We start from the raw sequence: 95,636 nt of genomic DNA on the forward strand, positions 1-95,636 counted from the left end.
ATCGGGCCACCGCAGTGGTCACAGCGCAGCAGGCCGCTCAGCAGGTGCTTCGGCGGCCGGCCGGCGCCGGCGCCCGGCGTGACCGTACGCGCCGGCGAGGCGCCGCGGATCCGGGCCTGTGCAGCCTCCCACGTCGAACGGTCGATGATCGCCAGCTCCAGCTTCTCGGTGGTGATCCATTCCGACTCCGGCCGTTCCTTGCGCACGCGACGCCCGGTCTCCGGGTGCTTCACCCAGTGACTTCGGTTCCAGACCTGGCGGCCGATATAGATGGGGTTGGCCAAGATGCCGATGCCGCGCCGCACGTCGCCGTAGATCACGGACATGGCCCACTGGCCACCGCGTGGCGAGCGCACGCGCTCGGAGTTCAACGCCGCCGCGATCTCCCGCGGGCTGCGGCCGTCGATGTATTCGGCGTAGATCCTGCGCACCACGGCCGCCTGCGCCTCGTCGATCTCGCGCTGCCCGTCGCCCAGCGCCCGGTATCCATAGGGCAGGCCGCCGGCGCTGGCGCCCGCGAGCGCGCGCCCAGTGAGGCCGCGGTGGGTCTTCTCGGCCAGGTCATCCAGGTACAGCTCCGACATCAGGCCGCGCAGGCCGGTGTCGAGCTTGTGGTTCTTGCGTGCGGTGTCGACGCCATCACTCACGCCGATCAGGCGCACGCCGCGGAAGCGCAGGCGCTTGATCACCATGCCCAGCTCTTCCTTGTCGCGCCCGAAGCGCGACAGGTCATCGACCAGGATCACGTCGAACAGGTCCGCGTCGCGCAGCAGCTGCTGGTATCCGGGGCGATCCAGCCGCGCGCCGCTCACGGCGGCATCCTGGTACACCTCCGGCGCGGCCCAGCCCTGCCGGGCGCAGAAGGCTCGGCAGTTCCGGAGCTGGTCCTCGAGGCTGGCTTCCCGCTGGCTGTCGGAGCTGAAACGGGCGTATGCGGCTGTTTTCATCGGGGCGCAGGCTAGGCCGCTTCGTTCAGCGACGGCAAGGTGGGGTGATTCGGTCGCTGCTCGCCCTGGCCGTTGTGCTGCGCGGCCTCGCCGGTGAGATATTCCTGCACCGCATGCTGCGCCAGGGAATCGATCAGGCGGCAGAGAGCAGGGGAAAGGTCAGGCATGGGAGTCCTCCGCGCGGCGCGCCGCCTCACGCTTCGCATGCCGGCGCTCGATCTTCTCCCGGTTGGCCAGCATGATCTGCTCCAACGTCATCCCGAACTGCGCCGCGATGCGCGTCAGGTAGTGCAGGACATCGCCGAGCTCCAGGAGCAGGTCGTCATGGATCTCGCGGCCGTCCCGCACATGCTTCTTCAGCAGTTCCTGCACCTCGCCGGCCTCGCCGCCCAGGCCGACGGACATGATGAACAGCTCGCGCAGCTCGTTGGTCTCGCGCTCGTAACCGAGACGGTTCCAGTTCTGCTCGACCCATTGCTGGTAGGACGCGGGCATCATGTCGAACAGCCGCAGCACGCGCTCGGGCGAACACATGCCGATGAAGGTCGCGTCCTTCAACAGCGCAGGCATGCCGACATGGTGCTCCAGAATGCCCACGGCCTGGATCGTCGAATACCAGTCGCCGCCATTCGCCAAGCAGCTCTCGGCCGCCTGCTTCAGCAGATCGAGGCCACCTTCATCTGCCGATTCGGAGGCCACCAGTTCGATACTCATTGAGCTACTCCCGTAGTTGTTCGTCCCGGCGCGCCGACCAACGCGCGCAGCCGGTTGCGGGCTTTGCGAAGCTGATCGGCGACAGCCATGTTCACCAGCTCGCACTGGTGGTTGATCGGGTACCGGACGATGGCGCAGAGGGTCCGGAGCCGGCAGTCGCTCTGGTAGAGGCGCCAGGTGATCGTTCCGCTGGCCGATACGGCGCGCGCCCACGAGAAGCAGCCACGGCCGGTGGGGCGCTTGTGGGTGGTAGGGCGGGTCATGCTCGATCGCGCTGAATCTTTCGTAGATCCCTCTCGCGCTCCTCGGGTGAACGTGGACCGTTGGTCTGGTCAGCCGCAGGAAGGAAACCCGTACCAACCTTGGCACCGGTCACCTTCATTGCCTCGACCTCTACGCGGGCGGAATTGATGACCACCTGCGCGACATCGGCAACGGCCTTGGCCCGGGCGATGTCCATAGGGTTCTTCTCGTCGCGCAGAGACTTCAACGTCTCGAACAGGTGATCGCGCAGCTCGTCAATCTTGGCCATTTTCTCGACGCTCCTGTTTTCGGATACGGCGCACCAGAGCGCCGCGCAGTTGGATTGCCTCGGCCAGCGGCTTCGGCAGGTTGTGGACGGTGTTACGCCGCATCATTTCGGCATCGCTGACCAGCTCGAGGCGATCTAGCGTGATCTCGGCGGATACGGCGGTCTTCTGGCCGGGACGGAAGGCGACCTTGTGCCCGTCCGGGATGGGCCCATGAGCGGCTTCCCACACCAGTCGGTGCACGGCGACCCAGCGGCGGGCCGGCACCGGGTGTTCATCGGTGACCTTGCGCTCCAGATAACCGTCCTTGCTGATGCGCTCGGTCCCGATAGGTACGTAGTTGTGCTGGGCCTGGCCGGACATCTGGCCCTTCTTGAACTGAGTCTCGGCCATGCGGCCCGGTGACCATCCGGGCGGACGCTTCACACCTTTGTTGGCCGGCACCAGTCCCTTCCGGAACTGGCTTGCCCGCATGCCTGGGTTCGTGCGCGCCCGGATAGCCTGCCGCTGGCGCTCGCGCTCATAGAACGCCGAGCTCTTGGTCAGACCGAGTAGGTGAGCGCGGTTGTAGATCTGGCATTTCGTGCGCCCAAGATCGCGTGCGATGTCGGCCGTCAGCTCCTCGGGAAAGCGATCGCGCAGGACGGCATCCTCGACTTCCGTCCACTGGCTGCGATCACGAAATTTCAGGCCTAGCGCGGTGGCTCTGGCATGGACCGTCTGCTGGCCGCAGCACATGAACACGGCGATGAAAGTCACGCCGTGGCCGGCGGCGTGCAGCTTTCGCAGCACGTCGTCATCCAGCGCAGACCAGTGGCGCACCTGTCCTTTCACGCCGGACTGCCCTCCGTCTGGCGCTTCTTGCCGACCTTCTTCGCCGCCGGCTTCGGCCGCACTGGTGCCTTCGGCCGGAGCACCTTCGGGATCCAGCCGGCAGGGAAGAACTGCATCGCCTTCGCCGGCATCGTGGCTTTCGGCTCCTTTGCCAGCATGCCCAGGGCGATCTCGCCGCCGCCTGCGTCCTTGGCCATAGCCAGCACGGTCGCCTTCGGCATCGTTGCCAACCACTCCTCGGTGGCCTTCCAATGCTTGCCCAGGTCGACCTTGGCTGCGGTGGCCAACTCGACGACGCCACCCTTCATGCCCGGGGACACGTCGACCACGTCGATCTCGCGCGCCACCAGGTAGGCCAGCAGCTTGCTGATGAACTCGAACTCCTGCTGCAGCAGGAACGGCCGCAGCTCGTCCAGCTTCTTCGGCAGCCGGTCACGCCAGGCCTTCGCCTGCTCCTCCATGCGAGAGGCCGCCGGCGCGCGGCCGCTGATCTGCGCGATGTTGCCCGGCATGCGGCCGGAGGCCTCGCGATGGATATGCACCCACGTCCGCGGGCCGTTCCAGGTGTGGTCGTAAAGCGCGCGGCCAGCCAGCTCAGCAGCCAGCAGCGCAAGCGCCGTGCGCGGCATCGTAGCCACCTCGGCGGCGATGATGTCTCCGGCTTCCGCCTGCAGGCGCTGAATCGCTGCGAAGGACAGGTCGCCGGGCTTACGCGCTGCCTTCGCTTCCTTGCCTCCTGTTACGGCGCCACCGGCTTTCGCTGCGGCCTTCCGGTCCTGCGGCCGCACCAGGCCACGCTCGATCTCCGTCTGGCCGTTATGCGCGATCGACACGACGACGCCCGCATGCGATTTGGCATCGTCGGTCCAGGTCTGCTTTGAGCCCTTCCAGGTCGACTGGGCGGTGCCGAAGGTATACCGGTCGCTATACGGGAACTCGATCCGCGTCTCGACCCACGCCCAGCCCTCCTTGCGGATCTTCTCGGCGGTGCGCTCGAGCTTCTCCTCGGCGAGCTTGTTGGCCAGCTTCACGTCGACCAGAAAAGCATCCGCGTCGCTGCCGAAGATGTCGCGGCGCACCTCTCCGCCAGCCTTCTCGTAAGCATCAATGCCGATGAACTTCGCCAGCTTGGACGTCGCGGCGAGTTCCTTCTGGGTGATCGCGCTGCGCAACAGGTCCGGCCGGCGCTGCCATTCCTGCTTCGCGCCCTTCCAGACGTGCTGCTGCTGCAGCTGGTCGTCGGTGAGGGCCAGCGCCATCATCTGCTCGAGGGTGGCCTTGCCCGCGCGGTACTCGTCCAGGATCGCCGGCGCCACGTTGGCCAGCTTCAGGCGCTGTCGCACGTACAGCTCCGACTTGCCGAAGCGTTCGGCGATCTCTGCCGTGCTGCATCCAGAGCCATCGTTGGCCAGCGAATGAAACGCGTCGAACTCGTCGGCGGGGTGCATCGCCTCACGGATCACGTTCTCAGCCAGGCTGGCCTCGTGTCCTTCGTCACGATCGACGATCCGGCACGGGATGCCATCGACCAGGGTGGCGGGAAGCGCGCCGGCTGCCTGCAGCTTGGTCAGCGCCTTGAGGCGTCGGCTGCCGGCGACTACCAGGTAACCGCCGGTGCCTCCGTTGCCCACGGCCTCGCCCTTGATGACCGTCAGGTTGTGGATCAGGCCATGGTGCGCGATCGAGGCGGCGAGGTCGTCGATCGATCCGCTGCCGGTACGGCGCACATTGAGGCGCGTGGCGCGCAGCTGATCGAGCGGGATGGTGGTGACGGCGTCGGCTTCCATCACGCCACCTCCAGGCAGTTCGCGTTTGGTGCTGCAGCGACCATTGCCCTGTAGGCGGGGAACATGGTCGCGATGGCGATCGCGATATCGTCCAGGGAGGACGCACCCACGGCGTCGAAGTGCTTTGTCAGCAGAATCCTTGCCGCGGCTTTTGCCGACGTCATGTCTTCCTGCGAAGGAACCGGCCATGCAGCTGCTGCTGCAGCGGCAATCTGCTCGTGGCTTGGCTCCCGAGGGACCAGTGCCATGCCTTCGGGAACATTCAGTCGCTCAGCGGACGGCACTGCAAGGTCAGCGCGCACATACTGGATCTCCAAGCCGCCAATGGGCTCGTCGTGCCACGTCACGTCGAACGCGCCAGGCCACCGCTCACCTCGGTCGCTGTTGTCGCCATCGGTATCTATCTGGAGCCAGATGCGCGCCGGGGCCGATCGGTCGAGTTCGCCGGGCACGTAGCCGCAGCTGCTGGCCAACCTCCCGTTCAGAACAGAAGTCATCCGCTCGATCTCCGCCCGCATGGCCTTGAGCGCCTGCGAGGCGATCCACGGCGCCGGCGAAGCATGGTCGGCGAGCTCCAGGGCGCGCTCTAACGTGATGTCTTGCGGTTGCATGCAGTGATCCTCACGGTGATGCGACGCCCGCTCAGTCGATGGCTGAAGCGGCGGCGCGAATTGATCATGGAGGCCAGCCACGGGCGCTGTTGCATCAGGCGATGGCACAGCCGGCGGGCGTTGGCATGGCGGAAGTGGCCGTCGTAACTGGCCCAGATGGCGTCGAGCCTCTGGATGGCCTCTGGCGTGGCACGCACGCCGGCCCGCACCTGGTGCTCGCGGTGCCACGCATCCAGCCGCTCGGCGGCATGGCTGACGACGCGCCGGCGCACCCGGGTATGGGTGGGGAAGACGACATAGCCGAGGAAGTCAATGCCGGCGGACAGCGGGCGCAGCCGGATGTCGTCCTTCAGGCGCAACCGCAGGCGCTGGCCGAGGAACTGCTCGATCTGCGCCTGCCAGCGCTCCAGCACGGCGCGGTCGCGGTGCACCAGCACGAAGTCGTCGACGTAGCGCAGGTAGCGCCTGGCCTTGAGCACGTGCTTGACGAACTGGTCCAGCGCGTCGAGGTAGACGTTGGCGAAGAACTGGGACGACAGGTTGCCGATCGGCAGGCCGAAGCCCGGCGGCGCGTTCTCCAGCCGCTTATGTGCCGGCACCTGCGCGCGCTGCTCTGGCGTGGCGCGGTGGATGACGCCCTGGCGCTGCACAGGATGGCGCAGGAGTGCGTGCACGGCCCGCATGGCGGTGACGGGTAGGCCGGCGCGCGCGAGGCGCGCCTTGAGCATGGCGTACAGCGTGGGCCGATGTATGGCGTTGAAGAAGTTGTGCACGTCCAGCTGCAGGTACCAGCCGCCGCCCTGTCCGCTGTGCACCTGGCGCACGAACTGCTGCAGGCGCTTCACTGCCGCATGCGTGCCTTTGCCCTTGCGGTTGGCGTAGCTGTCGTGGATGAAGGTGGGCTCATAGACCGCCTCCAGCTGCGGCACCAGCCAGTGGTGCACCACGCGGTCGCCGAAGTCGGGCGCATGGATCTCGCGCGCCTTGGGCCGCGTGGCGATGAAACAGGTGGTGGGCGCCGGCGACCAGGTGCCCGCGGCGAGGCGCTCCTGCAGGTCAAGCAGCCGATCGATGGATCGCAGATCGAATGCCAGCTGGTTGGCGCTCGGCTGCTTGTTGCGGCGCGCGGCATGCCACGCCTGGTACAAAGCCCGCAGGCTCACCTCACCCTGACACTCACTGGCCGGCGCCACGCGACGCACCGCCCGCACGAACGCGGTGTTGTTCCGGTGGTTGTTGTTCACGTTGCCGTTGTTGAAGTTGACGATCCACGCGTAGTCCGAGGACCACGCCTCCCCGCGCTCTTGCGATCCGGCCATGCATCCTTGCTGTGGGTAGCGGGGCGTCGTCATCGGTTGGCCTCATCCGTCGAGGCGGCGCGGGTACTCAGTGTCTTGGCACGCTGCCCCTGCGCTCGCGCCGGGGCACTCTGGCCTTGAGGGTGATGCTGCTTGTGCCAGCCACCGATCTGGCGACCCAGTGCGGCGGCGCCACGCGCCAGCGCTTCGAACTGACCGAAGCTGGCGAACACGCGGAGTTGCTTGCCCAGCTGCAGGGCGAGCTTCAGCTCGTCGACCTCCCACACCAGCTGCTCCAGCCAGCTCGCCTGGCGCGCCCGATCACGGGCCGCCCGGTTGGCGGTGAGCAGCACGGCCCAGCTGCAGGCGCGCAGCTTCTCGCCGAACGTGTACCGATATCGGCGCGGGAACCTGGCCGAGGCCTGCTCGATGTCGCGAGCGAGGCCTTCGGCAAGGCGCACGGCGGGTGGGAGGATGAAGGTCATGGTGTGGTTAGGCCAAGAAGCCGATTACTGACTGGCCGGCGCCACGCGACGCACCGCCCGCACGAACGCGGTGAGGCCCCGGTGGCTGAGGTGCACGCTGCCGTCGTGGAAGTGGACGAACCACGCGTAGAACGAGGACCACGCGTAGAACGAGGACCACGCACTATCGGTGCCAGTCCAGTACCAGTCCGCCTTCGCATCCGGGAACAGATCCGTATCGCAGGACGGGCTCTTGCGGCTGTAGTCGACGATCGACACCAGCTCCTGGACGGTGGGCAGGCGCCAGTCATCGAAGCCGGCGTTGTTGAGCTCGGACGTTGCCTTTTCGGCCTCGGCGTGCGGCATGGGATCCGGCAGCGCGCCCACGGCAAACATCAGCCCGAGGTCCAGCAAGAGAATGGCCGCATGGCCTGTGGCGTCAGCGGCGAGATGCTCGCCGGTGTTGCTGATCTTGATCGCATTCATGGCGGTTCCTTGAAGTGGGTGGGGGAGGGCCGAAAGGCCGATTACTGACTGGCCGGCGCCACGCGACGCACCGCCCGCACGAACGCGGAGCTGTCCCGGTGGTTGCCGAGCACGTGGCCGTGGCCGAAGCTGACGAACCACGCGTAGACCGAGGACCACGCCGTCGGCGTGCACGTCCAATACCAGTCGCTCTGGGTGTCGCGGAAGTAGGTCGGGTCGATCGCCGGGGAATGGCGGGTGAGGTCGAGAATCGCCTCCAGCTCCAGCCGCTCCGGAAGGCGCCAGTCGGTGAAGCCGGCCAGGTTGAGCGAAGCGCAGGCCGCCTCGGCATCGGCGAAGTTGAGTTCCTTTTCGCTGATGTCGTCGGCACTGAACATCAGGCCGAGGCCCGGCAGCAGCACGGCATCCCAGGCGATGGCGTCGGCGGGGAGCTGATCGCCGTTGGCGGCGATCTTGATCATGGTTTCCATGGGGTTTCCTCAGAGTGGAAAGGGATGGCCGAAAGGCCGATTACTGACTGGCCGGCGCCACGCGACGCACCGCCCGCACGAACGCGGTGTAGTTCCGGTGGAGGTAGTACACGTGGCCGTAGTCGAAGTCGACGAGCCACGCGTAGCCCGAGGACCACGCCGTCGGCGTGCGCGACCACACCCAAGTGCTGTTGCTCTTGAACACGCTGGTGTCGATGCAGGGCTCGTGACGGGTGAGGTCGCGGATGCCTTCCAGCTCCGGCAGATCCGGCAGGCGCCAGTCGTCGAAGCCGCCCAGGCGCAGCTCGCTGCAGTAGGTTTCGGCGCTCGCGAAATCCATGCGCGCGCCGCTCTCTTCCGCCGCCCACATCAGTCCGGTGCGGTGATCGATGACAGTGGTGCCGTCGTTGCTGAGCTGAAAGCGGTGCGCAGGCTCGTCGACAGGCTCGGGAGCGGAACCAGGCGTCGGCCACGGCATGGCGATCGACATCGGCGGAAGATGGATGTGCAGGTGTTTAGCGCTGATCAGGGACGGTTTCATGGGTTCCTCGCTGGTGATGGGAATCGCGGACGCGATTACTCCTGAACCTCGTGCTCGCGACAGCAGAGGTCGAAGGCGCGATTGAGGTCGTTGATCTGGTGCGACTCAGTGGTGTCGTCGGCCAGGAGCGCGGCGTGCTGCTCGCGGTAGGCCGCTCGTGCTTCGGTGGTGCTGCAGTCGCGCGGCACACCGAGGATCTCGCTCCAGTGGCGCTCGAGCGGCGCCGGCGCTGCGGTGACCTTCACGTCGACACCCAGGCGCTCGCTCAGGGTGCGGCTGAGGTTGTCGGCCACGTTAGCGGTGATCTTCTCGCTGAGCTTCTGCTCCGGCGGCAGGGTGACGGTCGCCTGCAGGGTGGGGCGCTCGAACAGCGCGCGCGGCACCTGCACGGTGATCAGCATCGGGATTTCGCCGGCGGCGCACTTCGGCGGCCGGGCGGTGAGTCGTGCCGCGAGCTTCGGGAAGTGCCGGCCCTTGCTGGACAGCACCAGGTGGAATTCGCCTTCGATGGTGGACATAGCGTGGCCCTGGAAGAGTCGCCGGGATTCCGCCCGGCCGGTGCCCTGCGGGGCAGACGTCACGCGGCGGCGGCCGCCGCGTTGGATGGGTGATCGGGGTAGCTGCCCCACGGCGCGTCCAGCACCGACCAGGCCGTGTCTCCGGTGCCACAGCAGTTCCGGCGCGCATAGCGGCACAGCCGACCGTCCTGCCAGACCTCCCGGCGCTGGGTGCGCTGGTTGTCGAAGACGCCGTCGAACAGGTCGGGGGTACGGTTCGCCATGGTCAGTGCACCGGCGGCAGGCCATCGGGCAGAATCACGCCGGCCTGATCCCAGGCGAGCTGGGAGAGCAAGTCGGCCATGCGGCGCTCGTCGCGCTGGCGCATGGCCAGGCGCACCTCGTGCCAGACATTGGTGCCGCGCATGGCGCCAGGCGTGTCACCCGATCGCGCGCCGATGCGGCAGTAGCCAAGCTCCTGCAGCTCCTGGTCCGACATGTCATCGAGGCAGTCCAGGATGTCGTCGTCGTCGATGTGTACCTCGACCGTCATGTAAGGCATGACGTTTCCTCCTCAGGGCTTGAGCAGTGACGCCGGCTTCGGCACGAACGGCTGGGCGGTGCTGGTCGCCTCCAGCTCGCGCTGCCTCTCGGGCGTGTTGTCGACCTCGGCCAGCACCCGGCAGGCGAGCGCGCCGCGGTCGAATGCCGCCGGCGACTTCTTCCAGTGCTTCTTCGGGGCGCCTTTCGGGTGCGTGGCGCGGCGGCGCCAGTTCTCCTCGGTGGCGTACCAGAGCAGGGCCTGGCGCATGGCGGCGTTCTCGGTACGCAGGCCGCGCAGCTCGCGGATCCAGCGGAGCATCAGGCCTTCCCCATCCGAGCCTTGCGCCGGCGGTTGCGCGCCTTCTTCTGGTGATGGCATGCCTTGAGCTGGCGCTTCTGGGGTACGCCCTTGCGAGCCGGGAGATACCCGAACGGCCTGAAGAACCGGCGCCGCGCCGACCGCGACCGGCGCGCGGCTCCGGGCATGACCGAGGGCGCCACAGCTGGCATCGGTGGCAGGAACCCGCTGGCGCCGAGCGTGGCGAGACCGACAAGAAGCGCGAGAGATCGACGGCGAAACGTCATGGATGGCTCCAGGTAGTGGATCAGGAGGACGATTTGGCGTCGTCGGCGGGAAGGCGTCCGGCCCAGCGCAGGACGTCGATCGATTGCTCAAGCGTCAACGGCGGGCAGACGCCAAGATCAGGACCGGTCAGAACGGATTGCGCGAGATACATCAGCCGAGTGTCCTCGGGATTGATAGGCGCGGAAAGTTCGCCCCACGGAATGAAAGGACGTGCCTGGTCGGTGATCACGGAGCTCATGGACTGATCTCCAGGTGGTCCCCCTTCCCGGCAGTCGCAGCGCTCTCGAGGGGGAGGGAACGAGCCTCACCGCGCTCTGCCGGGTCGGGGGGTAACGGGGGAACGATGCGCAGCGGGTAGCCTTCGAGAGCCAGCAGCTCGAGCAGGTCACCAGCTGCAAAGTCATAGATGTCGGAGACGCCGCTCACGGGGTCCACCCCATCCAGCGGCCGAACAGCACACCCAGCGCGACACCCGCGCTCACCGCCAGCACCAGCCGCTGGATCGACGGCGCGACGGTCACCGGATCCGGTGACATGCCTTCGTCGCACTCGCCGGTGCCGGCATGCATGATCCGGTCGAGCAGCGCCTCAGCCTGGAGGTCCGCATGGGTCTTCTCGAACCGGTCCTGCTCCATGCGCAGCGATTCGACGTGCCCCTCGATCCGCTGGCGCTGGTTGCGCTGGTATTCGCGCACGCTGCCGTGCTGCTGGACCAGGTGCAGGTGCCGGCGCTGCGAGATCGTGCGGCCGATGTGGGGAACTGCGTTCATGGCATCCACCTCAGAAGCGGTAGGTGACGGTCAGCACGTTCGCGCCATTCCAGATGGGCGGCGTGCGGCCGTAGTGCTGGGGGAGGGACATCGCGTAATGGTCGAAGGCGACCGTGTAGTGCCCACGGCTCAGCGACAGGCCGACCATGCCGGCCAGCGCCCACTTGCGATCGGTCTGGACAGTGACCGTGTGCGGATCCATCTGCAGGCTCGGCGTCCAGTTGTAGACGGTCTCGTGCCAGGTCTGGCGGTAAGGGCCAAGGCCAGCCTCGACGCCGAAGCGCATGCCGCGCCACTCACGCCAGGCGTTGACCTTGAACAGCAGTCCGCGCACATGGCCATGGCCGACGAACGTGGCATTCGGCACCGGCACTGCATCAGCGCGCATCCGGTGCGCCCTGGTGTCGTAGTTCGAATCGAGCGGCGTGCAGACGCAGTGCGATGACGCCGGGCCGAAGTCCACGAAATCAGCGTGCCAGTCCAGGCCACGGTCGCCGCGGTCAATCCACGAACCGGTCAGGCCCACCGTGAAGACCTTCGCGGTCAGGCCCAGGTGATGCGGCTGGCCGATCTGGTACCAGGTGCCGTCGCTGTAGGGCGTGTACTGGTTGATGCCGGCGCCGATCTCCGGGCGCACATCGCTGGCGCGGGCGGTCTCGGACAGCGCCAGGCCGACGAGGGCGGCGATGATCAGGGCGTTCATGCTGCCACCCCGTTCACCGCATCCCACACCTGATCGCCAAGGGATGCCGCAAACTCACGCGAGGCAGTAGCGAAACGCGAATCCTCGTTGCACAGACCATCCCCGACGCGATAGAGGAGCGTCAGCCAGTTCTGGCGAACCTTGTCGCAAGCCTGTTCCAGCGTGAGTCCGCGCTGCACATACGGCCGCACCGCGTCGAGGAAATCCATCGCACCAGGCTGGGCGAGAAACTGGTCGAGGCTGAGTTCGTTGCTGTCCATGGTGTCCTCCGTGGGCCGGTGGCCTGTTGGAGAGAGTAAATCACCATTTACCGCAGCAAGTCAACAACAATTTACTGGCCCACTGAAAAGCGGGGCACCGCCGTCCTGAGGGCAAAAAAAAGCCCGCGCGAGCGGGCTTGGTGCTGCTTTTTATCGGCCCTAGTTGCCTAGAAGGAGCGGCATCAGTGCGCTGGTATCCATTTGGTACATCACCTGCTTGCCGTCAGCGGTGACGTCAACCGGAACATCATACGGGTGCCCATTCGCAATCACGGTCGCGATGCCCTTGTATCGGTTTCCTTCGACATGGATCAGGGTCACCTTGTTTACATAGAGGTGATAGCTCGCGATTTGCGGCGTCGAATCGAACTTCTCCTGCATGAGTTGCACCACGGAAGTCTCGAGGTCGGCTTTCGTAGAGAACATCGCTGGTAGCCATCCATCAAGAAATCCCCACGCGCCAATAGCCATCGCGATGAGCAACAGCAGCAGCCGGAGCGACGAACCGCGCTTCTTCTGCTCGTTGCGCGCTCTCGGCCTTGAGGCCAGGGTCATCGGGCTTCCGCAATTGGGACAGCTGGCTGCCTCGGTGCTCACCTTGTGCCCGCATTCCGGGCAGTCCACTAATGCCATGACGTTCCCCTGTGACGAATCAATCGACCCAGCCAGCCACCCATCGGATGCGTCCGGCGATATCGATCCCCTTGGAAGGGTCGAGCCGGCGCGGCTTGCGCCACTTCGGGTCGGTATCATTGTCGCTGACCGCGTACCAGGCGCCGTCGAGCTCCATCAGCCGCTTCGCCAGCAGCTCGCCGTCATAGGTGATGACGTAGAGCCGGCCATCCTTCGGCGTGCGGTCGCTGGTATCGATCAGGATGGCATCGCCATCCTTGATCGTGGGGTGCATCGAGTCGCCCTTGCCATAGATCACGGCCAGCTTGTCGGCGCGCAAACGCTTGCGACGCAGGCTCTCGGCCCGGAACTTGAGCTTATGGGTCTCGGCATATTCATCAGCCATCTGCCCATCCCCCAGGGCCGCCGCCTGGCGGACACCCATGATGTCCGACCAGTCCGAGGCGTCATCCGAAGGCACGGGCGCATTCTTGGGCCCGGCGCCAGAGACAAGCCATCTCAGGTTTACCCGGAAATGACGTGCCCAGCCTTCTAGAAGTTCGGCGTTCGGCTTCTGGTTCTTCCCGCTCTCCAGCTGCGACACGAACTGCTTTGTGGTTCCAACGATCGCGGCGAACTCCGGCTGGTTCATGCCGGCATCGGTTCTTAGTTGCTTGAGGCGGTTTCCAATCATGTCAACCAGCATTGACCGGAAAGCGTAAATAGCGGTTGACGCTGCGGGGTAAACAATGATTTACTGCCGCCATGAACATCACCAAGCGCCTCATCAAGGATCGTCTCGGCTTTACGACCGATGTGCAGGTGGCCGACTGGTTCGGCGTCACGAAACAGGCTGTGGGGCGGTGGGAAGAGGACGAGCCTATCCCCCAGCTTCAGCGCTACCGCGCAGTCGAGAAGCGCCCGGACCTGTTCAGCGACGAAGTGCAGGCGGCCTGAGATGACCGTCTCAGTGCCCCTGCTGATCAAGCAACTGCCGAGCGGCGAACTCGTTTGCATACGCGAGCAAAGCCTGGGTGTCGATGTCACGGCCCGAGAGCCGGCACCACTCACCAAAGGCTTTCGAATCCACGTGAGCTTTGAAGACGCGGACCCCGTGCTTGGCCTCGAGGTTGTCGAGCGTTTGCTGCGCGGCGATCTCCCAATGGTCGTGGGCGGGTGAAGTTCCAAGCCATGAATGAGCTGTGTGTCCATGGCAAAAAAATTTGCCCGAACGGGCTGATAAGCGCTGATAACGATTCGTATCAGGGGTTCCCATGCAGCAGCTTTCACTGACCTTCGAACCCGGCCTGGCCCAGCGGTATGCCAATGTCCGCGAGTGCTTCGCGGCGTGCGTCTACCAGCGTGGGCTGGGCCGGGTGGCGGCCGCTTGCGACGTCGCTCCGTCCAACCTGTCGGCCATGCTCAGCGGTGACCGGAACCTGCCCACGGATGTGGTCGAGCGCTACCAGCAGGAGTTCAAGGACAACACCCCGTCGCTCTACATGGCGGCCAGGTACTGCCAGGACGCGCAGACGATCCAGCAGCAGGCGATGGCCCAGCTCCCCGGCGTGCTGGCCCAGCTGCAGGCACTAATGGCTGCAGCTGGGACGGTCAAGGCATGAACGGCACCCTGATCGACTTCCGCCACTTGGACGCGCCCAAGCCGAAGCCCAAGTGCGATCCCGAGTTCCTGCCGCCCGATCCCGAGGACGTAGAGAAGGCGCGCAAGTTTAAGGAACGGCTTTGGGTGGAGCGAGAGAGCGCGAAGTACAAGAAGACCGAGGGTACACGCTGATGGCATCCCCGAAATCTGATGTTCGATCGTCCGAGCTCGCCATGCGGTCTCTTCTCGTAGTGCAGCAGTTCGCCGAGAAGGATGCGCGTTTCGCGATGTGCGAGGTGGTCGACGAATTGGTCGCTCGGTTCGGTATTTCGCGCGCGAATGCCTACCGGAAGGTGGGTCAGGCCATCGATGTTCTCGCCATTCACTACGACCCGGACAAGACCCGGTTCGGTGACAGGATTTCTGCCGGGTTTTTCCAACGCCGCCTTGAGGATCCCAGCTTCCATCCAGGACGGCAGCGCGCATGAAGTACCTGCTGCTCGCATGGTCACAGGGAAACCTGTCCGCGCAGGCGGGACAGACCATTGCGGCGTGCCCCTACCTGCTCGGCCGCATGCGCGAGGCGTGGCTCTCCGGGTTCTCCGCCTACGTCGCGCCTCGGTGCTGCCGGAGGCGTGGATGAAGCCCTGGCCGCTGGACAAGGAGCTGCCGCGCTGGGTGGTGCGCACCGCGCACCTGGTGGACGGCCTGTGGCTGCATTTCTTTGCGACGCGGGCCAAGCAGCGCGCATTCGCGCAGAAGCATCACGGCGTCCGCTACGACCTCACCCGGAGCAAGCACGGATGATCACGCTGGGAAGCACCGACCGGGGCGCCGTTCGCCTGGCCATGGCTGCCCGGGACGCAGTTGTCGTAAAGGGGCAGTGCGCCGTCTTCGTCTCGCGCAAGACCGGCGAGGCTGTCGCGGTGCCCTACATCGACCCGAGCTACGACTGGCTGCTGCGCAAGCATGCCGAGCACCTTGTCGGCGTCTACACGGACCCGGGCTACAAGACCTCCACGCTGCGCCAGCAGCTGCTCGAGGACATCAACCACCATCTGAAGCCGGCGCGGCAGGGAAGGGCGGCATGAGCAACGCGATGCTCAACGCCTGCAAGCCGCTGCGGATGGCTCCTGCACAGAAGGGCGTTCTGATCGCCCTGGCGGACGCCGCCAATGCCGACGGCCGCACGTGGATCTCGATCCCGACGATCTGCGAGTTCACCTGTTACGGCCGCACCGCTGTGATCGATGCGCTGAAACAGCTGGAAGCCAGCGGAGCGATCGAGGTCAGGAAGGAAATCGGTAAGGCGACCCAGTACCTGCTAACCCCTCAAAAGCATATCGACCAGTCCGCCAGCCGGACGGGTTCGCGAGGCGGACGGGTTCGCGAGGCGAACTGCACCCGTCCGGGAGGCGGACTGGACCCGTCCGGGAGGCGGACCCGTCCGCCAGCCGGACCCGTCCGGGAGGCGGATTCGACCCGTCCGCCAGCCGGACTGGACCCGTCCGCCAGCCGGACTGGACCCGTCCGCCAGCCGGACCCGAACCCTAAAGAACCTCATAACAACAAAAGCACCCCTGTCTCTGGCGCAGACGAGCGCGAAGCAGGCGAGGCGGGTGCACCGTCGGCGCCCGAGCCGCACGTCACCGCTTGCCAGGCGATGGTCAAGGCAGGCATCCCCGCTTCGTTCGTTCACCCGTCGAACTCGACGTTGCACGAGCTGATCGCTGCCGGCCATCCGCCGGAGGAGTTTGCCCGAGCCGCGGCGCTGGCGCTGGCGACCAAATCACCGCGAGACGCCTTCGGCTACGCCATCGGCATCGTCCGCAACGGCGGGGGAAAGGCGCGAGCATCGCCGGGCACAAACGGCACCAGCAGGCCATCCGCAACGGACAGTTTCAAGGACACGACCTATGTCGGAACCCCAGTCGAAAACCTCTCCCCCGAGCTCCGGCGACACCTCGAGCAATCCGCCACAGGGTGAGCCGGACATCCAGGTCCTGCACCTGGAGTGCCCGCGGCATGGTGTCTTCGAAGCGTACGGCCGCACCGCCGGCGCCGGCATGCCGATCGCCCAGGCCTGTCCACGATGCTGCGACGAGCGCTACCACGACGACGAGACCAGGCGCCGGGAAGCAAGACGGCAGCATGCCGAACAGCAGATGCGGTCCCGGCGCATGCGGGAGATCGTCGCTGCGGCAGAGATCCCGGCTCGCTTCCGCGACGACTCGCTGGAGAACTTCAACGCAACCAATGCCGGACAGCGGCTAGTGCACGGCGTCTGCTGCGCTTACGCCAAGACCTGGCCGGAGCAACTGCAGAAGGGCGGCGGCCTGCTGATGACCGGACAGCCCGGCACCGGCAAGACGCACCTCGCCTGCGCGATCGCCCATGCCGTGATGGCCAATCACATGTCGACGGTGAAGTACGGCACGGTCTCAAGCCTCAGCCGGGGGATCAGGGCCACCTATGGTGCGCGGTCGGAGAAGTCCGAGTCCGAGGCCATGGCTGATCTGGTGCGCCCTGATCTGTTGATCATCGACGAGGTCGGTGCTCAGTCGGGCTCGTCGCACGAAATGCAGCTGCTGTTCGAGGTGATCGATAGCCGATACCGGGAGCTGAAACCCACGATCCTGATTTCGAACCTTAACGCCAAGCAGCTCGAGGAGTTCATCGGCCAGCGCGCGATGGACCGATTCAGCGAGTGCGGACCTGTGCTTGCCTTCGACTGGGCAAGCCACCGTAGCAGCCAGGAGGGCATGGCGTGATGGACCTTCCCGAACTCAGCCGCCACGCTCAGGAGCGCTGGGAAGAGCGCTGCGCCGGCCTTAATGTGCCCACCGAATGGGCCACTGTGCGCCGGTGCGGCCGCAAGACGAAGCGCAAGGTGATGCAGCGCTGCCCAGCCCATGCGCACTTGATGCGCGATTTCCATGGGTTCTGGTACGGCATCAGCCGGCACCGCGTGGTGTTTGTGGTCGATCAGAACCAACGCGTGATTACGGTGTTCCGCCTGGAAGCTCAACAGGGGCATCCGGCATGAAAGCACCTGACCTGATGGACCGGGTACTCGGTGCCCTTCGCCTGGAGCCCATGAGCCCGCGCGAGCTTTCGCTGGTGCTCACCACCACTGAGCGCAAGGTCCGCGAAGCACTCCAAAAGCTGCATTCACGCGGGCTGGTACAGCTTCTTTCCAGCCGAAAAGCATGGATCCGTGCACCGAATCATCGGAGGGCAGCCTGATGCGCCGCACCCCGGTTCGCGAGGACGTGAAAGGCATGCTGAAGACGACGGATTACTGCGGGAGGCACAACCGGCGGTATCGGGTCTGGGCGCTCCTGGGCGGCAAGCTGGTCGCACGGCGATGCCCAGAATGCGAGCAGGCTGATGCCGATGCCATCGCCCGGGCCCGGGACGAGGCGGCGCGCCGTGGGTAAGGCCGGCGCCCTCAGGTTCTCGAGCGAGGCGGCCCTCCCGTCCCGCATGCGCGACATGCTGAGCGCGCAGGGGAAGAGCGGCGCGGCCCAGCTCGTGCCAGCGAAAGAGGGGGCGCCGAAGAAATACCGCAACCAGGTGACGGTGGTCGACGGCATCCGCTTCGATTCCAAGCGCGAGGCGCGCTACTACGAGCAGCTGAAGCTACGGAAGCAGGCCGGCGAGGTGAGTTACTGGCTGCGCCAGGTCCCGGTGCATCTGCCCGGAGGCACGAGGTACGTGCTCGACTTCCTGGTGTTCTTCACCGAACCGGGCCGCGATCCCGAATACGTGGATGTGAAGGGCCGCGAGACGCCGGTGTTCCGCCTGAAGAAGCGCGAGGTGGAGCACCACTACCCCTTCCGGATCGTCCTCGCATGAATTCCCGCATCTTCTGCTGCCTCGGGCTTCACTCATGGAAAACGGTAATGCGTGCGACGTATTGGCCACCTGGCAGCTTCGGTGGATTGGTCAGGGCATGGACGCATGGGAAGCCGGTGCAGATTGGCCGCAAGTGCCGACGCTGCGGCAAGCGGGTGGTGCAGTGACGACAAAACCCGCTGCAAAAAATAACCCGTTCCATAACCGCCGGCCGCGCCGGCATCACAGGAGAGAGCTTATGCGTAATCGATCGCTACTACTCGCCATCGCGCTTCTTGCGCTGACCGCATGCACTGACAATGAAACCGCCGCCCGCGCGCTGCATGGCGCCGGGTACTCGGACGTTCAATTGACCGGATACCGGTGGATCGGCTGCGGGAAAGACGATGACTTCTCGACCGGATTTAAGGCCAAGGGTCCGACCGGAGTTCCCGTTACTGGAGTCGTTTGCTCCAGCTGGTTTGGCAAGGGCGCCACAGTCCGCCAGGACTGATGATGGCGACGCCGGACACCTACACCAAGCCGGAACGGGCGACCGAGCGCGGCATCGCCCGGCGCGAGTTGGCCAAGATCCTGCGCGAGGGGCGCGTCTGCGAGTTCTGCACCCACCGCGATTCCCAGACCATCTTCGGCCGCACCGTGTGCCAGAAGTTCGGCCGGAGCTATCCGCTCTGCGCACACACGCCCGGCCTGCAGTTCGAACCCGACCACCAACGCCTGAAGGGGAAATCCACATGCACGTCGGAAAGCTGATGGCGCGCCTGAACGCCAAGACCGTGCGGTTTGATACCGGAAGCGGTGGAACGATCGAGCTGACCCCGCAGGACATCGCCGGCGCCCTGGCGTTTGTCCCCGATGGGCTGGGCCGAGAGCTGCTATGCCGCACCTGGTGGCCGGACGGGGCAGCCTTGACCGAGCGCCAGCTGCGTGACCGCCTGCTGTCGATGATCCGGGAGGAATGGGCTCGGCGCGAGTCGGCGATGCTGGACGGCATGCTGGCCGTGGCCATGGGCGGATCCCGTGGGCGCGAAAAGTACGCCACGGCGCATGCGAACCGCTGGCCGGCGATGATGCGGATCGAGTCAGGACTGCCGATGGCGGATGATCGCTACTTCCGCCTGCGCGACGCGGTGATCGACGAAGCCTGCGGCCGTCATCTGTGCCCGGGCTGCTCTGGCCGCGGCAGCGTGATCGGCGGGGACGGGGTGCACCGGCACTGCACCACCTGCAACGGCGACGCCAGCGCGAAGGTCAGCGAGCGTCAGCGGGCGGAAGCCTGTGGGATCAGCCAGGCCACCTTCAGGCAATGTGGGTGGGATCGGGTTTACACATGGGCTATCGACCGGTGCGCGGCCGCCTACCAAGAGGCATACGACGCCATGCGCGAGGCCGTTCGATAGTGAGTTGAGACAACCACTCACTTTCCATGCGATTTTGTCACCATCGCAGAACCCAACCCCAAAGCCTCGCCGTCGCCGGCGGGGCTTTTTCGTTTTCGGAGAACGCCATGCACTACCGCAACGGCCGCGAGGCCAAGAACGGCGACAAGATCGTTTCCCTGGCTGGCTATGGCAGTGGCCCGGTGAATATCAATGCGATCGGCATCCTGTTCGATGCCACGCCGGGAAGCGATTATTGCAACGGAAGCATCGCTTCGATCATCGGCGGCCCGGTGGTTGGCGCTTGCCTGTGCGACTGCCTCCATGTCGATGACTTGGCCGCGCTGCTGGTCGAGAAGGGCCTGCATCAGCGGCCGGAAGGCAAGTAACCGTTTCAGCGGGCTAGATCAGTGGCAGATCGCTGGGCTCATAACCCGGAGGTCGCTGGTTCGAGTCCAGCGCCCGCTACCACTTTGCCGTACCGCTTCACCGGGACAACGCCCACAAAGGCCCTTGTGGCGGCGATGGGCTGCGGCAAACCAGACCCAGCCACTGCGCACTGACCCCGCCAGAGAGGCGCCGTCGCGCTGCGGATTTACCCGGATCCGGTTGATACACCCGTCCGCTCGCTGGCTGGGCTGGACCCTATTTTCGCGAGGATTGAACCATGGCCTTCCAAGATTCCGTCGCAGTGCAGAACGCGATGCTCAACGCGTTCGCCAGCACCGTCGGGGCAAGCCCGAAGCTTGACCTGTGGAACGATGGCGGTTCTGGTCGGCCGGCGAATGACGCAGCCGCAGCCACTGGCACCAAGATTGCCGAGGGCACGCTGCCGGCCACGCCGTTCACCACCTCGACCGCGAACGCCATCGCCAACAATGGCACCTGGACGGTGACCGGTCTGCCGGCGGCTGGCACCGGAACGAACGCCACCTACTACCGCCTGATGGACAGCGCCGGTACGACCTGCCATCAGCAGGGCGCGGTGCATCCGCTGGGTTCGAACTGGGCTGCGTCCACGGCCTATGCCCTGAACGCCATCGCCTACGCCAACGACAACGTCTACAAGTGCACGACCGCAGGCACGTCGGCATCGTCTGGCGCCGGCCCGAGTGGCACCGGCACCGGTATCACGGATGGCACCGCAGTCTGGGCCTACGTGTCGGACATCGGCATTGGCCTGAGCAACATCAGCGTCACCAATGGCGAGAGCATCAGCCCGGTCACGTATTCCCGTTCCCGCGGCAACTCGTAAGGCGCTAGACCGTGGCTATCGCAGTCGGCGCGTCGGCGTCGTGCAATGGCCCTGGCGTCACTACCAGCGCGGTCACCACGGCCGCGACGGGCTCAAGCTTCGCGGTCGTCACCGGCGAGTACCGGGCGGCTGGATTCAGCGGCGTCGCCGATATCACGGCGCCGAGCGACAGCAAGGGCAACACCTACACCAAGGTCTCCCAGGTCGTCTCGGGGAGCTACCGGCTGACGGTCTGGGTCGCCACGAACGGCACCGGCGGCGCTAGCCACACCTGGACGAACCACGACACCAAGAGCTACGGCACGCTGACGGCGGCCGAGATCACGGGCGCGGCGACCAGCTCCATCACGGATGGCAGCAACACCGGATCGGGCAGTGGCACCGGGCCATGGTCTACCGCCAGCTTCACGACGGCGAACGCGAACGACCTGCTGCTCGGCTTCTGCGTCTACGACTACGCGAGTTCGAATAGCGGCATTACGGCGGTCGCCAGCGGTTACACGCTGAAACACGACACGCCGACGTCGGATGACATCTGCTCGGCGATCAGCAGCAAGGTCGTCAGCGCCACCGGGGCGCAGACCACCAGTTTCACGTCGAGCACGGCCAGTATTGGCCTCGTCTCGCTGGTGGCGTTCAAGCAGGCAGCGGCAACGGGAGCCACCGGATCCGCGGCGCTCACGGACAGCGCCGACACGCTGGCTTCATCGGGCACCGTTTCGGTTTCCGGGTCTGCCGGACTGACCGACTCGTCCGACGTCTTGATCGCAGCTGGATCAGTCGCGGTGACGGGTTCGGCCGCGCTGGGTGATAGCGCAGATGCCCTGGTTTCGTCTGGAAACGTCGCAGTCACAGCCGCCGCCAGCCTCACGGATGCGGGCGACACGCTCGCTGGCGCGAGCACAGTATCGATCACCGGCGCGGGGGCGCTGACGGACGCGCTGGACAGTCTCACCGCTGCCGGTGCGGTCGCCGTCTCGGGCGCCGTTGCGCTGGTCGACGGCTCGGACGACTTGACGGCATCCGGCTCGGTCAGCGTGATGGGTTCGGCCAGCCTGCAGGACAGTGGAGATTCGCTGACCGCTTCGGCGGGTGGTGGAAACTTCGCCGCGGCTGCTCTGACCGATAGCTCGGACAGCCTGGCGGCTGCGGGCGCGGTGATCATCGCCGCTGCGATGGCCGTCACGGATTCGCCCGATTCGCTGTCTGCGTCCGGCCTGGTGGCGATCACCGGGCAGGCGGTCCTGACCGATGCCGGCGACACGCTCGCAGCCGCGGGTGGAACGCCATCGGCAACGATCACCGGCAGTGCGGTGTTGGTTGATGCGGCAGATTCACTGGTTGCCTCCGGCATTCTCAGCACCACTGGGCCGAGCGTCATCGTGAGCGCCGAGTTCCCGGCGGAATTGCGGGCCGTGGATTTTGCGGGCGAGGTTCGCTCCCTGCAGTTTCTGCCTGAGGTGCGAACCGTGGAGTTCGAAGCATGATCACGTCGCCGCCTTATCCGCCCACCTTCGGGCCGAAGAATCCGGCGGATGTCGGGCTCATCCTCGAAGTCGATTGCACGAAGCTGCTGGCCACGCTGGCGGAGCCCAACGCGAAGATCGCCACGGTGCAAGGCGTTTCCGCATCGCCCAGCGACGTGCAGCTCGGCACTCCCTCCCCGACTTCGGATGCCCTCAAGATCCGGGTGCCGAGTACGGGAGGGACGCTTGGTCAGGTCTATCTGCTTGCGTTCACATTCACGACCACAGGCGGCCAGACGCTCACGCGCTCCGCTTATCTGCCAGTTCGCACGATCTGACATTCAACAACCACCCCGCTGCGCGCGGGATACAGCACGCGGAGGCGAGATGGACCACAACACCGGAACCGAGATTGTGAAGGCTACGCCCGCCGCGGCAGCCCTCACGGCAAAGGTGCTTGGGATCCATCTTCCCGACGTGGTGCAGCTTCTCACAGCGATCTATCTGTTCTGCCTGTGCGTGCAGTTCGGATATCGGTTCGTGAAGTGGGTGCGCAACCGTAGGGCCGTCCCATGAGCCGAATCACGCCTGAGCAAGCGGGCGGACAGAATGTCTGCGCCTTCCTGGACATGCTGGCGTGGTCAGAGATCGGACCGGATCTCTTGGCACATAGCGATGACGGCTATGACGTGCTGGTCGGGTCGACGGGTCGAGATCCGCTTCTGTTCGACAGCTACGCGACGCATCCGAACATCTACAACCGCCGCTTCAAATCGACCGCGGCGGGCCGGTATCAGCTGCTAGGTCGGTACTGGGAGTCCTACAAGGCCCAGCTTCGGCTGCCGGATTTCGGCCCAGTGAGCCAGGACCGCATCGCCATCCAGCAGATCCGCGAGCAGCACGCGCTGCCCGACGTGATTGCTGGGCGCCTGGTTGATGCCATCGGCAATGTATCGAACATCTGGGCGAGCCTGCCGGGCGCTGGCTATGGCCAGCACGAGCAACACATCAATGATCTGCGCCAGGCCTTCCTGGCTGCGGGAGGAACGCTCGCATGACCCTGCAAACCGATATCGCCGCAGTCAAGCGCTGGTGGCGCAGCCGCACGATCTGGCTGGGCGCTCACCTGATGGCTGCCGCGCCGGTGCTCGAGTACGTGCGCGACCACTCGCAGATGCTGCACCACTACATCGGGGAGGCGGACAGCGCCGTTTCGTTCGCGCTCGGTGCGCTGATCGTCTACCTGCGCAACAAGACGACCACGCCGATCGGCAAGCGGTCTGATCCAACTAACCAAGCGGGAGCCTGACATGAACACCTTCGACTGGATCGTGCTCGGTGTTGTGGTAGTCATCGCGCTGGGGTATGGCGTGCTCTGGCTTCTGGCCAAGGGCATGAGCGACAAGGTCGACTGACCATGCCACGGGCAAAATCTGCCAGTCCAGGCAGGTTGCAGATCGACTGTCCTGGGTGCAACGAGGTCCATGTGGTCAACATCGCGGGCGGCCATCCGGCCTGGTCGTTCAACGGCAATTTTGAGCGGCCAACGCTGTCCCCGTCGTTGCTCGTGCGCACTGGCCACTACTGCAATACCCCTCCCGTTCCTGGCAATTGCGCATGCGACTTCCAGCAGAGGTTTCCTGACGAGGAGCCGTGGGACTGGCCGTGCAGCATCTGCCACAGCTTCATTCGTGATGGACGTATCGAGTTCTTGGCTGACTGCACTCATGTTCTCGCTGGCCAAACGGTCGACCTCCCGGAGATCGAGTGATGTTCGGCTCTCTGCAGCTTAAGCTGATCGTCGCGCTGGTGCTGGCACTTGGCCTGTCCGGTGCCGGCTTCTGGCTGCATCACTCCGGCGTTGTGTCAGGCCGCGCAGAGGTTCAAGCACGATGGGACGAGGCGAAGGACCAGCAGGCGGCCGTGGTGGCCAAGGCCGACGCCTCAAATGCCGAGCAGACGCTCACCTGGACCAAGCAGTTCGCCGCAGCCGCATCCGTCTATGAAGGGGTGAACCATGAAAAGCCGCCGTCTGTTGCTGATTCCGTTGCTGCTGGCGTTGCCCGCGGCGATCTCCGGCTGCGCGACGAACCCGCCGCAGGCTGTCCCGGTTCCGTGCCCGCAGCTACCGCCCGTTCCCGCGCCGCTGATGCAGCCGCCGCTGCCGCCGCTACACAGCGCCTCGCAGATTCGGTCGCTGCTGTTCGAGTCGGCGACGCCTGCGACATCCGGGACCGACAGCAAAGCGCACAGATAGTCGGCCTGCAGGAAATCCTGCGCGCCGAGCGTGCTGGCCCGTGAACGGCATCGAGCTTTCCGTTCGCACGAACGTGAAGGACATCAGCAAGAAGCTGTCCAACCTGGCCAACAAACAGCTCGACTTCGCGACTGCGCAAGCGCTCACGACGCTCGCGAAGCAGGTGCAGCAGGGCGAGAAGGACAACATCCGAAAGACGTTCAAGCACCCGAAGCCTTTCACGGTGAACGCTGTGGGAGTGCGAGGTGCGACCAAGCGGACCCTGACCGCGACAGTGTTCGTGCGTCCAATTGCTGCCAAATACCTCAAGCCCTACGAGGAAGGCGGTCGGCACGTGCTGCCCGGCCGCGCGCTGTTGAACCCCAAGGACATCCGGTTAGACCAATACGGTCAGCTGACGCGTGCGACGCTAAAGCGTCTCAAGGCGCGGCGCGACGTTTTCATCGGACCCATGCAGACGAAGCACGGAACGATCAACGGTGTGTGGCAGCGCGTGAAGGCATCGAAGGGTCAGCCGGGAAAGCTGAAGCTGCTGATCCGGTTCGGCGACGCGCTGCCCGTCACCAAGCGGCTGGGGTACGCCCAGCGAGCACGGACGATCATCGACCGCGGCTTCAACCGGGCGTTCGGCGCGGCGATGGGCCGGGCCCTCGCCACGGCCCGGTGACCATCGAAGCTGAACGAGATGTTAAGATAGCCGGTCGGTCACATACATGAACGGAATGTTAAGCGGGTCCTTCCTGGCCGATCGACGATCGTGGGCATTGCGCGCCGCATTGGGGCACCAGCTACGGGTGCTGAAAGGTGTTCGCACCCCTCTGAGGTGATCGTTCTATTCCATGAACAACGGCATTTCGATCCGCGAGTTCGCTCGGCGCGAAGGCGTGTCCGACACACTGGTGCGTCGTGCCGTAAAGCAAGGCAGGCTAACGCTTTTCGCGGACAAGACGATCGATCAGGGTCTGGTCGGTTCGGCTTGGCGCGAGGGAAATGTTGGTCGCGCTGCGGCGCCACCGGCAGGTGCGAACACCGGTGCGAACACCTGCGAACAGGTGCGAACACCCCCAGCCGATGCTGGCCTCTGTTCGCAGCCAGATGAAGAGGCGGCCGACGAAGGCCTGGAGGCCGAGGCGCAGAGGCTGCTGGAGACCGGCGCCGTCGGGCTGCTTCCCTACGAGGCGGCCCTCACCAAGAAGGAAAACTACCTCGCGCTCCTGCGTCAGCTCGAGTACTCGCAGAAGTCGAGATTCCTGATCGAGCTTGCGAAAGCGGAGAGGGCGCTGTTTGAGGGTGCGCGTGCGGCGCGGGATGCCTGGCTCAACTGGCCGGCGCGCGTCGGCCCCCTGATTGCCGCTGACCTCGGGCTGGAGGCCGACAAGGTGACCGAGGTCATAACCGAGCATGTCCACAAGCACATCGCCCAGCTCGGCGAGCCCGACGTCCACTTCACCGAGGAGTAAGGAATCCCGCCTGGCACTGGCGTGGAGCCGCGGATGGACGCCGCCGCCGCGGATCAGTGTTCCCGCCTGGGCGGACCAGTACCGGAAGCTGGCCAAGGAAGCGGGCAGCACATCGGGGCAATGGTCGACCTCTACGGTCGAGGTGGCGCGCGGGCCCATGCTGGCGGTGACGGAACCAGGGGTTCACGTCATCACGGTCATGGTGAGCACCCAGCTACTCAAGACCGCGCTGCTGGAGAACATCTTCGGCTACTTCGCGCATCTGGACCCCTGTCCGATGTTGCTGCTGCAGCCGAAGGAAGACGCCGCCGAGCAGTTCAGCAAGGAACGCATCACGCCGCTGATTCGCGTGACGCCTGTCCTGCGGGAGCTTATCGGCACGAGGAAGACCCGGTCGTCCGACGAGACGCTGCTCTACAAGTCCTTCCCGGGCGGCTTTATCGCACTGGCCGGCGCTGGCAGTCCTGACAACCTGGCGCGCCGCCCGATCCGTGTCGTGCTGGCGGACGAGGTCGACAAATACCCGATCACCCGCGAGGGCGACCCGATCGCCCTGGCGGAGGAGCGGACGGCCAGCTTCGGAGCCAACTGGCTGTCGGTGCGTGCCTGCTCCCCCACGGTGGAGGACGAGAGCCGGATCGCCGACAGCTATGCCGAGTCGGATCAGCGTCGGGCCTCGGTAGCGTGTCCGCACTGCGGGCACCGCCAGTTCCTGGACTTCTTCAAGCACGTCGAGTGGGACAAGGAAGGCGGCCAGCACCAGGCCAAGGGCGCGCGGATCTTCTGCGAGCAGTGCGGATCCATGTGGTCCGAGGGCGAGCGGCTGCGGGCGCTTTCCACCGTGCGGTGGCACCAGACGCGCCCGTTCACCTGCTGTGGTCAGCGCCACGTGCCGATGGACGCGTACGACGAGGCCTGGAAGGCACAGGAGGCGGGGTCGATCGACAAGGTCTGGCAGTGGTGGGCCAGCGAGCGCTTCGCCGTGTTCCGGGCCATCTGCCCCGACTGCGGGAAGTTCGGGGTAGAGAACGAGCATGCCGGCTTCCAGGCCAGCAAGCTCTTCAGCCCATGGTCCAAGGACAAGCCGGCCGACATCGCCAGGAAGTGGCTCGCGGCCAAGGACGACGAGGACAAGAAGCAAACCTTCTGGAACACCCAGCTCGGCCAGCCGTATCGCCGCCACTCCGGCAAGGAAATCCAGATCGAGGCGCTCGCCGCGCGCTGCGAAGTGTGGCCGGCCTCGGTGCCGGACCAGGGCGCAGTGATCACGGCGGGCGTCGACGTCCAGGACTACCGCGTCGAGGTCGAGCATGTGGTGTGGGGCCGGAACGAGGAATCCTGGTCGATCGCGTACCACGTCATCGATGGCGAATTTTCGGACCCGAAGGTGCAGGTCCAGCTGGACATGTACCTGAAGCGGGTGTGGCAGCGGGCTGACGGCCGCGGCTTCGAGGTGATGGCGGCATGCATCGACTCGGGTGGTCACCACACCCAGGCGGTGTATGACTTCTGCAAGGCCAGGATCGGCCGGCGCATCTGGGCGGTGAAGGGTGAGTCCGCACGCAACGGCAAGCGGTCGCCGGTCTGGCCGACGGCGCGGCCGACGTCCAAGACGAAGAAGTCGTACCGGCCGGTGATCATCGGCGTCAACGCCGCCAAGGACACGATCGCCAGCCGACTCCGGAAGGAGACGCCGGGACCCGGCTACATGCACTTCCCGACGGATCGGGACATCAACTACTTCGCCCAGCTGACGGCCGAGCGTTCCGTGCTCAAGACCACGGCAGGGCAGCGGTACCGGGTGTGGGAGCTGAGGCCAGGGCGGGCGAATGAGGCGCTGGACTGCCGGGTCTATGCCTATGCAGCGCTCTGCAGCCTGTTGCACATGGGGCTGAAGCTGAACCGCCGCGCCGATGAGCTGGAGGCCTCGCTGGGGCCGCCCATCGAGCACAAGCCAGATGGCGAGGAAGCCGCAACCGACCAGGCGCCGGCGCGGAAGCCCGGGCCGACGGTGACGAAGGTCGAGACCACCAAAAAATCATTCTCGTCGCGGCTTGCGTAGCCGGGACATCCACTGCCGGCGCGCCGGCTCGGGAAAGTCATGCGATACGCCAACCCCTACAACCCGGCAACCAGCTTGCTGGCGGGGATGCCGACCGCGCAGCTGCAGCAGGCGCTGGCCGCTGCGCAGCAGGCATACATCGACCTGTCGACCGGCGCGAAGGGCGAGTCCTACAGCTACACCCAGGGTGACGGCTCCAAGTCGGTGACCTATACCCGAGCCAACCTGCCGGCGCTGCAGAACCTGATCCAGACCCTGCAAGCCCAGCTCGGCATCGTCTGCCGGCCGCGCCAGCCGGTCCGTCCGGTGTTCTGGTGATGGAGAGCCCAGTGCGCATCATCGGCCTCGACGGGCAGCCGCTGCGGCCCAACAAGGCCAAAGCCCTGGCGCCCGGCGGCAATGCGCCTTATGACGCCGCGGACATCTATGGGGAAAGCGTCGCCGCATGGCGGCCCTATCTCTATTCGCCGGACGGCGAGATCAACCAGTACCGGGACCGGATCGTCGCGCGTGTGCGCGACCTGGTGCGCAATGATGGATGGGCATCCGGTGTCGTCACCAGGATCCTCGACAACGCGATCGGTGGACACTACCGACCGCTCTTCCGGCCGGATTACAAGGCCCTGGCGGCATACACGGGAAACAAGGCGTTCGACGCCACCTGGGCGCACGAGTTCGCTCGCGTGGCCGAGGCGCACTACCGTTCGTGGGCCTACGACTCCAACCACTACTGCGATGCGGCCCGCAAGCTGAATTTCCCGCAGCTGATGCGGCTGGCGTTCCGGCACAACCTGGTCGATGGCGACGGCCTGGCCCAGATGGCATGGATTCCCGAGCGCATCGGCCGCGGGCGGGCGCGCTACGCGACCGCGATCCAGCTGATCGACCCGGACCGCCTGTCCAACCCTCAGCAGCGATTCGACCAGGAGTCGTCGCGCGGCGGCGTGCAGGTCGACAAGTTCGGTGCGGCCTATGCCTACTGGATCCGGCGTGCGCACCAGGGCGACTGGTGGGCGGCGGCTGACAGCGTGCGCTGGGATTCGATTCCACGCGAGACCGACTGGGGTCGGCCCATCATCGTGCACTACTTCGACCACGACCGCGCCGCGCAGCATCGCGGCGGCACTGGCATCTTCGCGCCGATCCTGCAGCGCATGAAGATGCTGGCGAAGATGGACACCGTCGAGCTCAATTCGGCGGTAATCAATTCGATCTTCGGCGCCTACCTCGAAAGCCCGTTCGACCACCAGTTGGTCGAGCAGGCCATCGGCGACAGCACGGATCTCGGCGCCTACCAGGACGCGCGCGCCTCGTTCCACCAGGACCGCAAGACGATGATCGGCGAGTCCCGCGTGCCGATCCTCTTCCCGGGCGAGAAGATCAACACGGTCAAGGCTGAGCGGCCCAACGCCAACTTCGCCAGTTTCGAGAAGGTCTTTCTGCGCAACGTGTCGGCGCAGACCGGCCTGTCGGCCCAGCAGGTCAGCCAGGACTGGTCCGACACCAACTACAGCTCCGCCCGCGGCGCGCTGCTCGAGGCGTTCAAGACGCTCAAGCGCCGCCAGACCGATTTCAGTCACGGATTCGCACAGCCCGTCGTCGGGTGCTGGCTGGAAGAGTCGATGGATGCGGACGACTACCCGCTCCCGGCCGGCGCGCCTCCCTTCGAGGAATGCCGCGCCATGTATGCCCGGGCGGAGTGGATGGGCCCGGCCCGCGGCTGGATCGATCCGGTCGCCGAGAAGCAGGGCTCCGTGCTCGGCATGGATGCGGGTCTGTCCACGCTCCAGCTGGAGTGCATGGAGCAGGGCCTGGACTGGGAAGAGGTGCTCGACCAGCGCAAGCGCGAGATCGAGAAATTCAACGAGCTGGGCATTCCGGTACCGACCTGGGCCGGCATGCAGGTGCCCGGCTACACGCCGGCCAGCGAAGTGACCAAGAAGCCGGAGGCCACCTGATGCAGTTCGCCCATCTCGCCCAGCGCATGTTCAATCGGCCGCTGGCGATTCACCCGGACAAGGCCGAAGTCATCATGGCGGCGCTCGGCGAGCGCTTCGGCATCACCCGCATGGTGCGGGTCGACGGCCAAGCGATTGATGTAAGCGCATCGATGTTCGACGACGAGCCCTACGAATACCGCGATCGCGACAACGGCTACGACATGGCGGGCCCGGTGGCCGTCATCCCCGTGCACGGCACCCTGGTGCAGAAGCTGGGCACCCTGCGCCCGTTCAGCGGCATGACCGGGTATGACGGCATCCGCCAGGCCTTCCTGACGGCGCTGAACGATCAGGCGGTCGAGGCGATTGTGCTGGACGTGGACTCGCCCGGCGGCGAGGTGTCGGGCTGTTTCGACCTGGTCGACACCATCTACGCAGGCCGCGGAACGAAGCCGATTCAGGCCATCCTGACCGAATCGGCCTATTCAGGCGCCTACGCCATCGCCAGCGCGGCGGATCGGATCTATGTGCCGCGCACCGGCGGCGTCGGGTCGATCGGCGTGATCTGCATGCATGTCGACTTCTCCAAGGCGCTCACGAGCGCCGGCGTGCAGGTGACCTTCATCACCTACGGCGACCGGAAGGCCGACGGACACCCGGAGATCCCGCTCTCCGCCGAGGCGCTCGAGCGCTTCCAGGCGGACATCGACACCATGGGCGAGCTGTTCGTCGAGACAGTCGCCCGCAACCGGAATATCGCGGCCAGCAAGGTTCGCGATACCCAAGCCGTGACGTACCTCGGAGCCGCCGGTGTGGCCCAGGGTCTCGCGGATGCAGTGGCGGCGCCTGATGCCGCATTTCGGGCGCTCGTTGCCGAGCTGGCCTAATCCCACACCTGGAGACACAACGATGAGCATGCGCAGCAAGCTGGTCGCGCCTTTCGCGCACCTTCTCGGCTTCCGGGCCTCCGAGGACGACGACGACACCCGGATGGCCGAAGACGACAAGCAGTGCGACGGCGAGTCCGACGAGGACTATGCCAAGCGCATGGAAGAGAAGGACAAGGCCAAGAAGGCCAAGAAAGCCGAGGATGGCCAGGATGGCGACGACGAGTCCGACGACAGCGACGAGGAGATGCGCGGCAGCAGCGCGGCGGCCCAGGCGCGTCAGCGTGAGCGGGCCCGCTGCAAGGCGATCTTCTCCTGCGCCGGCGCCGGCGTGCGTCCCGATGTGGCCGCCACGCTCGCCTTCAACACCTCCATGTCCCGAAAGGAGGCGATCGCCGTGCTCAACTCCACGGCCGCGGTCCATACGGGCGTGCTCGCCACTACCACCACCGAGGCAGCCGGCGCGACGAGTCGCGGGAATCTCGATCGCCGCATGGCCAGCCTGAAGGTCCCGCAGGCCGGCGCCGATGCCGGACCAGAAGCCCCGGCCGGGATGAGCGAGGTGGCCCAGGCCATCGTCGCCGCCGGCGAAAAGGCGCGCGGCAAGTAATCGCCGCCGCCATCCCACCACCCAGTCAGGAGTACCACGATGTCGCTCACTCCCAGTTCCATCGGGGACAACCCCCAGCAGCCCGGCGTGCAGGCCCAGGTGTACATCCCCGATCAGCTGATCGCCGATGCACGCAACCTGGTCTCCCAGCCGATCATCCTCGGCGCCGGCACGCTCAAGCGCGGCACGGTGCTGGGCCAGCAGACCGCCAACCCGATCGAGGCGACGGCCACGGCCGGCAATACCGGCAACGGCACCATCGGCTCGCTGAGCACCGGCGCCGCTCCCAAGATCGGCAACTACACCCTGACCGCCACGGACGCGACGCACTTCGATGTCGTCGACCCCGAGGGCGTCGCGGTGGGCGCCGCCACGGTCGGCACACCCTTCACCAGCACCGGCATCAACTTCACCCTCACCGCGGGCGGCACCGCCTTCGCAGCGGGCGATTCGTTCACCGTGCAGGTGTCCGATGCCGTCGGCGTCTACATCGAGAGCGTCAAGACGGCCAGCGATGGCAGCCAGAACCCGGTGGCGATCCTCGCCGATGACGCCGATGCGTCCGCCGGCCCGGTGAGTGCCGGCGCCTATCTGGCCGGCGAGTTCAACCTGGCCGCGCTGACCTACGACGCGTCCTGGACGCCCGCCACCCTGACCTCGGCGCTCCGTCCCTACGGGATCTTCGCCAAGGCCTCGATCTCCGCCGCGCCGCCGTCCAACAACAGCGCCCCGTAACCACCCGCCGTCCTTCGGCCCAGAGAAGCCCCGCGAATGCGGGGCTTTTTTTGTGCCGGTTTTCGACCATTCCCTTGGAGAGGCCCGATGACTGCCGCCAGCTCTTTTCCGTTCAGCACCACCGACCTCATCCAGGTCGTTCCCACCCTGAAGCGCGCCCAGAAGTTCCTGCTGGACACCTTCTTCACCAACATCAAGATGAGCGACACCGAGTACGTCGCCATCGACATCGACGTCGGCCTGCGCCGCATGTCGCCGTTCGTCAGCCCCCTGGTGCAGGGCAAGCTGGTCGAGCAGCGCCGCTACCAGACCAACATCTACAAGCCGCCCTACATCAAGGACAAGCGCGCTCCGGATCTGCGCAAGCCGGTGATGCGCCAGATCGGCGAGCGCATCGGCGGCGGCGAGCTGTCCGGTGCCGAGCGCGAGATGGCCAACATCAACTTCGAGATGGCGGACCAGATCGACATGCTCGATCGTCGCCTCGAGTGGATGGCCGCGCAGGCCCTCTCCACCGGCAAGGTCACCGTGTCGGGCGAGGGCTTCCCGACCGAGATCATCGACTTCGGTCGTGACTCGTCCCTCACGGTCGCGCTCACCGGCAACAACCGGTGGGGTGTGGCGGCCAATTTCGACGCGGATGGCCGTGACCCGGTGCCCGCCGCGAACATCGAGGTCTGGCAGCACCAGATCCTGAAGCTCTCGGGCGCCCAGGTGACCGACATCGTCTTCACTACCACCCCGTGGCAGTACTTCCTGAACGCCAAGGGCGTGCAGGGCGCCATCTACTACCCGAAGCTGGGGCAAGGTGGCAACGCGATCGATCCGGGCGCGCAGATCGCCCCGGGCGCGGTCTACAAGGGCCGCTGGGGCCAGTACAACCTGTGGGTCTACAACGACTGGTACATCGACGAGAACGGCGTCGAGCAGCCGATGCTGGTGGACGGCACCGTGCTGATGTCCGGCCCGCAGCTTCTGGGCACCCGGGCGTTCGGCCAGATCCTGGATCCGAACTTCAACTACGCCGCGCTTCCGTATGCGCCGAAGACCTGGGTGGAGAATGACCCGGCCCAGCGCATCCTGCTGATGCAGAGCTCGCCGCTGGTCATCCCCAGCCGCGTCAACGCGTCGTTCTCGGCCAACGTCTGCGCGCCGCAGGTGGCGTGATGAGCGCCGATCCGTCGACCACCTCCAAGACCGTGGAGGTGGTCGTTGCGGCCGGTCGGTCCGTCGTCGATGCCGACGGCGCGTTGTGCAGGGCGGGCGAGACGGCGAAGGTCGTCCACTCCGAGCTGAAGCGGTTGCGGGCACTCGGGTTCATCGCTGAAAAGGGCGAGAAGGTCGATGCCGGCGCGTCGGGTCCGAAGCTTTCGGCATCCGAAGGCCCCACCGTCAGGCTGGCCTGATGGCGATCGACTGGGACAAGGCGGTGCTCGCCCCCACGGAGGGCGTCTTCGGCGAGGCCGCCACCTACCTCCCAGCCGCCGGCGGCACGCTACCGATCGTTGGCGTGTTCGACGAGGCCTACCGGGAGGTGGATCTCGTCGATACGGGCGTCGGCGCCACGAGCGTTACACCGGTAATCGGTGTGCGCCTGGCGCAGTTCGTCGCCACGCCGGTTCAGGGTGACCAGGTGCGCGTTCCTTCCGTCGGAAAGCTCTACGTGGTCCGCGAGGTCAGGCCCGATGGTCACGGCTGGGCCAAGCTCATGCTCGGGTATACGGGGCAGGCATGACCACGTCGTCCGATCTGCGCCTGCTCGCTGCCGCCATCCTGAAGAACGCCACCGATGCGGGCACCAACGTCTTCGCCGCCCGCGACTGGCCGACATGGAAGGGCGGCTATCCGGTGCTCTACCTGCACACGCCGGTCGAGGAAAAGGAATCCCTCGGTCCCAACGGCGCGCCTCAATTCACCGTCACGTCAACCCTGCGCATCAGTGCACGCGTGCAGAAGCCGACGGCGGCTGATGGCTCCGGCGCTGCCGCCGCCGTGGTCGCCCTGGAGGTCATCCAGAGGCAGATCGAGGTTGCGCTGATCAACAACCCCGAGCTGATGAACCAGCTGCAGCAGTTCCCCTTCATCCGCACTGAGATGAAGGTCGACGACGATGGCGACCAGAACATCGCCGAGCTGGTGGTGGACGTCGGGATGGAGTTCTACCAGGGACCGGAGGACTTCTATCCCGTGGACGCGGTGCAGCTCGAGCAGATCACTGTCGACGCCGACCTCACGAACGTCGCCGACCCCCAGGGCACTTACGCCAACCCGCCATTCCCGCAGTCCGTGAACCCGGCCCCGCGCACCTCAGGGCCTGACGGGCGCGCCGAGGGCGGCCTCGACATCACCCTCCCGCAGTAGGAGCGGAACCATGCACATCTACCCCGCGCCGGGCCTCTCCGTGAGGGATCCGGTGAAGAAGGACCTGTTGCCGGACAAAGGCCGCACGGTCGACGAAAAGGATCCGTACTGGCTCCGCCGGCTCGCCGATGGCGACGTCGTGAAGGAGCTCCCCAAGCCCCCGCGTGCTGCCGCCAGCTCGCGCACTCGGAGTGACGCCGAATGAGCACCGTCCCCTTCAACACCATTCCCGCGAACCTCCGCGTCCCGCTGTTCCATGCCGAGGTCGACAACTCGCAGGCGAACAGCGGGCAGCAGAACCAGCGCACCCTGGTCATCGGCCAGATCACCTCCAGTGGCACTGCCGCGGCCGGCGTGCCGGTGATCAGCCAGGGCGTGTCCGATGCCATCGCGCTCGGCGGCCCCGGCTCCATGCTGGCCCTGATGACGGCGGCCTATCGCGCTTCCGACAACTTCGGCGAGGTCTGGTATCTGCCGCTGGCCGACGATGGTGCTGCGACGGCCGCCGCCGGCTCGGTTGCCTTTGCCGGCGCGCCGACCGAGGCCGGCACGCTATCGGTCTATATCGGCGCCTCCAAGCTGCTGCCGCCGGTGCGTGTTCCGGTGGCGACCACCGATACCCCGGACACGATCGCCACCGCCCTGGCTGCGGCCATCAATGCCGCCACCAACCTCCCGGTGACGGCGGCGGTGGATGGCACGACCCTCAGCAAGGTCAACGTCACCGCCAAGAACAAGGGCGAGGCCGGCAACGACATTGACCTCCGGCTCAACTACCAGGGCAGCGCGGGCAATGAGGCGACGCCGGCGGGCATCACGGTCACCATCGTCGCCATGTCGGCGGGTGCTACCAACCCGTCGCTCACCACGCCGCTGGCCAACCTGGGCGACCAGCCCTTCGACTTCATCGTGTGCCCCTACACCGATACCACGTCGCTGGACGCGCTGAAGGCACTGCTCAACGACCAGACCGGTCGCTGGAGCTGGACCTCCCAGCAGTATGGCCACGTCTTCGCGGCCTACCGCGGCACGCTCTCCGCCCAGACCACGTTCGGCCTCGCCCGGAACAACCAGCACGAGTCGATCCTCGGCTTCAACGATTCGCCGACCCCGAACTGGATCTGGGCCGCCGACTACGCCGGTGCGTGCGCCGTCGCCCTGCGCGCCGACCCCGGCCGGCCCATGCAGACCCTGGCACTGAGCACGACCTATGCTCCGCCCATCGCCTCCCGGTTCACCCTGAGCGAGCGCAATACGCTGCTCTTCGACGGCATCTCCACCTTCACGGTGGCGCAGGACGGCACGGTCGCGCTGGAGAACGTCATCACCAGCTACCAGAAGAATGCCTTCGGCCAGCCGGATGACAGCTATCTGCAGATCGAGACGATGTTCCTGCTGATGTACGTTCTGCGCGACCTCATGGGCGTCATCACGTCCAAGTTCCCGCGCATGAAGCTCGCTGCCGACGGCACCCGGTTCGCACCCGGATCGGCCATCGTCACGCCGGCGATCATCCGCGCCAACCTGATCGCCGAGTTCCAGCAGCTGGAATACCAGGGCTACGTGCAGGACAGCCAGGCCTTCGCCCAGGGCCTGATCGTCCAGCAAAACGCGACCAACCCCAACCGGGTCGACGTCCTGTGGCCGGGCACGCTGATCAACCAGCTGCGCGTCTTCGCCCTGCTGCTGCAGTTCCGCCTGTAACCCGCCCCACTATCCCACCTCTAAGTCGCCTTCGGGCGGCTTTTTTGTTGCCCGGAGACTGCAATGGCAAACAACTCCAACCGCCTCGCCGGCACGGTGAACCTGTCCGTCGACGGGGCCACCTACATGTTGGCCGGAGACTTCGAATACAGCCCGTCGGAGGTAGCCCGCGAGACGCTGGTTGGCCAGGACACGGTCCACGGCTACAGCGAAAAGCCGATCGCTCCCCACATCGGCGGCACCCTGCGCGATTCCGGCGGCCTCAGCGTCAAGGCGCTCAACGCCATGAGCAACGTCACGGTGGTCGCCGAGCTGGCCAACGGCAAGGTGATCATCGGCCGGAACATGTGGGCCGTCGAGCAGCAGGCGGCCAAGGCGACCGACGCCACCATCGAGATTCGCTGGGAAGGACCGCAGGGCAGCGTAAGCGAGACCTGATCGGGCCCGGCCGGATCCATCCCCTCATTCCTGGAGCACTACCCGCATGTTCGACGAAGAAGAAAAGACCATCACCCTGCGCAAGCCGGTGACCCTCGGCTCCGGCGACGGCGCCATTACCTACACGGAGCTGAAGCTGCGGGAGCCTCTGGGCCTTGAGCTGGAAAAGGCCTCCCGGGCGGATACCAATTTCGGGCAGATGATCACCTTGATCAGCCTCATCGCCAAGGTGCCGCGCGCAGCCGCTGAGCGTCTTTGCCAGCGTGACCTGCAGGAGGCAAACGACTACCTGCAGGGTTTTTCGGAGCGTGGTCAGCCCGCGGAAACGGCTGGCCAGAGCTGATCGCCGAGCTCACCCGCTTCTACCACTGGGGGCCGCGGGAAGCGTGGTCCCTGACCCTGACCGAGCTTGCCTGGTGGAACGACCAGGCGCACCGGATGACGCCCCATGAGTAACGTCTTCACCATCACGATCAGCGCGGTGGACAAGGCGACGGCGACCGTCCGCAAGGTCAACGATGCCATGGGCCGGATCACCCGGCCCTTCGAGCAGGCGGGGAAGTCATTCAAGGGACTCGGCCGCGAGCTGGGCTTCGAGAAGATCGGCAAGAACCTGGCCAGCATCGGCCAGTCCGCCGGGCGCGCGGCGCGCGGCATCGGGTCGATCGTCGCGCCGATGGCGGCAGTCACCGGTGTCGCCTCGGTCGGCGGCGTCATCGCGCTGGCCGATGGCTGGGCCAAGCTCGGTCGCAACGTCACCTACTCGGCGCAGAATATCGGCATCGGCACCGATCGCCTGCAGGCCTTCCAAGGCATGGCCAAGCTGGCCGGCATCTCTTCGGACACGATGACCCAGAGCCTACAGACGCTCGGCGACACCATGGAGGACGCACTCTATGGCCGCAACCAGCAGGCGCTGATGCTGTTCAACCGGTTGGGTGTCGGCATCAAGCGCACCTCGGACGGAGCACTGGACGCCGCCGGCGAGTTCCGCGCCCTCGCGTCCGCCATCTACAACATCAAGTCGCCCCAGCAGCAGAACCTGGTTGCTGGCCAGTTCGGCTTGACCGGCCTGCTCCCGCTGATCCGGCAAGGACCTGCGGCGATGGACAAGCTCATGGCACGCGCTCGGGCGCTCGGCCTGGTCATGGACGGTCCCGCCCTGAAGGCGGCCAACAACTTCGCCATGAGCATCGAGGGTCTGAAGGCGTCCGGCGAGGGCCTGCGCAATGCGATCGGCAACGCGATCATCCCCGCCATCAAGCCGCTGGTCGACCAGCTCACCGGCTGGATCTCGAAGAATCGTGAGCTGATCTCGGCCAAGGTCGGGGAGTGGGCGCGCGATTTCGGCAAGTGGCTCAAGAGCATCGACTGGCAGAAGGTGGGCGCCGGCATCACCGGATTCATCAAGGGAGTCGGCGACCTGGTCGACTGGCTCGGCGGCTGGAAGAAGGCAGCGATCGGAGTGGGCATCGTCATGGGCGCCGGCTTCATCTCGAACGTGGTTTCGCTTGGCGCCAACGTGGTGCTGCTCGGCGTGCGCATCGGTGGCCTGATCACCAAGATGTGGGGCCTGAAGGCCGCCGCAGATGCGGCCAGTGCCGCCTCAGCAGGCGGCATGGCATCGTCGCTCGGGATGCTTGGCAAGGCTGGCCTATATGGTGCCGCCGCAGCCGGCGGCATCTACCTCGGCAGCAAGATCAGCGACGCGATGGACGGCACGACCTTCGGTGACAAGTTCTCGCACTACAACACCAAGTATCTCGGCGCCGCGCTCAGCCTGATCGGATTCAAGAACAACCAGTTCTCGCGCGCCGCGCGCTACGACGGCTACGACCAGAAGTACAGCGGCGCCGGCAGCGCTGCGGGCATCGATGCCGGGTTGAGCGCTCGCGTCGTCAGCTACTTCGAGAAGCAGGGCTGGTCGCTGGCGCAGGCCAAGGGCATCGCCGCCAACCTGATGAGCGAGAGCGCGCTGAACCCCAATGCGCGCGGCGACAACGGCCGCGCCTACGGACTCGCGCAGTGGCATGCCGATCGGCAGGGCGCGTTCGCCAAATGGGCCGGCAAGCCGCTCCAGGGGTCCTCCCTACAGGACCAGCTCGGCTTCGTGCAGTACGAGCTGACCAAGGGGTCCGAGCAGCGCGCCGGCGCGCTCCTGCGCGGCGCGCAGACCGCCGACATGGCCGGCCGCATCGTGTCCAACTACTACGAGCGCCCGGCCTCGCCGGCCGAGGCGGCACGCCGTGGCGCGCTTGCCCAGCAGCTGGCCGCGCCCGCCGGCCCGTATTCGTCGGGTTCGGGCCAGTCCGGCAAGGTGCATGTCGAGGTCGAGCTGAAGAACGCACCCCCGGGAACCAAGGCCACCGCCAAGTCGAGCGGCGCGGCCGAGGTCTCCCTCCCCCGCATCGGGTATTCCCAGGTAGGTGACTGGTGAGCTGGCAGGATCAACTGCGGCAGGCCTCCTTTCGTGGCGTCCCCTTCGCCGTGCTCGGCGGGGATGCCAGCTTCGGGCGCCGCGTCGCAGTGCACGAATACCCGAAGCGCGACAAGCCCTACGTGGAGGATCTCGGCCGGGCAACCAGGCGCATCCACCTGGTGGGATTCCTGGTCGAGAACAGCCTCGTCTATGGCGGCGGCAGCGTCATCGCGCAGCGCGACGCCATGGTCGCAGCCGCAGAATCGGCGGGGAAGGGGACGCTGGTCCACCCGACGCTCGGCGAGCTGCAGGTCAGCATCCCGGATGGCGGACTGGTGGTCAGTGAGCGCTGGGACACCGGCCGGTATTTCGAGCTCGGCTTCAGCTTCATCGAATCGGGCGACCGGATCTTCCCCAGCGTCGCTCAGTCGGGGCAGAGCCTGCTCGGAAGCCTGGCCGATGCTTTGGACCTTTCGGCTGCGCTCGACTTCGTCGGCCGCATGACCGAATCGATCAACCTCGGACTCGGCATCGTCCAGGGCGTCATCAGCATGGGCGACGCCATCGTGGCGCAGGTGGTGAGTACGGCGGCCGGCTTCCAGGTGATCATCGGCCAAGCCTCCCGAGACGCCACCAGCCTGGCCAACCTCGCCAGCCTGCTCACCGGCAATTTCGGGCGATATACCCAGGCCAACGTGAGCTCGGCGTTCGCGGCCGCGCGGACGTCCTCCGGTAGCACGGGCCCGACCATCGCCTCGCTCACGGCCAAAGGCGCGCAGGACCGCCAGGCCGTGGCGACCGCGTCGGATGCACTTTCGGCCGCGGCCAGCGGCATCGATTCGTCCACCGTCTCCGCCTTTCCGATAGCTGCGCAGGCGCTGCTGCAGACCCTGCAGTCCTCGATCGCGAACCCGGGCGATGCGCTGCGGCTGCTCGGTGGCCTCGCAGGCTATGTGCCCGCGGCGGTTCCCGGGTCTGGGCAGACGGTGGCAGGCATGCAGGTCGCCCAGGACGCTGTGAGCGCGCTGCTGCGCCGCGCGGCCATCGGTGCGCTGGGGCGATCCCTTGCTTCCTTTGTGCCGTCCTCCTACGACGATGCCGCCGCGACGCGCGAGACCGTCACGGAGATCCTCGATGCTGAGATCCTGATTGCCGGCGATAGCGGCGACGACGGAAGCTTCACTGCGCTGCGCGCGCTCCGCCAGAGCGTGGTGAGCTACCTCACCGAAGAGGGCGCCAACCTAGCCAGGCTCGAGACGTTCACTTTCGCCGCGCCGCAGCCTTCGCTGGTGCTCGCCAACCGCATCTACCAGGACGCCAGCCGGTCGGATCAGCTCATCTCGCAAGCCGATCCCGTGCACCCGGCTTTCATGCCGCGCAGCTTCCGCGCCCTGGCCAACTGAACCATGGCCACGGATGATCTCACCCTGACCGTCAACGGCCAGGCCATTTCCGGCTGGACCGATATCCGGGTCACCCGAGGGGTCGAGCGCCTTCCCTCGGACTTCAGCATCGGGATGACGGAGCTCTACCCGGGCGAGCTGGCCCATGTGATCGTGCGACCCGGTGACTACTGCACCGTGGCGCTCGGCAATGACCTGGTGATCGCTGGGTATGTCGATCGGTTCATTCCAGGCATCAGCGCCGGGCGCCACAACATCCGGGCCGTTGGCCGGTCGAAATGCAGCGACCTGGTCGACTGCGCAGCCGAGTGGGAAGGTGGCCAGATCAGCGGCTCGTCCGCGCTCGGCATCGCCCAGAAGCTGGCAGCGGTCTACGGCATTGGCGTGGAGTGCTCGGTCAGCGGGTTGCCGGTGATCCCGCAGTTCAACCTGATGCTGGGCGAATCCGCATTCGAGGTGATCGAGCGGATCTGCCGCTATTCGGCGCTGCTCGCCTACGACCTGCCCAATGGCAACCTGCAGCTCGCGCAGCTCGGCACCGTCAGGGCAGCCAGCGGGTTCATCGAGGGCGAGAACGTCCAGGACGCCTCTATCGAATTCTCGGCGGACCAGCGCTACAGCACCTATCAGGCCTTCCTGCAGTCGGTCGATGTGCTGACGGACCTGGGCGATTCGGGAAACCTGCTTTACACCGTCACGGATCCCAACGTTACCCGGCACCGCGGACTCATCCTCATCGCGGAGGCTGGCGGTGGCGGCAATGAGATCGCCAAGAAGCGCGCGATCTGGGAAATGGCCCGGCGTGCTGGACGTTCGTGCATGGTGAGGGTGCGCTGCGACAGCTGGCGCGACAGCACCGGCAAGCTGTGGGCTCCCAATACGGTTGCCCCGGTGATTCTCCCTTCCCTCAAGTTGGCGTCGCCGGACTTCGTGATCGGCGAGGTCACGTTCCTGCGCTCGAACGACGCTGGCACCGTGGCGGATCTCGTTCTCATGCCGCCCGACGCGTTCCGGCCGGAGCCGATCCTGCTGCAGCCGGTGTTTGGAGACATCCCGGCGGTGACGCCATGAGCACGCCAGAGGCAGGCATGCTCGCGCGCTTCTGGCGACGCATCCAGCTGGTGATCGGCCGCGGTCGTGTTACCACCAGCAACGACAGTGGGGCCGTCCAGATGCTCCAGGTGAGGCTGGGGGCGCTGGAGACCCGCGATAGCACGCCGCGCCTCGCCGAGTTCGGCTTCACCTCGCGGCCGCCGGTCGGTTCGGATGTCGTGGTGCTCTTCATCGGCGGCGATCGCTCCAACGGGGTCGCCATCGCGACGGGCCACCAGTCGAGCCGTCCCATCGACCTCGAGGAGGGCGAGGCGATGGTCTACGACCTATGGGGAAAGTCGATCCGGTTCACCAAGGCCGGGGGCATCGTCATCGACGCCAAGAACACACCGGTGACCGTCAATAACGCCACTACCGTGACCATCAACGCATCCACCGAGGTCGTGATGAACACGCCGACGCTCAGTGTCAGCGGCGATATCGTCGCCGGCGGCAATGTAAGCGACAGCGTGCGCAGCATGGCCGCCGATCGGGTGATCTTCAACGCGCACACCAACGGAACCGGCACGACCACGCCGACGCCAACGCAATGACCGATATCACCACCACCTGGGACGTCGCCAACTCCCGCGGCGACTGGTCGATCAGCGGCGGCGCGCTGCAGAGCGGTGACGACATCACGACCGCCGCCCTTATCAGCCTGTTCACCGATCGCCAGGCGACTGCGTCTGACCCGCTTCCGGACGCTTCAGGCGACCGGCGCGGCTGGTGGGGCGACCTTGATGAGGACGTGCCCATCGGATCGCGCCTGTGGATCCTGTCCCGTTCGAAGCTGACGCAGCAGGTTGCGCTGGCGGCCAAGGGGTACATGGCCGAGGCGCTCCAGTGGCTCATCGATGACGGGGTGGCCGCCTCGGTCGAGGTCACCACCGCGATCCAGGGGCGCAGCCAGCTCGCGGCCGTGGTGGTGATCAAGCAATCGAACGGCCAGCTCCGGACGCTCCAATTCAACTGGGCATGGGATCAGCTCGCCTGATCGACCTCTCCAGCTGAAACCCACCATTCCAGAAGGCCGCCTCCGGGCGGTCTTCTGCTTTTCGGGACCTCACGATGCCGTATCAGCGTCCAACGCTTTCCGAACTGCGTGCCCAGGTGGCTGCCGACATCTCGTCAGGCATTCCGGGCGCCGACGGTCTGCTGCGGTTCTCCAACCTCAAGGTGCTGGGAACGGTGCAGGCCGGCCTCTCGCACCTGCATTACGGATATCTGGACTGGATTGCCCTGCAGGCCACGCCGTACACCGCGACGGATGAGTTCCTGGAGGCCTGGGCCGCCCTCAAGGATGTCTTCCGAGAGCCGGCGACCGCCGCCACGGGCACGGCCACCTTCTCGGGTGTCGTCGGCACTTCGCTTCCATCGGGCACGCGCATGGTGCGGGGCGATGGGTACGTCTACCAGTCGACCGCCAGCGGAACGGTGGGGTCTGGTGGGACAGTGACGGTGCCGGCGGAAGCCGTGCTTGACCCGATCGACCCGATCAACAACCCCACTGGCAATGGCGCTGCCGGCAACACGCCCACCGGAACGGTGCTGACGCTCGAGTCGCCGATCACCGGAATCCAGTCTGGCGGCACGGCCGCTACAGCGTTCACCGGCGGCGCGGACGTCGAGAAGGACGACGCGCTGCGCACGCGCATGCTGCTGGCCTACCAGAACGCTCCCCAGGGCGGAAAAGCCAGCGACTATGTGCTGTGGGCGCTCTCGGTGCCAGGGGTCACGCGTGCCTGGGTCGCTCCCAACGGCTTCGGCACGGGCACGGTCGTCGTCTACATCATGCTCGACATCGCCGAAGCCGGGAATGGCGGCTTCCCGGTGGGCACCGATGGTGTCTCCCAGCATGACAAGGGGGCCGATGGCACGCCGCGCGGTACCGTAGCCACGGGCGACCAGCTCACCGCGGCCGACGTGATCATCGATCTGGAGCCGGTGACTGCACTGGTTTATCTCGTCGCGCCCACGGCCAACACGATCAACTTCACGATCAGCGGCATCGGGACGCCGTCGGCCGACACCCAGGCGGCGATCGCCTCTGCCATCGACAACATCTTCCTGGGCCACGGCTCGCCCATCGCTGGCACTTCCGTCGCGCTCTCGTCGATCGAGGCCGTGATCGCAGCAATCGCTGGTACCACCGGCTTCGTCATCAACTCGCCCACCGGGAACATCGCGAACGTCACCGGCCAGCTGCCGGTGCGCGGCACGATGACCTACAACCCATGAGCGCACCCGTATTCAGCGTGGATGATTTCCACGGCGCCCTCCGGGCTCTCATGCCGCGCGGGCGCGTCTGGAACAAGGATCCCGACTCGGTGCAGGACCGCACCATCGGCTGCTTCGCGCCGAGCTACCAGCGCAACAGCCTGGCGGCCCTCAATCTGGTCGCGGATGCGTTCCCGGCCACAGCATTGGACCTGGTGCCCGAATGGCAAGCAACGCTTGGGCTGCCTGATCCATGCGCTGGCAATGCGCCGACCCTGATCCAGCAGCGGCAGCAGATTGTCGCGCGCCTGACCGACAGCGGTGGCCAGTCGGCTCCGTACTTCATCGGCCTGGCCGCGCAGCTCGGTTACACGGTCACGATCACCAACGATGCGCCCTTCCGCTGCGGGCAAAGCCGCTGCGGCCAGCACCTCGGCGACCAGGACTGGTTCTTCTTCTGGACCGTTACCGCTCCGTCCTACACCACCACGCCCTTCCTCGCCGGCCAATCGACGGCTGGCGATCCGCTCGGCAGCACGGGCAACGCAGTCCTGCAGTGCGAGCTGCAGGAGCGCCAGCCCGCGCACACGATCCTCCAATTCAGCTACGTGTGAGGTCCCATGTATCAAATCGACAACTCCACCGCTGCCGCCACCCAGCCGGCTAGCACCGCACCCGGGACTCCCGGCTATTTCACCGACGGAAGCCCGGGCACCGTTCCCGCCACGATCGTCCCGGCGGAATGGCTCAATGCCGTCCAGATGGAGCTGATCAATGCAATTACTGCGGCAGGACTGACGCCGTCCAAAAGCACTTTCGATCAGCTTGCCACCGCGATGCAGGGACGCTTGATCAACATCCAGACGTTTACCAGCTCGGGCACGTATACCCCGACCGCGGGCACAAAGTCGGTCGTCATTGAGGTGCAGGGCGCAGGTGGTGCTGGCGGCGGCACGCCAGCCGCGTCGTCAACGCAATACGCCGTAGGCGGCCCGGGCGGAAGCGGCGCCTATGCAAAATCCCGATACACGTCCGGATTTTCGGGCGCCGTAGTGACAGTCGGCGCGGGCGGCACAGGTGTTTCCGGTGCAAATGGCAATTCCGGCGGCACGACTTCGTTCGGCGCGCTGATTTCCTGCCCCGGGGGCACCGGTGGTGGCGCATCCGTTGCGACGGCCTCGGGCGTCGTATTTGGACAGGTAACAGGGAATCCTCCGGCAGCCTCGGGAGGAAACGTCGTCAATGCCTCGGGAGGCACATGCGGCTTCGGGCTGGGAACGGGCGTTGGGGCATTCGTTTCTGGCGTCGGTGTACCTAGCCTGTTTGGCGGCGGTGGTCGATCGGCCGTTGGAACTTCTTCAGCTGGAGCAACCGCCTTGACGACCAGTTATGGAGCAGGTGGTGGTGGCGCAGGGGCGAGCGGAACGACAAGCGCCCAGGCTGGCGGTAATGGAGCCCCTGGCGTCGTGATCGTGTGGGAGTACGCGTGATGCCTATCTACGCGATCGTAAAAAATGGCATCGTGGAAAACATTATCATGTGGGATGGTGATGCCAATACATGGAGCGAGCCTGAAGGATCATCTGCAGTGGAAATTTCCAGCGATACTCAGGCATGCATGGGTGCAACCTATGCCAATGGAGTCTTTACTCCGCCACCTTCCTTGGGTGGCGGCTGATAAAGCAAAAATATCGGTCTTGCAGCTTCGCATGCATCAATGCATAGGTGATAGGATCTGCCTCCCGCAGTATGCGTGGAGCTGGCATGACGAACTACTCCATCTGGCCATCGATCGCCCTGATCGGCCTGTGTGTTGCCATGTTGTCTGTGCGACGAAGAAACGGCTTTGCGCGCTCACCCGGCTTGTCCACGGATGGGCGATTGGAAGTCCTGGACGGCCTGCGAGCATTTCTTGCGCTCGGGGTATTCTTCCATCACATGTCGATCCGTCGCGGCGCCGTGGCAACCGGCGTCGTCGCGCTTCCACCATCAACCTTCTACGCGATGATTGGGCCGGGCAGTGTATGCCTGTTCTTCATGATCACGGGCTATTTGTTCTGGCTGCGCATAATCGATTCTACGCAGGGCATTGCGTGGCGCAGGATTTATGTTAATCGGTTCTTTCGAATCGTGCCACTTTACTTGGTCGCGGTATTTGGCTATTTCATCGTCGTCCTGTTGCGCGCACGTTTCCAAACGTCGCAGCCAGCTACTCAGACAGCATCACAGATAGCGCAATGGCTGTCTTTCGGGATATTGTCACGAGCTGACCCATTCCTAGGTGACAGAAATAGTCTTTCGGCAATCGGTGCGACGTGGAGCCTGCATTATGAGTGGCTCTTTTATTTTTCGCTTCCTATGCTCTGGGTGGCCTCCAAAATAGCCAAGCACTTGTCTGTCGTATTGTCCGCCATAGCTTTACTTTCGATCTTGTGGAGATTGATCGGTCAGCCGGAGTGTTATTTCATCGCCCATTTCTTGGCTGGGATGCTTGCTTGCTCCCTGATTAAAGTTGCGCCAAAAATTCGTGGCGATGGACCGGCAAGATCCGCACTGGCCATTTGCCTGTTACTCGGTGCAGGGCTTGCTGGTCCGCAGACATACGACTGGACCGTCGCGGTGCTTCTAGGCGCATTCTTCATGCTTGTTGCTTCCGGAACCTCCCTGTTTGGACTGCTGTCCACGCGTGGAGCGCAGCGCCTGGGGAAGGCAAGCTACAGCATCTATCTTCTCCATGGCCTGGTGTTGACTGTTGTCCTATCACCTCGCGTGCTGGGCAATTTTGCTGTGCAATCACCCTATGCATTCTGGATCACCGGCGCCATATGCACCATGCTCCTGATTCCCCTGTCCATGGTGAGTTATACCTTCGTCGAGGAGCCCGGCATTCGGTTAGGTAAGCGGATATGCAGACTGCTTCCGGACGTTAATGGGCCTTCCAATGCGATGAATCTCCTTCCCCCGGGTCATTGATCTTAGGTTTTCGAAATGCGACGTCAGGCGGGGCCGGCGTCGGGGCGACCGCCCATCCGCAAATACTGCGCCAGCCTCCAGTCCGGCTGGTGCTCTGGCCCGCGCTTCGATGCACGCCATCCCTTCGACTCCAGCGCCGCGACCCGCGGGTTCGCCCTGAGCCACCGCTCGAGGTATCGCTGGGCCTGCGCTCTGGTCGCGCAATACGCGCCCACAGGCGCCTTGGCGCCAGGCGGCCATGCCTCGGCCCGGTACCACCCCCTCTCGCGCCACACGCCCCCGCACGCCGGCCGCTCCGGCATGGCCACGAACCAGCGATCGTCGCGCCGGCCATCGGCCGAGCGGTCGGGATGCCAGAGTAGGGCGGGGCGGTCGGACATGTCGGCAGGGTACGCCAAGGCCTCCTGGGCGCCATAGATCCACCATCCCGAGCCCAGCGCAATTGCAAATCCTGCTACTCATGTGTAACCTTTGCGGACTCTGAGCGGGGAATGAGGACGCGCAGCGGTTCTGTTAGATAGAGCTCGAAGCGCGCCCCCGCTACCAGATCTTTCTTAGAACAAGAAAGCCTCCTCGTGAGGCTTTTTTGTTGGGCGCAAGGAAGCGTCGCCGGTCGGCCGAGGGCAGCGCCCCATGGGCGCCGCGGCTCGGGAAGGCTGGATGAGCCGGCACATCGGCGAGTTTAGGGAATGGGCCACTTGAGCCCATTTTTTGTTTCTGGCACCGGAAAAACCGACCATGGATACCCTGGCACTGGCAAATCGGTTCAGCGAAGTTCTGGCGGAACTCCAGTTGGAATGCCTCGGCGTGGAGTTCACCCCGTCGCAGGGGCAGAGTACGCTTCGGGTTTACCTGGACGTCCTGGACCACTCGGGTGGGCGCGAGGTCGGCATCGACGACTGCGAAGCGGCCAGCCGCGAACTGTCGGCCCTGCTGGACGTCGAGGATCCCGTGCCAGGCCATTACGTGCTGGAGGTGTCCTCGCCGGGCATCGATCGGCCGATCTTCACGGCCGAGCAGTTCGGGCGTGTGCTCGGCCAGGAAGTGAAGGTGTTGCTGAAGGCGCCGATCGAGGGTCGCCGCCGCCTGCGCGGCAAGCTGGTGCAGGTGGACGGCGAGCGGATCGTGCTGGAGGCGGAAGGCAAGTCGTTCGAATTCGACCAGGCGGACATGGAAAGCGCCCGCGTGGTACCGGACTGGGTGGCGCTCGGTTACGTGCCGCAGCCCAAGCCGGGTGGCAAGAAGCCGGCCAAGAAGGCCAAGTAAGACCTATCCCTAGCGAGCGGGCGCCGGAGAGCGGCGACCCACGGAGTAGCTGCAATGAGCAAAGAACTGTTGCTGGTCGTCGACGCAGTCGCCAACGAGAAGGGCGTGCCGCGCGAGGTCATCTTCGAGGCGATGGAAGCCGCGTTGGCGTCTGCGGCGAAGAAGCGCTACCCCGATGAGGATCCCGACATCCGCGTGGAGATCGACCGCCACTCCGGTGAGTACGAGACCTTCCGTCGCTGGGAAGTCATCGCCGACGACGGCGAGATGGAGTCGCCGTTCTACCAGGTGCGCCTGATGGACGCCGTGGACGATCGCGAGGACGCCCAGGTCGGTGAGTTCGTCGAGCAGCAGATCGAGAACGCCGAGTTCGGCCGCATCGCGGCTCAGGCCGCCAAGCAGGTGATCGTGCAGCGCGTACGCGAGGCCGAGCGCCAGCAGGTGGTCGATGCCTTCCGCGATCGCGTCGGCGAGCTGGTGGTGGGTATCGTCAAGCGCGTCGAGCGCGGCAACGTCTATCTCGACCTCGGCAGCAATGCCGAGGCGTTCATTCCCCGCGACAAGACCATCCCGCGCGAGTCGCACCGCGTCGGTGACCGCGTGCGCGGCTACCTCTACGAAGTGAAGTCCGAAGTGCGCGGACCGCAGCTGTTCGTGTCGCGCGCCGCACCGGAATTCATGATCGAGCTGTTCAAGCTCGAGGTGCCGGAAGTCGGCCAGGGCCTGGTCGAGATCAAGGGCTGTGCCCGCGATCCGGGCGACCGCGCCAAGATCGCCGTGCTGGCCCACGACAGCCGTACCGATCCCATTGGCGCGTGCATTGGCATGCGCGGCTCCCGCGTGCAGGCGGTGTCGAACGAGCTCAACGGCGAGCGCGTGGACATCATCCTGTGGCACGAGAACCAGGCCCAGTTCGTGATCAACGCGATGGCGCCGGCCGAGGTGCAGTCCATCATCATGGATGAGGAAAAGCATTCGATGGACATCGCGGTGGCCGAGGACAAGCTGTCCCAGGCGATCGGCCGCGGTGGCCAGAACGTGCGCCTGGCCAGCAAGCTTACCGGCTGGCAGCTCAACGTGATGACGCAGGACCAGGTCACCGCCAAGAGCGAGGCCGAACAGCAGGCCGCGCTTGCGCTGTTCATGGAGAAGCTCGAGGTCGACGAGGAGATCGCCAATATCCTGGTGCAGGAAGGCTTCTCCAGCGTCGAGGAAATCGCCTACGTGCCCAGCGCTGAGCTGCTGGCGGTCGAGGGCTTCGACGAGGATATCGTCGAGGAGTTGCGTGCCCGTGCCCGGGACGCACTGCTGACCGAGGCGCTGGCGGTCGAGGAAGGGCTGGAGGAACACCAGCCGTCGGAGGAACTGCTCGCGCTGGAAGGCATGGACGAGGCCACGGCCTACGCCCTGGCCGCGCGCGAGGTGAGCACGGTGGACGATCTGGCCGACCTCGCGGTCGACGACCTGATCGATATCGAGGGCATGGACGAGGAACGTGCTGCGGCGCTGATCATGGCTGCACGCCAGCCGATGATCGAGCGCCTGGAGAAGGGCGGCTAACCGCGAGCGGCCGCGCCCTGGGACGGGCGCGCCGGGGAGAGTCCACGCGGACTCTCCACCAGGGACGGTGGTGGACGTGCAGGCATGGCCGCACGGACGTGAAGCGCGGGAACGGCGGAGAAAGAACACGATGTCGGATGTCACGATCAAACAACTCGCCAAGGTACTTGGCATGCCGGTGGACAAGCTGCTCGGGCAGCTTGGCGAGGCAGGCATGAAATTCTCCGATCCGGAGCAGGTCATCAGCAGCACCGAGAAGGTGAAGCTGCTCGGCTTCCTGCGCCGTACCCACGGCAAGAACGAGGCGGCGCCGGAGGTCGACGATGCGGCGCCCCGGCAGATCACCCTCAAGCGCCGCAAGGTCAGCGAGCTGAAGGTCGCGACCCCGGGCGGGCGTGGCGCGGCCAGCAGCGCCAAGACGGTCAACGTCGAGGTGCGTGCCAAACGCACCTACGTCAAGCGCAGCGTGATCGCCGAGGAGACCGCGGTCGACAGCGAGCGCGAGGACGCCGCACGCAAGCTGGCCGAATCGCAGCGCCAGCGCGAGCAGGAAGAGCAGGACCGTATCGAGGCAGAGCATCGCCGCGAGGAAGAGGCGCGCCAGCGCGCCGCCGAGGAAGCAGCCCGCTCCGCCGAGGAAGCGCGCCGGCAGGCCGAGGCCGAGCACGCGCGCCAGGCCGCCGAGGCCCAGGCGTCGAGCGAACCCGAGGTGGCCCCCGAGGCGCCCGCTGCTGCACCGGTCCAGGACAAGCCTGCCGAGGCCGTGGAAGCGTCCACCCAGACCACGTCCGGTGGCAGCACCGACCACAGCGCCTTCGGCCTGATCGTCCCCCGCATCCACGAGCCGCGTCGCCGCGAAAAGAAGGTCGTGGCCGCACCGGCGCCGGCACCGGCGCCAGCGCCTGCCCCCGCGCCGGCGGCAGCACCGGGCTCGGATGCCGCGCGCGGTGCGAAGGCGCGGCATGGTCGCGATCGTGACGACGTCGCCGGTGGCAAGCGTTTCGCCTCGGGCGAGCTGCATCTGTCCGATGCCGACCGCGCCCGGCGTTCCAGCAAACGTGGCAAGCCCGGCCGCTCCGGTCGCGATTCCGGCCGCAGCGCGTCGGCGTCCACCAGTGGCGGACCGCATGGCTTCACCCGTCCGACTGCCGCGGTCGTGCGCGAAGTGGTGGTCGGCGACGCCAACCTGGTCGCCGACCTCGCCCAGAAGATGGCGGTCAAGGGCTCGGAAGTGGTCAAGGCGCTCTTCAAGATGGGCGTGATGGCCACCATCAACCAGACCATCGACCACGACACCGCGGTGCTGGTGGTCGAGGAGCTCGGTCACAAGGCCGTGGCCGCGAGCGAGGACAACGCCGAGGCGGCACTGGCCGCACACACCCAGAACGCCGAACTGGAAGGCGAGAAGGTGTCGCGTCCGCCGGTGGTCACCATCATGGGCCACGTCGACCACGGCAAGACCTCGCTGCTGGACTACATCCGCCGTGCCAAGGTGGCGGCGGGCGAGGCCGGCGGCATCACCCAGCACATCGGCGCGTACCACGTGGATACGCCCAAGGGCGTGATCACCTTCCTGGACACCCCGGGCCACGCGGCGTTCACCTCGATGCGTGCCCGCGGCGCCCAGTCCACCGACATCGTGGTGCTGGTGGTCGCGGCCGACGACGGCGTCATGCCGCAGACCAAGGAGGCCGTGCAGCACGCCCGCGCCGCCAAGGTGCCGCTGATCGTCGCGCTCAACAAGATGGACAAGTCCGACGCCAACCCGGACAACGTCAAGCAGGGCCTGGCGAACCTGGAAGTGGTCCCGGAAGACTGGGGCGGCGACACCATGTTCGTGCCGGTGTCGGCCAAGACCGGCATGGGCGTGGACGAGCTGCTCGAAGCAATCTCGGTGCAGGCCGAGGTGATGGAGCTGAAGGCGGTCGAAGACGGCCCGGCGTCCGGCGTGGTGATCGAGTCCAGCCTGGACAAGGGCCGCGGCCCGGTCGCCACGGTGCTGGTGCAGCAGGGCACGCTCAAGCGCGGCGACTTCGTCGTCTGCGGTATCGAGTATGGCCGCATGCGTGCGCTGGTGGACGAGCGTGGCAAGACCGTGCAGGAAGCCGGTCCTTCGATCCCGGTGCAGGTGCTCGGCCTTTCCGGCGTGCCGGAGGCGGGTGACGACTTCGTGGTCGTGGCCGACGAGCGCCTGGCCCGCGAAGTGGCCGCCGAGCGCCAGCAGAAGCGCCGCGAGACGCGTCTGGTCAGCAAGGCCAACCGCCTCGAGGACATCATCGCCCAGATGGGTCAGGGCGCCGAGCAGCAGACGCTCAACATCCTGGTCAAGGCCGACGTGCAGGGTTCGGTCGAGGCGCTGCGCGAGTCGCTCAGCGCGATCGGCAACGAGAACGTGAAGGTCAACGTGATCGCCGCCGGCGTCGGTGGCATCACCGAGTCCGACGCGACCCTGGCGGCGGCCTCCAAGGCGCTGGTGATCGGCTTCAACGTGCGCGCCGACGCCTCGGCGCGCAAGGTGATCGATACCGCCGGCCTGGACGTGCGCTACTTCTCGATCATCTACGACGTGATCGACCAGGTGAAGCAGGCCGCGTCCGGTCTGCTGGGCGTGGAGATCCGCGAGGAGATCATCGGCATTGCCCAGGTGCGCGAGGTGTTCCGCAGCTCCAAGTTCGGTGCGGTGGCCGGCTGCATGGTCACCGAGGGCTCGGTCAAGCGCTCCAAGCCGATCCGCGTGCTGCGCGACAACACGGTGGTGTTCGAGGGCGAGCTGGAGTCGCTGCGCCGCTTCAAGGACCTGGTCGACGAAGTGCGCAACGGCATGGAATGCGGTATCGCCGTGAAGCAGTACAACGACGTCAAGGTCGGTGACCAGATCGAGTGCTTCGAGCGCATCGAGGTGGCCCGCACGCTGTAACGGACCGTCCGGGCCGGCGTTTCCCGCCGGACCCGCGGCCCGCGAGACGGAGCCCGGGCAGGCCTGCCCGGGCTTCCTGTTTTTGTGAACATCCGGCGCGCTGCGCCCGAAGGAGGCCCCCATGCCCTCACGCGATTTCAAACGGACCGACCGGGTCGGCGCCGAACTGCGCCGCGAACTCGGCCTGCTGGTGCACGCCGCCGTGCGCGACCATGCGCTGCCGTCGGTGAGCGTGTCCGACGTGGAGGTGACCCGCGACATGGATTGGGCCACGGTGTGGATCACCGCCCTGCAGGCCGACCAGGCGCCGGTGGCGCTGAAGGCGCTGAAGGAGCTGGCCGGCGAGTTCCGTCGCTCGCTCGCCCGCGGCATGCGCCTGCGGCGGGTGCCGGAGTTGCGCTTCAAATACGACGACTCGGTCGACAAGGGCGAGCGCATCGACCAGCTGCTGCGCGCCGACGAGCCGACGGCGGCCGACGGAGCCGACGAGGACTGATGGGTCGGATCGCTTTCCGCGAGCTGCACGGCCTGGTGCTGCTCGACAAGCCGCTGGGACTGAGTTCCAACCAGGCGCTGCAGGAAGTGCGCCGGCTGTTCCGTGCCGCCAAGGGCGGTCACACCGGTGCGCTGGATCCGTTGGCTACCGGCCTGCTGCCGCTGTGCTTCGGCGAAGGCACCAAGCTGGCCGCACACCTGCTCGGGGCGCGCAAGGCGTATCGGGCGACCTGCCGGCTGGGTGTCACCACCACCACAGGCGACCTTGAGGGCGAGGTCGCGAGCCAGCGCGCGGTGCCGGCACTGGATGACGCGATGATCGAGGCGGCGCTGGTGCCGCTGCGCGGACGCATCCGGCAGGTGCCGCCGGTCTACTCGGCGATCAAGCAGGGCGGCGAGCCGCTCTACGCCAAGGCGCGCCGCGGTGAGGCCGTGGATGTTCCCGCCCGTGAGGTCGACGTTTACCGCCTGGTGCTGGTCGGCCGCGAGGGCGACCTGCTGCACCTGGAGATCGAGTGCGGCACAGGCACATACATCCGCAGCCTGGCCGTCGACCTTGGCGAGGCACTGGGGTGCGGTGCGCACCTGACCGCGTTGCGCAGGATCTGGGTCGAGCCGTTCACCTCGCCGCGGATGTATCCGCTGGACGAACTGCGTGAGCGGGCCGGGCAGGGCGACGAAGCCCTGCTCGAGGCCTTGCTGCCGGTCTCCGCGGGTGTGGCCCACCTGCCTGCGCTCCGTCTGGATGCCGCACAAAGCCAGGCGATCGCCCAGGGACGGCAGATCGCGCTGGACGAGGTGGACGTTCCCGCAGGGCTTTGCACGGCGTTCGCCGACGATGGCACCCTGTTGGCCCTGGTCGAATGCGGCCCGGATGGACTGCTGCGGGTCCAGCGCGGCTTCAACCTGCCGCCCGGTGGCTGAGGTGTCGATGGCGTTCGGCGACAGCCCGGTGGCGGCGGGATGACGGTCTTGTTGTGGCGCGGCTCCCCTCGCTACAATAAGGAGCTTGATTCAACCGTTCCAATCAACCAGTCGAAGCTTGCGCAACATCATCGCGTGGTGATGTTGCGCAAGCTTCGCATTCGCTTTTGAGGAAGAAACACTCATGTCCCTGACCGCAGAACAGACCAGCAAGATCATTGCTGAATTCGGCCGCGTGCCCAACGACACCGGTTCGCCGGAAGTGCAGGTGGCCCTGCTGTCGGCCCGCATCGAACACCTCACCGGCCACTTCAAGACCCACAAGCAGGACCACCACTCGCGTCGCGGCCTGCTGCAGCTGGTCAACCGCCGCAAGAGCCTGCTCGCGTATCTGAAGGATCGCGACCTGGCTCGCTACCAGAGCCTGATCGAACGTCTCGGCCTCCGCCGTTAATCTTCCGAGGAGACCAACGTGGCGAAAGTAACCAAGTCATTCCAGTACGGTAATCACGAAGTCACACTGGAGACGGGCGAAATCGCCCGGCAGGCATCCGGTGCGGTGATGGTCAGCATGGGCGGCACCGTGGTGCTGGTCACCGCAGTCGCGGCGGCCAAGCCCCGCGAGGGCCAGGACTTCTTCCCGCTCACCGTCGACTACGTCGAGAAGTTCTACTCCGCCGGCCGTATCCCGGGCGGCTTCTTCAAGCGCGAAGGCCGTCCGACAGAGAAGGAGACGCTGACCTCGCGCCTGATCGATCGTCCGGTGCGTCCGCTGTTCCCGGAAGACTTCAAGAACGAAGTCCAGGTGATCGCCCAGGTCGTCTCGCTGAACCCGGAAATCGACGGCGACATCCCGGCGATGCTCGGTGCCTCCGCTGCGCTGTCGCTGGCCGGCATCCCGTTCCAGGGCCCGATCGGTGCCGCGCGCGTCGGCTACGTCGACGGCAAGTACGTGCTGAACCCGTCGTCCACCGAGCTGAAGACCTCCGACCTCGACCTAGTCGTCGCCGGTACCTCCGGCGCCGTGCTGATGGTGGAGTCCGAGGCCAAGCTGCTGTCCGAGGAGGTGATGCTCGGCGCGGTGATGTTCGGCCACCAGCAGATGCAGGTGGCGATCAACGCCATCGCCGAGCTGGCCGCCGAAGCCGCCAAGCCCTCGTGGAACTGGCAGGCGCCGGCCCGCAACGAGTCGCTGATCGCCGCGCTGAAGGGCGCCGTGGGCGACAAGCTGGAGCAGGCTTTCCAGGTGCGCGACAAGCTGCAGCGTCGCGACGCCATCTCGGCAATCAAGGCCGACGTGATGGAGTCGCTCAAGGCGCAGGCCGAACAGCACGGCTGGACCTCCGCCGAGCTGGGCAAGGAGTTTGCGGAGCTCGAATACCGCACCATGCGCGACAGCGTGCTGAAGACCAAGGTGCGCATCGACGGCCGCAACCTCGACGACGTGCGTCCGATCTCGGTGCGCGTGGGCGTGCTGCCGCGCACGCACGGCTCGGCGCTGTTCACCCGCGGCGAGACCCAGGCGCTGGTCGTGGCCACGCTGGGCACCACCCGCGACGCGCAGATCATCGACGCGCCGGAAGGCGAGTCGAAGGATCCTTTCCTGTTCCACTACAACTTCCCGCCGTTCTCGGTGGGTGAGGCCGGTCGCTTCGGCGCGCCGAAGCGTCGCGAGATCGGCCACGGTCGTCTCGCCAAGCGCGGCGTGCAGGCAGTCAAGCCGAGCATCGAGGAGTTCCCGTACGTGGTGCGCGTGGTCTCGGAAATCACCGAGTCCAACGGCTCCTCGTCGATGGCCTCGGTGTGCGGCTCTTCGCTGGCGATGATGGATGCCGGCGTGCCGCTGAAGGCACCGGTGGCCGGCATCGCCATGGGCCTGGTCAAGGAAGGCGGCGACTTCGTCGTGCTGTCGGACATCCTGGGCGACGAGGATCACCTCGGCGACATGGACTTCAAGGTGGCCGGTAGCGCCGACGGCATCTCCGCGCTGCAGATGGACATCAAGATCGACGGCATCACCGAAGAGATCATGAAGGTGGCGCTGGAGCAGGCCAAGCGTGGCCGACTGCATATCCTGGGCGAGATGGCCAAGGTGATCAGCACGCCGCGGTCGGAGATGAGCGAGTACGCCCCGCGCCTGCTCACCATCAAGATCCATCCGGACAAGATCCGTGAAGTGATCGGCAAGGGCGGCGCGACCATCCGCTCGATCACCGAAGAGACCGGCACAACCATCGACATCAGCGACGATGGCACCGTCATCATCGCCTCGGTCAACCGCCTGGCGGCCGACGAGGCGAAGAAGCGGATCGAGCAGATCGTCTCCGACGTCGAGCCGGGCCGCATCTACGAGGGCAAGGTCGCCAAGCTGATGGACTTCGGCGCGTTCGTCACGATCATGCCGGGCAAGGATGGCCTGGTGCACGTGTCGCAGATCTCCTCCGAGCGCGTCGAGAAGGTGTCCGACAAGCTGAAGGAAGGCGACATCGTCAAGGTGAAGGTACTCGAGGTGGACAAGCAGGGCCGTATCCGCCTGTCCATGAAGGCCGTGACCGAAGACGAGGCCGCTGGCGCCTGAGTCAACGACTCGCGCTGAACGCATCGAAGGCCCGGCGGCGACGCCGGGCCTTCGTCGTTTTATCGCCGCGCCCATTTGCTACGATGCCCGGTGACCCGCATCCGGAGACAGGCATGGCCGATCAGGCAAGCGAATTCGTGAGGCAATCCCAGGCCATGGCCGAGCAGTCGTGGTCGCAGTGGATGCGCTATCTGCAACAGGCAGCTGGCCAGCCGACATCGCCGATGACCGGGTTCGGGATGCCCGGCATGGCGGGTTGGGCGGGTATGCCGGGCATGTCTGCACCGGCGGCGCCAATGAGCGACATGCTGGAGCGCAGCCTAGCCGGCATTTCCTCCTATCTTGAATGGATGCAGCGGGCCGCGACCGCACAGGCCGCCCCGGTGGCCCCCAGCACGGATTGGCAGGCGGCGATGAAGGATATGTTCGGTGCGGCAGGGCAACCTTTCGCTCAGGCTTTCGAAGGTATCGACAGCACCGCGGCCCAGGGTTTCGTGCAGCAGTGGCAGGCCTGGCTGGCGGCGGCTGGCCAGGCCGGGGCGACCGACTGGCGCACGCCGTCGTACATGCCGGGGTTCGGGCTGCACCGCGAGCAGCAGTCCAAGCAGCAGGCACTGGTGGCCGCGATGATGGAGAGCGCCGAGCAGCAGCGTCGCTACCAGGCGCTGATTCTCAAGGCCAATGCCGCGGGGCTCGAACGCCTGCAGGACCGGCTGGCCGATCATATCGAGCCCGGGCGTCAGCTGGAGTCGCTCAAGTCCCTGTACGACCTCTGGGTGGATGCGGCCGAAGAGGCCTACGCCGAAATCGCGCTCAGCGACGAGTTCCGCGAGGTCTATGGCGCCATGGTCAACGCGCAGATGTGCGAGCGCCAGCTGGTGCAGGCGCATCTGGAGGATCTGTGCAGGCAGCTGGGTCTGCCCACCCGCAGCGAGATCGACAGCCTGGGGCGTCGGCTGCAGGAAGTGCGCCGGGAGCTGAGGGCGATCGAGGGAGGCGCGGTCAACGGCGAGCTGGCGGAGTTGCGTGCGGAGCTGCAGGCGCTGAGGAAGGCACAACCGGTGGCCGCACAGACCCATTCGGGCGGGACGCCCGCGGCCCGTGCGGGATCCGGGAAGTTGAAGGAAAAGACGAAGGTCGGTGCCCGTGCGACTCCCGAGGCTGCGCCCAAGAAGCGCGCAGCCCCGAAGCGCGCCTCGGCCAAGTCCGCGACCAAGGCTGCTTCGGCCGAAAAAGCCCGGTCGGGCAAGGCGGCCGCGAAGCCGTCGACGGCCTCGCCGGTAGCGGCCAAGGACAGCCGCAAGAAAAGGACGGCATCGCGGGTTCGGCGCGCCGCCGCCGTGAAGTCGGGCGCCGGCAGCCGTCGAACGCTGGTCAGCCCGGGCATTCCGGCACCGCATCGTGCACGGCGCAAGTAAGGAATGATCATGGACACGCCACTGCGCATCGACCCGGCCGAAGCCCTGGCCGAGATCAACCGTTTCCAGCGCAAGCTCGCTGCGGGCCTGCAGAACCTGCCCGGGATGGCCGAGCCGGAATACGCCAATACACCGCGCGAGCTGGTCTACGCCGAGGACAAGCTCAAGGTCTGGCATTTCACCGGCACCCGGCCAACCGCGCGGACGCCGGTGCTGATCGTCTACGCGCTGGTCAACACGGTGTGGATGACCGACCTGCAGGCCGACCGATCGCTGGTGCGCAACCTGCTCGAGCAGGGCGAGGACGTCTACCTGATCGACTGGGGTTATCCCGACGGCGCCGACCGCTGGCTGACCCTGGACGATTACCTCAACGGCTACCTCGACCGCTGCGTCGACGCCGTGCGCCACCGCCACGGGCTGGACGCGATCAACCTGCTGGGCATCTGCCAGGGCGGCGCGTTCTCGCTCTGCTACACGGCGATGCACCCGGACAAGGTGAAGAACTTGGTCACCATGGTCACCCCGGTGGATTTCCACACGCCGGACAACATGCTCTCGCACTGGGTGCAGCAGCTGGACGTGGACCGCTTCGTCGACGTGATGGGCAATATCCCGGCGGCGCTGATGAACTGGGTCTACCTCACGCTCAAGCCGTTGCGGCTGAACCAGCAGAAGTACATCGGCCTGGTGGAGATCCTCGACAACCCGGCCGAGCTGGAAAACTTCCTGCGCATGGAGCGCTGGATCTTCGACTCCCCCGACCAGGCAGGCGAGGCGTTCCGCCAGTTCATCAAGGACTTCTACCAGGGCAACAAGCTGGTCCGGCACGATCTTTCGATCGGCGGCCGCCCGGTCGACCTGGGCCTGATCCAGCAACCGGTGCTCAACATCTACGCGCAGCAGGACCATCTCGTGCCGCCGGACGCCTCGCGGGCACTGGGCAAGCACATCGGTACGCAGGACTACACCGAGATCGCCTTCAAGGGCGGACATATCGGCATCTACGTATCCGGTCGCGCGCAGCGCGAAGTCCCACCGGCGATCCATCGCTGGCTGCGCGCGCGCGATTGACGGCAAAGGACACGCCATGAACGAATCCAAGCGACTGACCCGCTCCCGTACCAACCGCAGCATTGCCGGGGTGTGCGGCGGCATCGCCGAGTACTACGGCTGGGACCCGACCATCGTGCGGGTGGCCTGGATCGTGCTGACCCTGCTGGGCGGCTCCGGCATACTGCTCTACCTGATTTTCTGGCTGGTGATGCCCGACGCTTCCTGAGTCGGCGTTTCGCACGGCCCCAAGCCCCGGCGCGATGCCGGGTGCGGCTTTTTCCTTTCCTCGAAGAACGAACCCGATGGACTACGACCGTTACGACCGCGTCCGTGCCGTGCAGTGGCAGGGCGACCATCTGCGCCTGCTCGACCAGCGCCTGCTGCCGCGCGAGGAGCACTGGATCGACTGCCGCGATTCGGCCGACGTGACCCGGGCCATCCGCGATCTCGTCGTGCGTGGCGCACCCGCGATCGGCATCGCCGCCGCCTGGGGCGTGGTGTTGGCCGCACGGCAGGGCGAGGCACTGGATCCGGCACTGGCCATGCTGCGCGCCGCCCGTCCGACCGCGGTGAACTTGATGTGGGCGCTTGACCGCATGAAGGCGCGGATCGCCGCAGGTGCCGACGCCGAGGCACTGGCCGTCGAGGCGCAGGCGATCCAGGACGAGGACCTGGCCGCCAACCGCCACATGGGTGAACTGGGCGCGGCGCTGATCGCTCCCGGCTCGGGCGTGCTGACCCATTGCAACACCGGCTCGCTGGCCACTGCCGGTTTCGGTACGGCGCTCGGCGTGATCCGCGCCGGCGTTGCCGGCGGCCGCATCGATCGCGTGTATGCCGGCGAGACCCGGCCATGGCAGCAGGGCGCGCGCCTGACCATGTACGAGCTGGTGCGCGACGGTATCCCCGCGAAGCTGATCGCCGACTCGGCCGCGGCCCACCTGATGAAGTCCGGCGAGGTGCAGTGGGTCATCGTCGGCGCCGACCGTATTGCTGCCAACGGCGACACCGCGAACAAGATCGGCACCTACCAGCTGGCCATCGCCGCGCGCCATCACGGCGTGAAGTTCATGGTGGTGGCGCCGTCGTCCACGGTGGACATGGCCACGCCGGACGGCGAGGCGATCGAGATCGAATTGCGCGATCCGGCCGAACTGCTGACCACCGCGGGCCAGCGGACGGTGGTCGAAGGTGCGCAGGCGTTGAACCCGGTGTTCGACGTGACACCCGCCGGGCTGATCGACGCCATCGTCACCGAGCGCGGCGTGATCGAGCATCCGAACGCGCTGGCGATGCAAGCGGTGTTCGGACGGTGAGGGAGGTGCGCACCATCGGCCTGTTCGCCATTGGCGGCGTGATCGGCTTGGTGGTCGACGCCGGCATCTCGCAGGCGCTGGTGAGCTTCGGTCACTGGAATGCCTACGTGGCGCGCATCGTCTCGTTCCTTGCCGCGGCCGTCGTGACCTGGTGGTGGAATCGCCGGCATACCTTCGCCGGGCGTTCCAGCGGCCGCACCGCGCATGCCGAGTTGCTGCATTGGCTGGCCCTGATGAGCGTGGGCGCAGTCGTCAACTACGGCATTTTCGCCGCCTGCCTGATGCTGTTCCCGGCGCTGCATCGCTGGCCGGCGGTGGCCGTCGCAGCCGGTTCGGCGGTGGCCGCGCTGGTCAATTTTTCGACAGCCCGAGGACTGCTTTTCCGGCACCCCAAGGCTGCGCGCTAAGTTATTGATCTAAAAGATCAAAATACTGTCACGAAATGGCCATTCGTGATACACTCCGGTAGTTGATTTCAGGGCCGCTTGCGCACGCACCTGAGGTGTTGGCGGAGCGGCCTTTTTTCGTCCCATGGGAAGCCGATTGATGGCAGAACTCGCCAAAGAAGTCATCCGCGTCAACATCGAAGACGAGATGCGCCAGAGCTATCTCGATTACGCCATGAGCGTGATCGTGGGCCGCGCTCTCCCGGACGTGCGTGACGGCCTGAAGCCGGTCCATCGCCGCGTGCTCTTCGCGATGAACGAACTGGGCAATGTCTGGAACAAGCCCTACAAGAAGTCGGCCCGCGTGGTCGGTGACGTCATCGGTAAATACCACCCGCACGGCGACTCGTCGGTCTACGACGCGATCGTGCGCATGGCCCAGCCGTTCTCGCTGCGCTACATGCTGGTCGACGGCCAGGGCAATTTCGGTTCGGTCGATGGCGACAACGCCGCGGCGATGCGATACACCGAGGTGCGCATGTCGCGCCTCACCCACGAACTGCTCGCCGACATCGACAAGGACACCGTCGACTTCGGCCCCAACTACGACGAGAGCGAGCACGAGCCGCTGGTGCTGCCCACCCGCGTGCCGAACCTGCTGGTCAATGGCTCGGCAGGCATCGCGGTGGGCATGGCCACCAACATCCCGCCGCACAATCTCAGCGAAGTGATCAGCGCGACCATCGCGCTCATCGACGATCCCTCGCTGGGCATCGACGAGCTGATGACCTACATCCCGGGGCCGGACTTCCCGACCCACGGCATCATCAACGGCGCCGCCGGCATCGTCGAGGCCTACCGCACCGGTCGCGGCCGCATCCTGGTGCGCGCCAAGACCGAGATCGAGACCGAGCCGAACGGCCGCGAGACAATCATCGTCCACGAGCTGCCGTACCAGGTGAACAAGGCGCGGCTGATCGAGAAGATCGCCGAGCTGGTGAAGGAAAAGAAGCTCGAGGGCATCAGCGAACTGCGCGACGAGTCCGACAAGGACGGCATGCGCATGGTCATCGAGATCCGTCGCGATGCGATGGCCGACGTCGTGCTGAACAACCTGTTCCAGCAGACGCAGATGCAGGTTACCTTCGGCATCAACATGGTCGCGCTGTCCGACGGCCAGCCGAAGCTGCTGAACCTGAAGGAGATCCTCGAGGCGTTCATCCGCCACCGCCGCGAGGTGGTGACTCGCCGCACCATCTTCGAGCTGCGCAAGGCACGCGCCCGCGCGCACATCCTGGAAGGTCTCACCGTCGCGCTCGCCAACATCGACGAGATGATCGATCTGATCAAGACCTCGGCCTCACCGGCCGAGGCGCGCGAGCGCATGCTGGCGCGCAAGTGGCAGCCCGGCGTGGTCGGTGCGCTGCTGTCGGCGGCCGGCGCCGACGCCTCGCGCCCGGAGGACATGGATCCGCGCGACGGCCTCAAGCCCGAGGGCTACCAGCTGTCCGAGACGCAGGCGCAGGAAATCCTCGCCATGCGCCTGCACCGCCTGACCGGGCTGGAGCAGGAGAAGCTCAGCGACGAGTACCGCCAGATCCTGGAAACCATCCGCGGCCTGATCGAGATCCTCGAGCATCCCGACGTGCTGTTGCAGGTGATCCGCGAGGAACTGGAGGCGGTCAAGGCCGAGTTCGGCGACGCCCGTCGCACCGAGATCCAGGCCTCGCAGGAAGACCTCAACGTGCTCGACCTGATCGCCCCGGAAGACGTGGTGGTCACGCTGTCGCACACCGGCTACATCAAGCGCCAGCCGGCCAGCACCTACCGGGCACAGCGCCGTGGCGGCAAGGGCCGTTCGGCCTCGGCGCTGAAGGACGAGGACGTGGTCGAGCAGCTGTGGGTGGTCAACACCCACGACACGCTGCTGACCTTCTCCAGCACCGGCCGCGTCTACTGGCTCAAGGTCTACCAGATGCCGGAAGCCGGCCCGGCCGCTCGCGGCAAGCCGATCGTCAACCTGTTGCCGCTGGCCGAGGGCGAGAAGGTGCAGGCGGTGCTGCCGGTGCGCGAATACGACGAGGATCGCTTCGTGTTCTTCGCCACCAGGAACGGCACGGTGAAGAAGACCCCGCTGACCGAATTTGCTTTCCAGCTGCAGAAGGGCAAGCAGGCGATCAACCTCGCCGAGGGCGACGCGCTGGTCAACGTGGCGCTCACCGACGGCAACAGCGACGTGCTGCTGTTCGCCTCCAACGGCAAGGTCAACCGCTTCGACGAGAACACCGTGCGCTCGATGGGCCGCACCGCGACCGGCGTGCGTGGCATGCGCCTGGCGGATGACGCCGAGGTGGTGTCGATGATCGTGGCGGCCGAGGGCGACATCCTCACCGCCACCGCCCGCGGCTACGGCAAGCGCACCGCGCTGGACGAGTTCCCCAAGAAGGGACGTGGCACCCAGGGCGTGATCGGTATCCAGTGCTCGGACCGCAACGGCGCGCTGGTGGCTGCGGTGCAGGTGACCGAGGCGCACGAGCTGATGCTGATCTCCAACCAGGGCACCCTGGTGCGTACCCGCGTGGCCGAGGTCTCGCAGCTCAGCCGCAACACCCAGGGCGTCACCCTGATCAAGCTGCCGGCCGACGAAGCCCTGGTCAGCGTGGTGCGGCTGGACGCGGAAGAGGAGAACGGCGAGGAGAGCGAGGTCGTGACGACCGACGGCCAGCCGCCGCAGGGCGAGGGGGATGCCACCGTCGCCGAGCCGGCGGGTGGCGACGAGGCCTGATCGGCCCCTCCGCGCACGAAAGACCCCGGCTCCGGCCGGGGTTTTTCGTTTCCGGAGGCGGCGTCAGCCGCCGACGGCGTCCAGCATGGCCTCGGCCGACGACACCCGGAATTCGCCCGGTGCCTCGACCGCCAGCGAGGTCACCACGCCATCCTCGGCCACCAGCGCGAAGCGGCGTGCGCGCAGGCCCATGCCGTAGGCGCTGCCGTCCAGCTCCAGGCCCAGCGCCCGGGTGAACTCGCCATTGCCGTCGGCCAGCATCTTCAGGCCGGGCGGCACGCCCTGTGCCAGCGCCCAGGCCTGCATCACGAAGGCATCGTTGACGGACAGGCAGAACACCTCGAAGCCACGGACGCGGAAGGCGTCGAACCGTGTGACGAAGCCGGGCAGGTGTTTTTCCGAGCAGGTGGGGGTGAAGGCGCCGGGTACGGCGAACATCACCACCTTGCGTCCGGCGAACAGTTCGCCGCTGCGGGTGTTCTGACGCTCGCCGCCGTCGACGACGGTGAGGGGCACGTCGGGCAGCGGCTGGCCAGTCTGGATGGTCATGGCGTCTCCATGCTGAAAGGTGGGCAACCGCCGGATGCTAACCCCCGCCGTGGCGTTCTGTCGCCTTGAATCGCCGCCGCCTGCACCTACTTGTCAGGGCAAGCGGCGACCGCGCCGTAACCGATTCGAGGAGTCCGACATGAGCAACCGCAATCCGACGCACTGGAGTGCCACCCGCATGTTTCCGGAGGAGGTGCGCCAGGCCTTCGACCGTCTGTTCCAGAACGAGGAAGGCGACGCATCCAACGTGGTCACGAGCCAGTGGGCGCCGCGCGTGGATATCCGCGAAGACGAGCAGCGCTTCGTGATCCTGGCCGATATTCCGGGCGTGGATCCGGCGCAGATCGAAGTGAGCATGGACAAGGGCATCCTGACCATCAAGGGCGAGCGCCAGGCAGTGAACGGCGAGGGCGGCAAGTACACCCGGGTCGAGCGCGCGCATGGCGTGTTCCACCGTCGCTTCACCCTGCCGGACAGCGCCGATGCCGAGGGCATCACCGCCACCGGCAAGTTCGGTGTGCTTGAGATCGCTATCCCGAAGAAGCCGCTGGCCACGCCGCGTCGCATCACCATCAACGCGGCCGGGTAAGCTTGTGGTCCATGGGATCGTGGCAGGCGCGGGCCTGCCACGATCCAGTGACGTATCGGTCGGGGGAAGGTGAGTGGAGTTCAAAGACTATTACGACATCCTGGGCGTGAAGCCCGATGCCAGCGAGGCGGACATCAAGGCCGCCTACCGCAAGCTGGCGCGGCAGTACCACCCGGACAAGAACAAGGAGCCGGGCGCCGAGGAGAAGTTCAAGGCCGTCAACGAGGCCAACGAGGTGCTGCGCGACAAGGAAAAGCGCCGCGCCTACGACCAGGTGCGTGCCGGCGGCTACCGTGGCGGCGAGCAGTTCCGCCCGCCACCGGGCTTCGGCCAGGGTTACGATTTCGGCGAGGGCGGTGGCGACGGCGATTTCAGCGACTTCTTCGAGAGCCTGTTCGGTCGCGGTGGTGGGCACCGGGGTCAGCCACGGGCGCGGCGCGGTCGCGACGTGCAGGCCCAGGTGCAGATCGACCTGCAGACCGCCTTCGACGGCGGCCGTACCCGAGTGGCGCTACACGATAGCCACGGCCACGAGCGCGTGCTCGAGGTGAAGATCCCGGCCGGCATCCAGCCGGGGCAGGTGATCCGCCTGTCCGGGCAGGGCCACGCCGGCTCCGCCGGCGGGCCCAGTGGCGACCTGCTGCTGGAGGTGGCGATCCGCGACGACGCCCGCTTCAGGCTCGACGGCCGCAACGTGCTGCACGTGCTGCCGATCACTCCATGGGAGGCGGCGCTGGGTGCCACGGTGCCGGTGCCGACGCTCGGTGGCGCGGTCGACCTGCGGATCCCCGCCGGTTCGCAGTCCGGTCGCAAACTGCGCCTGAAGGGGCGCGGCATGCCGGGGGCGCATCCGGGGGATCAGCTGGTGGAGCTGTCCATCCGTACGCCGCCAGCCGAGGACGACAAGCAGCGCAAGGCCTACGAGGTCCTGCAGAAGCATTTCGCGGACTACAACCCGCGCAGCTGATCCGTTTTCGGAGTGAGATAGCAGAACGGCGCCCTGGGGCGCCGTTCTGATGTCCGGGAGCGGAAAAGCTCAGCCCGGGAGCAGCTCGGTCAGCGTGGCCACCAGCTCGTCTTCCTTGATCGGCTTGGTCACGTAGGCCTTGGCGCCCTGGCGCATGCCCCAGACCTTGTCGGTCTCCTGGTCCTTGGTGGTCACCAGCACCACCGGGATGTGCGCCGTGGTCGGATCCTTGCTGATCGTGCGGGTGGCCTGGAACCCATTGAGGTTCGGCATGACCACGTCCATCAGGATCAGGTCTGGCAGTTCGCGCTTGGCGGCTTCCACGCCGGCGGCACCGTCCTCGGCGGTGAGTGCCTCGTGGCCAAGCTTCTCCACGACGCGTTTGAGACCGAGCAGCTGCGACGGGGAGTCGTCGACGATGAGGATGCGGGCCATAAGGTGGGGATCCCTTGTTCGAAGTGAATGGATTCTAAGGCGCGCCCGACGTGCTTCCAAGTCGAGGCGGCGATTGAGGTCAAATGTCGGCGTGGCGCACGATGGTACGACCAAAGGAGCCGCCGGCCAGCATGGCGGGGAACACCCCGGGCAGCTCCTCCAGCGTGACCTCGCGCGTGGCGATGCGATCCATGTGCAGCGGCTTCCACGGGGCGGCCAGGTGTTCCCATACCCGCAGGCGCTGGTTCCGCGCGGTTCCGGCGGACGCAACGCCCAGCAGGTTCACGCCGCGGATGATGAACGGCATTACGGTGCTCTCGAAGCCGATGCCGCCGGCATTGCCGCACAGCGCCACGTTGCCATAGGGGGCGATCAGCGGCAGCAGGCCGGCGAGCATCGCTCCGCCGACGTTGTCCAGCGCGCCGCCGAAACGGGCCGAGTCCATTGGTTTGCCACTGAAAGCCAGTTCGTGGCGGTCCAGGCACTGCGCCGCACCGAGCTGGCGCAGAAAATCGAAGTGGTCGGCCTTGCCGCTGATCGCGTGGACTTCGAAGCCGGCACGGCTGTAGATGTCGATCGCCAGCATGCCCACGCCACCGCTGGCACCGGTCACGGCGAGCGGCCCCTGTTCCGGGGTCTGGCGGTTGTCGAGCATCTGCAGCAGGCCCAGCGCGGCGGTGAATCCGGCAGTGCCGAGGATCATGCTCTCGCGCAGGCTCAGGCCTGCGGGCAGGGGGATCGTCCAGCGCGCGTCCAGCCGCACGTATTCGCCGTAACCGCCGTCGCGCGTCTCGGACAGGCCGGAGCCGGTGCACAGCACGGCGTCGCCCTCCCGGAACGCCGGATCGGTCGAGGCGACCACGTGACCGGCGACGTCGATGCCGCCGTTGAGCGGAAACTGGCGCAGGATCCGCCCCTTACCAGTGCACGCCAGTGCGTCCTTGTAGTTGACCGAGGAGTAGGCCGCCTTGACCAGCACCTCGCCGGGCGACAGATCGTCGCTGTCCATGGTCTCGATGCCGGCACGGTAGCCGGCATCGTCCTGGCGGATGCGAAAGGCGCGCAAAGCAGTCATCGGCATGTCCTCGGATCAGGCCCGGATGCTGGCCGGGCCGATCACACGGGCTGCCTGGCCTCCGTCGTAGTCGACCATCCAGTCGAACAGATCGGGCATCGAAGAGCCGAACCATACACTGTCGCGCTGCCCCGGTTGAACGAAACCCTCGTCGACCATGTGGTTCATCAACGTCTTCAGTCCCGCGTAGTAATCGTGCACGTCCAGGAATGCGCAGGGATAACGGTGCAGGCCGAGCTGGGCCCAGGTGAGCATCTCGAACATCTCGTCCATGGTGCCGAAGCCGCCGGGCAGGGCGACGAACGCATCGGACAGCTCGTACATGCGGGTCTTGCGCTGGTGCATCGTCTCGACCACCACCAGCTCGGTCAGGCCGGTGTGCGCGACCTCCTTCTCGACCAGCTGGCGCGGGATCACGCCCACCACCTTGCCGCCAGCGGCCAGTACCGCATCGGCCACGGTGCCCATCAGGCCGACCTTGCCGCCGCCGTAGACCAGGGCGACCCCGCGCCGGGCCAGCTCCGTGCCGAAGTCGCGCGCCAGCCCGAGGTAGGCCGGGTCGTTGCCGCTGGCGGAGCCGCAATAGACGCAGAGGGAGGTGATATGGGGCATGGCGTTGCCTGTTGCGGTGAGCAGAAGCCCGTCATTCCGGCCTGCGCCGGAATGACGGCGGAAAACGAACGGCCCGCCCATGTCGCCACGAGCGGGCCGAAGGCACTGGATCCCGGAACGTTCGCCCATCCATGAGCTGTCCGGGATGAGGCCATCCCGGCCTCAGTTGCCCTTGTGGATGGCGCGCTTGTCGACCGACAGGGCGGCCTCGTGCACCGCCTCGGACAGCGTCGGATGCGCATGGACGATGCGGGCGAGGTCCTCGGACGAACCTTTGAACTCCATCGCCACCACGCACTCGGCGATCAGCTCGGACACGCCCGGGCCGACCATGTGCACGCCGAGGATGCGATCGGTCTCGGCGTGGGCCAGCATCTTCACCTGACCGAACGCCTCGTTCATCGCCACGGCGCGGCCGATGGCGGCAAACGGGAAGGTACCGACCTTGTAGGGCACGCCCTCGTCCTTGAGCTGCTTTTCGGTCTTGCCGGCCCAGGCGATCTCCGGCTCCGTGTAGATCACCCACGGGATGGTGTCGAAGTTGACGTGGCCCGCCTTGCCGGCGATCCACTCGGCCACCGCCACGCCTTCCTCGGAACCCTTGTGCGCAAGCATCGGGCCGCGCACCGCGTCGCCGATCGCCCACACGCCGTCCACGCCGGTGTGGCAGTGCTCGTCGACCACGATGCGGCCGCGCTCGTCCAGCTTCACGCCGGTGTCTTCCGCCAGCAGACCGTCGGTGTAGGCGCGGCGGCCCACGGCCACCAGCAGCTTGTCGACCACCAGGCTCTGCTCGCCGTCCTTGTCGGCGTAGACCAGGTGCACGCCATCCTTCTTCACCTCGGCCTTGGACAGCTTGGCGCCCATCTTGATGTTGAGGCCCAGCTTGGTGAATTCCTTGAAGGCGATCTTGGCGATGTCCGCATCGGCGGCGCCGAGGAAGTCCGGCATGGCCTCGAGCACGGTCACTTCCGCACCCAGGCGACGCCACACGCTGCCCAGCTCCAGGCCGATCACGCCAGCGCCGATCACGCCCAGGCGCTTGGGCACCTCGGTGAAGTCGAGCGCGCCGGCGTTGTCGACGACGTGCTTGCCGTCGAACTTGGCGAACGGCAGCTCGATCGGCACCGAGCCGGAGGCCAGCACGACGTTGGTGGCGCTGATGGTCTGCTTGCCGCCGTCCTGGGCGGTGATCTCCACCTGGTTGCCCTTGAGCAGCTTGCCCATGCCGTAGAACGCGGTGACCTTGTTTGCCTTGAACAGCTGGCCGATGCCGCCGGTGAACTGCTTGACGATCTTGTCCTTGCGGCCGATGAAGGTCGCAAGGTCGACCTTGGCGCCATCGACGGTGATGCCGTGCACCGGTAGGTTGTGCGCGATGTTGTAGAACTGCTTGGACGAATCCAGCAGCGCCTTGGACGGGATGCAGCCGACATTGAGGCAGGTACCGCCGAGGGCCTGCTTGCCGTCCTTGCCGGTGAACGCATCGACGCAGGCCACTTTCAGTCCGAGCTGCGCGGCGCGGATCGCGCCGACGTAGCCGGCAGGGCCGGCGCCGATGAAGATGACGTCGAATTTCTGGTCGCTCATGGCGGGTTCCTTGCGGGCGAGCATCGGGCTCGCTGGTGAAGCGGAAGGTGGGCTCGATTGCCGGAAAGGCAACCGGCAAGGCCGTGGTTTCAGGCGCTTGCCGGCATCAGAGCCTCGTTACCTATTTTCTGATGGCGGGGGCCGCCATCAGAGACCAAGAAGCATGCGCTGCGGGTTCTCGAGCTGGTTCTTGATGTCGACCAGGAACAGCACCGCGTCCTTGCCATCAATGATGCGATGGTCGTAGGACAGCGCCAGGTACATCATCGGCGCGGCGATCACCTGGCCGTTCTCCACCACCGGGCGCTCCTTGATGGTGTGCATGCCCAGGATCGCGCTCTGCGGCGGGTTGACGATCGGCGTGGACAGCAGCGAGCCGAAGGTGCCGCCGTTGGTGATGGTGAAGGTGCCGCCCTGCAGGTCGTCCAGGCCCAGCTTGCCGTCGCGCGCCTTCCTGGCGTAGCCGGCGATGCCCTTCTCGACGTCAGCGAAGCTCATGTCCTGCACGTCGCGCAGCACCGGCGTCACCAGGCCCTTGTCGGTGGACACGGCGATCGAGATGTCCTGGTAGCCGTGATAGATGATGTCGTTGCCGTCCACCGAGGCGTTGATCACCGGGTGGCGCTTCAGCGCTTCGGCCGCAGCCTTCACGAAGAAGCTCATGAAGCCGAGCTTGATGCCGTTCGCCTTCTCGAACGACTCGCCCAGCGTCTTGCGCATCTTCACCACCTCGGCCAGGTTCACCTCGTTGAACGAGGTCAGCATGGCGATGGAGTTCTTCGACTGCATCAGGCGCTCGGCGATGCGGGCGCGGATGCGGGTCATCGGCACGCGCTCCTCGGGACGGGCACCCGGGGTCGGCTTGGCGGCCGGTGCGGCCGGCGCCGGGGCGCTGCCGCCCTTGGTGTAGTTGACCAGGTCTTCCTTGGTCACGCGGCCGTCGCGGCCGGTACCGGCGACCTTGGACGGGTCGATGTGCTCTTCCTCGGCGACGCGGCGGCCCGCCGGAGACAGGTCCGCGGTGCCCTTGGCGGGGGCGGCGGCCGGAGCGGGCGCGACCGCCTTCGGCGCTTCCGCCGCCGGGGCCGGAGCGGCAGCCACGGCGCCTTCCTCGATGATCGCGATCACCTGTTCGCTGTTCACCGTGTCGCCTTCGGCGTGGCGGATCTCCTTGAGCACGCCATCGACGGTGGCGGGCACCTCGAGCACGACCTTGTCGGTCTCGAGATCGACCAGGTTCTCGTCGCGCTTGACCGCGTCGCCGACCTTCTTGTGCCAGGTCGCGATGGTGGCGTCGGAGACGGACTCGGGGAGAACGGGGACTTTGACTTCGATGGACATCACAGGGTCCTTGCTGGGGTTGGCACCCGTCCGTGGGTGCAGGAGCAAAGCGGCCGTCCCGGCCACGCTATTCGGAGTAGGTTACTCGGCCGAGTGGTCGGTGCCGATCGGGGCGACCAGCGCCTGCTCGACCAGTGCCGCCTGTTCGGCGTTGTGCTCGTTGAGGTGGCCGGCGGCCGGTGCCGCCGAGCGCGCGCGGCCGGCATACGACAGCGTGTGCTTCGGACCGATACAGGCCTGCAGGTGATGGCGGATCTGGAACCAGGCACCCTGGTTCATCGGCTCTTCCTGGCACCAGATCACCTCCTTGGTGGCGCTGAAGCGGGCCAGCTCGGCCGACACCTCCGGACGCGGGAACGGATACAACTGCTCCACGCGCACCAGCGCCACGTCCTCGAGGCCGCGCTTCTCGGCTTCCTCGAGCAGGTCGTAGTAGACCTTGCCCGCGCACAGCACCACGCGCTTGACTTTCTTCACCGGCAGCTCGCGGTGCTCGCCCAGCACCAGCTGGAACGAGCCGTTGGCCAGCTCGTCCAGGGTGGAGACGGCCAGCTTGTGGCGCAGCAGCGACTTGGGCGTCATCACGACCAGCGGCTTGCGCACCGGGCGCAGCATCTGGCGGCGGATCATGTGGAAGTCCTGCGCCGGGGTGGTCGGCACGCAGACCTGCATGTTGTTCACCGCGCACAGCTGCAGGAAGCGCTCGAGGCGGGCGGAGGAGTGCTCCGGACCCTGGCCCTCGTAGCCGTGCGGCAGGTAAAGCGCCAGGCCGCACAGGCGGTTCCACTTCGACTCGCCGGAGCTGATGAACTGGTCGATCACCACCTGGGCGCCATTGGCGAAGTCGCCGAACTGGCCTTCCCAGATGTGCAGCGTGTCGGGGTCGGTGGTGGAGTGGCCGTACTCGAAGGCCATCACCGCCTCCTCGCTGAGCAGCGAGTCGATTACCTCGACGTTGGCGCCGTCGCGGAGGGTAGCCAGCGGCATGTAGGTGTGGCCGTCCTTCTGGTCGTGCAACACCGCATGGCGGTGGAAGAAGGTGCCGCGGCCGGAGTCCTGGCCGACCAGGCGCAGGTTGTGGCCGCCGTCGATCAGCGTGGCGTAGGCCAGGTTCTCGGCGAAACCCCAGTCGGCCGGAACCTCTCCGGCGGCCATCTTGCGACGGTCGTCGTAGATCTTGCCCACGCGCGACTGCAGGATCAGGTCGCCCGGCAGGTCGAGGATGCGGTTGGCCAGTTCCACCAGCTTCTTCTTCGGCACGGTGGTATCGGCCGGGGTCGACAGCGGGTTGTTGGTGAAGCGGGCCCAGTCGATCTCCAGGTCGCGCACCGGCGTCGGATTGAACTCGGCCAGCGGTGCACCGGCCTCCAGCCGGTCGCGGTAGGCGTCGAGCCGCTTCTGGCCGTCGCCATCGGCGATCACACCTTCCTTCTGCAGCGCCTGTGCGTACAGGTCGCGGGTGGTCGGGCGCTTGCGGATGATCTGGTACATCAGCGGCTGCGTCGCTGCCGGCTCGTCGGCCTCGTTGTGGCCGTGGCGGCGGTAGCACACGACGTCGATGACCACGTCCTTGCGGAACGTCTTGCGGAACTCGTAGGCCAGGCGGGTGACTTCGATCACCGCTTCCGGATCGTCGCCGTTCACGTGGAACACCGGCGCGTTGACCATCTTGGCCAGGTCGGTGCAGTACATCGTGGAACGGGCGTCCTGCGGGTTGGAGGTGGTGAAGCCGACTTGGTTGTTGACCACCACGTGCAGGGTGCCGCCGATCCTGAAGCCGCGGGCCTGCGACATGTTGAACAGTTCCATGTTCACGCCCTGGCCGGCCAGCGCCGCGTCGCCATGCACCAGTACCGCCATCGACTGGTTGTGCTCGGTGTCATGGCGGCGCAGCTGGCGCGCGTGCACGGAGCCGGCCACCACCGGGTTGACGATCTCCAAGTGTGAAGGGTTGAACGCCAGCGCCACGTGCACGCCGCCCTTGGGCGTCTTCAGGTCGGACGAGAAGCCCATGTGGTACTTCACGTCGCCGGAATACGACGGGTCGTCGATGTGCTCGAACTTGCCCTCGAACTCGTCGAACAGGGTCTTCGGCGGCTTGCCCAGGATGTTGACCAGCACGTTGAGGCGGCCGCGGTGGGCCATGCCGATCACCAGCTCCTTGATGCCGTTGTCGCCGGCCATGCGCACGACGTCGTCGACCAGCGGGATGAGGCTGTCGCCGCCTTCCAGCGAGAAACGCTTCTGGCCGACGTACTTGGTGTGCAGGTAGCGCTCCAGGCCTTCGGTGGCGGTGAGCACGTCGAGCAGGTGGCTCTTTTCGGACTTGTCGAGGCCGGCGCTGCCGTTGGCCTGCTCCAGGCGGGAGTAGATCCAGTTCCGCTGGGCGTGATCGGAGATGTACATGAACTCGGCACCGATGGTGCCGGTGTAGATCTTCTTCAGCCGCGCCAGCAGCTCGCGCAGCTTCATCCGCTGGCCGCCGCCGGCGTAGGTGCCGCAGTCGAACTCGGTGTCGAGGTCCGCGTCGCTCAGGCCGTGGAAGGCCAGGCCCAGGTCCGGCGCGTCCATCTTCTGGGCCAGGCCCAGCGGGTCCAGGTCGGCGGCGAGGTGGCCGCGCGAGCGGTAGGCGGTGAGCAGGCGCAGCACGCCGGCCTGCTTGCGCGCATGGGCGTCGTCGACCGTGGCGACGGCACTGCGGCGCTGCTTTTGCGCGGACTCAATACGCGCAATGGCCGCGGTGTGGGAGACATCTCCCGACGCGCGGCCATTGAAGGTCTGGAAGTAGCTGTTCCACTCGGCGGGCACGGAGCCCGGATCGCTCAGCCACGCCTCGTAAAGTGCTTCGACATAATCGGCGTTGCCGCCTGCGAGTTGAGAGGACTCGAAGAACTCGCGAATCAGGTTTGTGCTCACGTTACCACCGGTTGGGGGGAGGGTGCCGTCGACGCTGCCCGTGGCGCAGCGGAGGGCTGGCAAAAATCTTGTTAATTATAGCGCCGGGCTGCTGCGTCGCGACAACCCGGGCGTGGGGTTGGACGATGGTCTATGCAAGGGGGCTGGCCGCCCCGACCGCGGACCGGGCGGGACTTGTGCCGGAACCGCGGCCCGGATCGGGCGGACCTGCTCGTTCAGCCACCGTCTAGAGGCCAAGCGCGAGCAGCTCGGTAGCCGGCACCGAGCGCTCCCAGACCTCGTCGAACTGCTGCATCAGCGGCGCCTGCCCGGCGCGGTCGTGGCGCGAAGCCCGACCTTGCGGGCGGTCGTGGTCGGGCAGGAACAGGTAGCCACCGGCATCGTTGAGCAGCCAGCCGGCGCGATTGGCCAGGTCTACCTCCTCCACCGGGCGACGGATCTGGATCACGCTCGACAGGCGCTGCGCCAGAGCGACCAGCCGGTGTCCGTCGCGCAGGGCAGCCCCGGTGTCGTGCAGCAGGATGCGGATGCGGGCACCGCGGCCGGAGGTGGCGATACGGCGGAGTTCGGCCAGTTCCTCGGCGCTGCTGTAGAGCTCGCTGTCCAGCCGGGGCAGGTGGATCGCCAGGATGTGTCGGGCATCGGCGAGCAGCAGGCGCCGGGTGGCGTCCACCGAGGCTCGATCCTCGGCCGGCAGCAGGCCCGGGTCGCGGGCGGGGCGCGCGCCTGGGGAGGCAGGCTCCAGCGCGCGGCGCAGCGTCTGGTGCATGCGCCCCGCCGCTTCGAACAATTCACCGGCCGGTACGAAGCCTTCCCGGGCGTAGAACGGCACCAGCTCCACCGGGGCATCCAGCCGCAACTCGTTCCAGCCGAAGCCGCTCGCCCGCCCGACCAACTGACGCAACAGGGCGGTGCCGACCCCGTGGCGCTGCCAGGTGGGCAGCACCGCGACGCGGCTGATCCGCTGGTCCGGCGTGAGCCTGGCGGCGCCGATCGGGCAGTCCGTATCGTCGCGGGCAATCAAGTGCATGGCCTGCGGGTCGGCGTCGTCGAACTCCCATGCGGCCGGCAGGCCCAGCCCGTCGATCAGCACCATCCGGCGCAGCTGCCGGACCGCCTCGCGGTCGCCATCACGGGCCCAGTCGGCACTGACGACGTGGAAGTTCTCCAGCTTCACCCGCGTTTCGCCCTGCGCGGAACCAGGTGGCCGTCGTCGAGCAGGGCGACCAGCAAGGCCTGCTCGATGGCGTCGGTCGTGCCGGCGATCGCGATCTCCCGTTCGGCACAGAGCCGCTGGGCCAGCGTCGGCGTCGCCGGGTGGGCCTGGCCGTTGACGAATAGCGTGCAGTCGTTGCGGGTGCGTGCCCAGGCCATGCGCGACCAGGGGTGGCGCACGAACGACACGCCTTTGGCCAGCAGCTTGTCCAGGGCCGCGGCCGTGACCGGCCGTTCGGCCGGCGCCGGTTGCTGGGCCAGCCGGTAGCGGGTGATGAAGCGGCCGAACCAGTCCAGCAGCGTGGCGTCGTTGTAGGCCCCGGCGAACGGAAGCACGGAGCGCAGTCGTTCCAGCGCATTGCGGTCGATCTCGCCCGGGTTGCGGGCAGCCGCCAGGTCCGGGTCGGTATAGCGGGCCTCTTCGGGCAGGCGGTCGGCCAGGTAGTCGGCGAAATCGCCGATCAGCTCGGCCTGGGACGGCGCGCGCATGCCGACCGAGAAGGTCATGCAGGGTCCGCCGAAAGCTACCCCGTCGTGCGGCACGTTCGGCGGCAGGTAGAGCATGTCGCCCGGGTCCAGCAGCCATTCGTGGTTGGGCTCGAACTGCGCCAGCTGCTTGAGCTCGACGTCGGGGCGGAAATCCTTCGGCGCGTCGGGGGCGGTGCTGATCGCCCAGTGCCGCTGGCCCAGCCCCTGCAACAGGAACACGTCGTACTGGTCCACGTGGGCGCCCACGCCGCCGCCGGGCTCGGCGTAGGAAATCATGACGTCGTCCACGCGCCAGCTCGGCAGGAAGGCGAACGGTTCGAGCAGGGCGGCGACGTCGGCATCCCACTTGTCCACGTCCTGCACCAGCAGGGTCCAGTTGGCGTCCCCCGTGGTGGCGAAGTCGGTTTCATCGAGCGGACCGGTCTTGACGTGCCAGCGGTCGCGTTTCTCGTCGTGGCGGATCAGTCGCGACAGCGCGCCGTCCTCGCAGGCAAGGCCGGCGAGGTCTTCCGGCGCGATCGGCGGTTCGAAGCCGGGGAAGGCGTTGCGCACCAGCAGCGGACGTTTTTGCCAGTAGTCGCGCAGGAACTGGGCGGTGGACATGCCGAGCGGCTGGCGGGCGGAACCGCGTACCTCGATCGGCAGCGGCTTGCGGGAGGGGGAGGAAATGGCCATGGGCGCAATTGTAGCCATGGCCGGGGGCACCATGTCCGGTCGGCATAAGGACATCGCCAATGATCCTTTGGGTGGGGCGCCCGCGCGGGGGCAAGCTGATGCAATCCCGGTTTGGACGTCCAAAGGATTTGCCCGTGAACGCTACGCAGCCCGCCCTCGCGGCGCCGCCCGGTCTGGGCGAAGAACGCCAGGCACTGCTGCGCCAGCTGGTTGACGGCCTGGAGCCTGCCCAGCTGTACTGGATCGCCGCCTACGCCGCGCAGCAGGCGGCGCACCCGGTCGCGCGCCAGGCGCAGATGCCGGCCGCGCGTCTCACCGTGTTGTACGGCAGCCAGACCGGCAATGCCCGCCGTGTCGCCGAGCGCTTTGCCGCCGGGGCCGAAGCAGCAGGCCTGCCGGTGCGACTGGTGCGCGCCGGTGCCTACGCCGCCCGCGAGCTGTCCGGCGAGCGCTACCTCGCCGTGGTGGTCAGTACCCAGGGCGAGGGCGAGCCGCCGGACGACGCGCGCGGCTTCGTCGAATTCCTGGCTTCCCGCCGCGCGCCCAGGTTGCCCGCGCTGCAGTACACGGTGCTCGGCCTGGGCGACTCCAGCTACCCGTTGTTCAACGCCATGGGCCGTGCCATCGACGGACGGCTGGCCGAGCTCGGCGCGAAGCGGCTGGCCCCGCTGGCCGAGGCCGACGTGGACATCGAACCGGTGGCCGGACCCTGGGCCGACGGCGCGCTGGCTTTGGTGCGCGAAAAGCTCACCCGCGAGCTGCCCACCGCCTCGGTGACGCCGCTGCGGCCAGCACCGGCACGACCGCAGTTCCATCGCGAGCGGCCATTCCCGGCGCCGGTGCTGGCCAACCAGCGCATCGTCTCGCGGCATGCCGACCGCGATGTGCGCCATATGGAGCTGTCGCTGGAAGGCTCCGGCCTGCGCTACGCGCCGGGCGATGCACTCGGGGTGTGGCACCGCAATCCCGCCTCGCTGGTGGATGCCTTCCTCGCCGTGCTGGCACTGGACGGCCAAACCGAGGTCACCCACGACGGCAAGGGGCAGCCGCTGCGCGAGTGGCTGGTCCGCGAGCGCGAGTTGACCCGGCTCAGCCGCCCGCTGGTACAGGCCATCGCGGAGCGCGCCGACAGCGCCGTGCTGCGCGCCGCGCTGGAGAACCCCGAGGCGCTGAAGGAGCTGCTGACCAGCCACCAGCCGATCGACCTGCTGCGCGCGTATCCCGCCGACTGGGACGCCGGGGCCCTGGTCGCCGCGCTGCGCCCGCTGACACCGCGGCTGTACTCGATCGCCTCCAGCCCGCAGGCGGTGGGCGAGGAGGAGGTGCACCTGACGCTTGCCGTGGTGGATTACCGCGCGCATGGCGAACCTCACCTCGGCGCCGCCTCGCGCTGGATCGCCGATACCGGCGAGGACGCCACGCTGAACGTATTCATCGAGCCGAACGAGCGCTTCCGCCTCCCTGCTGATGGTGCCCGCGACGTGATCATGATCGGCCCAGGCACCGGCGTGGCGCCGTTCCGCGCCTTCGTGCAGGAGCGCCAGCAGGCCGGCGCGACCGGCCGCAACTGGCTGGTGTTCGGCAGCCGGCACGTTGCCGACGACTTCCTCTACCAGCTCGAGTGGCAGCAGGCGCTCAGGGACGGCGCGCTGCACCGGCTGGACGTGGCCTTCTCGCGCGACCAGGCCGAGAAGCGCTATGTGCAGCACGTGCTGCGCGAGCGTGGCGCGGAGCTGTACGACTGGCTCGCCGGCGGCGCGCATCTGTACGTGTGCGGCGACGCCGCGCAGATGGCGAAGGATGTGCACGCCGCGCTCGCCGAGATCGTCGCTACCCACGGCGGCAAGACCCCCGAGGCCGCCCAGGCCTGGCTTTCCGAACGACTGCAGGACGGGCGCTACGCCCGCGACGTGTATTGAGATGAGCGAAACCACCTCCTTGCCCCTGTCCGAGATGGAACGCATCAAGGCGGCCAGCCGGCTGCTGCGCGGAACCCTCGTCGAAGGGCTGGCCGATCCGGTCACCGGTGCGATCAGTGACGACGACAACAAGCTGCTGAAATTCCACGGCAGCTACCAGCAGGACGATCGCGACCTGCGTGACGAGCGTCGCCGGCAGAAGCTGGAGCCGGCGTATTCCTTCATGATCCGCGCGCGCCTGCCGGGCGGCGTGGTGACCCCGGCGCAGTGGCTGGCGTTCGACCGCATCGCCACCGGGCACGGCAACGGCTCGATGCGCATCACCACGCGACAGACCTTCCAGTGGCATGGCGTGATCAAGCGCCGCCTGAAGCCGACCCTGCGCGCCATCCACGACGCACTGGCCACCACCATCGCCGCCTGCGGCGACGTCGTGCGCACCGTGGTCTCCAGCGCCAATCCGCAGGTGCCCGAGACCCACGCGCTGGCCTACGCCTGGGCGGCGAAGCTGTCCGAACACCTGGAGCCGCAGACGCGGGCGTACCACGAGATCTGGCTGGACGGCGAGAAGGTCTCCGGCGAGGAACACGAGCCGCTGTACGGTCCGACCTACCTGCCGCGCAAGTTCAAGATCGGCCTGGCGATCCCGCCGCTCAACGATGTGGACGTGTTCGCTCAGGACCTGGGCCTGATCGCGATCATCGAGGGCGGCGAGCTGCTCGGCTTCAATGTCGCCATTGGCGGTGGCATGGGCGCCAGCCATGGCGACCCGACCACCTATCCGCGGCTTGCCAGCGTGATCGGCTTCGTCACCCCCGAGCAGCTGATCGCGGTCGCCGAGGGCGTGGTGGCGGTACAGCGCGACTGGGGCAACCGCAGCGAGCGCAAGCACGCGCGCCTGAAGTACACGCTGGACCACCGCGGCCTGGACCACTTCGTCGCCGAGCTGGAATCGCGCCTGGGCTTCGCGCTAGCGCCGGCGCGGCCGTATGCCTTCGAGCACAACGGCGACCGCTACGGCTGGACCGAAGGCGAGGGCGGTCGCTGGCACCTCACCCTGCTGATCGAGGCCGGACGGCTGATCGATGCCGGCGCGGTGCGTTCGCTCAGCGGCCTGCGCGAACTGGCGAAGGTGCACAGCGGCACGTTCCGCATGACCTGCAACCAGAACGTGATCGTCGCCGACGTGGCTGCGGCCGACCGCGCCCGCATCGACGCACTGGTCGTCGAGTACGGGTTGGACGACTACCGCAAGGCCAGCCCGATCCGTCGTCATGCGGTGGCCTGCGTGGCCCTGCCCACCTGCGGGCTGGCGATGGCCGAGAGCGAGCGCTACCTGCCGGAGCTGCTGCCGAAGCTGGAGGCACAGCTCAACCGCCATGGCCTGGCCGACGCGCCTATCCTGCTGCGCCTGTCCGGCTGCCCGAACGGCTGCTCGCGGCCGTACCTGGGCGAGATCGCGCTGGTCGGTCGCGCACCGGGCCGCTATGACCTGCGTCTGGGCGCCGACTTTCGCGGCCAGCGGCTCAACCGCATCCACCGCGAGAACATCGACGAGGCCGCCATCCTCGCTGCGCTTGACCCGCTGTTCGCCCGCTACGCCGCCGAGCGCGTCGAGGGCGAGGGCTTCGGCGACTTCCTCGTGCGCAGCGGCGAGGTCAGCGTGCTGCAGAGGATTCCCGCACAGGTGACCGCATGAATCCGGCCTACCTCGACGCCGCCGCCCGCGATCCGGCCGTGCTTGGGCGGCTCGATGCGTGGCTGGGCCGGCTCGACCCGCCGGAGCGGGTGCGCTGGGTGCTGCGCAACGTGCCCGGTCCGCTGGTGCTCTCGTCCAGCTTCGGTGCGCAGTCGGCGCTGATGCTGCACATGGTCACGCGCGAACAGCCGGACATCCCGGTGGTGCTGATCGACACCGGCTACCTGTTCGCCGAGACCTACCGCTTCGTGGATCAGCTGGTCGACCGCCTCAAGCTCAACCTCAAGGTCTACCGCCCCGCAATGAGCCCCGCGTGGATGGAGGCCCGCCACGGCCGGCTGTGGGAGCAGGGCGAAGCGGGCATCAAGCGCTACAACGAGCTGCGCAAGGTGGAGCCGATGCAGCGCGCGCTGGCCGAACTGGGTGCTGCGGGCTGGTTCTCCGGTCTGCGCCGCGTGCAGTCGCGCAGCCGCGAGCAGATTCCGTTCGTCCAGCGCCGCAACGATCGCTGGAAGTTCCACCCGATCGCCGACTGGCGCGACCGCGACGTGGGCCAGTACCTCGCCCAGCACGGCCTGCCGTATCACCCCCTCTGGGACAAGGGTTATGTCTCGATTGGCGACGTGCACACCACGCGCCCGTGGGAGCCTGGGATGGAGGCAGAGGAGACGCGGTTTTTCGGGCTGCATCGCGAGTGCGGCCTGCATGAGGCGGTGTAGGCAAGAAGGCGGGGGAAATTCCTGACGGCGGAAAAGGCCAACGGTGCGGCGGCCGCTGGGTAGGCCCGATCCGGGTCCTCTGCCCACCTGTCATTCCGGCAGGCGTCCGCACCCAGCGACTCCTGGAATGTCCCCGGCTCGGGCGATATCCCGTCGCGCCTGCCATGCGGGCCGCGCGGGTTCGGCATGAAGCGCCCGTCAGACCTTCGCAGTCACCTGCTTGCCCACCACTCTCATCGCCCGCTCGCGCCACGTCGGTGCCGTCGGCCATTCCACCGACTCGCCGGTGGACAGATGACGGGCCAGCGACTTGCGGTCGAGCTGCGGTGCGAAGTCGGCGATGAAGGCGAGCGCGAACTCCCGGGGTACACCGTCCCGGCGAAGCACCACCCACGTGGTGCACGGAGCAAACAGTGCGTCGGCGGAAAGGGTGCGCAGATCCGAGCTGTCCGAGGGCAGCAGGGCCATCTCGGCCAGCACGCCGATGCCAAGGCCGGCGCGCACGTAGGTCTTGATCAGGTCGGCATCCGCTGCGGTCATTGCGATCTGCGGGGTCAGCCGACGGGCCTCGAAGGCGCGCCGCAGCGAGGACTCCGGTTTCAGCGACGAGTCGTAGCTCACCAGCGGGTGGGCGGCCAGCTCTTCCAGTGTGGGGGCGCGGTCGAGCGCCGCCAGCGGGTGATCCTTCGGCACCACTACGCGACGTTGCCAGCGGTAGGCGGGCAGGGCGATCACGCCGGCCGGCGGCGCGCCGGCAGTGCTTACCACGGCCATGTCCACACCGCCGCCGGCGAGCAGGTCCATCAGTTCGGCGTCGGCGGCCGGCTGCAGGTGCACGCTCACCTCCGGATATTGCCGGTTGAGCGCGGCAATCGCGCCGGGCAAGGCGAAGCGCGCCTGGGTATGGGTGGTGGCGATGCGCAGCGTGCCGCGGGCCTCGTTGCGCAGGTTGGCGGCTACCGACTGGATGTTGCCCACTTCGGCGAGGATCGTCCGCGCGCGCTCGAGCACCTTGCCTCCGGCGTGGGTGATTGCGTCCAGGCTCTTGCCCTTGCGGTTGAACAGCTGGAAGCCCAGCTCCTCCTCCAGTTGCTTGAGCTGCTTGCTCAGGCCTGGCTGGGTCGCGTGGACGCGTTCGGCGGCGAGGGTGATGTTGAGCCCGGAGTCGGCGATCGCGATCAGGTAGCGGAGCTGGGTCAGCGTCATGCGGATGCCCCCGGCGGGCGCGGGCGGCGGCCGGGCTGTACCGGCGGGAGGTCGGCGGGGGTGCCGGCAAGCGGAGTGATCTTCATTTGGACGTCTATACATCCATTTGCTGCGATGCGTCAAGCGGACGTCGCCCCGGCGCGTTTATAACCAAGCGGAATAAACACCTTTCCACAAATCATTTGTGGACGAGGGGTTGCGTTCCTAGCTTGGCCGGATGCGCCGCCCGGCGCACCCTCCTAGCGAGTAACCGGCCGCGATGAAGCTGTATCCCCTGTTCGCCGATCTTCATGACCGCCCCGTGCTGGTGGCGGGGGGCGGTGCCGTGGCCGAGCGCAAGGTGGCGATGCTGCTGGAGGCCGGTGCCCGGGTCACCGTCGGCGCACCGCTGCTGTCGCCGGCATTGCAGGGCTGGGTCGAGGCGGGGAAGGTCACCCATCGCGCCGGCGCATTTGAGCCGCACTGGCTCGACGGTACATGGCTGGTGGTTGCCGCGACCGATGACTCGCGACTGCACCAGCGCATCGCCGGGCTTGCTGCGGAACGGCGGATCTTCGTCAACGTGGTGGACGACGCGGCACGCTCCAGCTTCCACGTGCCGGCGGTGATCGATCGAGCGCCCATCACCATCGCCATTTCCAGCGGCGGCGATGCACCGATGTTTGCCCGGCTGATCCGCGAGCGGCTGGAGACGCTGCTCGATCATTCGCTGGGCCGCCTCGCCATGCTGGCGTCGAAGCTCCGCAAGCGCATCCGCCTGCGCTTTCCCGAGTCATCCACGCGACGGCGCTTCTACGAACAACTGTTCTCCGGAACGGTGGCCGACCTGGTCCGCCGTGGCCGGCCGGCCCAGGCGCAGGCCGAGGCCGAGCGCCTGCTGGCCTCACCGGTCGACGCGCCCCGTGGCAGCGTGGTGCTGGTCGGCGCCGGTCCCGGCGATCCCGGACTGCTCACGCTGCGCGGTCTGCGCGCGTTGAACGAGGCTGACGTGATCCTGCACGACCGGCTGGTCAGTGCCGAGGTGCTGGCGCTGGCGCGCCGCGACGCCGAGCGCATCGAGGTGGGCAAGCAGTCCGGTCACCATCACACCACCCAGGACGGCATCCACGCCTTGATGCTCGAGCACGCAAGCAAAGGCCGCCGTGTGGTGCGCCTGAAGGGCGGTGATCCCTTCGTGTTCGGCCGCGGCGGCGAGGAGCTGGAGTTCCTGCGCGCCCACGGCGTCCCCTATGAAGTGGTGCCCGGCATCACCGCTGCGGTGGCCTGCGCGGCCTATGCCGGCATTCCGCTCACCCACCGCGATCACGCGCAGTCGGTGCGCCTGCTCACCGCGCACTGCAAGGCTTCGCACGACACGCTGGACTGGCCGGCACTGGCCCGCGAACGGCAGACCCTGGCGGTGTACATGGGCGTGGCCCAGCTCGAAGCCTTCCAGCAACGGCTGATTGCGCACGGTCGTGCCGCGTCCACCCCGTTCGCCCTGGTCGAGAACGGCTCGCGGCCGGAACAGCGGGTGGTCAGCGGCGCCCTGGGGCAGCTTGCGCGGCGCGCCACCGAGCAGGCGGTGAAATCCCCGGCGCTGCTGATCCTGGGGGAGGTGGCGGCGCTGGCCGGATCGCTGGCCTGGTTCGGTGCTCCTCCGGTGGACGAGGCGCTGGGCCCACCTCCGGGGCGTGTCGACCGGGTGGCCGATGCCGAGCGCCTGTTCGCCGCCATTCACCACGCCTGAACACCTTTCCCCCGGGATCGGCGCACCATTGCCGATTCCGTTCCCACCTTCCGGTCACAGGAGCGATCCATGATCTACGACAACATCCTCGACACCATCGGCAACACCCCGATCGTGAAGCTGCACCGCCTGGCGCCGAAAGGCGTGGACATCTACGTGAAGGTAGAGGCGTTCAACCCCGGCGGATCGGTGAAGGACCGCCTGGCGCTGGCGATCATCCTCGATGCCGAGAAACGCGGTGTGCTCAAGCCTGGCCAGACCGTGGTGGAGGCCACCTCGGGCAACACAGGCGTCGGCCTGGCGATGGTATGCGCGGCGCGCGGCTATCCGTTCGTGGCGGTGATGACCGAGACCTTCTCGATCGAGCGCCGCAAGCTGATGCGCGCTTACGGGGCGAAGGTAATCCTCACCCCTGCCGCCGAGCGCGGCACCGGCATGGTGAAAAAGGCAAAGCAGCTGGCCGAGAAGCACGGCTGGTTCTGGGCCAGCCAGTTCGAGAATCCGGCCAATCCCGCGTACCACCGCAGCACCACCGGTCCGGAGATCCTGCGCGACTTCGCCGGCAAGCGGCTGGACTACTTCGTCAGTGGCTGGGGCACCGGCGGCACGCTCACCGGTGTGGGCGAGATGCTCAAGCTGGCGCGCCCGGAGGTGAAGATCATCGCCGCCGAACCGGAGGGGGCGGCCCTGCTCGCGGGCAAGGAGTGGCAGCCGCACAAGATCCAGGGCTGGAACCCGGACTTCATCCCGGCCGTGCTCAACCGCGAGGTGTTCGACGAGATCAAGCTGATCCCCGACGAGCGCTCGCGTGAGGTGGCCCGGGCGCTGGCCGCGCAGGAAGGCATCTTCGTCGGCCTGTCCTGCGGCGGCACGCTGGCCGCGGCACTGGAGGTGGCCAAGGATGCGCCGCAGGGCTCGGTGCTGCTGGCGATGCTGCCGGATACCGGCGAGCGTTACCTGTCCACCTACCTGTTCGAAGGCGTCAACGAGGGTTCGGACGAGGTCGAGTAGTTCCCGTCAGCCGTGCTTCGGGGGGAGTCAGTTCGTCCCGATGTATGGCTTTTCGCCAGGTTGCGGCTTGCGGCCTGCTTCGATGTTCAGGGGTTTCCGTCGCGTTTCACCGCCAGGTCGCCCTTGCGTGTGCCGGGGACGACAACCCAGCCCGGTTTCAATGTGAGCGTCCAGCCGTGGCCACGACGGTCGGACGCGTCGACGCCTGCGGCTGACACCGTGGCGATCTTCGCGCGCTGGTCGACCCGCGCATCGCCATCCACCTCGAGCACGCCCCAGTCGTCGTCCAGGCGCAGGGTCGGATAGACGGTGCCGAGGTCGTCCAGTGGCACCAGGGTCTGCGGATTGAACTGGAAGCTGCTGTGATCGAGCGGCAGCACCAGCACCGGGCCGTCGACCAGCTTCGCCTTCAGTTCGGCGAGATGGGCACGACGCACCTTGTCGCGCTTTACTTCGCTGGCGCGTAGCGTTCCGTCGTCGTAGATCGACTCCCGCGCCTCGAGCGTGGCGAATGCCGGTGGCGGCAGGTGCAGGGCATGGCCCAGCAACTGATCCAGCCGCTGGCCGGGGACAAAGCGGTGGTGCCAGCCCGGATCGGCGTGGTCCAGAAGCAGCCCGTAGGCCGGGCCGGTGGCATAGGCGAACGAGCGCACGAAGCTCGGCGCGTTCACGAAGGCCGTCAGGTCGTGAAGGGCATAACGGATGCGCGCCTGCGGCGTGACCAGGCCGAGCCGCGTGCCGGTGTATTCGGCGATGCCCTCGTTCGATTCCAGGTCGTTCTCGCTGGCCGCGGCTCCCGGGAACAGCCGGTACCGTTCGCGCCGGAACAGCAGCGCATCGGCGATGGCCTGCCGGCGAGCGGCGATGGTCGGTGCGCGCAGCGCGGTCGCCAGTGCCCGCCACTCCAGCTGAATCAGGTAGCGACCCTCCAGAGTATCCAGATGCCGGTTGTCGCCCTCCACCAACATCATCTTCAGCGCTGGCTGGATGCGGTGGAACATCTCGTGGGCGAGCATCACGTGCCGCTGGTCGGCGTCGACCGGGACGGGCCAGAGGATCTCGCTCCAGCGCATGCCGGACCACCCGATCGAGGTGTTCGCCAGGATCACCGACGCCGGCAAGGTGCCGGTGAAGAGTTCGCCGGACGGTTTCAGTACGCCGTGGCCGTCGGTGCGGTTGGCGACAACGCTGCGGTCGACCGGGTCCACCAGCAGCATCGGTCCGCACAGGCTGTGCCCCCAGAAGGCGCCCGCATCCCTCGTGCAGATGGTCTTGGCTTCGCCGAGGACATGGGCAGCAGCAGCCGGATCGATGGTGCCGAACGTCGGCTCTGCGGCGAAGAGGGTGGAGGTGGCGAGGCCGAGTGCAAGCGCCTGCCGGAAGCGTCGCGAAGCGAAACCGGATGCCATGGCCGTCCCTCTACGATGGATATCGTAGCTTGTACGACGAGTATCGTAGCAAGTCAACCCAGTAGAAGGCCTGTTACGGGCGACCGTCCCATTCGATGCGGTCCTGTGGGGTCACCGTCAGCGCCAGGATCGGCTGCCGCGCGGCGTCCAGCAGGGTGACGCGGTCGCCGTGCTGGCGGATGCGGTCGCGGGCCAGCGGTTGCTGCCCCACGGTGGCGGCGAGCACCTGTCCGCGTCGGATCCGCAGCGCGAACGAACCCGCGTCGTCATGCGCAAGGACGGATACCGTCGGCCCGAAGGTGCTGGCATGGCAGAGGTCGGCCATCGAAGTGTCCGTCCGCCCCAGCCGCCCTCCGGCCAGCGCCAGCAGGCTCAGCGCCGAGAGTGCCAAGGCCACTGGGCGTGCGCCTGCTGCCGGCGTCCCTGACGTGGCGCCGACGCCGAGCAGGCGGTGGATGCGCGCGACGAAATCGCCGTCGCCGGTGATCGCCATCGCCAGCGCCGCCGGGGCGCGGTGCTCGGCAAGGCGTATCAATGCCCGGGCCAGCGCCAGCGGCGACGCCCCGTGGCGAAGGGCCAGCGCGTCGCAACGGATCTCGCGTTCGCGCATCACGTGGCGATAGAGCATCCACGCGGCGGGGTGGAACCAGAGCGCCGCCAGCGCGATGCGCTGCAGGAGATTCCAGCGGAAATCGCGCTGCTTCACATGGGCCAGCTCGTGCAGCAGCAGGGCGTCGCATTCGGCCCGTGGCAGATGCACCAGGGTGTCAGGCACCAGCACGACTGCACGCCACAGGCCGACGACCTGCGGCGAGGCAACCTGCGCCAGCTTCATGTCCGGTGCGGTCATCCCCATATGCCCGCGTGCCAGGCGATGCATGGCCCGCCGCAACCCGCTCGGCGCCGGTCGGCAATGCAGGCGGACCAGTTGCCGGGCTTCCCGCGCAAGTCCCGACAGCGTGGCAAGGCCACCGATCATCCACAGGCCGGCCAACAGCATGGCCAGGGCGAGAAAGCTGCGATAGCCGGCCATCTGCCGCGCCAGTTCCGCGACCGGGGAGCCATGCGGCGGCACGATGCCCATGCGGCTCACCGTCCAGTGCAGCACCCCCACGGTGACTGCCGGCAACACGGCAAGCGCTGCGAGATGGATGCAGGCCAGGTGATGGCGCGCGGTCGGAGACGACCGCCGGGTGACGCGCTCCCAGCCGAACCACGAGAGCATCACCAGCACGCCTTGCAGGCACGCGGCCGCCAGTCCCCACACTTCCAGCCGGGCGAGGTAGGCGACGGTGAAGAAACTCACGATCCGCCCTCGAGCTTCTCGATCATCGCCTTGAGCTGGGCCAGCTCTTCCGGCGCCACTGGGCGTGCATCGAGCGCCTGCATGGCCAGCGCCAGCGAGGAGCCGGCGAATGCGCTGTCCATCCAGCCTCGCACCAGCCGGTTGAGGGTGGGGCGCTCGGACACCGCCGCCGCGTAGACGTGTTGACGGGCGTCCTCGCTGCGGCTGACCAGGCCCTTGGCCAGCATGTTCTGCATGATCTTCAGCGCGCTGGTGTAGCCGGTATCGGTATCCGCATAGACCGCCTCGTGCACCTCGCGCACCGTCGAGGGACCGCGGCGCCATAGCACCTGGAGGACTGCCAGTTCCGCGGTGGTGGGTGCGGCGGTTTTCATCCGCGCAGCATGCGACGCGGAATGGAGCCAGGCAAGCGAGTTCGCCGGCAGGCGAGCACCAATGCTAGGGTCCACAAGTGACGACCCCAGGGACAGGCGAGCCCATGCCCCACATCAGCTACCAGACCCTGATCTGTGCCATCCAGGCGGTGGCCGCGGAGATCCGCAGCCTGCGCGCGGCGCTCGCCGAAGGTGACGCCATGCCGGAGGATTACCAGCTGATCGAGGACTGGCAACGTGCCGCCGACGACCTGGAGCGGGCCTACGACGAGGCCGCCAGGACAGTGCTCAACCTGCCGCCCTACGATGAACTGGTCAGCGGATAGCGCCAGTTCTCTACATACCCTCCCGCAGCGCTAGCATGCGTGTCTTCCCTCAGTACGGAGACCCTGCATGAAGCTCTATTACCTCCCCGGCGCCTGCTCGCTGTCGCCCAACATCGTGGCTCATGAACTCGGTATCGCGCTCACCCTGGACAAGGTGGACGGCAAGACCAAGCTCACTGCATCGGGCGAGAACTTCCTCGAGGTGAACCCGAAGGGCTACGTGCCGGCGATCCGCCTGGACGACGGCGAAATACTCACCGAGGGGCCGGCCATCGTGCAGTACCTGGCGGACCTGAAGCCGGAGAGCGGGCTGGCGCCAGCGAACGGCACGCTGGCGCGCTACCGTCTGCAGGAGATCCTCACCTACATCAACTCCGAACTGCACAAGACCTTCAGCCCGCTGTTCAACCCCGCCATTCCAGACGAGACTAGGGCCGAGCGCGTGGCGTATCTCAAGCGCCGTTACGGTTACATCGAGGGCATCCTGTCGCGCCAGCTGTACCTCATGGGCGAGCACTTCACGGTGGCCGATGCCTACCTGTTCGTGGTCACCCACTGGTCGCGCGTGATCAAGCTGGACCTGAGCGAATTTCCCGCGCTGCTGGCGTTCCAGAAGCGTGTCGCCGAACGGCCTGCCGTGCAGGCGGCCATGCGCGAGGAGGGCTTGATCAAGTAAATGCGGAGGCGCAACGGTCGCCGCTGGGCGGCGCCCTTGCTCAACCAGCCTCGCACCCTACTGGGCAACATGCACAGGCGCATTGGTCCTACTGCCGGGCTGGGTGATCGTCGGCCTGGGTGATGTCGATTCGCTGGTGATTCCTTGCGTTTTCGAGCACCGCCAGGTCGAGCCTCCATTGGCCCAGCGCTTCAGTGGCCCTGACGTACACCGTCCCTTTGCCCTGTGGTCCCTCGACGTCGAACGAGAGGTTGGCCTCACCGTCGGGTCCGGAGACCCGGATGTTGCCGGTGGGAAAGCTGCTGGTGATCGGCTGGCCAAGGATCTGCACGGCCTCGGAGTTGGCCTTGACTGCCTTGACCGCCATCTCGTAGGCCGTCGAGTTCTTCAGCACGGCGATGATGCTCACGAACAGGCCGGTCATCAGGACAACGAAGATGCCCAGCGCGACCACGCCCCCCAGTGTCCATTTGCGCTGAGTGGCCTTGAATGCCTCGACGCTCTCCCAGCGCTTGTTCTGCCAGGCCCAGGTGCTGCCCTTGGCACCGAGCACGAAGGGCATCGCCATGTTCACCAGCGGCACGAACATCAGGAAGGCGATGAACGTGTTGTTGCCGATGCCCCAGATCCAGCTGAGCAGGAACGCGCCCCAGTTCCAGCGCTTGATCTCGGCCGGCACCGTCGCTCCGCTGCCGCCTCCAGAGGTGTTTTCCATACCGCTCCCTTTTTGCTTGCCTATCGCTTGGAGATCACGCCACCAATGGTGCCCGGAAATCAGCTGTCCACGCCCTTCGATGTCCGGTGGTCGGATGGTTCGGGCCGGGCGTGCATCGCCAGCCGTCGCGGGACGGGGCCATGCCCTCAGTCTCTTTGGATCGTTCTCGGGCCGCACCTGACCAGTCCGGAGTCGGTTTTGGGGGGGCTTCTGGAATGACGGATGCGCAGCACCATGGCGCATCCGGGTTTCCCATGCTCACCGGACCCATGCCTAGGGAAGCATCTGGATATTCGACGGAAGGCTGCTGTTGAAGAGTTTCTGGCCCGACGGGACAGCCGCAGAACTGGAGATGTCGAACCCACAGCCCGAGGCGTCGGCACAGGTGCCCTGGTTAGACCAGAGCTGGGTGTCGGTCCCATTGGACCAGAGGATGTCAGTCAGTCCGTCGCCGTTGTAGTCAGCGGTTCCGGAGATGACATAGCCAGCGAGACCGGCTGGCTGACTTATCACCTTGATGGCCTTTGGCGAGGTGCCATTCATCAGCCAATAACCCCACTGGGTGCCGTCCGTATACGACCAGACGAGATCGTCCTTGCCGTCTCCGTCCAGGTCTCCGCGTCCCGAAATTCGCCAGCCAGCGGGGAACGTCGTGACGTATTTCGACGTGAAGCCCGATCCGGTTCCCTGCCAGATGTAAAGGTCGTTCTTGCTGCTGGTCCAGGCGATGTCCAGCTTTCCGTCGCCGTTGAAGTCTCCGGTCGCAGCAGGGTAGTAGCCGGGCGCGACCGCAATGATGCGCGATCCGATGCGTGTCGCGCCGTTCATGAGCCAACAGGCGAACTGTTTCGTGGACGAATTCAACCAGATCAGGTCATCCATGCCATCACCGTTGACGTCACCGGCGGAGATGAGCGTCCATCCCGCCGGATATTTCCCGAGGGCCTTCGGCGTGAACCCGCCGGGGCCACCGAACCACACGTAGAGATCGTCGTTCGGACTGGTCCAGACAATGTCGGCAATGCCATCACCGTTGAGGTCTCCGATCGCCGCAGGGTAGTAGCCCGAGGCGATGGTCGTGGACGAGTCGAGTGCACTCGTTGTTCCGGTGGTCAATGCGCCCGGGCCGCTGGCAATCAGCGACGACTGTCCCGTGCCATTCAGGTCGTCCTGGATCGGCACGACCAGTTTGAAGATGGCTCCGTTACCAGTGGGGCCACCGTCGACCACCCCGGAGAAGGTTCGTGGCCCGGTCTGGATCAGCGACCGTGCATTGCTGCCGTCGGCCTGCGGCAGCCCGACCGTATGCAGTACGGAATAGATGCCGGAAGGACCGATCCTGAAAATGGTGCCATAGGGATGTGTTGCGTCACCGCCGGTACGCGCCACGCCGTAGAGATTGCCATCGGAACCTGCAACCAGCGAGTTGGGCCAGTAGCCATTCTGACTCTGGCCGGCGAACCGGCTGAAACTGTGAAGCACAGTGAAGTTTCCGGACGAATCCACCTTGAAAACAATGCCGTCTCCGTTGCCCGAGGTGCCGCCCTCCAGCGCCGAGCCGAAAATATTCCCGTGGGTATCGGCGACGAGCTCGTCGATGCCCGCACCGTCGGTATTTCCGTTCAAGGTGTAGACGGCGCTGCCGACTCCCGCCGGGGTCACCTTGTATACGACGTCTCCGGAAGAAGCCGCCCCCCCGCTTCCCGGAAGCACCACGCCGCTGGGGAGGGATACGTACATGTTGCCGTCGGAGGCCACTGCGAAGCTGGTCGGGGAATAGCCGGTAAAGCTGAAGAGATTGCGGTTCCCCGAGCCGTCCAGATTCAGGCTGAAAAGATCCCAGTCGCTGGTCCTGGTTCCGTTGGACCAGGTTCCTCCCGCTGCGTAACCGTAGATATGTCCGCCGGCATCCTGGCCAATGCTCAGAGGTTGGCTGAAGTCGCCGATAGCCGGATAGAAGGTTTGAAGTTGGAAGCCACTGCCATCCAGAGCTTGCACATATGCGACGCCGTCCGGGGTGGAGTAGCTGGTGAAGTGGTTGCCCCCGTGGTTGGACACGCCGACGAATCGACCATCTGCCAGCAATGTCAGCGGCGTGAAATTGTCGGACGGGAGCGAAGGGGGCGTCACGAAGCCGTTGTAGCCACTATCAATCTGACTGTCGAAGTCCCTCATCGAGTCGACCAGCCCATCCGGTCTGACCGAGAACAATCCCCCGAATCCGTAGGAGCCACCAGCAGTGGATACGCCAAACATGTAGCCGTTCTGGCCGAGGATGATGGCCTGCGGGGCGTACTGCGTGTTCGCGCCGCTCTGTGCCTTGGTCTGGAACTGGGCGTAGATGCTGTAGTGCGAAGCGGCGGCCTGAGCGCTTGTCGAAGCGATCAGGACGCAAGTGATCAACAGAGCGGTGGCCGCCCGATCTGCCCGATGAGCGACGCGGCGCGGGGCCCTTGATGAAAAATGCCAAGACATGACTTCCATTCCCCCCCTGTGGCAATCCGAAAACCGCTTCAAGCTTGGCGGCGCTTTTGCGCGGACCGAAGCAGATGCTGCGTTGTGGGTGATCAACTTCCTGAGGCAAGCGCAAAGGCCATGAGCATCCTGCGCCCGAGGGTGGCCCGCACTACCGAAGCCGGCGAGATTGCCCCCCCGATCCGGCAACCCGCGTGCGTGACACCCGGACTAGGTTAGCGGGTTTCTCAGGATTGGTTGTGTCGCAATTGCATGCGATTTCGGACCGGCAGGGTCGCAACCGGGAGCGGGCAAGGCGGGCTGCGTGTCAACGTTGCCGAGCGGGCGCCCACGGGATTTCGTGGCGACAAAGCGGCCTGTTGCGTGCGAAGTGCACAGCGGTCTACGCGAGATGCTCCGCCTCCAGGGGCGGCGTCACCCACGCATGCATGCGCGATTCGTAGACCGAGATCGTCGGCGGCGGAAAGTGCGGATCGGCGAAGGCACCCACCGGGATGCTGACAAAGCCCGGCATGGCCTGGGGTTCGTAGTACACGGTGACGCCGCACGCCGGGCAGAAGTGGAAGATGCAGGTCGTTCCCTCGTCTCCGGTTCGCGCGTACGGGGTGGACCGAACACGCTGACATCCTCGCGCCGAAATCGCGCCTGTTCCGAGAATGGACTGCCGGTGCGTCGCTGGCACGCCAGGCAATGGCAGATCGAGATGCGTACCGGATCACCGCGTACTTCGGCGGTGAGCTGACCGCAGTTGCATGAGGCATGGCGTGTTGGCATGGTCGGTTCCTGCTGGGAGACGTCCGCGGGAGCGGTGGACAAGCTGTGCTGCCGTGTGTGGGTTGCTCGCGCATGTTATTGCGACTGTCGCGAATGGTCCCGAGCGGCTGGAAGAGGATATTGTCATCGGCATTCCTGGCACACGGAGGTGTATTTCGATGCAGGACGCTCCCTTCTCGCGTCGTTTCATGCATGGACTGTTTGCCGGGCCCCGGCCGATCGAGGTCGTGTCCTTCAGGTGCGACGTCGCCGAGGGTGTTCCGGCAGCTGGGACCGGTCGTTATCCGAAAGCGCACCGAAGGGGACGGATTTTCGGCATCCGCTTCCGCTCTCTGCAGGCACGCAGGATTCGATCCACGCGGCAACCGGCGCATCTTGCCGCCATCGTGCTCCTGATCCTGCTGGGGTGCCTTGTCGGCCCGGTCGGCGCGCAGTCGTTGCACGTGGATATCGTCGGAGGCACCAAGACGGCGATGCCGATTGCCGTGGTGCCGTTTGCCGTGGATGGCAGTTCGCCCTTGCCGACCGACGTCGCCGACGTAATCCGCAACGACTTCAACCGGTCGGGCACGTTTCGCGCGCTGGACAGGAGTGAGATCGTCGAGACGCCATCGCAGGGCGCGGATATCCATTTGGCCACCTGGCGGCTGCTCAAGCAGGACTACATCGTCGTCGGCCGGGTGAAGAATGCCGGCAACGGCATGGTGCAGGTGGCCTACGAGCTGTGGGACGTGAACAAGGGGCAGCGCCTGCTCTCCCTGTCCACGTCGACGGTTCCCGCGGCCGGGCTGCGCGGTGTGGCGCACCAGATCGCCGACGCGATCTACGAGAAGATCACCGGCGTGCGTGGCGCGTTCTGGACACGCATTGCCTATGTCACCGCCGTCGGGTTGGGTGACCACCGCAGGTACTCGCTGATCGTGGCCGATTCCGATGGCTTCGATCCGCAGGTGGTCTTGGGCCACGCGAAGGAGCCGCTGCTTTCGCCCGCGTGGTCGCCGGACGGCAGCAAGCTGGCCTATGTGTCCTTCGAGAGCGGCAATTCGGCGATCTACGTGCAGGACCTCACCACTGGCGCGCGCACTCTGGCGTCCGGTCGCGTGGCGGGCATCAACGGCGCGCCAGCGTGGTCGCCGGATGGCACACGGCTGGCCATGTCGCTTTCCTACCCGGGGAACTCCGAGATCTTCGTGATGAACCTCGCCACGCATCGCGAAACCCGGCTGACCGACAACCTGGCGATCGACACCGAGCCGGTATGGGCTCCCGATGGAAAGAGCCTCTACTTCACCTCCGACCGTTCCGGTCAGCCGCAGATCTATTCGGTCCCGGCGACGGGTGGCGCGCCGACCCGCGTGACCTTCCAGGGCCAGAGCAATTACGACTGTGACGTGAGCTACGACGGCAAGCTGCTGGCAATGGTGCAGGGGAACGACAACGTGTACCGGATCGCCATCCTCGACCGCAGCCTCGGCGATCAGGTGCGTTTCGTGTCACCGGGGCCGTATGAGGAATCCCCAAGCTTTGCACCGAACGCCAGCATGTTGCTGTATGCCTCCAACGACGGGTCGCATGGTGTGCTGTTTTCCGTCTCGACCGATGGCTACGTCCGCCAGCGCCTGATGTTGTCCGACGGCGATGTGCGTGAGCCGGCCTGGGGGCCGTTCCGCCCGCGTTGAGCGGCTGGCCAAAACAAAACGCCCCGGCGGATGGCCGGGGCGTTCTGCAGGCAACGGGGACCAGTGACCGTCAGATGTCTTTGGCCAGCCCCTCGGCCAGGCCGATATAGCCACCTGGCGTCAGGTCGAGTAGGCGCTGCTTGTCGGCGGCGGGCAGGGCCAGGCCGTCGATGAAATGGCGCATGGAATCCTTGGTGATGCCCTGGCCGCGGGTCAGCGCCTTGAGCTGCTCGTAGGGCTCGGGCAGGCCGTAGCGGCGCATCACGGTCTGCACGGCTTCGGCGAGGACTTCCCAGCTGGCGTCCAGATCCGCGGCGAGGCGGTCGGGGTTTACCTGCAGCTTGCCCAGACCCTTGGCCAGCGATTCCAGCGCCACCAGCGTGTGGCCGAAGGCGGTGCCCAGCGCGCGCAGCACGGTGGAGTCGGTGAGGTCGCGCTGCCAGCGGCTGATCGGCAATTTTTCCGCGAAGTGGCCGAGCAGCGCGTTGGCGAGGCCAAAGTTGCCTTCGGCGTTCTCGAAGTCGATCGGGTTGACCTTGTGCGGCATGGTGGAGGAGCCGACTTCGCCAGCCTTCAGCGCCTGCTTGAAGTAGCCCAGCGAGATGTAGCCCCAGATGTCGCGGGCCAGGTCCACCAGCACGGTGTTGGCGCGGCGCACAGCATCGCAGTACTCGGCCACGCCGTCGTGCGGCTCGATCTGCGTGGTGTAGGCGTTGTAGCCCAGGCCCAGGCTCTCGACGAAGCGCTGCGAGAACGCGCGCCAGTCCAGCTCCGGGTAGGTGATGGCGTGGGCGTTGTAGTTGCCCACCGCGCCGTTGATCTTGCCGCTGATCTCCACCTCGGCCAGCTGCTTGCGCTGGCGCTCCAGACGGGCGACCACGTTGGCCAGTTCCTTGCCCAGCGTGGTGGGCGAGGCGGTCTGGCCGTGGGTGCGCGAGAGCATCGGCAGCGCGGCGTGGGTGTGCGCCAGCGTGCGCAGGGTGGCGATGATCTTGTCGAACGCGGGCAGCAGCACCTGGGTGCGCGCGTCGCGCAGCATCAGCGCGTAGGACAGGTTGTTGATGTCCTCGCTGGTACAGGCGAAATGCACGAACTCCTTGGCCTGGGCCAGCGCGGCGTCGGCACCGATGCGCTCCTTGATGAAGTACTCCACCGCCTTGACGTCATGGTTCGTGGTGGCCTCGATCGCCTTGATGCGGGCGCCGTCGTCCACGCTGAAATCGGCGGCGATGGCCTTGAGCGTGGCGATCTGCGCCGGCGCGAAGGCGGGCAGCTCGGCGATCGCCGGCTCGGCACCCAGCGCCAGCAGCCATTCGACTTCCACGTGCACGCGCCGGTGCATCAGGCCGTATTCGCTGAAGATCGGGCGCAGCGACTCGGCCTTGCTGGCGTAGCGGCCGTCCAGCGGGGACAGGGCGGTGAGGGCGTGGGTGGACATCGGGGCGTTCCGGCAACGGGAAAACCGCCATTTTACATGGCTTCCCAAGGTGGCGGCTCACGCGCTGCCGCCGTTGTAGGAGCCCGCTCGCGGGCGATGCTCTTCGCTTCGATGTGGATCAGGAGCAGAAGCATCGCCCGCGAGCGGGCTCCTTATGTCTCGATTCTGGTCCGGCAACGGACGAGAATCCCCGACTGATCATCGGAGGGGACGAGGTGACGCCGACGGGCTCCCGAGGCTTTGCGCCTGCCG

Annotated in this window: 115 protein-coding genes, 1 tRNA gene and 2 pseudogenes (1 of these 118 only partly in view); 75 read left to right on the forward strand and 43 right to left on the reverse strand. The window is 66.6% G+C overall.

Translation table 11 applies throughout. The features are described from left to right. The 25 genes and pseudogenes from NC595_RS20595 to NC595_RS18305 all read right to left on the reverse strand — a co-directional run. Positions 1 to 947, reverse strand: partial view of a recombinase family protein gene (locus tag NC595_RS20595; RefSeq protein WP_425493171.1) — the 5' portion only. 598 nt of this gene lie to the left of the window's left edge; only the first 947 of its 1,545 coding nucleotides appear in the window; it begins with the start codon at positions 945 to 947; its stop codon lies beyond the left edge, outside the window. An 11-nt stretch (positions 948 to 958) separates the two neighbouring features. Further along, entirely contained in the window at positions 959 to 1,114 is a 156-nt protein-coding gene (locus NC595_RS18195) for a hypothetical protein (RefSeq protein WP_253568765.1), read from the reverse strand. After that, positions 1,107 to 1,646, reverse strand: a complete 540-nt coding sequence (locus NC595_RS20515) for a nucleoside triphosphate pyrophosphohydrolase family protein (protein ID WP_253568766.1) — start codon at positions 1,644 to 1,646, stop codon at positions 1,107 to 1,109. The genes NC595_RS18195 and NC595_RS20515 overlap by 8 nt, the downstream gene beginning before the upstream one ends. Positions 1,647 to 1,657: 11 nt before the next feature. Further along, positions 1,658 to 1,924 (reverse strand): hypothetical protein, encoded by a 267-nt coding sequence (locus tag NC595_RS18205; RefSeq protein WP_253568768.1) that lies wholly within the window; start codon positions 1,922 to 1,924, stop codon positions 1,658 to 1,660. Next, positions 1,921 to 2,193: a hypothetical protein gene (locus NC595_RS18210; RefSeq protein WP_253568769.1), complete on the reverse strand. Its 273-nt coding sequence runs from the start codon at positions 2,191 to 2,193 to the stop codon at positions 1,921 to 1,923. The genes NC595_RS18205 and NC595_RS18210 overlap by 4 nt, the downstream gene beginning before the upstream one ends. Further along, positions 2,180 to 3,025, reverse strand: a complete 846-nt coding sequence (locus NC595_RS18215; RefSeq protein WP_253568771.1) for an HNH endonuclease — start codon at positions 3,023 to 3,025, stop codon at positions 2,180 to 2,182. Before NC595_RS18215 ends, NC595_RS18210 begins: the two co-directional genes overlap by 14 nt. Next, entirely contained in the window at positions 3,022 to 4,812 is a 1,791-nt protein-coding gene (locus tag NC595_RS18220) for a ParB/RepB/Spo0J family partition protein (RefSeq protein WP_253568773.1), read from the reverse strand. Before NC595_RS18220 ends, NC595_RS18215 begins: the two co-directional genes overlap by 4 nt. After that, on the reverse strand, positions 4,812 to 5,423 hold the full coding sequence (locus tag NC595_RS18225; RefSeq protein WP_253568774.1) for a hypothetical protein: 612 nt from the start codon (positions 5,421 to 5,423) through the stop codon (positions 4,812 to 4,814). Before NC595_RS18225 ends, NC595_RS18220 begins: the two co-directional genes overlap by 1 nt. After that, entirely contained in the window at positions 5,399 to 6,742 is a 1,344-nt protein-coding gene (locus tag NC595_RS18230; RefSeq protein WP_253568776.1) for an RNA-directed DNA polymerase, read from the reverse strand. The genes NC595_RS18225 and NC595_RS18230 overlap by 25 nt, the downstream gene beginning before the upstream one ends. Positions 6,743 to 6,771: 29 nt before the next feature. Beyond that, positions 6,772 to 7,206 carry a four helix bundle protein gene (locus tag NC595_RS18235; protein WP_253568777.1) on the reverse strand — a complete coding sequence of 145 codons (435 nt, stop codon included), beginning with the start codon at positions 7,204 to 7,206 and terminating at the stop codon, positions 6,772 to 6,774. Between the two features lie 24 nt (positions 7,207 to 7,230). Then, on the reverse strand, positions 7,231 to 7,671 hold the full coding sequence (locus NC595_RS18240; RefSeq protein WP_253568778.1) for an Lcl C-terminal domain-containing protein: 441 nt from the start codon (positions 7,669 to 7,671) through the stop codon (positions 7,231 to 7,233). 41 nt (positions 7,672 to 7,712) lie between these two features. After that, entirely contained in the window at positions 7,713 to 8,141 is a 429-nt protein-coding gene (locus NC595_RS18245; RefSeq protein ID WP_253568779.1) for an Lcl C-terminal domain-containing protein, read from the reverse strand. A 40-nt stretch (positions 8,142 to 8,181) separates the two neighbouring features. After that, positions 8,182 to 8,682 (reverse strand): Lcl C-terminal domain-containing protein, encoded by a 501-nt coding sequence (locus tag NC595_RS18250; protein WP_253568780.1) that lies wholly within the window; start codon positions 8,680 to 8,682, stop codon positions 8,182 to 8,184. A gap of 35 nt (positions 8,683 to 8,717) precedes the next feature. Continuing rightward, positions 8,718 to 9,200 (reverse strand): hypothetical protein, encoded by a 483-nt coding sequence (locus NC595_RS18255; RefSeq protein WP_253568781.1) that lies wholly within the window; start codon positions 9,198 to 9,200, stop codon positions 8,718 to 8,720. Positions 9,201 to 9,259: 59 nt separating this feature from the next. Beyond that, positions 9,260 to 9,463, reverse strand: a complete 204-nt coding sequence (locus NC595_RS18260) for a hypothetical protein (protein WP_253568782.1) — start codon at positions 9,461 to 9,463, stop codon at positions 9,260 to 9,262. Positions 9,464 to 9,465: 2 nt separating this feature from the next. Next, complete coding sequence (locus NC595_RS18265; RefSeq protein ID WP_253568783.1) at positions 9,466 to 9,741, reverse strand: hypothetical protein; 276 nt, start codon at positions 9,739 to 9,741, stop codon at positions 9,466 to 9,468. 12 nt (positions 9,742 to 9,753) lie between these two features. Continuing rightward, a complete protein-coding gene (locus NC595_RS18270) occupies positions 9,754 to 10,041 on the reverse strand; it encodes a hypothetical protein (RefSeq protein ID WP_253568785.1) in 288 nt (95 codons plus the stop codon). Further along, positions 10,041 to 10,307 carry a hypothetical protein gene (locus NC595_RS18275; protein ID WP_253568786.1) on the reverse strand — a complete coding sequence of 89 codons (267 nt, stop codon included), beginning with the start codon at positions 10,305 to 10,307 and terminating at the stop codon, positions 10,041 to 10,043. Before NC595_RS18275 ends, NC595_RS18270 begins: the two co-directional genes overlap by 1 nt. 20 nt (positions 10,308 to 10,327) lie before the next feature. After that, positions 10,328 to 10,546 carry a hypothetical protein gene (locus tag NC595_RS18280; protein ID WP_253568787.1) on the reverse strand — a complete coding sequence of 73 codons (219 nt, stop codon included), beginning with the start codon at positions 10,544 to 10,546 and terminating at the stop codon, positions 10,328 to 10,330. A gap of 184 nt (positions 10,547 to 10,730) precedes the next feature. After that, positions 10,731 to 11,078 carry a hypothetical protein gene (locus NC595_RS18285; protein ID WP_253568789.1) on the reverse strand — a complete coding sequence of 116 codons (348 nt, stop codon included), beginning with the start codon at positions 11,076 to 11,078 and terminating at the stop codon, positions 10,731 to 10,733. Between the two features lie 10 nt (positions 11,079 to 11,088). Then, complete coding sequence (locus NC595_RS18290; protein WP_253568790.1) at positions 11,089 to 11,781, reverse strand: hypothetical protein; 693 nt, start codon at positions 11,779 to 11,781, stop codon at positions 11,089 to 11,091. Continuing rightward, the gene (locus NC595_RS18295; protein ID WP_253568791.1) at positions 11,778 to 12,041 is read right to left on the reverse strand and encodes a hypothetical protein; all 264 of its coding nucleotides are present in this window, start codon (positions 12,039 to 12,041) and stop codon (positions 11,778 to 11,780) included. Before NC595_RS18295 ends, NC595_RS18290 begins: the two co-directional genes overlap by 4 nt. Before the next feature lie 159 nt (positions 12,042 to 12,200). Further along, positions 12,201 to 12,596: a hypothetical protein gene (locus tag NC595_RS18300; protein ID WP_253568792.1), complete on the reverse strand. Its 396-nt coding sequence runs from the start codon at positions 12,594 to 12,596 to the stop codon at positions 12,201 to 12,203. Between the two features lie 3 nt (positions 12,597 to 12,599). After that, positions 12,600 to 12,674, reverse strand: a pseudogene (locus tag NC595_RS20600) (zinc ribbon domain-containing protein); the annotation flags it as partial. A 19-nt stretch (positions 12,675 to 12,693) separates the two neighbouring features. Next, the gene (locus NC595_RS18305) at positions 12,694 to 13,359 is read right to left on the reverse strand and encodes an XRE family transcriptional regulator (protein WP_343214921.1); all 666 of its coding nucleotides are present in this window, start codon (positions 13,357 to 13,359) and stop codon (positions 12,694 to 12,696) included. 59 nt (positions 13,360 to 13,418) lie between these two features. Here NC595_RS18305 and NC595_RS18310 point away from each other — a divergent pair, with 59 nt between their 5' ends. Then, entirely contained in the window at positions 13,419 to 13,610 is a 192-nt protein-coding gene (locus NC595_RS18310) for a hypothetical protein (protein ID WP_253568794.1), read from the forward strand. Positions 13,611 to 13,620: 10 nt separating this feature from the next. Here NC595_RS18310 and NC595_RS18315 read toward each other — a convergent pair whose 3' ends face one another. Then, positions 13,621 to 13,929: a hypothetical protein gene (locus NC595_RS18315; protein WP_253568796.1), complete on the reverse strand. Its 309-nt coding sequence runs from the start codon at positions 13,927 to 13,929 to the stop codon at positions 13,621 to 13,623. On the opposite strand from NC595_RS18315, the gene NC595_RS18320 reads away from it, so the two are divergent. The 64 genes from NC595_RS18320 (at position 13,928) to gyrA (ending at position 63,476) form a co-directional block, all read left to right on the forward strand. After that, positions 13,928 to 14,275, forward strand: coding sequence for a hypothetical protein (locus NC595_RS18320; RefSeq protein WP_253568797.1), 348 nt, complete (start codon positions 13,928 to 13,930; stop codon positions 14,273 to 14,275). The two genes, NC595_RS18315 and NC595_RS18320, sit on opposite strands and share 2 nt — an antisense overlap. Next, entirely contained in the window at positions 14,272 to 14,448 is a 177-nt protein-coding gene (locus tag NC595_RS18325; RefSeq protein ID WP_253568798.1) for a hypothetical protein, read from the forward strand. Before NC595_RS18320 ends, NC595_RS18325 begins: the two co-directional genes overlap by 4 nt. Further along, positions 14,448 to 14,744, forward strand: a complete 297-nt coding sequence (locus NC595_RS18330; protein ID WP_253568799.1) for a hypothetical protein — start codon at positions 14,448 to 14,450, stop codon at positions 14,742 to 14,744. The genes NC595_RS18325 and NC595_RS18330 overlap by 1 nt, the downstream gene beginning before the upstream one ends. Then, positions 14,741 to 14,899 carry an Rmf/CrpP family protein gene (locus NC595_RS18335; protein ID WP_253568800.1) on the forward strand — a complete coding sequence of 53 codons (159 nt, stop codon included), beginning with the start codon at positions 14,741 to 14,743 and terminating at the stop codon, positions 14,897 to 14,899. The genes NC595_RS18330 and NC595_RS18335 overlap by 4 nt, the downstream gene beginning before the upstream one ends. Next, positions 14,896 to 15,063, forward strand: coding sequence for a hypothetical protein (locus NC595_RS18340; RefSeq protein ID WP_253568802.1), 168 nt, complete (start codon positions 14,896 to 14,898; stop codon positions 15,061 to 15,063). Before NC595_RS18335 ends, NC595_RS18340 begins: the two co-directional genes overlap by 4 nt. Further along, a complete protein-coding gene (locus NC595_RS18345) occupies positions 15,060 to 15,347 on the forward strand; it encodes a hypothetical protein (RefSeq protein ID WP_253568803.1) in 288 nt (95 codons plus the stop codon). Before NC595_RS18340 ends, NC595_RS18345 begins: the two co-directional genes overlap by 4 nt. Continuing rightward, positions 15,344 to 16,243, forward strand: a complete 900-nt coding sequence (locus NC595_RS18350) for a helix-turn-helix domain-containing protein (RefSeq protein WP_253568804.1) — start codon at positions 15,344 to 15,346, stop codon at positions 16,241 to 16,243. The genes NC595_RS18345 and NC595_RS18350 overlap by 4 nt, the downstream gene beginning before the upstream one ends. After that, the gene (locus NC595_RS18355; protein WP_253568805.1) at positions 16,173 to 17,027 is read left to right on the forward strand and encodes an ATP-binding protein; all 855 of its coding nucleotides are present in this window, start codon (positions 16,173 to 16,175) and stop codon (positions 17,025 to 17,027) included. The genes NC595_RS18350 and NC595_RS18355 overlap by 71 nt, the downstream gene beginning before the upstream one ends. Then, on the forward strand, positions 17,024 to 17,302 hold the full coding sequence (locus tag NC595_RS18360) for a hypothetical protein (RefSeq protein WP_253568806.1): 279 nt from the start codon (positions 17,024 to 17,026) through the stop codon (positions 17,300 to 17,302). Before NC595_RS18355 ends, NC595_RS18360 begins: the two co-directional genes overlap by 4 nt. Beyond that, positions 17,299 to 17,502 carry a hypothetical protein gene (locus NC595_RS18365; RefSeq protein ID WP_253568807.1) on the forward strand — a complete coding sequence of 68 codons (204 nt, stop codon included), beginning with the start codon at positions 17,299 to 17,301 and terminating at the stop codon, positions 17,500 to 17,502. The genes NC595_RS18360 and NC595_RS18365 overlap by 4 nt, the downstream gene beginning before the upstream one ends. Further along, positions 17,502 to 17,696 (forward strand): hypothetical protein, encoded by a 195-nt coding sequence (locus tag NC595_RS18370; RefSeq protein ID WP_253568808.1) that lies wholly within the window; start codon positions 17,502 to 17,504, stop codon positions 17,694 to 17,696. The genes NC595_RS18365 and NC595_RS18370 overlap by 1 nt, the downstream gene beginning before the upstream one ends. 46 nt (positions 17,697 to 17,742) lie before the next feature. Then, complete coding sequence (locus NC595_RS18375; protein WP_253568810.1) at positions 17,743 to 18,114, forward strand: DUF1064 domain-containing protein; 372 nt, start codon at positions 17,743 to 17,745, stop codon at positions 18,112 to 18,114. A gap of 34 nt (positions 18,115 to 18,148) precedes the next feature. Beyond that, positions 18,149 to 18,607 carry a hypothetical protein gene (locus tag NC595_RS18380; protein WP_253568811.1) on the forward strand — a complete coding sequence of 153 codons (459 nt, stop codon included), beginning with the start codon at positions 18,149 to 18,151 and terminating at the stop codon, positions 18,605 to 18,607. A gap of 2 nt (positions 18,608 to 18,609) precedes the next feature. After that, positions 18,610 to 18,867 carry a hypothetical protein gene (locus NC595_RS18385; RefSeq protein WP_253568812.1) on the forward strand — a complete coding sequence of 86 codons (258 nt, stop codon included), beginning with the start codon at positions 18,610 to 18,612 and terminating at the stop codon, positions 18,865 to 18,867. Beyond that, complete coding sequence (locus NC595_RS18390; RefSeq protein ID WP_253568814.1) at positions 18,849 to 19,514, forward strand: hypothetical protein; 666 nt, start codon at positions 18,849 to 18,851, stop codon at positions 19,512 to 19,514. Before NC595_RS18385 ends, NC595_RS18390 begins: the two co-directional genes overlap by 19 nt. Before the next feature lie 107 nt (positions 19,515 to 19,621). Continuing rightward, positions 19,622 to 19,882 carry a hypothetical protein gene (locus NC595_RS18395; protein ID WP_253568815.1) on the forward strand — a complete coding sequence of 87 codons (261 nt, stop codon included), beginning with the start codon at positions 19,622 to 19,624 and terminating at the stop codon, positions 19,880 to 19,882. A 7-nt stretch (positions 19,883 to 19,889) separates the two neighbouring features. Beyond that, positions 19,890 to 19,964 (forward strand) — tRNA-Met (locus NC595_RS18400). 196 nt (positions 19,965 to 20,160) lie between these two features. Then, positions 20,161 to 20,748 carry a hypothetical protein gene (locus NC595_RS18405; RefSeq protein ID WP_253568816.1) on the forward strand — a complete coding sequence of 196 codons (588 nt, stop codon included), beginning with the start codon at positions 20,161 to 20,163 and terminating at the stop codon, positions 20,746 to 20,748. Positions 20,749 to 20,759: 11 nt separating this feature from the next. Beyond that, positions 20,760 to 22,235 (forward strand): hypothetical protein, encoded by a 1,476-nt coding sequence (locus tag NC595_RS18410; RefSeq protein WP_253568818.1) that lies wholly within the window; start codon positions 20,760 to 20,762, stop codon positions 22,233 to 22,235. Next, a complete protein-coding gene (locus tag NC595_RS18415) occupies positions 22,232 to 22,552 on the forward strand; it encodes a phage fiber-tail adaptor protein (RefSeq protein ID WP_253568820.1) in 321 nt (106 codons plus the stop codon). Before NC595_RS18410 ends, NC595_RS18415 begins: the two co-directional genes overlap by 4 nt. 49 nt (positions 22,553 to 22,601) lie before the next feature. Continuing rightward, positions 22,602 to 22,790, forward strand: coding sequence for a hypothetical protein (locus NC595_RS18420; RefSeq protein WP_253568821.1), 189 nt, complete (start codon positions 22,602 to 22,604; stop codon positions 22,788 to 22,790). Next, the gene (locus NC595_RS18425) at positions 22,787 to 23,272 is read left to right on the forward strand and encodes a glycoside hydrolase family 24 protein (RefSeq protein ID WP_253568823.1); all 486 of its coding nucleotides are present in this window, start codon (positions 22,787 to 22,789) and stop codon (positions 23,270 to 23,272) included. The genes NC595_RS18420 and NC595_RS18425 overlap by 4 nt, the downstream gene beginning before the upstream one ends. Further along, a complete protein-coding gene (locus NC595_RS18430) occupies positions 23,269 to 23,523 on the forward strand; it encodes a hypothetical protein (protein ID WP_253568824.1) in 255 nt (84 codons plus the stop codon). The genes NC595_RS18425 and NC595_RS18430 overlap by 4 nt, the downstream gene beginning before the upstream one ends. 108 nt (positions 23,524 to 23,631) lie before the next feature. Beyond that, positions 23,632 to 23,985, forward strand: a complete 354-nt coding sequence (locus tag NC595_RS18435; protein WP_256489587.1) for a ubiquitination-like system serine protease family protein — start codon at positions 23,632 to 23,634, stop codon at positions 23,983 to 23,985. Then, on the forward strand, positions 23,985 to 24,515 hold the full coding sequence (locus NC595_RS18440) for a hypothetical protein (protein WP_253568826.1): 531 nt from the start codon (positions 23,985 to 23,987) through the stop codon (positions 24,513 to 24,515). The genes NC595_RS18435 and NC595_RS18440 overlap by 1 nt, the downstream gene beginning before the upstream one ends. Further along, on the forward strand, positions 24,512 to 25,138 hold the full coding sequence (locus tag NC595_RS18445; RefSeq protein ID WP_253568827.1) for a hypothetical protein: 627 nt from the start codon (positions 24,512 to 24,514) through the stop codon (positions 25,136 to 25,138). The genes NC595_RS18440 and NC595_RS18445 overlap by 4 nt, the downstream gene beginning before the upstream one ends. Positions 25,139 to 25,310: 172 nt before the next feature. Further along, positions 25,311 to 25,931 carry a hypothetical protein gene (locus tag NC595_RS18450; RefSeq protein ID WP_253568828.1) on the forward strand — a complete coding sequence of 207 codons (621 nt, stop codon included), beginning with the start codon at positions 25,311 to 25,313 and terminating at the stop codon, positions 25,929 to 25,931. After that, positions 25,873 to 27,993 (forward strand): phage terminase large subunit family protein, encoded by a 2,121-nt coding sequence (locus tag NC595_RS18455; protein ID WP_253568829.1) that lies wholly within the window; start codon positions 25,873 to 25,875, stop codon positions 27,991 to 27,993. The genes NC595_RS18450 and NC595_RS18455 overlap by 59 nt, the downstream gene beginning before the upstream one ends. Positions 27,994 to 28,032: 39 nt before the next feature. After that, positions 28,033 to 28,311, forward strand: a complete 279-nt coding sequence (gpW, locus tag NC595_RS18460; protein ID WP_253568831.1) for a gpW family protein — start codon at positions 28,033 to 28,035, stop codon at positions 28,309 to 28,311. Positions 28,312 to 28,322: 11 nt separating this feature from the next. Beyond that, complete coding sequence (locus NC595_RS18465) at positions 28,323 to 29,951, forward strand: phage portal protein (RefSeq protein WP_253568833.1); 1,629 nt, start codon at positions 28,323 to 28,325, stop codon at positions 29,949 to 29,951. Further along, on the forward strand, positions 29,951 to 30,820 hold the full coding sequence (locus NC595_RS18470) for a S49 family peptidase (protein ID WP_253568834.1): 870 nt from the start codon (positions 29,951 to 29,953) through the stop codon (positions 30,818 to 30,820). Before NC595_RS18465 ends, NC595_RS18470 begins: the two co-directional genes overlap by 1 nt. Positions 30,821 to 30,848: 28 nt before the next feature. After that, positions 30,849 to 31,430 carry a hypothetical protein gene (locus NC595_RS18475; RefSeq protein WP_253568835.1) on the forward strand — a complete coding sequence of 194 codons (582 nt, stop codon included), beginning with the start codon at positions 30,849 to 30,851 and terminating at the stop codon, positions 31,428 to 31,430. Between the two features lie 39 nt (positions 31,431 to 31,469). Further along, positions 31,470 to 32,165 (forward strand): head decoration protein, encoded by a 696-nt coding sequence (locus NC595_RS18480; protein ID WP_253568837.1) that lies wholly within the window; start codon positions 31,470 to 31,472, stop codon positions 32,163 to 32,165. 87 nt (positions 32,166 to 32,252) lie between these two features. Then, a complete protein-coding gene (locus NC595_RS18485; RefSeq protein ID WP_253568839.1) occupies positions 32,253 to 33,332 on the forward strand; it encodes a major capsid protein in 1,080 nt (359 codons plus the stop codon). Beyond that, on the forward strand, positions 33,332 to 33,571 hold the full coding sequence (locus NC595_RS18490; RefSeq protein WP_253568840.1) for a hypothetical protein: 240 nt from the start codon (positions 33,332 to 33,334) through the stop codon (positions 33,569 to 33,571). Before NC595_RS18485 ends, NC595_RS18490 begins: the two co-directional genes overlap by 1 nt. Continuing rightward, complete coding sequence (locus tag NC595_RS18495; protein WP_253568842.1) at positions 33,571 to 33,900, forward strand: head-tail joining protein; 330 nt, start codon at positions 33,571 to 33,573, stop codon at positions 33,898 to 33,900. The genes NC595_RS18490 and NC595_RS18495 overlap by 1 nt, the downstream gene beginning before the upstream one ends. Then, entirely contained in the window at positions 33,897 to 34,526 is a 630-nt protein-coding gene (locus tag NC595_RS18500) for a hypothetical protein (RefSeq protein ID WP_253568844.1), read from the forward strand. Before NC595_RS18495 ends, NC595_RS18500 begins: the two co-directional genes overlap by 4 nt. Before the next feature lie 10 nt (positions 34,527 to 34,536). After that, a complete protein-coding gene (locus tag NC595_RS18505) occupies positions 34,537 to 34,731 on the forward strand; it encodes a DUF2635 domain-containing protein (protein WP_253568845.1) in 195 nt (64 codons plus the stop codon). Then, positions 34,728 to 36,230, forward strand: coding sequence for a phage tail sheath subtilisin-like domain-containing protein (locus NC595_RS18510; protein WP_253568847.1), 1,503 nt, complete (start codon positions 34,728 to 34,730; stop codon positions 36,228 to 36,230). The genes NC595_RS18505 and NC595_RS18510 overlap by 4 nt, the downstream gene beginning before the upstream one ends. A gap of 63 nt (positions 36,231 to 36,293) precedes the next feature. Further along, complete coding sequence (locus NC595_RS18515; RefSeq protein ID WP_253568849.1) at positions 36,294 to 36,668, forward strand: phage tail tube protein; 375 nt, start codon at positions 36,294 to 36,296, stop codon at positions 36,666 to 36,668. A gap of 46 nt (positions 36,669 to 36,714) precedes the next feature. Further along, positions 36,715 to 37,011, forward strand: a complete 297-nt coding sequence (locus NC595_RS18520; protein WP_253568851.1) for a phage tail assembly protein — start codon at positions 36,715 to 36,717, stop codon at positions 37,009 to 37,011. A 105-nt stretch (positions 37,012 to 37,116) separates the two neighbouring features. Further along, positions 37,117 to 39,105 (forward strand): phage tail tip lysozyme, encoded by a 1,989-nt coding sequence (locus NC595_RS18525; RefSeq protein ID WP_253568853.1) that lies wholly within the window; start codon positions 37,117 to 37,119, stop codon positions 39,103 to 39,105. Beyond that, positions 39,102 to 40,490, forward strand: coding sequence for a DNA circularization protein (locus tag NC595_RS18530; protein ID WP_343214922.1), 1,389 nt, complete (start codon positions 39,102 to 39,104; stop codon positions 40,488 to 40,490). Before NC595_RS18525 ends, NC595_RS18530 begins: the two co-directional genes overlap by 4 nt. Before the next feature lie 3 nt (positions 40,491 to 40,493). Continuing rightward, positions 40,494 to 41,561, forward strand: coding sequence for a phage baseplate assembly protein (locus NC595_RS18535; protein WP_253568855.1), 1,068 nt, complete (start codon positions 40,494 to 40,496; stop codon positions 41,559 to 41,561). Continuing rightward, complete coding sequence (locus NC595_RS18540; protein WP_253568857.1) at positions 41,558 to 42,136, forward strand: phage baseplate assembly protein V; 579 nt, start codon at positions 41,558 to 41,560, stop codon at positions 42,134 to 42,136. Before NC595_RS18535 ends, NC595_RS18540 begins: the two co-directional genes overlap by 4 nt. After that, positions 42,133 to 42,579: a phage GP46 family protein gene (locus tag NC595_RS18545; protein ID WP_253568858.1), complete on the forward strand. Its 447-nt coding sequence runs from the start codon at positions 42,133 to 42,135 to the stop codon at positions 42,577 to 42,579. Before NC595_RS18540 ends, NC595_RS18545 begins: the two co-directional genes overlap by 4 nt. A 74-nt stretch (positions 42,580 to 42,653) precedes the next feature. Further along, positions 42,654 to 43,823, forward strand: a complete 1,170-nt coding sequence (locus NC595_RS18550) for a baseplate J/gp47 family protein (RefSeq protein ID WP_253568859.1) — start codon at positions 42,654 to 42,656, stop codon at positions 43,821 to 43,823. Continuing rightward, positions 43,820 to 44,416 (forward strand): YmfQ family protein, encoded by a 597-nt coding sequence (locus NC595_RS18555; RefSeq protein WP_253568860.1) that lies wholly within the window; start codon positions 43,820 to 43,822, stop codon positions 44,414 to 44,416. Before NC595_RS18550 ends, NC595_RS18555 begins: the two co-directional genes overlap by 4 nt. A 6-nt stretch (positions 44,417 to 44,422) precedes the next feature. Next, complete coding sequence (locus tag NC595_RS18560; protein ID WP_253568861.1) at positions 44,423 to 45,292, forward strand: glycine-rich domain-containing protein; 870 nt, start codon at positions 44,423 to 44,425, stop codon at positions 45,290 to 45,292. Beyond that, a complete protein-coding gene (locus tag NC595_RS18565; RefSeq protein ID WP_253568862.1) occupies positions 45,292 to 45,480 on the forward strand; it encodes a hypothetical protein in 189 nt (62 codons plus the stop codon). The genes NC595_RS18560 and NC595_RS18565 overlap by 1 nt, the downstream gene beginning before the upstream one ends. An 86-nt stretch (positions 45,481 to 45,566) precedes the next feature. After that, a complete protein-coding gene (locus NC595_RS18570) occupies positions 45,567 to 46,775 on the forward strand; it encodes an acyltransferase family protein (protein ID WP_253568863.1) in 1,209 nt (402 codons plus the stop codon). A 738-nt stretch (positions 46,776 to 47,513) separates the two neighbouring features. Then, a complete protein-coding gene (locus NC595_RS18575) occupies positions 47,514 to 48,041 on the forward strand; it encodes a ribosome maturation factor RimP (RefSeq protein ID WP_253568864.1) in 528 nt (175 codons plus the stop codon). Positions 48,042 to 48,095: 54 nt separating this feature from the next. Next, positions 48,096 to 49,601, forward strand: a complete 1,506-nt coding sequence (gene nusA, locus NC595_RS18580; RefSeq protein WP_253568866.1) for a transcription termination factor NusA — start codon at positions 48,096 to 48,098, stop codon at positions 49,599 to 49,601. A gap of 130 nt (positions 49,602 to 49,731) precedes the next feature. Further along, positions 49,732 to 52,518: a translation initiation factor IF-2 gene (gene infB / locus NC595_RS18585; RefSeq protein ID WP_253568867.1), complete on the forward strand. Its 2,787-nt coding sequence runs from the start codon at positions 49,732 to 49,734 to the stop codon at positions 52,516 to 52,518. A gap of 121 nt (positions 52,519 to 52,639) precedes the next feature. Then, entirely contained in the window at positions 52,640 to 53,014 is a 375-nt protein-coding gene (rbfA, locus tag NC595_RS18590) for a 30S ribosome-binding factor RbfA (protein ID WP_253568869.1), read from the forward strand. Continuing rightward, on the forward strand, positions 53,014 to 53,937 hold the full coding sequence (truB, locus tag NC595_RS18595) for a tRNA pseudouridine(55) synthase TruB (protein WP_253568872.1): 924 nt from the start codon (positions 53,014 to 53,016) through the stop codon (positions 53,935 to 53,937). The genes rbfA and truB overlap by 1 nt, the downstream gene beginning before the upstream one ends. 184 nt (positions 53,938 to 54,121) lie before the next feature. After that, positions 54,122 to 54,391 (forward strand): 30S ribosomal protein S15, encoded by a 270-nt coding sequence (rpsO, locus tag NC595_RS18600; protein WP_017462237.1) that lies wholly within the window; start codon positions 54,122 to 54,124, stop codon positions 54,389 to 54,391. Positions 54,392 to 54,409: 18 nt separating this feature from the next. Next, positions 54,410 to 56,515: a polyribonucleotide nucleotidyltransferase gene (gene pnp, locus NC595_RS18605; protein WP_253568874.1), complete on the forward strand. Its 2,106-nt coding sequence runs from the start codon at positions 54,410 to 54,412 to the stop codon at positions 56,513 to 56,515. Between the two features lie 113 nt (positions 56,516 to 56,628). Continuing rightward, the gene (locus tag NC595_RS18610; RefSeq protein WP_253568876.1) at positions 56,629 to 57,933 is read left to right on the forward strand and encodes a poly(R)-hydroxyalkanoic acid synthase subunit PhaE; all 1,305 of its coding nucleotides are present in this window, start codon (positions 56,629 to 56,631) and stop codon (positions 57,931 to 57,933) included. 9 nt (positions 57,934 to 57,942) lie between these two features. After that, on the forward strand, positions 57,943 to 59,007 hold the full coding sequence (gene phaC, locus NC595_RS18615; RefSeq protein ID WP_253568878.1) for a class III poly(R)-hydroxyalkanoic acid synthase subunit PhaC: 1,065 nt from the start codon (positions 57,943 to 57,945) through the stop codon (positions 59,005 to 59,007). 16 nt (positions 59,008 to 59,023) lie between these two features. After that, complete coding sequence (locus tag NC595_RS18620) at positions 59,024 to 59,215, forward strand: PspC domain-containing protein (RefSeq protein WP_253568880.1); 192 nt, start codon at positions 59,024 to 59,026, stop codon at positions 59,213 to 59,215. Positions 59,216 to 59,291: 76 nt separating this feature from the next. Beyond that, positions 59,292 to 60,305: an S-methyl-5-thioribose-1-phosphate isomerase gene (gene mtnA, locus NC595_RS18625; RefSeq protein WP_253568882.1), complete on the forward strand. Its 1,014-nt coding sequence runs from the start codon at positions 59,292 to 59,294 to the stop codon at positions 60,303 to 60,305. A gap of 5 nt (positions 60,306 to 60,310) precedes the next feature. Further along, positions 60,311 to 60,712, forward strand: coding sequence for a GtrA family protein (locus NC595_RS18630; protein ID WP_253568883.1), 402 nt, complete (start codon positions 60,311 to 60,313; stop codon positions 60,710 to 60,712). A 139-nt stretch (positions 60,713 to 60,851) separates the two neighbouring features. Beyond that, the gene (gene gyrA / locus NC595_RS18635; protein ID WP_253568884.1) at positions 60,852 to 63,476 is read left to right on the forward strand and encodes a DNA gyrase subunit A; all 2,625 of its coding nucleotides are present in this window, start codon (positions 60,852 to 60,854) and stop codon (positions 63,474 to 63,476) included. Between the two features lie 63 nt (positions 63,477 to 63,539). Here gyrA and NC595_RS18640 read toward each other — a convergent pair whose 3' ends face one another. Next, entirely contained in the window at positions 63,540 to 64,025 is a 486-nt protein-coding gene (locus NC595_RS18640; protein WP_253568885.1) for a peroxiredoxin, read from the reverse strand. A gap of 139 nt (positions 64,026 to 64,164) precedes the next feature. Here NC595_RS18640 and NC595_RS18645 point away from each other — a divergent pair, with 139 nt between their 5' ends. Beyond that, positions 64,165 to 64,614, forward strand: a complete 450-nt coding sequence (locus NC595_RS18645; protein ID WP_063670348.1) for an Hsp20/alpha crystallin family protein — start codon at positions 64,165 to 64,167, stop codon at positions 64,612 to 64,614. A 73-nt stretch (positions 64,615 to 64,687) separates the two neighbouring features. Then, positions 64,688 to 65,581, forward strand: a complete 894-nt coding sequence (locus NC595_RS18650; protein ID WP_253568886.1) for a DnaJ C-terminal domain-containing protein — start codon at positions 64,688 to 64,690, stop codon at positions 65,579 to 65,581. 69 nt (positions 65,582 to 65,650) lie between these two features. Here the strand turns inward: NC595_RS18650 and NC595_RS18655 are convergent, their stop codons facing one another. From NC595_RS18655 to NC595_RS18690, 8 genes are all read right to left on the reverse strand, one after another. Continuing rightward, positions 65,651 to 66,016, reverse strand: coding sequence for a response regulator (locus NC595_RS18655; protein ID WP_017463210.1), 366 nt, complete (start codon positions 66,014 to 66,016; stop codon positions 65,651 to 65,653). A 79-nt stretch (positions 66,017 to 66,095) separates the two neighbouring features. Continuing rightward, positions 66,096 to 67,091, reverse strand: a complete 996-nt coding sequence (locus NC595_RS18660; RefSeq protein WP_253568887.1) for a YhdH/YhfP family quinone oxidoreductase — start codon at positions 67,089 to 67,091, stop codon at positions 66,096 to 66,098. Positions 67,092 to 67,106: 15 nt separating this feature from the next. Continuing rightward, a complete protein-coding gene (locus tag NC595_RS18665; RefSeq protein ID WP_253568888.1) occupies positions 67,107 to 67,703 on the reverse strand; it encodes an LOG family protein in 597 nt (198 codons plus the stop codon). A gap of 162 nt (positions 67,704 to 67,865) precedes the next feature. Further along, a complete protein-coding gene (lpdA, locus tag NC595_RS18670; RefSeq protein WP_253568889.1) occupies positions 67,866 to 69,293 on the reverse strand; it encodes a dihydrolipoyl dehydrogenase in 1,428 nt (475 codons plus the stop codon). Positions 69,294 to 69,440: 147 nt separating this feature from the next. After that, complete coding sequence (gene odhB, locus NC595_RS18675; RefSeq protein WP_253568890.1) at positions 69,441 to 70,634, reverse strand: 2-oxoglutarate dehydrogenase complex dihydrolipoyllysine-residue succinyltransferase; 1,194 nt, start codon at positions 70,632 to 70,634, stop codon at positions 69,441 to 69,443. 81 nt (positions 70,635 to 70,715) lie between these two features. Beyond that, entirely contained in the window at positions 70,716 to 73,550 is a 2,835-nt protein-coding gene (locus tag NC595_RS18680) for a 2-oxoglutarate dehydrogenase E1 component (protein WP_253568891.1), read from the reverse strand. Positions 73,551 to 73,776: 226 nt separating this feature from the next. Then, positions 73,777 to 74,727 carry a GNAT family N-acetyltransferase gene (locus NC595_RS18685; protein WP_253568892.1) on the reverse strand — a complete coding sequence of 317 codons (951 nt, stop codon included), beginning with the start codon at positions 74,725 to 74,727 and terminating at the stop codon, positions 73,777 to 73,779. After that, positions 74,724 to 75,929, reverse strand: coding sequence for a cupin domain-containing protein (locus NC595_RS18690; protein ID WP_253568893.1), 1,206 nt, complete (start codon positions 75,927 to 75,929; stop codon positions 74,724 to 74,726). Before NC595_RS18690 ends, NC595_RS18685 begins: the two co-directional genes overlap by 4 nt. Before the next feature lie 134 nt (positions 75,930 to 76,063). Between NC595_RS18690 and NC595_RS18695 the strand changes: the two genes are divergently transcribed. The 3 genes from NC595_RS18695 to NC595_RS18705 are packed head-to-tail and all read left to right on the forward strand — an operon-like array spanning position 76,064 to position 80,266. After that, a complete protein-coding gene (locus NC595_RS18695) occupies positions 76,064 to 77,848 on the forward strand; it encodes an assimilatory sulfite reductase (NADPH) flavoprotein subunit (RefSeq protein WP_253568894.1) in 1,785 nt (594 codons plus the stop codon). A 1-nt stretch (position 77,849) separates the two neighbouring features. Continuing rightward, complete coding sequence (cysI, locus tag NC595_RS18700) at positions 77,850 to 79,547, forward strand: assimilatory sulfite reductase (NADPH) hemoprotein subunit (protein WP_253568895.1); 1,698 nt, start codon at positions 77,850 to 77,852, stop codon at positions 79,545 to 79,547. Then, positions 79,544 to 80,266: a phosphoadenylyl-sulfate reductase gene (locus tag NC595_RS18705; RefSeq protein ID WP_253568896.1), complete on the forward strand. Its 723-nt coding sequence runs from the start codon at positions 79,544 to 79,546 to the stop codon at positions 80,264 to 80,266. Before cysI ends, NC595_RS18705 begins: the two co-directional genes overlap by 4 nt. A gap of 198 nt (positions 80,267 to 80,464) precedes the next feature. On the opposite strand, the gene NC595_RS18710 is transcribed toward NC595_RS18705, so the two are convergent. Next, positions 80,465 to 81,472: a LysR substrate-binding domain-containing protein gene (locus NC595_RS18710; protein ID WP_253568897.1), complete on the reverse strand. Its 1,008-nt coding sequence runs from the start codon at positions 81,470 to 81,472 to the stop codon at positions 80,465 to 80,467. A gap of 259 nt (positions 81,473 to 81,731) precedes the next feature. On the opposite strand from NC595_RS18710, the gene cysG reads away from it, so the two are divergent. Together cysG and cysK are read left to right on the forward strand one after the other, a co-directional pair. Then, complete coding sequence (gene cysG / locus NC595_RS18715) at positions 81,732 to 83,201, forward strand: siroheme synthase CysG (protein WP_253568898.1); 1,470 nt, start codon at positions 81,732 to 81,734, stop codon at positions 83,199 to 83,201. Between the two features lie 69 nt (positions 83,202 to 83,270). Further along, positions 83,271 to 84,212 carry a cysteine synthase A gene (gene cysK / locus NC595_RS18720; RefSeq protein WP_253568899.1) on the forward strand — a complete coding sequence of 314 codons (942 nt, stop codon included), beginning with the start codon at positions 83,271 to 83,273 and terminating at the stop codon, positions 84,210 to 84,212. A gap of 86 nt (positions 84,213 to 84,298) precedes the next feature. Here the strand turns inward: cysK and NC595_RS18725 are convergent, their stop codons facing one another. The 3 genes from NC595_RS18725 to NC595_RS18735 all read right to left on the reverse strand — a co-directional run bounded on the left by NC595_RS18725 (position 84,299) and on the right by NC595_RS18735 (position 87,301). Further along, positions 84,299 to 85,621 carry a hypothetical protein gene (locus NC595_RS18725; RefSeq protein ID WP_253568900.1) on the reverse strand — a complete coding sequence of 441 codons (1,323 nt, stop codon included), beginning with the start codon at positions 85,619 to 85,621 and terminating at the stop codon, positions 84,299 to 84,301. Positions 85,622 to 85,694: 73 nt separating this feature from the next. Further along, on the reverse strand, positions 85,695 to 86,927 hold the full coding sequence (locus NC595_RS18730; RefSeq protein ID WP_253568901.1) for a M56 family metallopeptidase: 1,233 nt from the start codon (positions 86,925 to 86,927) through the stop codon (positions 85,695 to 85,697). Next, the gene (locus NC595_RS18735; RefSeq protein ID WP_253568902.1) at positions 86,924 to 87,301 is read right to left on the reverse strand and encodes a BlaI/MecI/CopY family transcriptional regulator; all 378 of its coding nucleotides are present in this window, start codon (positions 87,299 to 87,301) and stop codon (positions 86,924 to 86,926) included. The genes NC595_RS18730 and NC595_RS18735 overlap by 4 nt, the downstream gene beginning before the upstream one ends. A 104-nt stretch (positions 87,302 to 87,405) precedes the next feature. On the opposite strand from NC595_RS18735, the gene NC595_RS18740 reads away from it, so the two are divergent. Continuing rightward, positions 87,406 to 87,627 (forward strand): Tsi2 family anti-toxin, encoded by a 222-nt coding sequence (locus tag NC595_RS18740; RefSeq protein WP_253568903.1) that lies wholly within the window; start codon positions 87,406 to 87,408, stop codon positions 87,625 to 87,627. A gap of 67 nt (positions 87,628 to 87,694) precedes the next feature. Continuing rightward, positions 87,695 to 88,303: a glutathione transferase GstA gene (gene gstA, locus NC595_RS18745; RefSeq protein WP_253568904.1), complete on the forward strand. Its 609-nt coding sequence runs from the start codon at positions 87,695 to 87,697 to the stop codon at positions 88,301 to 88,303. A gap of 88 nt (positions 88,304 to 88,391) precedes the next feature. Here gstA and NC595_RS18750 read toward each other — a convergent pair whose 3' ends face one another. The 3 genes and pseudogenes from NC595_RS18750 to NC595_RS18760 all read right to left on the reverse strand — a co-directional run bounded on the left by NC595_RS18750 (position 88,392) and on the right by NC595_RS18760 (position 92,267). Further along, the gene (locus NC595_RS18750) at positions 88,392 to 89,018 is read right to left on the reverse strand and encodes a cytochrome c oxidase assembly factor Coa1 family protein (protein WP_253568905.1); all 627 of its coding nucleotides are present in this window, start codon (positions 89,016 to 89,018) and stop codon (positions 88,392 to 88,394) included. A gap of 273 nt (positions 89,019 to 89,291) precedes the next feature. Next, entirely contained in the window at positions 89,292 to 91,493 is a 2,202-nt protein-coding gene (locus tag NC595_RS18755; RefSeq protein WP_253568906.1) for a choice-of-anchor tandem repeat GloVer-containing protein, read from the reverse strand. A gap of 382 nt (positions 91,494 to 91,875) precedes the next feature. Further along, a pseudogene (locus NC595_RS18760) lies at positions 91,876 to 92,267 on the reverse strand (GFA family protein). A gap of 383 nt (positions 92,268 to 92,650) precedes the next feature. On the opposite strand from NC595_RS18760, the gene tolB reads away from it, so the two are divergent. Then, positions 92,651 to 93,946 carry a Tol-Pal system beta propeller repeat protein TolB gene (tolB, locus tag NC595_RS18770; protein ID WP_425493172.1) on the forward strand — a complete coding sequence of 432 codons (1,296 nt, stop codon included), beginning with the start codon at positions 92,651 to 92,653 and terminating at the stop codon, positions 93,944 to 93,946. Positions 93,947 to 94,016: 70 nt separating this feature from the next. Here tolB and purB read toward each other — a convergent pair whose 3' ends face one another. Continuing rightward, on the reverse strand, positions 94,017 to 95,384 hold the full coding sequence (gene purB / locus NC595_RS18775) for an adenylosuccinate lyase (RefSeq protein WP_253568908.1): 1,368 nt from the start codon (positions 95,382 to 95,384) through the stop codon (positions 94,017 to 94,019). Between the last annotated feature and the right edge of the window lie 252 nt (positions 95,385 to 95,636).

Source organism: Dyella lutea, from assembly GCF_024158035.1.
GTDB classification, from domain to species: domain Bacteria; phylum Pseudomonadota; class Gammaproteobacteria; order Xanthomonadales; family Rhodanobacteraceae; genus Dyella_A; species Dyella_A lutea.

Coding starts and splice junctions, on each gene's coding strand:
- NC595_RS18195 (WP_253568765.1), bottom strand. CDS start 1,114: ATGCCTGACCTTTCCCCTGCTCTCTGCCGCCTGATCGATTCCCTGGCG.
- NC595_RS18205 (WP_253568768.1), bottom strand. CDS start 1,924: ATGACCCGCCCTACCACCCACAAGCGCCCCACCGGCCGTGGCTGCTTC.
- NC595_RS18210 (WP_253568769.1), bottom strand. CDS start 2,193: ATGGCCAAGATTGACGAGCTGCGCGATCACCTGTTCGAGACGTTGAAG.
- NC595_RS18220 (WP_253568773.1), bottom strand. CDS start 4,812: ATGGAAGCCGACGCCGTCACCACCATCCCGCTCGATCAGCTGCGCGCC.
- NC595_RS18225 (WP_253568774.1), bottom strand. CDS start 5,423: ATGCAACCGCAAGACATCACGTTAGAGCGCGCCCTGGAGCTCGCCGAC.
- NC595_RS18230 (WP_253568776.1), bottom strand. CDS start 6,742: ATGGCCGGATCGCAAGAGCGCGGGGAGGCGTGGTCCTCGGACTACGCG.
- NC595_RS18235 (WP_253568777.1), bottom strand. CDS start 7,206: ATGACCTTCATCCTCCCACCCGCCGTGCGCCTTGCCGAAGGCCTCGCT.
- NC595_RS18240 (WP_253568778.1), bottom strand. CDS start 7,671: ATGAATGCGATCAAGATCAGCAACACCGGCGAGCATCTCGCCGCTGAC.
- NC595_RS18245 (WP_253568779.1), bottom strand. CDS start 8,141: ATGGAAACCATGATCAAGATCGCCGCCAACGGCGATCAGCTCCCCGCC.
- NC595_RS18250 (WP_253568780.1), bottom strand. CDS start 8,682: ATGAAACCGTCCCTGATCAGCGCTAAACACCTGCACATCCATCTTCCG.
- NC595_RS18255 (WP_253568781.1), bottom strand. CDS start 9,200: ATGTCCACCATCGAAGGCGAATTCCACCTGGTGCTGTCCAGCAAGGGC.
- NC595_RS18260 (WP_253568782.1), bottom strand. CDS start 9,463: ATGGCGAACCGTACCCCCGACCTGTTCGACGGCGTCTTCGACAACCAG.
- NC595_RS18265 (WP_253568783.1), bottom strand. CDS start 9,741: ATGCCTTACATGACGGTCGAGGTACACATCGACGACGACGACATCCTG.
- NC595_RS18270 (WP_253568785.1), bottom strand. CDS start 10,041: ATGCTCCGCTGGATCCGCGAGCTGCGCGGCCTGCGTACCGAGAACGCC.
- NC595_RS18275 (WP_253568786.1), bottom strand. CDS start 10,307: ATGACGTTTCGCCGTCGATCTCTCGCGCTTCTTGTCGGTCTCGCCACG.
- NC595_RS18280 (WP_253568787.1), bottom strand. CDS start 10,546: ATGAGCTCCGTGATCACCGACCAGGCACGTCCTTTCATTCCGTGGGGC.
- NC595_RS18285 (WP_253568789.1), bottom strand. CDS start 11,078: ATGAACGCAGTTCCCCACATCGGCCGCACGATCTCGCAGCGCCGGCAC.
- NC595_RS18290 (WP_253568790.1), bottom strand. CDS start 11,781: ATGAACGCCCTGATCATCGCCGCCCTCGTCGGCCTGGCGCTGTCCGAG.
- NC595_RS18295 (WP_253568791.1), bottom strand. CDS start 12,041: ATGGACAGCAACGAACTCAGCCTCGACCAGTTTCTCGCCCAGCCTGGT.
- NC595_RS18300 (WP_253568792.1), bottom strand. CDS start 12,596: ATGACCCTGGCCTCAAGGCCGAGAGCGCGCAACGAGCAGAAGAAGCGC.
- NC595_RS18305 (WP_343214921.1), bottom strand. CDS start 13,359: ATGCTGGTTGACATGATTGGAAACCGCCTCAAGCAACTAAGAACCGAT.
- NC595_RS18310 (WP_253568794.1), top strand. CDS start 13,419: ATGAACATCACCAAGCGCCTCATCAAGGATCGTCTCGGCTTTACGACC.
- NC595_RS18320 (WP_253568797.1), top strand. CDS start 13,928: ATGCAGCAGCTTTCACTGACCTTCGAACCCGGCCTGGCCCAGCGGTAT.
- NC595_RS18315 (WP_253568796.1), bottom strand. CDS start 13,929: ATGGGAACCCCTGATACGAATCGTTATCAGCGCTTATCAGCCCGTTCG.
- NC595_RS18325 (WP_253568798.1), top strand. CDS start 14,272: ATGAACGGCACCCTGATCGACTTCCGCCACTTGGACGCGCCCAAGCCG.
- NC595_RS18330 (WP_253568799.1), top strand. CDS start 14,448: ATGGCATCCCCGAAATCTGATGTTCGATCGTCCGAGCTCGCCATGCGG.
- NC595_RS18335 (WP_253568800.1), top strand. CDS start 14,741: ATGAAGTACCTGCTGCTCGCATGGTCACAGGGAAACCTGTCCGCGCAG.
- NC595_RS18340 (WP_253568802.1), top strand. CDS start 14,896: ATGAAGCCCTGGCCGCTGGACAAGGAGCTGCCGCGCTGGGTGGTGCGC.
- NC595_RS18345 (WP_253568803.1), top strand. CDS start 15,060: ATGATCACGCTGGGAAGCACCGACCGGGGCGCCGTTCGCCTGGCCATG.
- NC595_RS18350 (WP_253568804.1), top strand. CDS start 15,344: ATGAGCAACGCGATGCTCAACGCCTGCAAGCCGCTGCGGATGGCTCCT.
- NC595_RS18355 (WP_253568805.1), top strand. CDS start 16,173: ATGTCGGAACCCCAGTCGAAAACCTCTCCCCCGAGCTCCGGCGACACC.
- NC595_RS18365 (WP_253568807.1), top strand. CDS start 17,299: ATGAAAGCACCTGACCTGATGGACCGGGTACTCGGTGCCCTTCGCCTG.
- NC595_RS18370 (WP_253568808.1), top strand. CDS start 17,502: ATGCGCCGCACCCCGGTTCGCGAGGACGTGAAAGGCATGCTGAAGACG.
- NC595_RS18375 (WP_253568810.1), top strand. CDS start 17,743: ATGCGCGACATGCTGAGCGCGCAGGGGAAGAGCGGCGCGGCCCAGCTC.
- NC595_RS18380 (WP_253568811.1), top strand. CDS start 18,149: ATGGAAAACGGTAATGCGTGCGACGTATTGGCCACCTGGCAGCTTCGG.
- NC595_RS18385 (WP_253568812.1), top strand. CDS start 18,610: ATGGCGACGCCGGACACCTACACCAAGCCGGAACGGGCGACCGAGCGC.
- NC595_RS18390 (WP_253568814.1), top strand. CDS start 18,849: ATGCACGTCGGAAAGCTGATGGCGCGCCTGAACGCCAAGACCGTGCGG.
- NC595_RS18395 (WP_253568815.1), top strand. CDS start 19,622: ATGCACTACCGCAACGGCCGCGAGGCCAAGAACGGCGACAAGATCGTT.
- NC595_RS18405 (WP_253568816.1), top strand. CDS start 20,161: ATGGCCTTCCAAGATTCCGTCGCAGTGCAGAACGCGATGCTCAACGCG.
- NC595_RS18415 (WP_253568820.1), top strand. CDS start 22,232: ATGATCACGTCGCCGCCTTATCCGCCCACCTTCGGGCCGAAGAATCCG.
- NC595_RS18420 (WP_253568821.1), top strand. CDS start 22,602: ATGGACCACAACACCGGAACCGAGATTGTGAAGGCTACGCCCGCCGCG.
- NC595_RS18425 (WP_253568823.1), top strand. CDS start 22,787: ATGAGCCGAATCACGCCTGAGCAAGCGGGCGGACAGAATGTCTGCGCC.
- NC595_RS18430 (WP_253568824.1), top strand. CDS start 23,269: ATGACCCTGCAAACCGATATCGCCGCAGTCAAGCGCTGGTGGCGCAGC.
- NC595_RS18435 (WP_256489587.1), top strand. CDS start 23,632: ATGCCACGGGCAAAATCTGCCAGTCCAGGCAGGTTGCAGATCGACTGT.
- NC595_RS18440 (WP_253568826.1), top strand. CDS start 23,985: ATGTTCGGCTCTCTGCAGCTTAAGCTGATCGTCGCGCTGGTGCTGGCA.
- NC595_RS18450 (WP_253568828.1), top strand. CDS start 25,311: ATGAACAACGGCATTTCGATCCGCGAGTTCGCTCGGCGCGAAGGCGTG.
- NC595_RS18455 (WP_253568829.1), top strand. CDS start 25,873: ATGTCCACAAGCACATCGCCCAGCTCGGCGAGCCCGACGTCCACTTCA.
- gpW (WP_253568831.1), top strand. CDS start 28,033: ATGCGATACGCCAACCCCTACAACCCGGCAACCAGCTTGCTGGCGGGG.
- NC595_RS18470 (WP_253568834.1), top strand. CDS start 29,951: ATGCAGTTCGCCCATCTCGCCCAGCGCATGTTCAATCGGCCGCTGGCG.
- NC595_RS18475 (WP_253568835.1), top strand. CDS start 30,849: ATGCGCAGCAAGCTGGTCGCGCCTTTCGCGCACCTTCTCGGCTTCCGG.
- NC595_RS18480 (WP_253568837.1), top strand. CDS start 31,470: ATGTCGCTCACTCCCAGTTCCATCGGGGACAACCCCCAGCAGCCCGGC.
- NC595_RS18485 (WP_253568839.1), top strand. CDS start 32,253: ATGACTGCCGCCAGCTCTTTTCCGTTCAGCACCACCGACCTCATCCAG.
- NC595_RS18490 (WP_253568840.1), top strand. CDS start 33,332: ATGAGCGCCGATCCGTCGACCACCTCCAAGACCGTGGAGGTGGTCGTT.
- NC595_RS18495 (WP_253568842.1), top strand. CDS start 33,571: ATGGCGATCGACTGGGACAAGGCGGTGCTCGCCCCCACGGAGGGCGTC.
- NC595_RS18500 (WP_253568844.1), top strand. CDS start 33,897: ATGACCACGTCGTCCGATCTGCGCCTGCTCGCTGCCGCCATCCTGAAG.
- NC595_RS18505 (WP_253568845.1), top strand. CDS start 34,537: ATGCACATCTACCCCGCGCCGGGCCTCTCCGTGAGGGATCCGGTGAAG.
- NC595_RS18510 (WP_253568847.1), top strand. CDS start 34,728: ATGAGCACCGTCCCCTTCAACACCATTCCCGCGAACCTCCGCGTCCCG.
- NC595_RS18515 (WP_253568849.1), top strand. CDS start 36,294: ATGGCAAACAACTCCAACCGCCTCGCCGGCACGGTGAACCTGTCCGTC.
- NC595_RS18520 (WP_253568851.1), top strand. CDS start 36,715: ATGTTCGACGAAGAAGAAAAGACCATCACCCTGCGCAAGCCGGTGACC.
- NC595_RS18525 (WP_253568853.1), top strand. CDS start 37,117: ATGAGTAACGTCTTCACCATCACGATCAGCGCGGTGGACAAGGCGACG.
- NC595_RS18535 (WP_253568855.1), top strand. CDS start 40,494: ATGGCCACGGATGATCTCACCCTGACCGTCAACGGCCAGGCCATTTCC.
- NC595_RS18540 (WP_253568857.1), top strand. CDS start 41,558: ATGAGCACGCCAGAGGCAGGCATGCTCGCGCGCTTCTGGCGACGCATC.
- NC595_RS18545 (WP_253568858.1), top strand. CDS start 42,133: ATGACCGATATCACCACCACCTGGGACGTCGCCAACTCCCGCGGCGAC.
- NC595_RS18550 (WP_253568859.1), top strand. CDS start 42,654: ATGCCGTATCAGCGTCCAACGCTTTCCGAACTGCGTGCCCAGGTGGCT.
- NC595_RS18555 (WP_253568860.1), top strand. CDS start 43,820: ATGAGCGCACCCGTATTCAGCGTGGATGATTTCCACGGCGCCCTCCGG.
- NC595_RS18560 (WP_253568861.1), top strand. CDS start 44,423: ATGTATCAAATCGACAACTCCACCGCTGCCGCCACCCAGCCGGCTAGC.
- NC595_RS18565 (WP_253568862.1), top strand. CDS start 45,292: ATGCCTATCTACGCGATCGTAAAAAATGGCATCGTGGAAAACATTATC.
- NC595_RS18570 (WP_253568863.1), top strand. CDS start 45,567: ATGACGAACTACTCCATCTGGCCATCGATCGCCCTGATCGGCCTGTGT.
- NC595_RS18575 (WP_253568864.1), top strand. CDS start 47,514: ATGGATACCCTGGCACTGGCAAATCGGTTCAGCGAAGTTCTGGCGGAA.
- nusA (WP_253568866.1), top strand. CDS start 48,096: ATGAGCAAAGAACTGTTGCTGGTCGTCGACGCAGTCGCCAACGAGAAG.
- infB (WP_253568867.1), top strand. CDS start 49,732: ATGTCGGATGTCACGATCAAACAACTCGCCAAGGTACTTGGCATGCCG.
- rbfA (WP_253568869.1), top strand. CDS start 52,640: ATGCCCTCACGCGATTTCAAACGGACCGACCGGGTCGGCGCCGAACTG.
- truB (WP_253568872.1), top strand. CDS start 53,014: ATGGGTCGGATCGCTTTCCGCGAGCTGCACGGCCTGGTGCTGCTCGAC.
- rpsO (WP_017462237.1), top strand. CDS start 54,122: ATGTCCCTGACCGCAGAACAGACCAGCAAGATCATTGCTGAATTCGGC.
- NC595_RS18610 (WP_253568876.1), top strand. CDS start 56,629: ATGGCCGATCAGGCAAGCGAATTCGTGAGGCAATCCCAGGCCATGGCC.
- phaC (WP_253568878.1), top strand. CDS start 57,943: ATGGACACGCCACTGCGCATCGACCCGGCCGAAGCCCTGGCCGAGATC.
- NC595_RS18620 (WP_253568880.1), top strand. CDS start 59,024: ATGAACGAATCCAAGCGACTGACCCGCTCCCGTACCAACCGCAGCATT.
- mtnA (WP_253568882.1), top strand. CDS start 59,292: ATGGACTACGACCGTTACGACCGCGTCCGTGCCGTGCAGTGGCAGGGC.
- gyrA (WP_253568884.1), top strand. CDS start 60,852: ATGGCAGAACTCGCCAAAGAAGTCATCCGCGTCAACATCGAAGACGAG.
- NC595_RS18640 (WP_253568885.1), bottom strand. CDS start 64,025: ATGACCATCCAGACTGGCCAGCCGCTGCCCGACGTGCCCCTCACCGTC.
- NC595_RS18645 (WP_063670348.1), top strand. CDS start 64,165: ATGAGCAACCGCAATCCGACGCACTGGAGTGCCACCCGCATGTTTCCG.
- NC595_RS18655 (WP_017463210.1), bottom strand. CDS start 66,016: ATGGCCCGCATCCTCATCGTCGACGACTCCCCGTCGCAGCTGCTCGGT.
- NC595_RS18660 (WP_253568887.1), bottom strand. CDS start 67,091: ATGACTGCTTTGCGCGCCTTTCGCATCCGCCAGGACGATGCCGGCTAC.
- NC595_RS18665 (WP_253568888.1), bottom strand. CDS start 67,703: ATGCCCCATATCACCTCCCTCTGCGTCTATTGCGGCTCCGCCAGCGGC.
- lpdA (WP_253568889.1), bottom strand. CDS start 69,293: ATGAGCGACCAGAAATTCGACGTCATCTTCATCGGCGCCGGCCCTGCC.
- odhB (WP_253568890.1), bottom strand. CDS start 70,634: ATGTCCATCGAAGTCAAAGTCCCCGTTCTCCCCGAGTCCGTCTCCGAC.
- NC595_RS18690 (WP_253568893.1), bottom strand. CDS start 75,929: ATGGCCATTTCCTCCCCCTCCCGCAAGCCGCTGCCGATCGAGGTACGC.
- cysI (WP_253568895.1), top strand. CDS start 77,850: ATGAGCGAAACCACCTCCTTGCCCCTGTCCGAGATGGAACGCATCAAG.
- NC595_RS18705 (WP_253568896.1), top strand. CDS start 79,544: ATGAATCCGGCCTACCTCGACGCCGCCGCCCGCGATCCGGCCGTGCTT.
- NC595_RS18710 (WP_253568897.1), bottom strand. CDS start 81,472: ATGACGCTGACCCAGCTCCGCTACCTGATCGCGATCGCCGACTCCGGG.
- cysG (WP_253568898.1), top strand. CDS start 81,732: ATGAAGCTGTATCCCCTGTTCGCCGATCTTCATGACCGCCCCGTGCTG.
- cysK (WP_253568899.1), top strand. CDS start 83,271: ATGATCTACGACAACATCCTCGACACCATCGGCAACACCCCGATCGTG.
- NC595_RS18725 (WP_253568900.1), bottom strand. CDS start 85,621: ATGGCATCCGGTTTCGCTTCGCGACGCTTCCGGCAGGCGCTTGCACTC.
- NC595_RS18735 (WP_253568902.1), bottom strand. CDS start 87,301: ATGAAAACCGCCGCACCCACCACCGCGGAACTGGCAGTCCTCCAGGTG.
- NC595_RS18740 (WP_253568903.1), top strand. CDS start 87,406: ATGCCCCACATCAGCTACCAGACCCTGATCTGTGCCATCCAGGCGGTG.
- gstA (WP_253568904.1), top strand. CDS start 87,695: ATGAAGCTCTATTACCTCCCCGGCGCCTGCTCGCTGTCGCCCAACATC.
- NC595_RS18750 (WP_253568905.1), bottom strand. CDS start 89,018: ATGGAAAACACCTCTGGAGGCGGCAGCGGAGCGACGGTGCCGGCCGAG.
- NC595_RS18755 (WP_253568906.1), bottom strand. CDS start 91,493: ATGTCTTGGCATTTTTCATCAAGGGCCCCGCGCCGCGTCGCTCATCGG.
- purB (WP_253568908.1), bottom strand. CDS start 95,384: ATGTCCACCCACGCCCTCACCGCCCTGTCCCCGCTGGACGGCCGCTAC.